This window comes from Nonomuraea sp. NPDC003709, from assembly GCF_040610775.1.
Classification (GTDB): Bacteria; Actinomycetota; Actinomycetes; order Streptosporangiales; family Streptosporangiaceae; genus Nonomuraea; species Nonomuraea angiospora_A.
The window spans coordinates 794,388-897,592 of sequence record NZ_JBEXMW010000002.1 but is presented as its reverse complement, the minus strand read 5'-3'; the positions used below and the strand labels follow the sequence as shown (position 1 = coordinate 897,592).

At 69.6% G+C, this 103,205-nt stretch carries 92 protein-coding genes and 1 pseudogene (1 of these 93 only partly in view); 51 read left to right on the top strand and 42 right to left on the bottom strand.

The annotated features are described in order from the left end of the window. Positions 1-148: helix-turn-helix domain-containing protein (locus tag ABZX61_RS08570; protein WP_355192723.1), on the bottom strand; the 148-nt coding region annotated here is incomplete at its 3' end. 23 nt (positions 149-171) lie between these two features. Between ABZX61_RS08570 and tnpA the strand changes: the two genes are divergently transcribed. Then, on the top strand, positions 172-588 hold the full coding sequence (gene tnpA / locus ABZX61_RS08565; protein ID WP_355192683.1) for an IS200/IS605 family transposase: 417 nt from the start codon (positions 172-174) through the stop codon (positions 586-588). A gap of 18 nt (positions 589-606) precedes the next feature. Here tnpA and ABZX61_RS08560 read toward each other — a convergent pair whose 3' ends face one another. From ABZX61_RS08560 to ABZX61_RS08550, 3 genes are all read right to left on the bottom strand, one after another. After that, on the bottom strand, positions 607-1,194 hold the full coding sequence (locus tag ABZX61_RS08560; RefSeq protein ID WP_355192681.1) for a hypothetical protein: 588 nt from the start codon (positions 1,192-1,194) through the stop codon (positions 607-609). Between the two features lie 52 nt (positions 1,195-1,246). Further along, complete coding sequence (locus tag ABZX61_RS08555; protein ID WP_355192679.1) at positions 1,247-2,689, bottom strand: hypothetical protein; 1,443 nt, start codon at positions 2,687-2,689, stop codon at positions 1,247-1,249. Positions 2,690-2,799: 110 nt separating this feature from the next. Next, positions 2,800-3,258, bottom strand: coding sequence for a MarR family transcriptional regulator (locus ABZX61_RS08550; RefSeq protein ID WP_355192677.1), 459 nt, complete (start codon positions 3,256-3,258; stop codon positions 2,800-2,802). Between the two features lie 242 nt (positions 3,259-3,500). Here ABZX61_RS08550 and ABZX61_RS08545 point away from each other — a divergent pair, with 242 nt between their 5' ends. The 9 genes from ABZX61_RS08545 to ABZX61_RS08505 all read left to right on the top strand — a co-directional run bounded on the left by ABZX61_RS08545 (position 3,501) and on the right by ABZX61_RS08505 (position 10,080). Beyond that, positions 3,501-3,770, top strand: coding sequence for a hypothetical protein (locus ABZX61_RS08545; RefSeq protein WP_355192675.1), 270 nt, complete (start codon positions 3,501-3,503; stop codon positions 3,768-3,770). Next, the gene (locus tag ABZX61_RS08540) at positions 3,767-4,156 is read left to right on the top strand and encodes a hypothetical protein (protein ID WP_355192673.1); all 390 of its coding nucleotides are present in this window, start codon (positions 3,767-3,769) and stop codon (positions 4,154-4,156) included. Before ABZX61_RS08545 ends, ABZX61_RS08540 begins: the two co-directional genes overlap by 4 nt. A gap of 12 nt (positions 4,157-4,168) precedes the next feature. After that, positions 4,169-5,080, top strand: coding sequence for an SDR family NAD(P)-dependent oxidoreductase (locus ABZX61_RS08535; RefSeq protein WP_355192671.1), 912 nt, complete (start codon positions 4,169-4,171; stop codon positions 5,078-5,080). Next, positions 5,077-5,949 carry an amidohydrolase family protein gene (locus ABZX61_RS08530; protein WP_355192669.1) on the top strand — a complete coding sequence of 291 codons (873 nt, stop codon included), beginning with the start codon at positions 5,077-5,079 and terminating at the stop codon, positions 5,947-5,949. The genes ABZX61_RS08535 and ABZX61_RS08530 overlap by 4 nt, the downstream gene beginning before the upstream one ends. Beyond that, entirely contained in the window at positions 5,946-6,401 is a 456-nt protein-coding gene (locus tag ABZX61_RS08525) for a MaoC family dehydratase (protein ID WP_350735003.1), read from the top strand. Before ABZX61_RS08530 ends, ABZX61_RS08525 begins: the two co-directional genes overlap by 4 nt. 14 nt (positions 6,402-6,415) lie before the next feature. Continuing rightward, on the top strand, positions 6,416-7,912 hold the full coding sequence (locus tag ABZX61_RS08520) for a long-chain fatty acid--CoA ligase (RefSeq protein ID WP_355192667.1): 1,497 nt from the start codon (positions 6,416-6,418) through the stop codon (positions 7,910-7,912). Positions 7,913-7,958: 46 nt separating this feature from the next. Then, positions 7,959-8,480, top strand: a complete 522-nt coding sequence (locus tag ABZX61_RS08515; protein WP_355192665.1) for a histidine kinase — start codon at positions 7,959-7,961, stop codon at positions 8,478-8,480. A gap of 33 nt (positions 8,481-8,513) precedes the next feature. Continuing rightward, complete coding sequence (locus ABZX61_RS08510) at positions 8,514-9,413, top strand: DUF4097 family beta strand repeat-containing protein (protein ID WP_355192663.1); 900 nt, start codon at positions 8,514-8,516, stop codon at positions 9,411-9,413. 94 nt (positions 9,414-9,507) lie between these two features. Beyond that, positions 9,508-10,080: a cysteine hydrolase gene (locus ABZX61_RS08505; RefSeq protein WP_355192661.1), complete on the top strand. Its 573-nt coding sequence runs from the start codon at positions 9,508-9,510 to the stop codon at positions 10,078-10,080. Positions 10,081-10,260: 180 nt separating this feature from the next. Here the strand turns inward: ABZX61_RS08505 and ABZX61_RS08500 are convergent, their stop codons facing one another. The 6 genes from ABZX61_RS08500 to ABZX61_RS08475 form a co-directional block, all read right to left on the bottom strand. Next, complete coding sequence (locus tag ABZX61_RS08500; protein ID WP_350734994.1) at positions 10,261-10,851, bottom strand: TetR/AcrR family transcriptional regulator; 591 nt, start codon at positions 10,849-10,851, stop codon at positions 10,261-10,263. Further along, the gene (locus tag ABZX61_RS08495) at positions 10,848-13,163 is read right to left on the bottom strand and encodes a YhgE/Pip domain-containing protein (protein WP_355192658.1); all 2,316 of its coding nucleotides are present in this window, start codon (positions 13,161-13,163) and stop codon (positions 10,848-10,850) included. The genes ABZX61_RS08500 and ABZX61_RS08495 overlap by 4 nt, the downstream gene beginning before the upstream one ends. Beyond that, positions 13,160-13,720 carry an ATP-binding cassette domain-containing protein gene (locus tag ABZX61_RS08490; RefSeq protein ID WP_350734990.1) on the bottom strand — a complete coding sequence of 187 codons (561 nt, stop codon included), beginning with the start codon at positions 13,718-13,720 and terminating at the stop codon, positions 13,160-13,162. Before ABZX61_RS08490 ends, ABZX61_RS08495 begins: the two co-directional genes overlap by 4 nt. Before the next feature lie 168 nt (positions 13,721-13,888). Further along, positions 13,889-15,115 (bottom strand): alkaline phosphatase family protein, encoded by a 1,227-nt coding sequence (locus ABZX61_RS08485; RefSeq protein WP_355192656.1) that lies wholly within the window; start codon positions 15,113-15,115, stop codon positions 13,889-13,891. Continuing rightward, positions 15,112-16,011, bottom strand: coding sequence for a LysR family transcriptional regulator (locus tag ABZX61_RS08480; protein ID WP_355192654.1), 900 nt, complete (start codon positions 16,009-16,011; stop codon positions 15,112-15,114). The genes ABZX61_RS08485 and ABZX61_RS08480 overlap by 4 nt, the downstream gene beginning before the upstream one ends. Then, positions 16,008-17,348, bottom strand: coding sequence for a cation:dicarboxylase symporter family transporter (locus ABZX61_RS08475; RefSeq protein WP_355192652.1), 1,341 nt, complete (start codon positions 17,346-17,348; stop codon positions 16,008-16,010). Before ABZX61_RS08475 ends, ABZX61_RS08480 begins: the two co-directional genes overlap by 4 nt. A gap of 207 nt (positions 17,349-17,555) precedes the next feature. On the opposite strand from ABZX61_RS08475, the pseudogene ABZX61_RS08470 reads away from it, so the two are divergent. Beyond that, a pseudogene (locus tag ABZX61_RS08470) lies at positions 17,556-18,218 on the top strand (ADP-ribosylglycohydrolase family protein); the annotation flags it as partial. Positions 18,219-18,247: 29 nt separating this feature from the next. On the opposite strand, the gene ABZX61_RS08465 reads toward ABZX61_RS08470, so the two are convergent. From ABZX61_RS08465 to ABZX61_RS08455, 3 genes are all read right to left on the bottom strand, one after another. Next, on the bottom strand, positions 18,248-19,258 hold the full coding sequence (locus ABZX61_RS08465; RefSeq protein WP_355192650.1) for a leucine-rich repeat domain-containing protein: 1,011 nt from the start codon (positions 19,256-19,258) through the stop codon (positions 18,248-18,250). A 123-nt stretch (positions 19,259-19,381) separates the two neighbouring features. Further along, positions 19,382-20,482 (bottom strand): tetratricopeptide repeat protein, encoded by a 1,101-nt coding sequence (locus tag ABZX61_RS08460; RefSeq protein WP_355192648.1) that lies wholly within the window; start codon positions 20,480-20,482, stop codon positions 19,382-19,384. A 115-nt stretch (positions 20,483-20,597) separates the two neighbouring features. Next, on the bottom strand, positions 20,598-21,389 hold the full coding sequence (locus ABZX61_RS08455; protein WP_355192647.1) for a phytanoyl-CoA dioxygenase family protein: 792 nt from the start codon (positions 21,387-21,389) through the stop codon (positions 20,598-20,600). A gap of 102 nt (positions 21,390-21,491) precedes the next feature. Here ABZX61_RS08455 and ABZX61_RS08450 point away from each other — a divergent pair, with 102 nt between their 5' ends. Further along, on the top strand, positions 21,492-22,394 hold the full coding sequence (locus ABZX61_RS08450; RefSeq protein WP_355192645.1) for a helix-turn-helix domain-containing protein: 903 nt from the start codon (positions 21,492-21,494) through the stop codon (positions 22,392-22,394). 33 nt (positions 22,395-22,427) lie between these two features. Here the strand turns inward: ABZX61_RS08450 and ABZX61_RS08445 are convergent, their stop codons facing one another. The 5 genes from ABZX61_RS08445 to ABZX61_RS08425 all read right to left on the bottom strand — a co-directional run bounded on the left by ABZX61_RS08445 (position 22,428) and on the right by ABZX61_RS08425 (position 26,499). Then, complete coding sequence (locus ABZX61_RS08445; RefSeq protein WP_355192643.1) at positions 22,428-23,270, bottom strand: SDR family oxidoreductase; 843 nt, start codon at positions 23,268-23,270, stop codon at positions 22,428-22,430. After that, positions 23,267-23,467: a ferredoxin gene (locus ABZX61_RS08440; RefSeq protein ID WP_350735137.1), complete on the bottom strand. Its 201-nt coding sequence runs from the start codon at positions 23,465-23,467 to the stop codon at positions 23,267-23,269. Before ABZX61_RS08440 ends, ABZX61_RS08445 begins: the two co-directional genes overlap by 4 nt. A gap of 141 nt (positions 23,468-23,608) precedes the next feature. Then, entirely contained in the window at positions 23,609-24,340 is a 732-nt protein-coding gene (locus ABZX61_RS08435; RefSeq protein ID WP_355192641.1) for a sulfotransferase family protein, read from the bottom strand. Beyond that, positions 24,337-25,320, bottom strand: coding sequence for an aldo/keto reductase (locus tag ABZX61_RS08430; protein WP_355192639.1), 984 nt, complete (start codon positions 25,318-25,320; stop codon positions 24,337-24,339). The genes ABZX61_RS08435 and ABZX61_RS08430 overlap by 4 nt, the downstream gene beginning before the upstream one ends. Positions 25,321-25,353: 33 nt before the next feature. After that, positions 25,354-26,499 (bottom strand): argininosuccinate synthase domain-containing protein, encoded by a 1,146-nt coding sequence (locus ABZX61_RS08425; RefSeq protein ID WP_355192637.1) that lies wholly within the window; start codon positions 26,497-26,499, stop codon positions 25,354-25,356. 811 nt (positions 26,500-27,310) lie between these two features. On the opposite strand from ABZX61_RS08425, the gene ABZX61_RS08420 reads away from it, so the two are divergent. From ABZX61_RS08420 to ABZX61_RS08380, 9 genes are read left to right on the top strand one after another with little or no spacing between them, the layout of a single operon-like run. Continuing rightward, positions 27,311-30,394 (top strand): amino acid adenylation domain-containing protein, encoded by a 3,084-nt coding sequence (locus ABZX61_RS08420; RefSeq protein WP_355192635.1) that lies wholly within the window; start codon positions 27,311-27,313, stop codon positions 30,392-30,394. 4 nt (positions 30,395-30,398) lie between these two features. Beyond that, complete coding sequence (locus ABZX61_RS08415) at positions 30,399-30,575, top strand: MbtH family NRPS accessory protein (RefSeq protein ID WP_350734967.1); 177 nt, start codon at positions 30,399-30,401, stop codon at positions 30,573-30,575. A 17-nt stretch (positions 30,576-30,592) separates the two neighbouring features. Then, a complete protein-coding gene (locus ABZX61_RS08410; RefSeq protein ID WP_355192632.1) occupies positions 30,593-33,886 on the top strand; it encodes an amino acid adenylation domain-containing protein in 3,294 nt (1,097 codons plus the stop codon). After that, positions 33,886-34,683, top strand: a complete 798-nt coding sequence (locus tag ABZX61_RS08405; protein ID WP_355192630.1) for an alpha/beta fold hydrolase — start codon at positions 33,886-33,888, stop codon at positions 34,681-34,683. The genes ABZX61_RS08410 and ABZX61_RS08405 overlap by 1 nt, the downstream gene beginning before the upstream one ends. After that, positions 34,680-35,816: an acyl-CoA dehydrogenase family protein gene (locus tag ABZX61_RS08400; RefSeq protein ID WP_355192628.1), complete on the top strand. Its 1,137-nt coding sequence runs from the start codon at positions 34,680-34,682 to the stop codon at positions 35,814-35,816. The genes ABZX61_RS08405 and ABZX61_RS08400 overlap by 4 nt, the downstream gene beginning before the upstream one ends. Next, positions 35,813-36,763 carry an acyl-CoA dehydrogenase family protein gene (locus ABZX61_RS08395; protein ID WP_355192626.1) on the top strand — a complete coding sequence of 317 codons (951 nt, stop codon included), beginning with the start codon at positions 35,813-35,815 and terminating at the stop codon, positions 36,761-36,763. The genes ABZX61_RS08400 and ABZX61_RS08395 overlap by 4 nt, the downstream gene beginning before the upstream one ends. Positions 36,764-36,814: 51 nt before the next feature. Then, positions 36,815-38,029: an aspartate kinase gene (locus tag ABZX61_RS08390; protein WP_355192624.1), complete on the top strand. Its 1,215-nt coding sequence runs from the start codon at positions 36,815-36,817 to the stop codon at positions 38,027-38,029. Between the two features lies 1 nt (position 38,030). Then, the gene (locus ABZX61_RS08385) at positions 38,031-39,458 is read left to right on the top strand and encodes an MFS transporter (RefSeq protein WP_355192622.1); all 1,428 of its coding nucleotides are present in this window, start codon (positions 38,031-38,033) and stop codon (positions 39,456-39,458) included. Between the two features lie 55 nt (positions 39,459-39,513). After that, entirely contained in the window at positions 39,514-40,119 is a 606-nt protein-coding gene (locus ABZX61_RS08380; RefSeq protein ID WP_355192620.1) for a CGNR zinc finger domain-containing protein, read from the top strand. 12 nt (positions 40,120-40,131) lie between these two features. Here the strand turns inward: ABZX61_RS08380 and ABZX61_RS08375 are convergent, their stop codons facing one another. After that, positions 40,132-40,710 carry a GNAT family N-acetyltransferase gene (locus tag ABZX61_RS08375; RefSeq protein ID WP_355192618.1) on the bottom strand — a complete coding sequence of 193 codons (579 nt, stop codon included), beginning with the start codon at positions 40,708-40,710 and terminating at the stop codon, positions 40,132-40,134. A gap of 174 nt (positions 40,711-40,884) precedes the next feature. Between ABZX61_RS08375 and cysD the strand changes: the two genes are divergently transcribed. After that, entirely contained in the window at positions 40,885-41,775 is an 891-nt protein-coding gene (cysD, locus tag ABZX61_RS08370) for a sulfate adenylyltransferase subunit CysD (protein WP_350734951.1), read from the top strand. An 8-nt stretch (positions 41,776-41,783) separates the two neighbouring features. Further along, on the top strand, positions 41,784-43,619 hold the full coding sequence (gene cysC, locus ABZX61_RS08365) for an adenylyl-sulfate kinase (RefSeq protein ID WP_355192616.1): 1,836 nt from the start codon (positions 41,784-41,786) through the stop codon (positions 43,617-43,619). Here cysC and ABZX61_RS08360 read toward each other — a convergent pair. Together ABZX61_RS08360 and ABZX61_RS08355 are read right to left on the bottom strand one after the other, a co-directional pair. Further along, positions 43,526-44,491 carry an alpha/beta fold hydrolase gene (locus tag ABZX61_RS08360; RefSeq protein WP_355192614.1) on the bottom strand — a complete coding sequence of 322 codons (966 nt, stop codon included), beginning with the start codon at positions 44,489-44,491 and terminating at the stop codon, positions 43,526-43,528. The two genes, cysC and ABZX61_RS08360, sit on opposite strands and share 94 nt — an antisense overlap. Before the next feature lie 268 nt (positions 44,492-44,759). Continuing rightward, the gene (locus tag ABZX61_RS08355) at positions 44,760-46,889 is read right to left on the bottom strand and encodes an NACHT domain-containing protein (protein ID WP_355192612.1); all 2,130 of its coding nucleotides are present in this window, start codon (positions 46,887-46,889) and stop codon (positions 44,760-44,762) included. A 536-nt stretch (positions 46,890-47,425) separates the two neighbouring features. On the opposite strand from ABZX61_RS08355, the gene ABZX61_RS08350 reads away from it, so the two are divergent. Continuing rightward, complete coding sequence (locus ABZX61_RS08350; protein WP_355192610.1) at positions 47,426-48,964, top strand: pectate lyase; 1,539 nt, start codon at positions 47,426-47,428, stop codon at positions 48,962-48,964. 145 nt (positions 48,965-49,109) lie between these two features. Here the strand turns inward: ABZX61_RS08350 and ABZX61_RS08345 are convergent, their stop codons facing one another. Together ABZX61_RS08345 and ABZX61_RS08340 are read right to left on the bottom strand one after the other, a co-directional pair. After that, positions 49,110-49,496, bottom strand: coding sequence for a metalloregulator ArsR/SmtB family transcription factor (locus tag ABZX61_RS08345; RefSeq protein ID WP_350734943.1), 387 nt, complete (start codon positions 49,494-49,496; stop codon positions 49,110-49,112). 136 nt (positions 49,497-49,632) lie between these two features. After that, complete coding sequence (locus ABZX61_RS08340) at positions 49,633-50,730, bottom strand: cation diffusion facilitator family transporter (RefSeq protein WP_355192608.1); 1,098 nt, start codon at positions 50,728-50,730, stop codon at positions 49,633-49,635. Positions 50,731-51,413: 683 nt separating this feature from the next. Here ABZX61_RS08340 and ABZX61_RS08335 point away from each other — a divergent pair. The 3 genes from ABZX61_RS08335 to ABZX61_RS08325 all read left to right on the top strand — a co-directional run bounded on the left by ABZX61_RS08335 (position 51,414) and on the right by ABZX61_RS08325 (position 53,599). Continuing rightward, entirely contained in the window at positions 51,414-52,184 is a 771-nt protein-coding gene (locus ABZX61_RS08335; RefSeq protein ID WP_350734940.1) for a glycerophosphodiester phosphodiesterase, read from the top strand. A 129-nt stretch (positions 52,185-52,313) separates the two neighbouring features. Further along, positions 52,314-52,670: a BlaI/MecI/CopY family transcriptional regulator gene (locus tag ABZX61_RS08330; RefSeq protein ID WP_355192606.1), complete on the top strand. Its 357-nt coding sequence runs from the start codon at positions 52,314-52,316 to the stop codon at positions 52,668-52,670. Then, entirely contained in the window at positions 52,667-53,599 is a 933-nt protein-coding gene (locus ABZX61_RS08325) for a M56 family metallopeptidase (RefSeq protein WP_355192604.1), read from the top strand. The genes ABZX61_RS08330 and ABZX61_RS08325 overlap by 4 nt, the downstream gene beginning before the upstream one ends. Before the next feature lie 68 nt (positions 53,600-53,667). Here the strand turns inward: ABZX61_RS08325 and ABZX61_RS08320 are convergent, their stop codons facing one another. Continuing rightward, entirely contained in the window at positions 53,668-54,882 is a 1,215-nt protein-coding gene (locus tag ABZX61_RS08320) for a hypothetical protein (RefSeq protein ID WP_355192602.1), read from the bottom strand. 212 nt (positions 54,883-55,094) lie between these two features. Further along, positions 55,095-55,991 (bottom strand): FKBP-type peptidyl-prolyl cis-trans isomerase, encoded by an 897-nt coding sequence (locus tag ABZX61_RS08315; RefSeq protein ID WP_355192600.1) that lies wholly within the window; start codon positions 55,989-55,991, stop codon positions 55,095-55,097. Positions 55,992-56,239: 248 nt separating this feature from the next. On the opposite strand from ABZX61_RS08315, the gene ABZX61_RS08310 reads away from it, so the two are divergent. The 3 genes from ABZX61_RS08310 to ABZX61_RS08300 all read left to right on the top strand — a co-directional run bounded on the left by ABZX61_RS08310 (position 56,240) and on the right by ABZX61_RS08300 (position 59,678). Next, positions 56,240-57,208: a hypothetical protein gene (locus ABZX61_RS08310; RefSeq protein WP_355192599.1), complete on the top strand. Its 969-nt coding sequence runs from the start codon at positions 56,240-56,242 to the stop codon at positions 57,206-57,208. A 126-nt stretch (positions 57,209-57,334) separates the two neighbouring features. Continuing rightward, on the top strand, positions 57,335-59,305 hold the full coding sequence (locus ABZX61_RS08305; RefSeq protein WP_355192597.1) for a cytochrome c oxidase assembly protein: 1,971 nt from the start codon (positions 57,335-57,337) through the stop codon (positions 59,303-59,305). A gap of 199 nt (positions 59,306-59,504) precedes the next feature. Then, positions 59,505-59,678, top strand: coding sequence for a hypothetical protein (locus ABZX61_RS08300; protein ID WP_355192595.1), 174 nt, complete (start codon positions 59,505-59,507; stop codon positions 59,676-59,678). A gap of 284 nt (positions 59,679-59,962) precedes the next feature. On the opposite strand, the gene ABZX61_RS08295 is transcribed toward ABZX61_RS08300, so the two are convergent. Further along, a complete protein-coding gene (locus tag ABZX61_RS08295) occupies positions 59,963-60,490 on the bottom strand; it encodes a DinB family protein (RefSeq protein WP_355192593.1) in 528 nt (175 codons plus the stop codon). Between the two features lie 182 nt (positions 60,491-60,672). Next, positions 60,673-61,140 carry a cupin domain-containing protein gene (locus ABZX61_RS08290; protein WP_355192591.1) on the bottom strand — a complete coding sequence of 156 codons (468 nt, stop codon included), beginning with the start codon at positions 61,138-61,140 and terminating at the stop codon, positions 60,673-60,675. A gap of 153 nt (positions 61,141-61,293) precedes the next feature. Between ABZX61_RS08290 and ABZX61_RS08285 the strand changes: the two genes are divergently transcribed. Then, the gene (locus ABZX61_RS08285) at positions 61,294-61,932 is read left to right on the top strand and encodes a TetR family transcriptional regulator (protein ID WP_355192589.1); all 639 of its coding nucleotides are present in this window, start codon (positions 61,294-61,296) and stop codon (positions 61,930-61,932) included. Positions 61,933-62,030: 98 nt separating this feature from the next. Here ABZX61_RS08285 and ABZX61_RS08280 read toward each other — a convergent pair whose 3' ends face one another. Beyond that, positions 62,031-62,450 (bottom strand): hypothetical protein, encoded by a 420-nt coding sequence (locus ABZX61_RS08280; protein ID WP_355192587.1) that lies wholly within the window; start codon positions 62,448-62,450, stop codon positions 62,031-62,033. 305 nt (positions 62,451-62,755) lie between these two features. On the opposite strand from ABZX61_RS08280, the gene ABZX61_RS08275 reads away from it, so the two are divergent. After that, positions 62,756-64,087, top strand: a complete 1,332-nt coding sequence (locus ABZX61_RS08275; protein ID WP_355192585.1) for an ATP-binding protein — start codon at positions 62,756-62,758, stop codon at positions 64,085-64,087. Positions 64,088-64,093: 6 nt separating this feature from the next. Here ABZX61_RS08275 and ABZX61_RS08270 read toward each other — a convergent pair whose 3' ends face one another. The 5 genes from ABZX61_RS08270 to ABZX61_RS08250 all read right to left on the bottom strand — a co-directional run bounded on the left by ABZX61_RS08270 (position 64,094) and on the right by ABZX61_RS08250 (position 69,054). Further along, positions 64,094-64,942 carry a F510_1955 family glycosylhydrolase gene (locus ABZX61_RS08270; RefSeq protein ID WP_355192584.1) on the bottom strand — a complete coding sequence of 283 codons (849 nt, stop codon included), beginning with the start codon at positions 64,940-64,942 and terminating at the stop codon, positions 64,094-64,096. Positions 64,943-64,955: 13 nt separating this feature from the next. After that, the gene (locus ABZX61_RS08265; protein ID WP_355192582.1) at positions 64,956-66,488 is read right to left on the bottom strand and encodes a multicopper oxidase family protein; all 1,533 of its coding nucleotides are present in this window, start codon (positions 66,486-66,488) and stop codon (positions 64,956-64,958) included. A 66-nt stretch (positions 66,489-66,554) separates the two neighbouring features. Continuing rightward, positions 66,555-66,947, bottom strand: coding sequence for a hypothetical protein (locus tag ABZX61_RS08260; protein ID WP_350734913.1), 393 nt, complete (start codon positions 66,945-66,947; stop codon positions 66,555-66,557). Positions 66,948-67,171: 224 nt separating this feature from the next. After that, complete coding sequence (locus ABZX61_RS08255; protein ID WP_355192580.1) at positions 67,172-68,026, bottom strand: NAD(P)H-binding protein; 855 nt, start codon at positions 68,024-68,026, stop codon at positions 67,172-67,174. Further along, complete coding sequence (locus tag ABZX61_RS08250; RefSeq protein WP_355192578.1) at positions 68,023-69,054, bottom strand: NADP-dependent oxidoreductase; 1,032 nt, start codon at positions 69,052-69,054, stop codon at positions 68,023-68,025. The genes ABZX61_RS08255 and ABZX61_RS08250 overlap by 4 nt, the downstream gene beginning before the upstream one ends. 91 nt (positions 69,055-69,145) lie before the next feature. Between ABZX61_RS08250 and ABZX61_RS08245 the strand changes: the two genes are divergently transcribed. Next, a complete protein-coding gene (locus tag ABZX61_RS08245; RefSeq protein WP_355192577.1) occupies positions 69,146-69,583 on the top strand; it encodes a MarR family winged helix-turn-helix transcriptional regulator in 438 nt (145 codons plus the stop codon). Between the two features lie 249 nt (positions 69,584-69,832). Here the strand turns inward: ABZX61_RS08245 and ABZX61_RS08240 are convergent, their stop codons facing one another. From ABZX61_RS08240 to ABZX61_RS08230, 3 genes are read right to left on the bottom strand one after another with little or no spacing between them, the layout of a single operon-like run. Beyond that, entirely contained in the window at positions 69,833-70,288 is a 456-nt protein-coding gene (locus ABZX61_RS08240; protein WP_355192575.1) for a DUF6069 family protein, read from the bottom strand. 12 nt (positions 70,289-70,300) lie between these two features. Then, positions 70,301-70,558 (bottom strand): hypothetical protein, encoded by a 258-nt coding sequence (locus ABZX61_RS08235; protein ID WP_355192573.1) that lies wholly within the window; start codon positions 70,556-70,558, stop codon positions 70,301-70,303. Positions 70,559-70,563: 5 nt separating this feature from the next. Beyond that, the gene (locus tag ABZX61_RS08230; RefSeq protein WP_355192571.1) at positions 70,564-71,577 is read right to left on the bottom strand and encodes an RNA polymerase subunit sigma-70; all 1,014 of its coding nucleotides are present in this window, start codon (positions 71,575-71,577) and stop codon (positions 70,564-70,566) included. Between the two features lie 504 nt (positions 71,578-72,081). On the opposite strand from ABZX61_RS08230, the gene ABZX61_RS08225 reads away from it, so the two are divergent. The 7 genes from ABZX61_RS08225 (at position 72,082) to ABZX61_RS08195 (ending at position 81,378) form a co-directional block, all read left to right on the top strand. Further along, complete coding sequence (locus tag ABZX61_RS08225) at positions 72,082-72,360, top strand: hypothetical protein (RefSeq protein ID WP_350734907.1); 279 nt, start codon at positions 72,082-72,084, stop codon at positions 72,358-72,360. A gap of 4 nt (positions 72,361-72,364) precedes the next feature. After that, positions 72,365-73,525 carry a hypothetical protein gene (locus tag ABZX61_RS08220; protein ID WP_355192569.1) on the top strand — a complete coding sequence of 387 codons (1,161 nt, stop codon included), beginning with the start codon at positions 72,365-72,367 and terminating at the stop codon, positions 73,523-73,525. Positions 73,526-73,543: 18 nt separating this feature from the next. Then, positions 73,544-73,699, top strand: a complete 156-nt coding sequence (locus ABZX61_RS08215) for a hypothetical protein (RefSeq protein ID WP_355192567.1) — start codon at positions 73,544-73,546, stop codon at positions 73,697-73,699. Between the two features lie 64 nt (positions 73,700-73,763). Beyond that, on the top strand, positions 73,764-75,251 hold the full coding sequence (locus ABZX61_RS08210; protein ID WP_355192565.1) for a hypothetical protein: 1,488 nt from the start codon (positions 73,764-73,766) through the stop codon (positions 75,249-75,251). Further along, positions 75,248-76,891, top strand: a complete 1,644-nt coding sequence (locus ABZX61_RS08205; protein ID WP_355192563.1) for an ABC transporter ATP-binding protein — start codon at positions 75,248-75,250, stop codon at positions 76,889-76,891. The genes ABZX61_RS08210 and ABZX61_RS08205 overlap by 4 nt, the downstream gene beginning before the upstream one ends. After that, positions 76,884-78,653, top strand: a complete 1,770-nt coding sequence (locus ABZX61_RS08200; protein WP_355192561.1) for an ABC transporter ATP-binding protein — start codon at positions 76,884-76,886, stop codon at positions 78,651-78,653. Before ABZX61_RS08205 ends, ABZX61_RS08200 begins: the two co-directional genes overlap by 8 nt. Further along, a complete protein-coding gene (locus ABZX61_RS08195) occupies positions 78,646-81,378 on the top strand; it encodes a thiopeptide-type bacteriocin biosynthesis protein (protein ID WP_355192559.1) in 2,733 nt (910 codons plus the stop codon). The genes ABZX61_RS08200 and ABZX61_RS08195 overlap by 8 nt, the downstream gene beginning before the upstream one ends. 160 nt (positions 81,379-81,538) lie before the next feature. Here the strand turns inward: ABZX61_RS08195 and ABZX61_RS08190 are convergent, their stop codons facing one another. The 3 genes from ABZX61_RS08190 to ABZX61_RS08180 form a co-directional block, all read right to left on the bottom strand. Beyond that, positions 81,539-81,703, bottom strand: a complete 165-nt coding sequence (locus ABZX61_RS08190) for a hypothetical protein (protein WP_355192557.1) — start codon at positions 81,701-81,703, stop codon at positions 81,539-81,541. Positions 81,704-81,931: 228 nt separating this feature from the next. Beyond that, on the bottom strand, positions 81,932-82,924 hold the full coding sequence (locus ABZX61_RS08185; protein WP_355192555.1) for an AraC family transcriptional regulator: 993 nt from the start codon (positions 82,922-82,924) through the stop codon (positions 81,932-81,934). Positions 82,925-83,313: 389 nt separating this feature from the next. Then, the gene (locus tag ABZX61_RS08180; RefSeq protein WP_355192553.1) at positions 83,314-85,602 is read right to left on the bottom strand and encodes a hypothetical protein; all 2,289 of its coding nucleotides are present in this window, start codon (positions 85,600-85,602) and stop codon (positions 83,314-83,316) included. A gap of 172 nt (positions 85,603-85,774) precedes the next feature. Here ABZX61_RS08180 and ABZX61_RS08175 point away from each other — a divergent pair, with 172 nt between their 5' ends. The 8 genes from ABZX61_RS08175 (at position 85,775) to ABZX61_RS08140 (ending at position 96,483) form a co-directional block, all read left to right on the top strand. After that, positions 85,775-87,139, top strand: coding sequence for an extracellular solute-binding protein (locus tag ABZX61_RS08175; protein ID WP_355192551.1), 1,365 nt, complete (start codon positions 85,775-85,777; stop codon positions 87,137-87,139). Beyond that, positions 87,136-88,002: a sugar ABC transporter permease gene (locus ABZX61_RS08170; RefSeq protein WP_350734888.1), complete on the top strand. Its 867-nt coding sequence runs from the start codon at positions 87,136-87,138 to the stop codon at positions 88,000-88,002. The genes ABZX61_RS08175 and ABZX61_RS08170 overlap by 4 nt, the downstream gene beginning before the upstream one ends. Positions 88,003-88,007: 5 nt before the next feature. After that, on the top strand, positions 88,008-88,853 hold the full coding sequence (locus tag ABZX61_RS08165) for a carbohydrate ABC transporter permease (protein WP_350734886.1): 846 nt from the start codon (positions 88,008-88,010) through the stop codon (positions 88,851-88,853). Further along, a complete protein-coding gene (locus ABZX61_RS08160) occupies positions 88,850-89,698 on the top strand; it encodes an NAD(P)-dependent oxidoreductase (protein ID WP_355192549.1) in 849 nt (282 codons plus the stop codon). The genes ABZX61_RS08165 and ABZX61_RS08160 overlap by 4 nt, the downstream gene beginning before the upstream one ends. Positions 89,699-89,700: 2 nt before the next feature. After that, positions 89,701-90,951, top strand: a complete 1,251-nt coding sequence (locus tag ABZX61_RS08155) for an enolase C-terminal domain-like protein (protein ID WP_355192547.1) — start codon at positions 89,701-89,703, stop codon at positions 90,949-90,951. Between the two features lie 25 nt (positions 90,952-90,976). Next, positions 90,977-92,002, top strand: coding sequence for a LacI family DNA-binding transcriptional regulator (locus ABZX61_RS08150; RefSeq protein ID WP_350734880.1), 1,026 nt, complete (start codon positions 90,977-90,979; stop codon positions 92,000-92,002). Between the two features lie 21 nt (positions 92,003-92,023). Beyond that, entirely contained in the window at positions 92,024-93,625 is a 1,602-nt protein-coding gene (locus ABZX61_RS08145; protein ID WP_355192545.1) for an FAD-dependent oxidoreductase, read from the top strand. Between the two features lie 596 nt (positions 93,626-94,221). Continuing rightward, positions 94,222-96,483 carry a CHAP domain-containing protein gene (locus ABZX61_RS08140; RefSeq protein WP_355192543.1) on the top strand — a complete coding sequence of 754 codons (2,262 nt, stop codon included), beginning with the start codon at positions 94,222-94,224 and terminating at the stop codon, positions 96,481-96,483. Between the two features lie 169 nt (positions 96,484-96,652). Here ABZX61_RS08140 and ABZX61_RS08135 read toward each other — a convergent pair whose 3' ends face one another. The 3 genes from ABZX61_RS08135 to ABZX61_RS08125 form a co-directional block, all read right to left on the bottom strand. Further along, positions 96,653-97,420 carry a phytanoyl-CoA dioxygenase family protein gene (locus tag ABZX61_RS08135; protein ID WP_355192541.1) on the bottom strand — a complete coding sequence of 256 codons (768 nt, stop codon included), beginning with the start codon at positions 97,418-97,420 and terminating at the stop codon, positions 96,653-96,655. A 76-nt stretch (positions 97,421-97,496) separates the two neighbouring features. Continuing rightward, the gene (locus ABZX61_RS08130) at positions 97,497-98,486 is read right to left on the bottom strand and encodes a Gfo/Idh/MocA family oxidoreductase (RefSeq protein WP_355192539.1); all 990 of its coding nucleotides are present in this window, start codon (positions 98,484-98,486) and stop codon (positions 97,497-97,499) included. Further along, positions 98,483-99,454 (bottom strand): Gfo/Idh/MocA family oxidoreductase, encoded by a 972-nt coding sequence (locus ABZX61_RS08125; protein ID WP_355192537.1) that lies wholly within the window; start codon positions 99,452-99,454, stop codon positions 98,483-98,485. The genes ABZX61_RS08130 and ABZX61_RS08125 overlap by 4 nt, the downstream gene beginning before the upstream one ends. Before the next feature lie 254 nt (positions 99,455-99,708). Between ABZX61_RS08125 and ABZX61_RS08120 the strand changes: the two genes are divergently transcribed. From ABZX61_RS08120 to ABZX61_RS08110, 3 genes are all read left to right on the top strand, one after another. Further along, the gene (locus ABZX61_RS08120; protein WP_355192535.1) at positions 99,709-101,691 is read left to right on the top strand and encodes a hypothetical protein; all 1,983 of its coding nucleotides are present in this window, start codon (positions 99,709-99,711) and stop codon (positions 101,689-101,691) included. Between the two features lie 226 nt (positions 101,692-101,917). After that, a complete protein-coding gene (locus tag ABZX61_RS08115; protein WP_355192533.1) occupies positions 101,918-103,012 on the top strand; it encodes a LacI family DNA-binding transcriptional regulator in 1,095 nt (364 codons plus the stop codon). A 98-nt stretch (positions 103,013-103,110) separates the two neighbouring features. Then, a protein-coding gene (locus ABZX61_RS08110; protein WP_355192531.1) for an endo-1,4-beta-xylanase crosses the window boundary here: on the top strand, positions 103,111-103,205 show its 5' end (the start). It continues 1,717 nt past the right edge of the window; 95 of the gene's 1,812 nt are visible here — the first part of the coding sequence; it begins with the start codon at positions 103,111-103,113; its stop codon lies off the right edge, out of view.

Below are 103,205 nucleotides of genomic sequence, written 5' to 3'. Positions count from 1 at the left end.
CCGGGGGGTATGGCAGCCCCGCCGCACGGGCGTCGGTCCGCAGGCGCAGTGCGTCGTTGAACACCACGCGGGCGCACCCGAACGCCCGCGCCAGCATGGCACGCTGGTCGGCGTCGGGATACAGCCGGTAGTTGCAACGAAGCTGCACCCACTGATCATACTCTTTGGTTTGTGGCCGAACATGAAGACATCAGAACTGGCAGACACTGTGTTTTCGCGCTCCACGCGCATTTGGTCTTCATGACCAAGTTCCGGCACAAGGTGTTCACCGACACCCACCTGAACCGGATGGAGGAGATCATGCGGGACGTGTGCGCCGACTTCGAGACCGAGCTGCGCGAGTTCAACGGCGAGAACAATCACGTCCACCTGCTGGTGAACTTCCCACCCAAGATCGCCCTGTCCAGACTCGTCAACTCGTTGAAGGGCGTTTCCTCACGCAGGATGCGCCAGGAGTTTCCCGAGCTGGCCCGTCACTATTACCGGGCGAACAAGCTGTGGTCGGGCTCGTACTTCGCCGGGTCGGTGGGCGGCGCACCGATCAGCGTCCTGCGCCAGTACATCGAGCAGCAAAACCGTCCCGGCTAGCGGGCACACGTCCAGGCCTCAGAGGGCCTTCCCGCGCGGGCCTTCACCTCCGGCCTGAAGGCCGGAGCACTGACCCGCATTCCGGTAGCTGGGGCATACGCAGTTCCTGTCGTCCTGTGGCGGGTCCACGACCTGGTTCGCGATCGGAGCCAGCAGCGTCTCGATCGCCTTGGCCGAAGCGACCGCAGCCTCGGTGACGCTGTAGGGATCGGCGGTGTCGGCCACGCTGACGTCCAGCCGATCCCCGTGCGACCAGACGTGGGCGCGTTGTCCGGCGATCTCCACGTGCCCCGGCTGCCCGATCCCGGGAAAGAGCGGCATGGCGACCGGGAAGCGGGCGAACTCGGCCGCGGTGTAGGCGACGCCGGGGACCGGCCGCGGGTCGCCGGGGCCGAGCCACGTCACGGGCACGCCGAGCGCGGACAGCGTCCGCACGAGGTCGTCCTGCGTCTCGATGCGCAGCCCGGCCAGCAGCTGGTCGCCGTCGTTGGCGTGCCCGCCGTACGCGCGGCAGAAGCGGAAGTAGGCGAGCTCGCGTGCCCACGCGTGCAGCTGGATCGGCGGGTGCCGCTCGTAGAGGTAGTCGGTCCAGCGCTGCCCATTCATCCGCCGGATCGTACCTCGCTGCCCACGTGGAGCTCGGTCCAGTGTTGCCCGTTCACTCGCCGGATCGTACCTCGCTGTCCGCGTGGTGGACGGTGAGGTCGCCGTACGGTGACAGCTGCGCGGTGAGATCGCCCGGTTTGCCGCGTAAGGTCGCGTCGAGGAATGCGGCGCTGGTGGCGGTTGTGAGGCGCAGCCCGGCTGTGCGGCCCAGCGACCCTGCCAGTGCGGGCACGGGCGGAAGGTAGAGCGGCGCGTCTGTGAAAGTCAGGTGCGCCGTCCCCGGGACGGTGAGCCGGTAGCTCGTGGCGGTGCTGAGGTCGAGCACCTGCGTGAGGCGGGGAATGTAGGTCGGGTTGTCCGCCGGGTCCACCGGGTGGGTGAGCGCGAGCACCGGTTGGCGGAAGGGCCGCGGCTCGGGGTCGTGGGCAGCGCCGTCCAGGTCGATGACCGCCGCGAACCGGGGATCCTGACGGGCCGCCAGCAACGCGGCGGCTCCGCCGATCGAGTGGCCGGTCACCGCGGCCCGAGCGGTGTCGAGGCGACCGGTCAACGGGCCTGCGACCCCACCGCGGTCGAGGCGGCCCAGCTGGGTCAGGACGAAGCTGAGGTCGGCGGCGCGCACCGCCGTCCAGCCAGCGGCCCGCCGCTCGTCCTCGCGCTCGTCGCCGGTCGCGGCGACCCGGGTGCGGATCGTCCGGCCGTCGGCGAGGACGACGGCGGCGGAGTCGTACGGGTGGTCGAGGGCCACCACGACGTAGCCGAGACTGGCCAGCTCCTCCGCCCACGCGGTGTTCTGGGTGCGCACTCCCCCGAGCCCCGGCGAGAACAGCACCACGGGGAACCGTCCTCCCGCCCCGGCCACGGCGGCACCCGGCACCGAGCGGGTGCGGGCGGTCGAGGCGCCGTCGAGCAGGAAGCCGGGCACCCCGAGGTAGTCCGCCGCGGCGCCGGAGACGACGCGCGCCTCCCGCTCCGTACGGCCGAGATACACAGACCGCGCGGTGCCCGTGGCGCTCCCCTGCGCCGGGTACCAGAACTGGACGACCACCGTGCGCCGGTCATCCGGGTCGGGGGTCGCGGGCTCCGGACGCGCCGGATCGGTCCACTCCAGCACGAGGGTGCCGACTGGAAACCGGCCCGACGGCTCGGGGAAATCGGGCACCGGAAACGCCCACGCCGCCACCGGCCCCGCGGCGAGGAGGCCGGCGCACGCCGCCCAGCCCGGCAACGCCAGCCACCACGGAGCCCGCCACGCGGCTCGGCCCAGCAGCACGGGAAGACTGAACGACAGCAGGATGGCCGCTCCCGCGAGAACCGGCACGAACTGCCAGCGCACCCCGGCCAGGAGCAGCGCCGCCGCTGAAAGCAGCACAACCGCCGACGCGCCCATCGTGACCGGCCGGCGAGCACGGGACGACGGGAGCCGGCGAGCGAGCACCAGCAGCGCGGCGGCCAGCACCACGACGATCTCCGGGAAGGACATGCTCAACGTCACCCGGCCATTGTTGAGGAGGGACGCGTCCCACCGCGTCCACCTGAGGTCTGGGTTTCAGGTCAGACCTACGGTTGACGCCATCGCCGTCGGGTGACCGTCGTCGAAGAGCTTCACAAAAGGGCCCGCCACGCCTTGGAGAGGGCGTGGCGGAGCTGGCCGACCTGGCGCGCGGACAGCTCGGCGATCATGAGCTCCTCGAGCTCGCGTACGGGCTCGGCGAGGCGGGCCAGGAGTTCGCGCCCCGCGTCGGTGAGGAGGATGTGCAGCTCGCGGCGGTTGGCCGGGTTGCGCTCGCGCCGGATGAGCCCGCGTTCCTCCAGGGCGCGCACCAGGTCGGCCACGGACTGGGCGGTGACGAACGAGTCGCGGGCCAGCTGCGCGGCCGACAGCCCGTCGTGCCGCTCCAGCACGGTGAGCGCGGTGTACTGCGTCACCGTGATGCCGGCCGGCCGCACCAGGTCGTCGAGGCGTGCGCGGACGACGAGCTCCACCTGTTTGACCATGTAGAGCAGCGACGGCGGTGCCTTGTCCGCGGCCGTTCCCGCCTGCTGTTCCGCCGTTGCGGCCATCACCTGCTCCTGAGTCGTCGTCGGGGAGATCCAGGCTAGGCCATTGACAGGAAACCTGTTGGCAACAAGACTGCCCATCGACAGGTTTCCTGTCAATTGAAGGCGGCTTGTCCGCGGCGTACCCGGCCTTTTCGTCGTGTGGCCGGGGCCACTCCGCGGCCCTGCCACGGGCGGTATCCGTGAGGGAGAAGCGCGACCATGAGCGAACCCGAGCCCGAGCCCGAGGAAGGCCAGGGGCGGCCGTGGCCGTGGCGGATATGACCGGCGTCGACGCGGCCAAGAGCGGCCGGGCCACCGTGATGGACCCGTCCACCGGTCAGGTGGCCGCCGCCGTACCCGCGGCGGACGAGACCGTGACGGCCGCCCGGGGCACGTTCGTCCTGGTCGGCGCACCGTCGTCGGCACCGGGCCGGTCCTCGACCTCGACGCCACGCCGCCGAGGCAGGCGCGTGAGGTCCGGCACCGAGCCGGCCCTCGACGTGGACGCCATGCTGCCGGGAGCGGGCGCGTGACCGGCCTGACCCTCGACGCCGGCCGGCTCCCCCAAGTCTTGGGCGCCGGCCGGCTCTCCCGAATCCTCGGCGCGGGCCGGCTTTCCCCGACGCCCGGTGCGGCTGAGACGCGGGCCGCGATTCCCGCCCTGGTCCCGCTCGTCCGTGCCGGCCGGCTGCCGGTACGGACGCCAGTCAGCCACCGGTGCAGAAGCCGACCGACCGCCAGTGCAGAAGCCGGCCGGTTTCCGGTGTGGAAGCCGGTCGGTCGCCGGTGCAGAAGCCGGCCAGCCGCCAGTGCGGAAGTCGACGGGCCGCCGGTGCGGAAGCCGGTCTGCCGCTACCCGTTCGACGACATCGATCGCGCCGCGCAGGGCAAGGCGATCGACCCCGTGATCACGTTCTGAGAGGTGTCCCACATGGATCTGACCGGCAAAGTGGCGATCGTCACCGGCAGCGGGCGTGGCCTCGGCCTGGCCTATGCCGAGGCCCTGGCCGCGGCGGGCGCCGCGGTGGTGGTGAACGACGTCGATCAGGAGACGGTGGACGCCGCGGTGGCGAAGATCACCGCGGCGGGCGGGCGGGCCGTCGGCGTGGCCGCCGCAGTCGGCGGTACAGCGGCGGCCGACCACCTGATCGGGGCGAGCGTACGGGAGCTCGGCCGCCTCGACGTGCTGATCACGAACGCGGGCATCCTGCGCGACCGGGTGCTGTGGAAGATGTCCGACGAGGACTTCGACGACGTCGTGAACGTGCACCTGCGGGGCACGTTCACGTGCGCCCGCGCGGCGGCGGTGCGGATGCGCGAGCAGGGCACGGGCGGGCGGCTGATCCTCGTCGGCTCGCCGGCCGGCCAGCGCGGCAACTTCGGCCAGACCAACTACGCCGCGGCCAAGGCCGGCATCGTCGCGATGGCCCGGACCTGGGCGATGGAGCTGGCCAAGGCCGACATCACGGTCAACGCGGTGATCCCGGTCGCGGCCACCGAGATGACCAAGACCATCCCGGCGTTCGCACCGGTCATCGAGGAGTCCGAGCGCACCGGGGAGCCGCTGCCCGGCTGGCTGCGCAGGGACGAGGGGCTGGGCACGGTGGAGGACGTGACCGGGCTGATCACGTACCTGGCCTCGGACGACTCCAAGGGCGTCACCGGACAGGCGATCGGCGTCGGCGGGGACCGGCTGGCCCTGTGGGCGCACCCGAAGGAGAAGGCGGTGGCGTACGCCGACGGCGGCTGGAGCGCCGAGGCGATCGCCGGGCAGTGGCACACGGGCGTCGGCGCCGAACCCGAGACCTACGGCATCCCCGCCCCCAAGGGAGCCGGACGGTGAACCTCGACAAGCTGGTCGCGATCGACGTCCACACCCATGCCGAGATCTCCAAGGACGGCCACGCCTCGCTGAGCCCGGTGCTGTTCGGCGCGTCCGAGCAGTACTTCGGCTCGCACGAGCGCCCTGCCATCCCCCAGATGGCGGCCTACTACCGGGAACGGAAGATGGCCGCGGTGGTGTTCACCGTGGACGCCGAGCACGCCACCGGCCACCCGCGCATCGCCAACGAGGAGATCGCCGAGAGCTGCGCCGAACACGCCGACGTGCTGATCCCCTTCGCCAGCATCGACCCGCACAAGGGCAGGGCCGGGGCGCGGGAGGTCCGCCGCCTGGTGGAGGGGCACGGGGTGCGCGGCTTCAAGTTCCACCCCAGCATCCAGGGGTTCGCCCCGAACGACCCGATGGCCTACCCCCTGTACGAGGTCATCGAGGAGCTGGGCGTGCCCGCCCTCTTCCACACCGGGCAGACCGGCATCGGCGCGGGAGTGCCCGGCGGGGGCGGCATCCGGCTCAAGTACTCCAATCCGATGCTGGTCGACGACGTGGCCGTGGACTTCCCCGAGCTGCGCGTCATCCTGGCGCACCCGTCGTTCCCCTGGCAGGACGAGGCGCTCGCCGTCGCCACGCACAAGCCGTACGTCCACATCGACCTGTCCGGATGGTCGCCGAAGTACTTCCCGCCCCAGCTCGTCCGGTACGCCAACAGCCTGCTCAAGGACAAGGTGCTCTTCGGCTCCGACTACCCCGTCATCACCCCGGACCGCTGGCTGGCCGACTTCGCCAAGCTCGACATCAAGCCCGAGGTCCGCCCCAAGATCCTCAAGGACAACGCCGCCCGCCTGCTCGGCCTCGACAAGGAGACCTCATGATCACGGTTGACGGACTCGCGGAGATCAAGGCCCTGGCCGGCCGCGACCTGGGCCACAGCTCCTGGCTGGAGATCACCCAGGAGCGGGTCAACACCTTCGCGGACGCCACGAACGACCACCAATGGATCCACGTGGACACCCGGCGGGCCGCGGACGGCCCCTTCGGCGGCACCATCGCCCACGGCTATCTCACCCTGGCCCTGGTCATCCCGCTGTTCAACGAGGTGCTCGGCATCCAGGGCGTGAAGATGAGCATCAACTACGGGCTGGAGAAGGTCCGCTTCCCCGCCCCGGTGCGCGTGGGCGCCAAGGTCCGCCTGGCCGCGAAGGTCGCCGAAGTCGAGGACGTACCCGGCGACGGCGTGCAGATGCTCTGCGACTTCGCGGTCGAGATCGACGGCGTCGGCAAGCCCGCCTGCGTCGCCCGTGCCGTCTACCGCCACTACGCCTGAGAGGTGACGGGACGGTGTTGAACGCAGGGCTCGGCGGGTGGCCGGCCAGGCGGGCCGCGATGTCGCCGGACCGCACCGCCTTCGTCTTCCGCGACCGCGCGACCACGTACGCGGAGGTGTTCGACCGCACCACCCGACTGGCCGGGCAGTTGCGCGCGGCCGGGGTGCGCAAAGGGGACCGGGTGGCCTACCTGGGGCAGAACCACCCGGCGTTCGTGGAGACGATGTTCGCCACGCACATGCTCGGCGGCATCTTCGTGCCGCTGAACTTCCGGCTCGCCGCGCCGGAGATCGACCACCTGCTGGCCCACAGCGGGGCGACCGTGCTCGTCCACGCCCCCGAGCACGCCTTCGGGCAGGCCGTACGCACGGTGGTGGCGCTGGGCGCGGACTACGAGGAGTGGCTCGCCGCCGGCGACCCCGCGCCCATCGACGTACCGGTCGGCCTCGACGACGCGGCCTGCGTCCTGTACACCTCCGGCACCACGGGCCGCCCCAAGGGCGCCACGCTGACCCACGGCAACCTGATCTGGAACTGCTACAACCTCCTGGTCGGGGTGGACGTCGCCGCCGACGAGGTGACGCTGGTCAGCGCGCCGCTGTTCCACGTGGCGGCGCTCAACCAGTGCCTGCTGCCCACGTTCCTCAAGGGCGGATGTTCGGTCATCATGCCGTCCTGGAGCGTGGACGCCTGCTTCGACCTCATCGCCGGGCATCGCGTCACCTGGATGTTCGGCGTGACCACGATGTTCGCCGCGCTCGCGCGGTCGCCCCGCTGGGCGGACGCCGACCTGTCGTCCGTACGCTGCCTGATGGCGGGCGGCGCGGCGGTCCCGCCCGCGCTGATCCACACCTATCAGGAACGCGGCCTGACCTTCTGCCAAGGTTACGGCCTCACCGAGACGGCGCCGGGCGCCACGTTCCTGGAGGCGGGCGAGAGCGAACGCAAGGCCGGATCCGCCGGGGTCCCGGTCTTCTTCACCAATGTCCGCTGCGTCCGCCCCGACCTGACCGACACCGCCCCCGGCGAACCCGGCGAAGTGATCATCCAGGGCCCGAACGTGACCCCCGGCTACTGGGACGACCCCGCCGCCACCGCGCGGGCCTTCTCCGAGGGCCGGTGGTTCCACTCCGGCGACATCGCGTACGTGGACCCCGACGGGCACTTCCACATCGTCGACCGGGTCAAGGACATGTACATCTCCGGCGGCGAGAACGTCTACCCGGCCGAGGTCGAGGCGGCCGCCTACGAGCACCCCGCGGTCGCCGAGGTCGCGGTGATCGGCGTGCCGGACGCCACGTGGGGAGAGGTCGGCCGGGCATTCGTGATCACCGCCCCCGGCCGCGGTCTGACCATCGGCGAACTGCGGGCGTTCCTGGCCGAGCGGCTGGCCAGGTACAAGCTCCCCGTGTACCTCGACCTCGTGGACGACCTGCCTCGCACCGGCTCGAACAAGATCCAGAAGAGCCGGCTGCGCGACACCCTCGGGAGCGCTCCCGGCCGGACGTGACGCGGCGACGCTGGCGTTGGCGTCACTTTGGCGCCATAATGGCGCCATGGATCTCAAGCCGTACGTCGACAGGCTACACAGGGACCTCGCGATCGCCGCGGAAGCAGGCGGCGAGGACGCGCGCGCCCTCGCCGAGCGACTTGTCTCACCTCTCGAGTCATCCGTCCGGCTGATCCTGCTGGAGGTCCTGTCGGCGGCCGCCGACGAGATCACCCGCGAGCTGGCGCCGGGTTCGGTGGAGGTCCGCCTGCGCCGCGGCGATCCCGACTTCGTCCTGACCCGATCCCCGGCGCAGCACCCGTCCGCGCCGGATGCCCCCGATGACGACGGCGGGCCGTCCGGCGCGGGCGTCCAGCCCGTGGAGATCCAGGAAGGCGGCACGGCCCGCTTCAGCCTTCGGCTCCCTGAGCACCTGAAGGTGCAGGTCGAGGAGGCCGCCCGCCGGGAAGGCCTGTCGGTCAACACCTGGCTGGTGCGTGCCGTCGCGGCCACGTTGGAGCCCGGCGGCCGCCGGGCGGCGGGGCGCGGCTCGGCGAGCGGGCGCAGCTACACCGGCTGGGTCGGCTGAGGCCCGGACGTACGCAACCACGAGGAGGGTTTCATGCCGACATTCGACACACCCGAGCCGATCTCGGTCAGCATCGACCTGCCCGGCGCAGAGGTCAGGATCATCGCGAGCGACCGCGCCACCACGGTGGTCGACGCCCGGCCTGACGACGGCGAGGGAGGGGCGGCCGCGGTCCAGATCGGCTACGCGGCCGGCAAGCTGGTCGTCAAAAGCGCCCAGCAGGAGTCCGCCCAGTCCCGGTATGCGGGCGCCGGAGCAGGCCCGCGGCGCCAGGGGTGGGGCCTGTCAGCCCTGGCCGGCCTGTTCGGCGACTGGGGGGAGTCGGTCCGCGTGACGATCGAGCTGCCGTCGGGCTCGCACGTACAGGGCTCGACGACGTCGGGCGAGTTCCACTGCACGGGCCGGTTGGGAGACTGCCGGCTGCAGACGGACCACGGCGACATCCGGCTCGACGAGGCCGGCGCGATCCAGCTGACCAGCGACAGCGGCGAGATCGGCGTCGAGCGCGCCACCGGCCGGGCCGAGGTCTCCAGCGCCTCCGGCGAGATCAGGATCCAGGAGGTGGACGGCCCCGCGTCGATCAGGAACGACGACGGGGAGTGCTACATCGGCGAGGTGACGGGCGACCTGCGGTTGATCGGCACCAGCGGCGACATGCAGGTCGAGCGCGCTCACGGCGGCGTCGAGGCGAAGAACGTGCACGGCAGCGTGCGGATCGGCGAGGTCGCGCGCGGCTCGGTCGTCCTGACAAGCACGACCGGCGACCTCGAGGTCGGCATCCGGCAGGGCACGGCGGCGTTCCTCGACGTGAGCACGGCCAACGGCAGGCTGCTCAACTCCCTCGACGCCCGCGAGAGCCCGGACGGGTTCGACGAGACGGTCGAGATCCGCGCCCGCAGCCACGACGGCGACATCACGATCCGCCGCGCCTGACGGGCCGCCCCCGATGAAGGGCGGCGGGTACGACACTGCCGTCGAGCCGCGCGGGTGATGGCGCGTCCGGGGCATCACGTCCGAACCTAGTAGCGTGACGGTACGTTCCGGCGAGTCCGTGCTCGTGGTCATCGACATGCAGAACTACTTCGTTCGCGATGTTTCTGCCCATATCGTCCCCGTCATCGCGGACCTTGTCGCCCGGTGGCGGTCGGCGGGGAACGACGTGGTGTTCACCCGCTACGTCAACCATCCGGGCTCGCCGTACGAGCGGCTGCTCGGCTGGACAGAATGCATGGAGCCGCCGCAGATCGAGATCGTCGACGAGCTGCGGGCGCACGCGCGGCAGGCGACGGCCGTCATCGACAAGAAGGGGTACAACCTGTTCGCCGACGCCGGCGGAGCGGCGCTGATCGCCGGACGCGGGTGGCGGGACATCTACCTGTGCGGGATCGCCACGGAAAACTGCGTGCTGGCGACCGCGCTCGGGGCGTTCGAGCTCGACCTGACGCCGTGGCTGATCGAGGACGCCTCCGCCAGCCACCGCGGGCGTCACGCCCACGACGCGGGAGTGTTCGTCGCGGGGAGCTTCATCGGCGGAAGACAGATCATCTCGGTAGCGGATATCCCGGCCTTGCCGACAGTCCCCGAGGACCGGAATCTCTGAGCGGCCAGCCCCGCGCCGGAGGGCCGAATCCCTGAGCGGCCAACCCCGCGCCGGTGGCCCGAATCCCTGAGCGACCGGACCACGCTGGAAGCCCGAATCCCTGAGCGACCGGTCCCCGCCTCGGGGCGCTCGCGAGGCCGGGGCCGCGAACTCGGCGCAGGTGTATTCGCCAGGTAGGGACTACTTGACGCGGCCGTGCAGGAGCTCGACCAGGGTCGCGTGAGTGCGCTCCAGCGGCCGGTCCGGATACAGGGCGCGGCGCTCGATGGCGACCGTCAGCACCATGCCGAACACGGCCGTCGCCGCCGTCTCCACGTCCAGGTCGGCTCGGACCTCGCCGTTCGCGGCGGCCCTGCGCAGCACGTCCGCGTACACTCCGAGCGCGCTCCGGCGCAGCCGCCCCACCGTCTCCTGCCACGCCGTCCGCCACATCTCGGCCAGCAGCACCCGGGCGAAGGCCCCGTGCTCCTCGAAGAACCTGAGCTGGCCGAGCACCACCGAGTCGAGCGCGTCCAGCGCGCTCTCCCCGGTGTCGGAACCGGCCAGCGCCTCGGCGAGCATGTCGATCGAGTGCTCCAGCAGCGCCTCGAACAGTCCCTCCTTGCTGCCGAAGTTGTAGAACACGGTGCCCTTGGCCACCCCGGCCCGCTCGGCGATGGCGTCGACCGTGGTGGCCGCGTACCCGTGCTCGGCGATCAGCTCCACAGCCGCCCTGAACACCTTCTGCCGGGTGTCCTGCCTGCTCCCGCGCCTGGCGCTCCGCTCATTCACAGCGCCAGCTCCGGGTGCAGGCGCTTGACGGACCAGATGCGGCCGCGCTCCACGGCGAGCGTGGTGAGCGCGAGCCCGAGTACGAGGAAGGCCGACAGCACTCCGCAAGCCTGCCACACCACGGTGAGATCGCCACCGCTGATCAGCCTGCGCAGCGCCGACACCACCCAGCTCATCGGCAGCCACGGCGAGATCGTCTGGAAGAACCCGGGCGACGTCTCGATGGGATACGTACCGGCCGCCGAGGTGAGCTGCAGCATCAGCAGCGCCAGCGCGACCACCCGTCCGGGCGGGCCGAGCAGCGCGTTCACCGCCTGCACGACCGCCATGAACGCGGCGGTCGCGAGCAGCAGCAGTCCGGCGAGCCCGGCCCAGCTCGCGGCCTCCAGCCCGAGCCCGAGCCGCAGAACCGCCACCAGCACGCCCACCTGCGCCGCCCCGAGCACCACCGCCGGCAGCCAGCCCGCCAGCGCGATCCGCACCGCGCCCGTCGTGCCCGCCAGCCGCCGCTGGTTCAGCGGCTTCAGCACCATGTACGCGATCATCGCACCGACCCAGAGCGCCAGCGGCAGGAAGAACGGCGCGAAACCGGTGCCGTAGTTGGGCACCTCGTTGTCGACGGTCTTGGCCAGCCGGACCGGATCGCTCATCACGTCCGCACGGTCGTCGCGCTGCTTGCCGTCGTAGTCGGGGATCCGGGCGGCGCCGTCGCCGAGCCCGCCTGCCAGCTCCTTCGATCCTGCGGCGAGCTTGGCCGCGCCCTTGTCCGCCTGGCCCGCGCCGTCGTGGAGCCGGTCCACGCCGGTGCTCAGTTCGCTCGCGCCGTCGCCCAGCCTGACCAGCCCGCCGCCCAGGCGTCCGATGCCGTTCGTGACCTGGCGCGAACCGTCGGTCAGCTTGGTCGCACCCTGGTAGAGCCGGTTCGCGCCGGTCGCGGCCGTGCCCAGGCCGGAGTTCACCTTCGCGGCGCCATCGGCCAGCTTGCCCAGGCCCGTGTCCAGGGCATTGAGCCGGTTTCTGGCCTGGTCCAGCTTGGACCCGAGCTGAGGTGCCACAGCCGCGATCTTGCGAGCCTGCGCGGCCAGCTCCCGCGCCTGGTTCCTCAGGTCCGCGACGCCGTCGATCCGGGTTCCCGCGCCGCTGCCGGCGCTCGTCCGGGCGGCGTCCTGGGCCTGGTCCGCCTGAGTGGCGGCCCGGCGCGCGGCGGCTGCCGCGTTCTTCAGCAGGCCGCGTACCTCGGGGTCGGCGTCCGCGCCGAGGCGGTCGAGCGCGGCCTGCGCCTGCGAGCTCGCCTCCCTGGCGCTGTCGGCCGCGCTTCCCGCGTGGGTGTTCGCCGCGCTCGACTGTGCCACGCCCGTTGACGACCCGTCGTCGGCGACCTTGTCGGCGGCGTCGGCGACCGCCTCGGCGGTCCGGGAGATCTTGGGACCCCATTCGTCCAGCACGGGGACGTACGTGTCGGCGAGCTGGTTGACCGTGCGGGTCTGAGCGTGAACCTGCTGGTATGCCTCCTTCGCTCCGGAACTGAGCGGAGCGGTTCCTTTCTCGTGGAGCTGGTTCAGGCCGTCGCGCAGTTGCCCGATGGCCTGCTGCGCCTGCGTGAGGCCCTGCGTGACCTGGGCCGAGCCGTCACGCAGCCTGCCCGTGGCGGTGTTGGCGGTGCTCAGGCCGGCGGAGAGCTGCCGGGCGCCGTTCTCGGCCGTGCCCAGGCCGTCGCTGAGCCGGGAGACGCCGTCACCGAGCCGCACGACGCCGTCGTGCAGCTTGTCCGCGCCCTCGGCGGCCTCCGCCGTCTTGTCGTGGATGTCGCCGATCGAGACGAAGACGTTGTCGAAGTAGTCGTGGATCGCCGTGCGCTCGGCCGCCGCCCGTACCTCGTTGAACACCGCGTCCGAGATGCTGCCCATGATGTAGCTGCGGCCCGTGTCCACGCGCAGCCCGAGCCGCGCCGGGCTCGGTGCGGCGGCGTCGTCGGCGGGTGAGGCCAGCTTGGCGCTGAAGTCGGCGGGCACGGTCAGCGACAGGTAGAACGTGCCGTCCGCGACCCCGTCGGCCGCCTGCCTCGCGGTGGTCTCGTGCCAGCCGAAGACGTCGCGCTTCCGCAGCTCGCCGGCCAGGTCGCGGCCCGCGTGCAGGGTCTTGCCCGCGGCTTGGGCAGGCCGGTCCTCGACGACCAACGCGACCGGCACGCGGTCCAGATTGCCCTGCGGGTCCCAGAACGACCACAGATACAAGCCCGCGTACAGGAGTGGCAGCACCACCACCGCCGCCAGCGCCGCTCTCGTCAGCCGCGACCGCAACATGCCCTTCATGACAGCTCCACCAGCTGGTCGAAGCGGGCGGGCGGCGTCACGCACGAGGCCACCACCGTGCGGTCGAGGCTCCGCAGCAGGTTCCACAGCGCCTGCTGCCGGTCGGCCGGCAGGCCCGCGTCCACGTTGTCAGCGACGATCACCTCGGGCTCGTCCAGCAGCGCCAGCGCGAGGCCCAGCCGCACGCGTTGCTCGCGATCCAGCTCCCGCACCAGCGTTCGCTCCTGGCCCGCCAGCCCGACCCGCTCAAGAATCTCCTGGTACGGCCGGCGCCGCCGCTCCCGCAGGTGCTCCCCGACCGTCAGCGACCGGTCCAGATCCGTCACCCCGTCGATCAGCGCCAACGCCACGGCTTTGCGGATGGCGCGGCGCCCGGCGTGCCCGGCGACGTTCAGTGCGCCTTTGGTGGGCTTCATCCGCCCGGCCAGCGTCAGCAGGAGGCTCGTCCGCCCGCTCCCCGCCGAACCCGCGACCACCGTGAGCGTGCCGGCCCCGGCCTTCAACGAGACCTCCGGGTACACCTCCTCGATCGCCAACCCTTCCGCAACGATCATCATGACTCCATTCTTTATACTGACCAGTCAGTACAAAGATAGAGCCGGTTCGCGCGGCCGCACCTATGGAGGCGCGGTGGCATTCGTCACCTTTCGGCATGCTTGCCGGCCTGCCGTGGCCACGTGGCCGGCCGGCGTCGCCCCACCCCGGCTTCAGACGGACCGTGCCGTCTACACGGTGTTGTTGAGCGTCAGATCGTGGATGTCCCGATTCCTCAGCACACCGGCGTACAGCCGCTTCGCCAGCGGCCCCCTGACGGGGCGGCTGAGGATCAGCGGAACGAGCTGCTCGTGCCTGCTGCCGTGGGATCGGAGACCTCCATGGAGCTGGGAGAGATCGTGATCGACCGCATGGCGGCCGAGCGCGGTGTCGGCCGCGGCCGCGAGACCGAGGTCGCCGATGCGGTCCACCGGAAGCTCGTAGATCGTCGCCGCGTCCTCACGTTCCCAGACCTCTTCGATACCGGGCAGTGCCGCGAGGGCACGCACGGCGGCCTCGCGATGCTCGGGAGCCAGATGCAGCCAGGCGAAGCCCCCGAGCGCCCCGTGATGCTTGGGGTAGGGGTCGGTGATGGGCAGCACGATCTCCTCGAACGGGACGCCCGCTTCGGTGAGGAGGTCGCCGAGATAGTGCACCCGAGCGGTGCCGGCGTCGTGGTGCTTGGCGTTCATTCCATGATCGGCGGTGATCCCCACGGTGCACCCGGCGTCCAGGTACGCGCCGAGCAAGGCGTCGAACTCGACGAAGAACCGGTCGGCGAGTTCGTCCCCGGGTGCTGCGGCATGCTGGACCCGGTCCGTGAGGGAGACGTAGATGAGGCGCAGCCCGGGAACCCGCTGAAGCACGGCGAGGCCGATGCGCATCGCGTAGTGGCTGGCGGAGGGGTCGTAGACGTCGGGAGCAGGTGTTCCGACGAGCTCCTCGATGTCGTCGATCCCGTACTCGGGCAGTGCGGCACCTGTTGCGCGTTCGACGCTGACGCTCGGCACGCCGCCGTTTCCGAGCAGGCGCCGGAGCTTGTCCTTGGTCGTGACGGCCAGGGTCGGGATCCCGCGGGCGGCGAACTCGGCGTGGATGCTCGGCGCGCGAAGAAATCGAGGATCATTGAGCAGCTCCAGTGAGCCGTCGGGCAGCCGGCAGTAGTTCCCGGGGATGCCGTGGATGGCAGGCGGAACGCCGGTGACGATGGAGATGTTGTTCGGGTTGGTCAAGCTCGGCATCTCTGACGCTCCGACGGAGAAGACGCCGCCGTCGTCGAGCATCCGCTGGAGACGGGGCATGATGCCGCGGCTCAGCCCGTCCCGGAAGTATCGTGGGTCACCGCCGTCGACGGTGATGACGACGACGGGGTGATCCGGGACGGTGTACGGGCGATCGTTCACGGTGATGGTGGTCATGGTGTCCTTTCTTCACGGACGCTTTCGATGAAGAGCTCTTCGACCAGCGTCGGCGGTCGTGCCGCCAGCCTGATCAGCTGGATCGGGCGTTCGGGAGGCGCCGGGTCGAGATGGACCTCGGCGACCCGGCCGAGCAGCAGGGCCTCCTCGGCGACGGCCCTGGGCAGGCAGGCCAGGCCGAGACCCTGGGCCACCGCGGCGACGATCGCGCTCGTGCCGGCGATCGTGCCGGCATGGGTGCGTGGGATTCCCCACCTCTGCGCCATGTCAACCTGGTACTGGCGCGTGGTGGACCCCTCCTCTCGAAGCAGGATGCGGGTGCCGCGCAACAGGCGAGGCTCCACCCGCTGCCCGGCGAGCGGGTGATCGCCGGCCACGATGACCACCTGCTCCTCGCTTCCCGCTGCCGTCGCGCTGAGAGAGGGCTGCTCGCTCTGAGCGGCGACGAGCGCGAGAGGCAGCTCGCCGGAGAGCACCTTCTGGGTGATGAGCGAGGAGTTCGCAACGTGGAGTTCCAGCTCGACGTCCGGGTAGCGGTCCAGAAAGGAACGCAGGAGCCGTGGAAGCAGGCGCTCCGTCGCAGTGGTCGTGCCTCCGATGGCCAGGACACCGGCCACCGGCGCCCGTCGTACACGCGTGATCTGATCCAGCGCCTCGTCCGCGAGGGCGAGCAGACCACGGCCGTACTCAAGGAGCTTCTCACCGGCCTCGGTGAGCCTGAGCGACGGCGCGGAACGGTCGACCAGCACCGCACCGACCTCGCCTTCGAGCTGCTGAAGGTGAGACGAGACGGTCGACTGCGCGACGCCGAGCGCTCTCGCGGCCGCCGAGATACCGCGGTGATCGGCGATCGCCACGAATACCTGAACCCGTTGGAGGCTGAGTTTGCCGGTCATCGGCCGCTGACCTTCTCCGGCTCGGATGTCAGCGGGACGGGAGGCGCGGACTTCCCGGACATGACGGCGTTGGCGGCTGACGACGAGATCTCGCCTTGCCAGCGCGCGATCACCAGACCTGCCACCGCGTTGCCGAGCGAGTTCACGACGGCGCGGCACTCGGACATGAATCGGTCGATCCCGAAGACGAGCATGACACCCGAGACCGGGATGACGGACGTCGCCGACACCGTCGTGGACAGCATCACGAAGCCGCCTCCGGTCACACCCGCGGTTCCCTTCGACGACAACAACATCACCGCGAGGAGCAGCAGCTGCTGGCCGAGATCGAGGTCAATCCCCAGTGCCTGTGCGATGAACATGCTGGTCAGCGTGAGATAGATGCATGTGCCGTCGAGGTTGAACGAATAGCCCGCGCTGACGGTGATGCCCGCCGTCCCCTTGTCGACGCCGAGGCGGGTGAGTTTGGCGACGATACCGGGGATCGCGGCTTCCGAGGAGGACGCGCCCAGCGCCAGCAGGATCTCGTCCTTGAAGTACCGGAAAGTGTGCAGCGGGTTCAGCCGTACCAGCAGCAGGATGCCGCCGAGGACGACGACCACGAACGCGATCGATGTGCCGTAGAAGGTGCCGATCAGCTTCAGCAGCGCGCCGATGGTCGCCACCCCGAAGTGGCCCACGGTGTACGCCATCGCGCCGAACACGCCGACGGGGGCGGCATACGTAACGAGTCGCACGATCGTGAACAGGACCTCGCCGATCCGGTCGACCGCCCGGGCCACGGGCCGAGCTCTATCGCCGAGGACGGCCAGGGCGACGCCGAACAGAACGGCGAAGAACAGAATCTGAAGAATCGCGCCTTCGGCGAAGCTCGCCACGATGTTCTTCGGGAAGATCTGCAGCACGTAGTCGGTCCACGACATCTCTGACGCCGCGTCAACCCGCGCGCTCACCTCGTCGGTGAGCTGAAGCTGGGCGGGGTCCACCGCCAGGCCGTCACCCGGGCGCACCAGGTTCACGGCGAGGAGCCCGAGCAGCAGCGCCAGCGTGGTCACGATCTCGAAGTACGCGATCGAACGCAACGCGATCGCGCCGACGTGCCGGAGCCGGTTCACGGCTGCGATGCCGCTGACGACCATGCAGAAGACGATCGGTCCCAGCAGCATCGTCAACAGCCCGACGAACGTGTCCCCCAGAACCTCCAACGACGTCGCGAAGCCAGGTGCCACCAGGCCGACGATCACGCCTGCGGCCATTCCGGCGAGCACCCACGTGTACAGCTGCCGGTACCAGGGCCTGCGCACGCGCTGAGCACTCTCGACAACGGCTGAAGCCATGATTTTCCACCTCCACCTGATGAGGCGAGCGCATGCCTCGCTCCGCCCACCCGGACATCGTGGGCGGCGACACGTAGAGGAAGGTGAACGACGGCCACCCGGCCAGGCGAATGTGCGACGACAGGCCGGCCACCGTCCGATGGCCCCCATCGGGTATGCCGATCAGCAGGTACGCCACCGGGGAAGCCCCGTCATGACTTCGACCGCGGATACGGCCCGGCGACGAACCGGATGCTTCGGCTGGTCCGCGAAGGAGGCGACTGGCGGACGCTTTCCGCGGAGGTCTTCGACGGCAAGGGCTCGTGGGGCAACGGTGCCGCGATGCGCGTGGCGCCGCTCGGCGCCTGGTTCGCCGACGACCTGCCACAGGTGGTCCGACAGGCCGCCCTGTCGGCACAGATCACCCACACTCATCCGGAAGCGGTGGCCGGCACCATCGCCGTTGCCGTGGCCACGACCGTGACCGTCAACGAACCCGGCCTCCCCGCCGGTCGTTTCCTCGATCGGGTCAGAGAGCACGTGCCCGCGAGCATGGTCCACGACGGTATCGCCGAGGCGCGGCAACTCCTCACCATCAGCGACCCCGTACTCGCCGCCCGGATGCTCGGGAACGGGCGACAGGTCAGCGCTCACGACACGGTCCCGTTCACCCTCTGGGTGGCGGCTCGCGAACGCCATGACTTCGAAGCGGCCATGTGGACCACCGCGGCGGCCGGCGGGGACGTCGACACCACCTGCGCGATCGTCGGCGGCATCGTCGCGGTTGCCGAGAACGCTCATCTGCCGCAGGAGTGGAGAAGACGATGTGAACCGCTCCCGGACTGGGCAGGCGACCCCAGCCCGTCTCCACGTGAGGCGCACGGCCGATGATCAGCTGCTGTATCTCGGCCAGGTCCATCTCATAGGCGGTTGCCCGCTGTGTACCGGTGCGGTGCGTCGCCGCCCTGCCCGTCGGAGACGTCGACGATGCCGGGCAGTTCACTGATCAGGCGGGCCTGCGCCGTCGGGGAGAGGAAATGATGGTGCAGGTCGAGTCCGTGCAGGTGTGTCAGCGGCTGACCGGTCAGTAGCGCCTCCGCGCCGGTGTCGCTGAGCGTGCCCAGCGACAGGTCCAGCACCTCCAACCTGGCCACCACCGGCGCCGTCGCCACCGCCGCGGCTATCTCATCTGCGAGTTCGGCGTTGCGCAGGCACAGACACCGCAGCCGCGGCCACCGCGCGCCCGAGAGGATCGGCGCGAGATCGGCGATCGTCGGCCCGTCGTGGAGCTCGTCGCCCAGCCACAGCTCGAGGTGCTCCAGAGCCGGAAGGTCCGACTCCGCGATCGCGACCACCGTTTCGCGGGACAGGGCGCCGGACTCGATCGCCAGATGTCGCAGTGACGCATGCGTGAGCGGACGGCGAAGGCCGGTGCTGTCGCCCATGCCGCCGCGCACCCGTAGCGTCTCAAGCCGCGGATATGCGGCGAGCAGCTCCTCCACGTGGGCGTCGTACCACTGGTCGAGGCCGGCTTGCTCGCCGACGAACATCGCCTTCAGCCCGGTCAACCGTTCGGCCGCCTCACCCAGGATCTGGATCGGCGCCTCGTCCTCCTCCAGCTCAGGCCCCCAGCGCCCGACCACCAGCGCCTCGACGGAGGCGGGCGGCACCGTGTCGAGGAAACCCTCGAAAACCGCCCGGAAGATCGGATGGGTGCGATCACCCTCGAACTCGGCCGGCACTTCCCACTCTTCGCCTGAATCGTCATCCGCCTGGGGGCCGATGCTGATCCTCCAGGCCACGGTTTCATCGGACTGCCGGCCGTCCGGTTCGTCGCCCCCGAAATCGACGACGGCGCGACCGGCGAAGGCGCTGGGAGACTCGGCGCCGTCCGGATGATTCCGGTAGTGCCCCGCGTAGGTCCAGCTCATTGGCGCTCCTGTCCCAGGACTGTCGGGCCGCCGCTCCGCCGGCGGCCGGCCGGGGCGACCCTATCGATCGCCCTTGCCGCCTGACTCGACGTTGATCGTCCTGTTGTCTCGCCGGGCGCCGTGTCAAGGAATGACTGGACCAGGGCCGGCCAGCTGCTGGCGTGTCTGAACGAGCAGCTCTGGTACCGCGCGGCGGGACAGGGCAAGCGCCTTGCGCGCGATGCGGCGGCCGTCGCGCGTCCGGCCGGCGGCGCTCAGCACGAGCGCGTGTGCTGTGAGCGCCGAGAGCAGCGCCGGGGTGTAGGCCAGGGCGTCCTGCCTGGCCGCTGACTGCGTCACCTGGACCATCCGCCCACTGCTGGAGATCGCTTCGTCAGGATCCGTCCGGCAAAGGATCTTGGCGTGGGTGCCGCTGACGCGTGCCAGGAGGTGGAGATACTCACCGCGGTACAGGTTGATCAGTCGCTCGCAGCATTCGACCGCCTCCTCCGCGTCCGTGAGTGCGTCCTGCTCTCGACCGGCGGCAAGCTCGCAGGTGGCGCGGATGTCCAGGACGCCGGCCAGGGCGGGCAGGTAGCGGTGGTCGTCGCGCGCGCTGATCGTACGTAACGCCGTCAGGGCCTCCTGGCTCGCCGCCAGGGCCTCGTCGTGCCGCGCAGCGAGGCTGAGCAGGCTTGCGCGGGTGGCGAGGGTCATGGCCACGTCACGCTCGTGGTCGGGGCCGCCGCGCCACTGGCCGAGGCCCTCCCTGCGGACCCGCAGGGCCTCGGCGTTCACCTCAAGGGCCTCCTGGGGCCGTCCGGCCAGCTGGAGCATGCCCCGGTGCGCGTCAAGTGCCTCGGCGAAGCCGTCGAGATGCTCGCGGCGGCGGTCGGGGGCGCTGTCCAGCAGGCTGCGATGATGCCCGATCCGTTCGGCGCTCGCCTTCAGTGCCTGTTCGACCCGGCCCGCGCCCAGCAGGGCCCTGGCATGCTGGTCCAGGGCGGTGGCCAGCTGAGGCAGGTAGCGCTCGGGGGCGGCCTGGGACGGGGCGCGCAGGGAGTCGGCCGTGGCGGCGAGCTTGCGTATCCGCCACCACTTCCAGATCGGCGGCAGGAGCCAGCCGAGACCGATGATCACGGCGAACGGCAGCACCGTCGCCCAGCCCGGCCACACGATGAAGGAGATCAGTGCGGTACCGGCCACCAGTCCCAGGAGGGCCATGACCGCGCAAGATCGCATCATGACGACCAGTGTGACGCCCGGTGACCAAAGCGCAATCCCGGGCTCAGGCTCAGCGGCCCTCCCGATTGTCGCGGAGGGCCGCTGCCTCTCCTAGCGGCCCAAAGGGACCGGTCGGCTAAGCCCAGGGGCGGGGGAAGGCGTCGCCGTCCAGCCGCTCGCCTGCGGCGAGTCCGAGAGGATCGGTCACGACGTGCCCGGCCCCGCTGTAGCGGGTCGCCTCGTCCATGTAGATGGTGACGTGCGCGAGCCGGGCCTGGTCGGTACGGTTGGGCAGCGCCATGTGGCCGGTGTAGCCGCTGTGGAAGGTGCAGTCGCCCGCGCGGAGCGGCACGGTGACGCGGGGGATCCAGCGCAGGGACGGGTCCGCCTCGAACAGGTCCTCCTCTTCGTGGAGGTCCTGCGGACGCAGGCCGTCGCGATCCTGGGTGCCGGGCAGGAAGGTCATGCAGCCCCGCTCCGGAGGAACGTCCACCAGCGCTATCCACGCCGACAGCGGGAGCCGGTCCCCCGTGTGCGGCCAGTACGGACGATCCTGGTGGAACTCCGTGGCGGCGTTGTTGTGCGGCTCCTTGACCAGCATCTGGTCGTGCCAGAGCCGCAGCGAGAACCCGGCGAGCTGCTCGGCGATCCGGCCGATCAGCGGGTCGAACGTGAGCTCCCGCAGCGTCTGGTCGCGTTGCCAGACGTTGACCAGCTGGCTGAAGGTGCCCTGCTTCTCCAGGCTCTCCGCGCGGTGCGCCTCCAGGAACGCCTCGGCGCCGGCCCGGAAGCGCTCGACCTGGCCGGGCTCGAGCACGCCCCTTACTCGGACGAAACCGTTTTCGCGGTAGGCCGCCACCAGCTCGTCCGGCACCCGGCCATCGGCGCCGACATCGCTGACGAACTGCTCGGTCGTGGTCGTTGCCATCGCTGACCTCCAGGGTTTCTTGCTGTTGGGATACCGCAAGCCTCGTCGAGACGTGCCGCCACGGGCTAGGCCGATCCCGGCGATTAGTCGTACGATCCCGACATGCCTGCCATGCTGCACGAGCACGCGCTGTTCGCCGGAGGCCCGGTCCTGGCAGGTGTCCACCACCTGAACCCCGACATCGAGCCGCACGCGCACGACTTCCTCGAGATCGCCGTGATCGGAACCGGTCACGGCCGGCACATGACCAGCCGGGGCGAGCACCCGCTGCGGCGCGGGCAGGTCGTCGTGCTCCGCCCCGGCGCGTGGCACGGGTTCCGCGACTGCACCGACCTGACCGTCGCGAACTGCTGCCTGTCCGCCCAGGCGCTACGGGGCGAACTGGCGGCGCTGTACGACATCCCGATGCTGCGCCGGATGATGTGGACCGACCCGGTGGCCTCCGGCACGCACGGCGTGGCGGTCACGACCGTCGATCCGGCCGCCGCCGAAGAGGCCATCGCGGAGATCGGCCTGCTCGAACGGGACCTCGCCGCCGAGCGGCGCCGGCCGGGCCGCGTGCTGGGCCGGCTGGTCACCGTGCTCGGCGTCCTGGCCGACGGCCGCGACCCCGAGTGGCAGCCGCTCGAGTCCACCGTCCACCCCGCCGTCGCCGCCGTCATCGCCCGGCTCGAGGCAGCGCCCGCCGATCCGTGGCGGCTGGACGAGCTCGCCCGGTCGGTCAACCTGGATCCCGCGTATCTCGGACGGCTGTTCAGGCAGTACGTCGGGCTGACGCCGCTCGGCTTCCTGGCCCGGCTGCGGGCCGAGCGCGCCGCCACCTTGCTGGCGCACTCGACCCTGCCGACCGCCCGGGTCGGCGCCGCCGTCGGCTGGGACGACCCGACGTACTTCGCCCGCCGCTTCCGGGCGCTGGTCGGGCTGACACCCACCGAGTACCGGCGACGTAGCCGATCAGCCGCCCATGCTCAGCTCGGCGGCCCGGCCGAGCGGACGAGTTCCTGACCCCCAAGGAGGCCCGCCACCTGGACCGTAGCGTCACCCCGTCGGCGAGAGCGGGCCCGGGCGCCGGTGCCAGCGCAGCCAGGCGGCCTGGCCGCCGTCGATGAGGATGTCGGTGCCGGTGATGTAGAGCGATCCCGGCCCGGTCAGGAACGCCACCACTTCGGCGATCTCGGCGGGCGTACCGGTCCGGTCGGCGCCGCAGGCGTCCAGCATCGCCATCATGTGGTGGCCGGCGGAGGACTCCGCTTCGGACCTGGCCATCGCGGTGGAGATCACCCCGGGGCTGACCGTGTTGACGCGGGCGCCGCGCCGGTTCCACGCCAGGGCCGCGGCCTGGGCGCGGACCTGGTTGCCGCGTTTGGCGAGGATGTACGCGGCCGTCGCGTCCTCCCCCACCGTGGCGATCACGTCGAGGGAGAGCAGGTCGCCGGTGGGCGCGGTGGCGAGGGCCCGCTCGTCCTCGTGGCTCAGGCTCGCGTAGTGGCCCGCCATGCTGGCCACGCAGACCAGCGAGGTCCCCCTCGTGGCCACCGTCTCGAACGCGTCGATGACGTGCGCGGTGCCGGCCAGGTCGACCTGCATGATCTTCTGTACCGTCGAGGTGGCCGCGGAGACGCCGGCGGTGTGGACGACCGCGGCGACGCGTCCCTCGGCGGCCGCCGCGGCGGCGAGCTCGGTCACCGATCGGGCGTCGGAGACGTCGGTGAGGTGCCCCTTGGCGTCGTACCCTTCGGCGCGCAGGGCGGCGACGGCCCGGTCCAGGGCGTCGGGGAAGGCGTCGGCCAGGATCAGCGTGCGGCCGCTGCCGATGCGACGGGTGACGGCCGTGCCCATGCCGCCGGCGCCGGTGACGACCACGACGTCGGGTTCGGTCATTGCTGCTCCACCAGGCGGATGGCGGCGGCCGGGCAGACGGCGGCCGCCTCGCGTACCTCGTCGTGATGCTCCGGTCCGGGCTCGGCGTCGAGGAGGACGGCGACGCCGTCGTCGTCGCGCTGGTCGAAGACGTCGGGGGCGACCATCGCGCACTGCCCGGCGGCCACGCACTTGGGCTCGTCGAACTCCACTCGCATGCTCATCCCCTCACCACGTCACCGGCAGCGACTTGAGACCGTACGCGACGCCTTCCATCGCGAACTCGACCTGCTCGAACGGCACCGCCAGCGCGAGGCTCGGCACGCGCCAAACGGATCACCGGCACGTGCCGGACGACGCTATCGGCGGGGACAGAGGCGGTGGCGGGCGAGCGCGTCGTAGAACGGTTGGTGGTGCTCGGCGATGCGGCGCAGGTGCTCGTTGGTGTCGGGCGTCTCGCGCCGCTCGGGCGCCTTGGCCACCAGCCCGCTGCTCTCGGCCACCTCGGCGTGCCACCGGTCCGTACGCTGCCAGTTCGCCTGTCGACCGGGATCCCAGCGCATCGCCTCGGGCATGAACTCGAGCCCGACCCGCTCGCAGTATGCCCGGACCGTCGCCTCCGGATCGGCCACGAGATCGTCGCCGTCGATCACCAGGGGGACCTCGCCGGTGGCCGACCGCACGGCGTCGAAGATGGCGTGCAGGTATTCGAACCCGTACTCGTCCTGGGTGGCCTCGGGGTTGATGGCGTAGTGCGAGGCTATCGCGCTCCGCGGCTCCCGGATCATGAACGTGTTGATGACCTCGCTGAACAGGCGCCCGTCTTCGAGCAGCGGCGCGTACGTGTAGTCGGAGGTGTCCTTGGCGAACACCCGGCGCCCGCCGGCGTTGACCTCGAGCATCGCGTCGAGCAGCTCGACCGCCGACGTGACGCGCCGGCCCGTGAGCTCGAAGTGGCCGTCCACCTGCAGGTACGAGAACGGCTCGTGGACCACCTCGAGATCGCCGCGCTCGAGCATGATGCGCAGGAACGCGGTGGAGCGCGATCGGGGCACGGCCCACAGCAGGATGGGCTTCGGCGCGGCGCTCATTGCGACCACGCCGTGGGGCGGCGGTCCCAGCGGTGTTCGCGCAACTGCGCCATCAGCTCTTCGCTCAGTGGTTCGGCGTCGCTGGTGGCGATGTTGGTCCGTACGTGCTTGAGGTTGCGCATGCCGGGGATCACGGTGGCGACGTCGGGGTTCTGGAGGATGAAGCGCAGGGCGAGTTCGGGCATGGTCATGCCCTCGGGCACGATCCGCGCCAGCCGCTCGGCGCGCTCCACGCTCGCGACGAGGTTCTCGGGTACGAAGTAGGTGTTGCGCCAGTCGCCTTCGGGCCAGCGGGACTGGCGGGTGAGGGTGCCGGTGAGGGTGCCTTCGTCGAAGGGCACCCGTGCGATCACCGCGACGTCCAGCTCGCGGCATGCCGGGAACAGTTCGTCCTCGGGGGCCTGGTCGAAGATGTTGTAGATGACCTGCACCGCGTCGATCAGCCCGGTGTTCAGGGTCCGCAGGACGTTCCAGGGTTCCCATCGGTTGACGCTGATGCCGACGCCTTTGATCAGCCCGCGTTCCTTCATCTGGATGACGGCGTCCTGCCAGGCCGCGTCGTGCGCCCAGTCGTCCTCCCAGACATGGAACTGGAACAGGTCGACGGACGGCGTGCCCAGCGCTTCGAGGCTGCGGTGCAGGTATTCCCAAAGATGGTCCGGCGGGTACACCTCGGACAGTTTGGAGTCGCGGGTGGACGGCCAGGCGCGATCCTTCGGCGGGGGCTTGGTCGCGATGCGGAGGCGGCGGTCCGGGTGCCGCTTGACCAGCTGCCCGAGCATCCTTTCGCTGTGTCCGCGGCCGTAGATCCAGGCGGTGTCGAAGTAGTCGCACCCGAGCCGCACGGCTTCGTCCAGCGCGGTGTCGCCGGTCCCGTCGCCGGCGCCGGTCCATCCGCCCTCGCCACCGGCTATGCCCCACATCCCGTAACCCACGTCGCCGACCATCCAGCCCAACCGGCCGAATCGACGCTCACGCATCACTTCCTCCTTTCGCGCCTGAACGGCGACTTCCTAGCTCCAGCGGTTGCCGCCCGAGCCGAACCGCGTCTGCTGCACCACAGGGCCGGCGGCCTTCATCCGCTCGACCTGGACGAGGCCCCGGTGGACGGACAGGGTCACGCTGCCGCCGATCTCGCCGACGAGCCGGTCGATCCCTTCTCGCGCGGCATGCGCGGCGGGCTCGAGCCAGCGCGCCTCATACATGGCGGCGCCCAGAACGGCGGCCAGCCGATCGTAGAGTTCGCGGCCCGCCGCATCGAGGCTGGCCTGCAGGATGCGGGTCCACGCGCGTTCGAGCAGTTCCAGGCCGGGCGCCTCGTAGATGCCCCGGCAGACCGTGCCGATGATGCGCCGCTCGACCACGTCGCGGAGCCAGATACCGTGCCGCGCGCCGATCTCGTTGGCCAGCGTCATCCACTCGACCGGGTCGGGGCCGCTGCCGTTGACGTCGGCGACCCGTCCGTCGAGGAAGGTGACCGTGACGGTCTCGGGCTCGGCCGGGCTCTGCCCGGGCCAGTTGCTCCACCTCGGCTGGAGCCGGGTGACCGGCGTCTCGAGGTCTTCCAGCTCGGCCGACTCGTGCGAGATGCCGGCGAGGTTGGCATCGGTGGACCGCTCGGCGCCGCTGCCCGGGTCGAGATGCAGCCCGTGCTCGGCGACGGCCGCGAGCATGACCTCGCGATCGGGGAACCGTTCGAGCGCCTGCGGATCCGTCCACGGCTCGATGAGGGACAGCTCCGGTGCGACCTGGGCGCCGTAGCGCGCGAAGCGGCGCTGGTCGTTGCCCCCGCCGACGCAGCCGTGCGTGAACGTCCGGCATCCGTCGGCCCGCATCCGCGGCGTGAGCTCGCTGACGAGCACGAAGCGCGCCGCACCGGTCGTGTTCCAGTAGCCGCCGTCGTGGCGGGCCCGATACCGCAGCAGATCCGACGCCACGGCGGCGATCGATGATCGTAGATCCAGGACGACTACATCGTCCCCGGATCTTCGCAGCGAAGAGGCCAGCGCGTCCATCTCCGCGCGCTCCGATTGACCAATGTCGGCGATATAGTGCCTCGTCGGAGTGGACCGTTCGTGAAGCCAGACTCCGACGGCGAGGGCGGAAAGTCCGCCCGATTGGAATAATCCGACGCGGGCGTTGCCATTGGCCTGCCGCACAGCCTTCCCCTTACGGTGGTGGACGGGGGCGATGTCAGCACTCTATACGCCGACCGCCACCGACCCTACCCACGGACCGCGCGCATTCACACCCGGCACGCCAATGATCTAGAAATTGACCTGTCATACCGATGCGGCCAGCGGATATGTCCTCGAAGAATGTCCTTCGAGTTGACCAGCCCGTCGCGGAGAACGCTTCCGTGGATTGGCGGGCGCCGGCCCGGGTAAGGCCGGGTATGCCTCTCGGGCAATCTCTCATTTGCGCAGGCCATAACACCCTGCGCGGCGGGTTGCGCCGGCCGTGGCGGTGCCCGGGGTTGCGAATCCTCGCCACGTGTTCCAGTATGAGCAGTAACCCATTAGCTGCCAAATACCGGTTACCCACGTCCGGTGGAGGGAGGAACGCGTGTTCACTCAGCTTCACGATTCTCCAGCTCATCCCCCATGTTTCGGCACGTTGTCGCGCTGATCGCGGAGGAGCCGCCGCTTTTCCGGAGCCATCACCGGAAGGCGTGACGGCGCCGGTGCAGTACGGGCCGCGGACCGCCGCGCGCGTCGCCACGGCCGAGCCGGCCGGTTCCGACGCCCGATCAGCCGGCCGATGCCGGCGAAGCCGCTGACGCGGTAATGCGCCGACATATCAGCGCGCATTCGCCGGGGTCTGGCAATTCGCGTGATACGTAGCCACCTATTAACGGCCGCCGAAAAGACCTCCGAGGGCCGGCCCTGGCTACCTGAAACTCACAGACCTGAATAGTGACCGATCTGCCTGACCCGAGGATCTGTTGCCGGTCGCGACTATGGGAGCACGATGCCACGCCATCAGCAGACGCACCTGAGCGAACAAGCCCTGACCGCCATTCACTTATCCCTGGGACCGCGGAATGCGTTCCCCCGGCAAAGCACGGTCCTAGACCTGTTCCGCGTACAAAAAGAGAACGCGCCGGACCGTCCCGCCGTCCGCTACCGGGACACCACGATGAGCTATGCCGATCTCGATGCCGCGGCCGACGTCACGGCCAATCGACTGATCCGCAACGGCGTTCCGGCCCGGCAATTGATACCCGTGCTGGCCGCGGACGGGCCCGAATTCCCGATCTCGCTCTTCGGGGTGCTGAAAACAGGCTCGGCCTTCGTGCCGCTGGATCCGGCCTGGCCGATCGACCGGCTCAACGCGATCATGGCCGAGCTGTCGCCGCCCGCCGTCGTGGCGTCGCCGGCGACTGTCGAGACCGTCGCCGAACTGAACTCGTCCCTCCCGACGGTGATCGTCGACTGCGCGGAGCGGCCGTACGATCCGGCTGACCGCACACCCCCGCCGGCCGGCCGTGAACCTCGACCCGAAGACCTGATTTACGGGTTCTACACCTCCGGCTCCACCGGCACGCCCAAATGCGCGCTCAACCACCACCGCGGCCTGGTCAACAGGTTGACCACGATGTCGCGCCGGTTCGGTGACGGGGCCGATCACGTGACGCTGCAGAACAGCCGGTCCACGTTCGACTCCTCGATGTGGCAGGTGTTGTGGCCGCTGGTGTCCGGTGGGCAGGTCGTGCTGCCGCACCGTGACGGGATCCTCGACCTTGAGGAGACCGCGATGACCATCGGCCGCCACGGCGTCACGATGACCGACTTCGTGCCGTCCGTGCTCGCGGCGTTCGTGTCGCTGCTGGAGGCGCGCGAGGACCTGCGGGAGGCGACGTCGAGCCTGCGGCGCATGCTGATCGGCGGGGAGGCGGCCGGCCCCGGCGTGGTGCACCGGCTGCGCGCGCTGCTGCCCGAGCTCAAGGTCACCAACACGTTCGGGCCGACGGAGTGTTCGATCGGGTCGGTGTTCCACGAGGTCACGGACGCCGACGTGGACCGGATCCCCCTCGGTCGCGCCATCGACAACACCGCCGCGATCGTGCTCGACGACGACCTCAGGCCCGTCCCCGTGAACACGCCCGGCGAGCTGTACCTCGGCGGTGAGTGCATCGGCGCGGGCTACCTCGACGATCCAGAGCGCACCGCGCGGGTGTTCGTGGCCAACCCGTTCCCCCAGATCCCGGGCGAGAAGCTCTACCGGACAGGTGACCTGGCCCGGGTCGGCGAGGACGGGCTGCTGTACTTCATCGGCCGGCTCGACGAGCAGGTCAAGCTCGGCGGGGTGCGGGTGGAGCTCGGCGACGTCGCATCGGCCCTGGCCGAGCATCCGCTCGTGGGCAGCGCGGTCGCGGTCGTGCTCGGGGAAGCGCCCCGATCCACTCTGGTCTGCTGCGTCACGCCGCGCTCGCCGGACGACTCGCCGTCCGCGGAGGAGCTTCGCGGGTACGCGGCGGAGAAGCTGCCAGCCGAGCAGGTCCCTCATAAAGTCGTGGTGCTGGAAGCGCTTCCACTCAACCGCAACGGCAAAGCGGACCGCAAGGCACTGGCCGCGCTCATCGTGGCCGAGTCCGCGTGGCAGGCGGACCCGGAAGAGCACGTCGAGCCGCCGGCCAACCCGATGGAGGAGCTGGTCTGCTCGGCGTGGCGCGAAGTCCTCGAGCAAGAACAGGTCTCGGTGGCCGTCCCGTTCTCCGACTACGGGGGCACCTCGCTGATCGCCTACCGGCTCACCGCCGCGGTCAGCCGGCGGCTGGGCAGGCCGGTGCGTCCCAGGGATCTGCTCGTCGCCTCGACCGTGCGCGCGCAGGCGGCGCGGCTGACCAAGGGCATCGACGACGACAGCGCCGAACTGGCCTACATCAAGCACGACCTGGCGTGGCGCCCGCCGCAGACGCTGCTGCTCACCGGCGCGACCGGGTTCGTCGGGGCGCACATCTTCGCCGAGTTGCTGATGCACTCCAATGCCGAGCTGATCTGCCTGCTGCGGTGCTCCGACCCCCCTGACGGCGCCCGGCGGCTGACCGAGGTCCTCGATCAGTACGGGCTGACCTCCGCCTGGCAGCTGCTCCCCATGGCGCTCAAGACCGGACGCGTCGAGGTCGTCCCCGGCGACCTGGGCAGCGAGCTGCTCGGCCTGCCGCAGCGGCGATTCGACGCGATCGCGTCGGCCGTGTCCGGTGTCGTCAACGCCGCGGGCGCGGTGAACTTCCTGTCCGGCTATCTGGACCACCGCCCGGCCAACGTGCTCGGCGTGCAGGAGCTCATCAAACTCGCCTCAGGCGGCGCCCGCGTGCACGCCCTGTCCACCCTGAGCATCTTCCCGCCCGCCGGGAGGGCCGCCCCGCGCATCACCGAGGACCAGATCCCGGAGACGGACCAGGTCGCCGCGGACGGCTACAACAGATCGAAGTACGTCGCGGAGAGCCTGCTCGCCGACGCGCACCGGCAGGGCGTCAGCTCGGTGGTGTACCGCCTCGGCGAGATCTGGCCGCACCAGGCGATAGGCGTGGCCAACCCGGATTCGCTGGCACACAACCTGTTGTACGCGTGCGCGCGCACCGGATGCGTGTTCCCGACCGAAGCAGAGACCGACGTGACGCCGGTGGACGTCGTCGGCCAGTTCGTGGCACGCGCCGCGACCGGCGACATCAAGGTGCCCGACGGCGCGATGCACGTGCTGTGGCCGGCGAGGCTGCGCTTCGCCGAGGCGTTCGGCGCGCTCGCCGACCGGTGCGGGCTCGACCGGGTCGGCTACGCGCAGTTTCACGATCGCCTGGAGGCCGTCGCCGAGCCCGACGAGAGGCTCGCCGGGCTGCGCCTGCTGCTGCCGCCCCCGGCCGGCGACTGTGACGCGGCGCCGGTCGAGTTCGACCAGCTGTTCACCGACAGCTCCCGGCACTTCGACGCCCGGCGGTTCAGCCGGCACGCGGTCTCGCTGGCGCGGCCGACGGCGGACGGGCTCAGGACGCTCGATCGCTACCTCAGCGAGCTGACCGACATTCCCGCCTTCGTACCTCAAGAAAGGTAAGCGAATGGAAGAGAAATTCGTCGTGGTGATCAACCACGAGGACCAGTACTCGATCTGGCCCGCCGGCCGGGAGATTCCGACCGGCTGGCGCGAGGCCGGAGCCGAGGGCGGCAAGAGCGATTGCCTGGCCCACATCGCGCAGGTGTGGACCGATCTGCGCCCGCTGAGCGTGCGACGGTGAAGGAGGAACCCGAGATCATGTCTGCCCCGAAGGAACGCAACGTCGCCGACATCAGGCGCGCGTTGCTGGAGATGAAGGTCCGCCAGCGCGTGGCGGAGAAGGCCGAGCGGGAGCGGATCGTCGCCGTCCCGCGTACGGGCAAGATGGCCATCGCCGAGCAGCAGCGGTTCCTGTGGTTCCTGCACCAGATGGTCGCGGGCGCGCCGGTCTACAACGTGCCGTTCGCGATGCGCGTGCGCGGGCCGCTCGACGTGGCCGCCCTCTCCGAGGCGCTGCGCGGGATAGTCGCGCGGCACGAGAGCCTGCGCACCCGGTTCGGCGACGAGCACGGCGTGCCCTTCCAGACCGTCGATCCGCCGCCCGAGACGTGGGACCTGCCGGTGACCGACGGGACCGAGGAGTCCGTCCAGGACTGGATCGACGGGCAGGTGCGCGAGGAGTTCGACCTGCGCAACAGCCCGCCGTACCGGTTCGCCCTGCTGCGCCTGGGCCCTGAGGACCACGTGCTGTCCATCGTCTGGCATCACATCGTCATCGACGGATGGTCCTCGCGCCAGTTCGCCGAGGAGCTGACGGCCCGCTACGCGGATCCGCAGGGCGCGGAGTTCCCCGAGCTGACCCTTCAGCCCGCCGACTTCGCGGCGTGGCAGCGGCTCTGGCTGCTCAGCGAGGAGCCGGCCAAGCAGGTCGAGTACTGGCACTCCGCAGTGGACGGGATGGAACCGCTGGAGTGGCGTACCGACCGGCAGCGCCCGTCGGCACCCACCGGCGCCGGCCGTATCTACGAGACCCGCCTGCCCGACGACCTCGCACGCGGGATCCGCAATCTGGCCAAGGCCGAGGGCGTCTCCCTGCTCGCCCTGACGATGGCCGGATACCAGGTCCTGGTGAACCGCTACACCGGCCAGCAGGACATCGCGCTCGGCTCGGTCCTTTCCGGGCGGACGCGCTCGGAGATCGAACCCATGATGGGGTTCTTCGCCAACACGGTGGTGGTCCGCGGCGATCTCGAGGGCAACCCCGTGTTCCGCGACCTGGTGCACGCCGCCAACGACAACATCCTCGAGGCGATGGCCCACCAGGACGTGCCGTTCGGCCGCCTGGTGGAGGAGCTCAAACCGGAGCGGCTGCCGGGGCGGAATCCGCTGGTCGCGCACCTGTTCACGCTGCTGCCCGAGCCGATGATCGCGCGCTGGCGCCTGCCCGGCGTAGAGGTCGAGATGCTGACCCCGCAGCCGGAGACGACCCGGTTCGACATCACGTTCCAGATCAACGACCTGCCGGACGGCGGCTTGGGCGTGTGGATCGAGTACTCCTCCGAGCTGTTCGACCACGAGCGCATCGAGCGGCTGGTGGAACACTTCGCCACGGTCATGTCCGACGCTCTGTCCAGGCCGGACGCCCGGGTGGACGCGCTGGACATCATGCCCAGCAGCGAATATCTGCGCGTACTCACCGAATGGAATCCCCCGCCCGGCGAGCACGACGAGCGCCTGCTTCATGAGCTGTTCGCGGCGCGTGTGACCGAGACGCCCGACGCGGTCGCGATGCGTTTCGGGGACGAGGACCTGACCTACGCGCAGCTGGACGAGCGGTCCAGCCGGCTGGCGCACGCGCTCGTCGAGGAGTTCAAGGTGACGCCCGGGCGCGTGGTCGGGGTACTGCTCGATCGCGGCTTCGATCTGCCGGCCGCCGAACTCGGCGTGCTCAAGGCGGGCGGGGCGTGGCTGCCGCTCGACCCGCAGTATCCGCCGGAGCGGCTGGCCTACCAGCTCGGCGACGCCGACGTGGCGGCGGTGGTGACGACGTCGGATCTCGCCGACCGGGTGCCCGCGGACGTGGGGCGGATCCTGCTGGACACGGACGCGCTCGACGGGCGGCCGGCATCGCCGCCTTCGGTGCACGTGGCGCGGGAGGACACGGCGTACGTCATCTACACCTCGGGCTCGACCGGCACCCCCAAGGGGGTCATGGTCCCCCACCGGGCGGTGGTGAACTTCTGCACCACCTTCCGGCGGATGTTCTCGGTGACGCCGGACGACCGGATCCTGCAGTTCTCCAACCCCGCCTTCGACGTGAGCGTGTCGGACGTGTTCTCGACGCTGACCGCCGGCGGGACCATCGTCGGCGCGCCGCGCTCCGAACTGCTCGACCCCGAAGCGTTGCAGGGGCTGCTGGCCCGCGAGCGGGTGACGATGGTGGACATCCCGCCCGCCGTGCTGGGGCTGCTCGATCCGTCCGCTCTGGACGATCTCCGGGTGTGCTTCATCGGCATGGAGCCGTTCGGCCCCGATCTGGTCAATCGGTGGCGCAAGCCGGGGCGCGAGTTCCACAACGGATACGGGCCGACGGAGGTCACGGTCACGTGCGTGGACTACCTGTGCCCGCCGGAGCCGCTGGACGGGCCGCCGCCGATCGGCCGGGCGATGGCCAATCAGCGGGCCTACGTCCTGGACAAGGGGTTGCGGCCCGTGCCGGTCGGTGTTCCCGGGGAGCTGTTCATGGCGGGCGCCGGTCTGGCCATCGGCTATCTCGGCCGGCCCGACCAGACCGCCGAGAAGTTCCTGCCCGACCCGTTCGCCGTCACCCCGGGCGAGCGCATGTACGCCACCGGCGACCTGGTGCGCTGGAACGCCGACGGCGATCTGGAGTTCCTGGGCCGGGTCGACCGCCAGGTGAAGCTGCGCGGGCTGCGCGTGGAGCTCGGCGAGATCGAGCACGCCATCGAGAGCTTCGACGGCGTGCAGCAGTGCGTCGTGACGGTGCGCGACCCGGGCACGACGTCGGCCTGGCTGGCCGCGTACGTGGTCGGCGGGTTCGAGCCGGACGCGCTGCGCGAACACCTGGCCGGGCGGCTGCCCCTGCACATGGTGCCCACCGACTACGTACAGCTGGAGCAGCTCCCGCTGACCTCGACCGGAAAGGTGGACCACGCGCGGTTGCCCGATCCTCGCCCCGACGGCGAGGCGGGACAGGTCGAGCTGACCACCGAGACGCAGCGCCGGCTGGCCGAGATCTGGCAGGGCCTGCTGAGCCTCGACGCCGGCCGCATCGGAGCGCAGGACAACTTCTTCGTCCTCGGCGGCAACTCCCTGCAGGTGACGCAGATGATCTCGCGGGTGCGCGACACCTTCCAGGTGACGCTCGACCCGCGGCGGCTGTTCAGCTATCCACTGCTCAGCCAGTTCGCCACCCAGATCGACGATGCGCAGCGCGCGCTGCTGGGCGAGGACGAGGTGGCGCAGTTGGAGGCCCAGGTCGCCGACCTGCCCGAGGACGAGCTCGATCGGCTGCTGAAGGAGTCGGGCTGATGGCCGGTCCGCCTCCCTCCACGGTGGAGGAGAAACGGCACGCGCTGCTGCAACGGCGGTTACGGCACAAACGGGAGGAAGCCCTCGCTTCCGCCCCGCAGGAGGGGCGGACGATGTCCCCGCTGGTGCCGCTCAGCCCCGCGGGCGCGAAGCCACCGCTGTTCCTCGTGCACGCGGCGGGCGGATCGGTGGCGCCCTACGCCGCGCTGGCCGCGCTCCTGGGCGACGACCGGCCCATCTACGCGCTGGAGGATCCGGGGCTGCACGGCGGCACGATCGCGGAACGGCGGCTGCCCGGCCTCGCGGCCACCTATCTGGCCGCGGTCCGCGAGGTCCAGCCCGACGGGCCGCTGCACGTGGGCGGCTGGTCGGTCGGCGGGGCGGTGGCGCTCGAAATGGCGCGCCAGGACGGCGACGTCGCGCTGACGTTCGTGCTCGACACCGCCATCCCGGACGACGCGCCATCCCGTCCCGGCGACGACGAGCTGAGCGCGTGGTTCGCCGCCGACGTCGCGGCGATGGGCGCCGAGCCGGGCGAGGCCGAGCTGGCCGAGCGGTTCCCGGTGTTCGCCGCGAACGTGCGCGCGCTCCTGGCCTTCCGTCCGTCGCGGGTGGACAGCCGGGTGGTGCTGCTGTCCGCCGCGGACTCGGAGCCAGGACGGCTCGACCGATGGCGGGCCTACGCCGATGAGATCCAGGTGGTGCGGGGCGACCACTACACCATGCTGCAACCCCCACACATCGAAGCGCTGGCGGAAGCCATGCGCGACAGACTGAGCGAGGTGAGTGTCCGATGATGCCGGCCTTCACGCCGGAGCAGGACGGCTTCCGGGAAGAGGTCTGCAGGCTGCTGTGCGAGGACGCGGTACGCGCCGAGATCGCACAGTCCCGGCGGATGCCGTACGGACAGGAGAGCGGACTGCTCGACGTGCACCAGCGGCTGGGCAAGCTCGGCTGGCTCGCGGTCAACTGGCCCGAGCGTTACGGCGGAGCGGACGCCACGATCGTCGAGAAGGCGATCCTCACCGAGGAGATGATCCGCCACGGCGTGCCCGACAACGTGCACTCCCTGGGCATCGACATCGTCGGGATGGCCATCCACCTGTTCGGCACGCAGGAGCAGAAGGAACGGCTCCTGCCGGGCCTCGCGCGCGGCGAGATCACGGCCAACGTGCTGTTCAGCGAGCCGGAGGTCGGATCCGACCTGGCGTCGCTGGCCACGCGCGCCGAGCCGGACGGCGACGGCTGGCGCCTGTACGGCCGGAAGATCTACAACATGAAGGCGCAGCACAGTGATTTCGCGCTGTGCGCGGCCCGCACGTCGACCGGCCCGGTGAACTTCTTCGGGATCACGCTGTTCCTGGTCCCGCTGCAGAGCATGGGCGTGGTCATCGAGCCGGTGTGGAACCTGTCCGAGGAGCGGTTCGACCTGGTCACTCTCGACGGGATCCGGGTCAGGCGCGAGGACGTGCTCGGCGAGGTCGACGACGGGTGGCAGGTGCTCGGCAAGGTGCTTCCGCTGGAGCGCACCGGGCTGGACCACTCCGCCAAGGCGGAGCGCACGCTGGCCGCGCTGCGCGAGCACGCGCCGCCCGGGTGCGAGCAGCGGCTGGTGCAGTTGGAGACGCGGGTACGCGCGGCGCGGCTGCTGGCCTGGCGGTGCGTGGCCAACCTGCACGACGGGCGGCCCGACGAGGTGCACTCGGCGACCGCCAAGTGGTACACGTCGGAGACGGCCAAGGAAGTGTCGGTGGCGGCGGTCGAGCTGCTCGGGCCGCGGGCGCTGCTGGACGCACGCGATCCCGACGCGATCGCCGAGGGCGTCTTCGACGCCGCGCTCCGGGAGGCTCCGGGGCTCACGCTCGCCCAGGGTTCTTCGGAGATCATGCTGTTCTTTGTCGCCACATCGAAATTGGGGTTGCCGTCATGACCGCAGTGGAGACCACGGCGATCGCCGACTTCTTCGACGAGGATCTGGCGCCGCTGGTGCGGCGGATGGCCGATCGGCCGCGCGCCGAGGGCGGAGGCGACGACAGTCGCGAGATCCGCGCGATGGTGTGGGAGGGGCTGGTCGGGCTCGGCGCGCTCCGCGCCTCCGACACCGTACGGCTGGCCGAACTGCTCGGCTCGGTGCTGTATCAGGGGCCGCTGCTCGACACCCTCACCGCTCGGGAGCTGCTGCGGGACGACGACCTCGGCCAGGCGCCGGTGGCGCTGGCGGTCGCGGCCGAGCCGTGGTCCGATCAGGACGGGGCGATCTCCGCGCGGCGGGCCTTCGTCGGGTTCGCGGCGGAAGTGGACCACTTCGTCGTGGGCGGCGTCGACGACGTCGCCGGACTGCGCCTGGCGCTCGTACGGGCGGGCCATCCGTCCATCACGATGCGGCGGTACGAGGAGACGAGCCGCGGCGAGGCGTACGAGGTCGAGTTCGCGGGCACGCCCGTGGCCGCGCGGGCCGGCTCCGCCGCCGAGTGGGAGGCGGCGCTGGCCGGCGCGCGGGTGCGCCAGGCGGCGTACCTGGTGGGCCTTGCCCAGGCGGCGCTCGATCACGCCGTCGACCACGCCAAGACGCGCCGCCAGTTCGGCCAGCCCATCGGCAAGTTCCAGGGGCTGGCGTTCCGGCTCAGCGAGCTGTCGATGCACATCGACGCGACGCGCCTGCTGGTGCACGACCGCGACGCGGCCGCGCACGCGGCGGCCAACCTCGCGGCGGCCTCGGATCTGGCCCGCACCGTCACGACGCGGACCATGCAGATCCACGGTGCCGCCGGCATGCGGTCCGACAACGACGCGCAGTTGTACTACAGGCGGGCGGCGGCCGAATCGGTGCGGCTCGGCACGCCGTCCCAGCTGCGCCGCGAAAGCCGGAGGACGTGATGGCGGCGGCCGGGAGGCCTGCGGAAGACGACGTGGCGCAGGAGTAGACCGATGGACCTGGTGATACAGAAGTACGGCGGAACATCACTGGGTGACGTGAGCAAGATCAGTCACGCGGCGAAGCGCATAGCCGCCGCGGACGGGTCCGTGGTCGCCGTGGTCTCCGCGATGGGCAGCGCCACCGACACCATGCTCAACCTGGCGCGTAACCTCACGGCCACGCCACACGCCCGGGAGCTGGACCTCCTGCTCAGCACCGGTGAGCAGGCCTCCGCGGCCGCGCTCGCCCTGGCGCTGCACGAACTGGGCGTGCCTGCCCGGTCGTTCAGCGCGCGTGACGGCGGCATCATCACCGACGGAGTGCACGGCTGCGCACGCATCGTCAGCGTCGACCCGGTGCGGATCCGCGAATGCGTCGCGACCGGCCATGTCCCTGTGGTGACCGGTTTCCAGGGCATCGCCGCGGACAGCGGCGAGCTCACCACGCTGAGCCGAGGCGGCTCCGACACCACCGCCGTGGCCCTGGCCGCGGCGCTGCGGGCCGAGGCGTGCGAGATATTCACCGACGTCGAGGGCGTGTTCACCGCCGATCCGCGACTCATCGCCGACGCCCGCAAACTGGACCATCTCTCCTACGAGGACATGGCCGAGCTGGCCGCCGGCGGCGCCACGGTGCTGGCGCATTCCAGCGTGCAGTACGCCAGCACCCATCGCGTCCCCGTTCACGTCCGATCCAGCACGACCGAGACGGCCGGCACCTGGGTGACCGGCCTGCGCTCGGCCGCGCCGCTCGACGGCGAGCGGTTCACCGCCGTCGGCGTCGCCCACCGCACCGGTCAGCTCCGCTGCCGGCTCGACGGAGTCGACCCCATCGCCCTGACCGCGATCGCCGCCGCGCTGGCCGATCCGCTGCTGCACGTGGACCTGCTCGGCTTCGCCGACACCCCGTGTTCGCTGCGGTTCGTCGTGAACGCCGCCGACCGGGACCAGGTCGACGGGGTGCTCGCCGACCTGCGTGACGCCTTCACCGGGTGCCGCTGGTCCGGGCCTGTGGGGAAGGTGTCGTTGGTGGGCCGCGGGTTCCGTACCCGCCATCCCCAGGTGGGGCTCCTTCTCGACACGCTCAAGGCCCATGGCGTCGCGGTGCGGGACATGACCGTCCATGCCCGGCGGATCTCCATCACCTGCGCCGAGCACGACGTACTCGACGCGGTGACGCACCTTCACCGGATGTTCCTCGACCCGACTCCCGCGAAAGGGATGTGAAATGAGCGAAGCATCGTCGCACGCGACTGGAAGGGTGGAGAGCAGATTCCAGTCCCGGCAGTTCTGGCAGCTCACCGTCATCTGCGGCACCCAGTTCCTGGTCGCCCTTGACTATTCGATCATCAACGTCGCCGCCCCGAGCATTCGCGAGGGCATGGAATTCACCGGAGGCGGCCTCGCCTGGGTTCTTTCCGCCTATCCCCTCGCTTTCTGCGGCTTCCTCCTCCTCGGGGGGAGGATCGCCGATCTGTTCGGGAGAAAGCGGGTGTTCATCTGGAGCATGGCCGGCTTCGTTCTCGCTTCGCTCCTTGCGGGCCTCGCCTGGTCGCCGGCGGCTCTCATCGCGGGCCGCGCCTTGCAGGGGGTCGCCGCCGCGTTCATCGCTCCGGCGGGTCTGGGGCTGCTCCAGGCGGCCGTCCCGGAAGGAGCGCAACGCGAACGCGCTCTCGGCATCTACGGGTCGGCGCTGTCGGCGGGGTTCGTCTCCGGCATGGTGCTCGGGGGCGTTCTCACCGAGTACGCCGGTTGGCGGTCCGTCTTCCTGATCAACGTGCCCATCGTCCTGGTCGCCGGTCTGCTCGCGAGGGCCTATCTCGATGAGAGCCGGGATACGCACGCATCCCGCCATCTCGATCTCATCGGGGTCGCCTTGGCGACCACGGGCATGGTCGCGCTGGTGTTCGCCCTCACCGACGGGGAGAAGTACGGCTGGCTGTCGGCTCCGATCCTGCTCTCCGCCGGGATCGCGGTGCCTGCCGTGGCCCTGTTCGTCTGGGTGGAGTCGCGGAAGGACAGCGCCCTCGTGCCGATCTCCATCTTCCGCACCTCCGCCATCGGCGCGGCCAACCTGGTCAACGTCCTGCTGATCTGCTCCTACGGCGGAATGCTGTTCATTCTCACCCTCTACCTTCAGACGCATCTCGGCCTGGGCGCGCTCACGACCGGATTGACGTTCGCGGTCTCAGGCGCGATCGCGATCGTCACCGGAATCTACGCGGGCAAACTGGTCGAGCGCTTCGGGCTTTACCGCGTTCTCCTTTCCGGAATCGTCATCGAGACGTTCGGCATCCTGATCATGGTGGGCCTGCCGGAAGGTTACGGACTCGCTCTCGTCCTGATCGGCACCTCGGTGAACGCCTTCGGCCACATCCTCGCGCTGATCACGACCAGCATCGCCGGAACGAACGGCGCCGACGAGGGGCGGCGGGCCACGGCCGGCGCTCTGATCAACGTCTCCCAGCAGCTGGGGCTGGCCGTGGGCGTCGGAGTCGTGACATCGGTGGCGGCCCACTTCGCCAGGATCGCCGGTGGGACCGATGCCGTCCTCGCGGGCTGGCGCTGGTCTCTCTGGTGCTCGGTCGGGTTCGCGGTCGCGGCGGTCATCACGACCGTCCTTCTCCGGAGACGCTTCAAGGGAGAGGTCACGTAGATCGGGCTTCCGGTGCGCCCTGGCCTGCGAGCAAGAACCATATATACTCCTTATAATGGTTACTTTTGCTTCCAAGGCCCGGTCACCCTGGCAGGACGCCCACTTCATCGGCGGCCACCCGGTCCTGGACCTCACGAACACCGTCTTCGATCGCACACACCCGGCCGAGGACGGCGAGCTGCTGAAAGCACCCTCGGACGTCTTGACGTGGTGCGCGTCCGCGGGGCTGTTCGAGGAGGTGCCGTCCTTGACGGAGGCGTCCGCGAGCGGCCTCGTGCCGGAGGTTCAGACCGTTCGCGAACAGGCGTGGGCCGTGTTCAGCGCGGTCGCGCACGGCGAGGCGGTGCCGGCCGAACCTTTCGGCGCGCTTCTCGAACGGGCCGGTACGGGCGTGCGGGCCGAGCAGGTCCAGCAGATCGATGCCGCGCTCGACCGCTTCACCGTGGACTGGACGGCGTCGGGAGCGATCCCCGCGGCCTTGTCCTTGCTGGTGGTCCAGGCACTGTTCACCCTTCCGCGCGACCGGATCAGGGCCTGCGGGAGATGCGGTTGGCTGTTCCTGGATTCCTCGCGGGGTGGACGCCGCCGCTGGTGCAGCATGAACATCTGCGGCAATCGCGAGAAGGCGCGCCGCCACCGTCAGGGCCGAACGCACCACTGATCGCTTCTCGCCTCATCCGGCGGCGCGGAGCTTGCGCCGCATGATCGGCCGATCGCCACGCGGCCGGGCCACCTCGGAGAATCCGGCGCCGAGGAAGGCGCTGGCTATCCCGGTCATCGCCGTGTCCGCGCCCGCGCGTTTGCCGTCGCGAGGTTCGATCGGATAGCCCTCGGCGGTCGGGTAACCCGCGGAGGCCGCGTACTCGCAGACGGCTTCGAGAATGTTCGGCAGCAGCCCGGAGCCGCGATGCTTTCTCTGCACGAAGATGCACGTGATCGCGCAGACCGGCTCGTCGTCGATGCTCGCGAGCAGCGGCGAACGCTCAAGTCTCGGGAACGACGAACGCGGTCCGAGCGAGCACCATGCCACCGGCATGTCGTTCTCGTAGACGACGACGCCGGGCACCGGCTCGCGCTGGGCGAGACGCCTCATGGCCCGCTTGTTTCCCTCGCCCTTTCCTTCCGTCCACTCCGCGATGGACAGCCGCCAGTGCATGCACCAGCACCCGCGGGCACCTCCGTTCGTCCCGAGAACCGCCTCGAAGTCGTCCCAGGTCTTCTCGGACAGCTCTTTGACCGTCAGGGCATTCATCGCCGCACCGCCGATCTGGCTCGAATAACCGATATAGCGCTTTTATAGGTTACTATAGAAGAGCATGGCCGCGGGGATCAGGAGACCGATCCGCGGCCGCCCTTGAGGTCGCTCGACACCGCGACCGGCGGCCGGACCACCGAAGAACGGTTAGCGACGACGGAGGGCCGATACGTGGCCGAAGAAGACGTCCTGGACATGCTCGAAGCCGAGGCGATCCACGTGCTGCGCGAGGTCGCCGGGGCCTTTCGCCGGCCCGTGTTGCTGTATTCGATCGGCAAGGACTCCTCGGTGCTGCTGCACCTGGCGACCAAGGCGTTCGCGCCCGGCCGGATGCCGTTTCCCGTGCTGCACATCGACACCCGCTGGAAGTTCCGCGAGATGATCGCCTTCCGGGATGACACGGCCAGGCGGCTGGAGCTCGACCTGCGGGTGCACACCAACCCGGAGCGGGTCACGCCGTTCACCCACGGCGCGCACGAGTACACGCGGATCATGAAGACCGTCGCGCTGCGCCAGGCGCTCGACGACAGCGGGTTCGACGCGGCGATCGGCGGCGCGCGGCGCGACGAGGAGCGGTCGCGGGCGAAGGAAAGGATCTTCTCGCTGCGCGAGCCCGGCCACCGCTGGGAGCCGCGCTCGCAGCGTCCGGAGTTCTGGTGGTGGGCGAACACCGAGCTGGCCGACGGCCAGTCGATGCGGGTGTTCCCGCTGTCGAACTGGACGGAGCTGGACGTCTGGCGCTACATCAGGCGGGAGGGCATCCCCGTGGTGCCGCTGTACTTCAGCGCACCACGCCCGGTCGTCGAGCGGAACGGCTCGCTGATCATGGTGGACGACGAGCGCTTCCCGCTGTCGCCCGGCGAACGTCCGCTGCTGCGCCAGGTACGCTTCCGCACCCTCGGCTGCTACCCGCTGACCGCGGCCGTCGAGTCGAAGGCCGAGAACCTCGACGAGGTCATCGACGAGATGCGGCTCGACCGGAGGTCCGAACGCGCCGGCCGGCTCATCGACGGCGAGGGCGGCACATCCATAGAGAGCAAGAAGTCGGAGGGGTACTTCTGATGATTTCGGTGCTTCGAGTGGTCGCCTGTGGCTCGGTCGACGACGGCAAGTCCACCCTCATCGGTCGGCTGCTCGCCAACACCGGCAGCGCCACCGAGGACCGGCTCGACTACGCGCGGCGGACCAGGCGCGGCGGTTCCACGATTCCGGCCGGAGCGGTCGACTATTCGCTGCTGACCGACGGGTTGGAGGCGGAGCACGAGCAGGGCATCACCATCGACGTCGCCCACCTCTTCCTGGACCTGCCGTCCGGGCGCCGGGTGATCATCGCCGACGCGCCGGGACACGAGCAGTACACCCGCAACATGGCGGTCGCGGCCTCCACCGCGGACGTCGCCGTGTTACTCGTCGACGCCACCAAAGGGGTCCGCGAGCAGACCCATCGGCACCTGGCGATCTGCGCGCTGATGGGCGTGCGGGCCGTCATCGCGGTGGTCAACAAGCTCGACGCGGTGGGCTACGACCGGGCGGTGTTCGACCAGCTCGCGAGCGAGGTGCTGTCGGCGGCGAACGGCCTCGACATGGCGGCCAGCGTGATCCCGGCCAGCGCACTCGATGGGGACAACGTCGTCGACCCGTCGCCGAACCTCCCCTGGTACGACGGGCCGACGCTGCTCGGCGCGCTGTCCGCCTGGGAGCCGCCCGGCCCGCCGCGACCGGACGGCGCCGACGGCTACCGGCTGCCCGTCCAGTACGTGATCCGGGCGGACGACTTCCGCGGTTTCGCGGGCACGGTGGTCGGCGGCCCGGTCCGACCGGGCGACACCGTCGCGGTCGCCGGCAACGGCATGGAGTCGAGGATCGACCGGGTGCTCGGCCCCGGCGGCGGCGACCTCGACCGGGCCTCCCCCGGCACCCCGGTGACGGTGACGCTGGCCGGCGACGTCGACGTCCGTCGCGGTGACCTGCTGACCACGCCGGCCGCCCTCGGCGACGGGCTCTCCCCGGCCTCGGCGTACTCCGCCACGCTGGTCTGGACCGCCGAGGAGCCGGTGCGGCACGGCCGCTCCTACCTGCTGCTGGCCGGGTCGCGAACCGTGCCCGCCGTGGTCACGACCGTGCGCGGCCGGATGGACGTGGTGTCCGGCAAGCAGTTCGCCGCGCGTACGCTCGGCCTCAACGACATCGGCACCGTCGAACTGACGACCGACACCCCGATCTGCCTGGACGGCTACCGGACGTGCCGGGACACGGGCAGCTTCCTGCTCGTGGACCGGGTCAGCAAGGAGACCGTGGCGGCCGGCATGGTCCGGCACGCGCTGCGGCGCGGCCGCAACGTCGTTCCACACGCCTACACCGTCGACCGCGACGCCAGGCAGCGGCTGAAGGGGCAGCGAGCCAAGGTGCTGTGGCTGACCGGCCTGCCGGGCGCCGGCAAGTCGACGATCGCCAACGCGCTGGAGCGGCGGCTCCACGCCATGGGACTGCACACCTACGTGCTCGACGGCGACAACGTCCGAAGCGGGCTGAACAAGGACCTCGGGTTCACCCCGGAGGATCGCGCGGAGAACGTGCGCCGGGTCGCCGAGCTGGCCCGCATCCTGCTGGACGCCGGGCTGATCGTGATCGTCGCGCTGGTCTCACCGTTCCGGACGGACCGGGCGGTGGCCAAGAGCCTGTTCCAGCCGAGCGACTTCGCCGAGGTCTGGGTGGACACCCCGGCCGAGGTGTGCGCGCGCCGGGACCCGAAGGGCCTGTACGCCCAGGCGAAGGCCGGCACGCTGCCGAACCTGACCGGCCTCGGCCAGGCCTACGAGCCGCCGGAGCACGCCGACCTGGTGGTCGACGGCGCCGGTTCGCTCGATGACGCGACAGACGAGCTGTGCGCCCTGCTGCGTGATTGAGCCCGCTCGGCCTTGTCCAGAATGGCGGCCACCTCATCGGCCCTGAACAGGAATCCCACGTGTGACGTGTCCAGCGTGTGCACCTCGTACGGGTTGCCGGGCGTCAGGGCGTCCGCTTCGGCGATCAACCGGTCCTGCATGGCGATCGGGAGGGATCGGTCGTCGGTGAGGCGGATGTAGGTGCGGGCGATCGTGCCCCAGGTGCCGGCCTGGACGCGGGCGTCGGCCGTCATCACCGCGATCGATTCGTCCGGCTGCAGGATGTTGAGGAAGGCACGGAACCGCTCGTCGCTGACGTCCGCCATGGTCGCGGCCTTGAGCGCGTCGAGCAGCTCCACGTCCGCGGTGCGGTAATTGGCCCGGCCGACACCGAGCTGAGCGGGGTCGCCGACGTTGAACGCGGCCAGCGGGCCCATCAGGTTGTCGGCGAACTCGGGCTCCTGCATGTACTCAATGGGGTTGGAGCGCTGCACGCACGACCAGGCGGAGATGTAGACGAGCCGGTTCACCAGCTCGGGGATCGCGTTGCCCACGCCGGTGATGGTCACGCCGCCGAGGCTGGCCGCCACCAGCACCACGGGCCCGTGCTCCGCCACGCGTCGGACCACGTCGACGACCGTGTCGACGTTGTGCTGCAGGGTGACCCCGGCCAGCGTGGACGGTTCGGCCGCCCACGTGTCGAGGTCCTGGGGGGCCTGGTAGGCGAGCGGGTACTGCGCGTCGAGACCATGTCCCGGCAGATCGACGGCGAAGCTGCGGTGACCGAGCAACGCCAGCTCGCGCTGGACGGGAGCCCACATGAAAGAACTGGCGCCGGAGCCGTGGACCAGCACGAACGTAGGCGACGACGAGCGGTTGGAGTTTGATCTCATGAAGAACAGTCCGTTTCGATGGAAGGCACGGCGAACATGCCTGCGTTGCCGAAGCCGGCGTGCGGCTGCCGGGCGAGAACACGGCAGGACAAGCCCTGAAATGAAGCCGGCGGTCGGCTGCGGGCGAAAACCGTGTGGTGCGCCGCTTGTGCCACGGCACCTGTCTGCGGGATCGCCTCAACTGGCGCCGGCCGCTGAACGACCGGCGGGCCGACCGCTTCAGCTGTTACGAAGCCGGATGAACTTCTGGATCATGCCTGACAGCGTATCAGGGGGCGACGCCGCGTCTCGGCGTGCAGCTGGAGGCAGCTAGATGATCTTGCAGTTCGGCGTGGCGGAACTGGTAGAAGGGTCCCACGGTCCGCAGGACGCCCAGGTGGTGCAGATCGTGCAGGAAGCGCATCAAGCGGAACGGCAGCCGGCCCGATGGCCCAAGGTGTACCAGGGCGATGGTGGACATCAGCCACAGGTGCTGGCGTTTGGTCACCAGACCGAATGCTATGCCGCAGATGATGCCCATCCCCATGTCCACGGCCGCGGACGGGTGAGGCGGCACGATGGACGCCTCGTTCATGAAATCGACTGCGAAGCCGACGATCGCCCCCAGGAGAAGTGCGTTCATCAATTGCAGACCCACGAGGTTTCGGTTGACCCGCCAGGTGGATTGCGGGGTGACGGCGGCGGTGAACGGCGGGAGTCGATTCTCGTCTGGCTGGGCGGGCTTCTTGTCCTGCTGCCGCGACACCCGCACCGTCACCCAGCCGATGCCAAGCGCTGAGAACAGGGTGGCCAGGCCCATCTTCCAGCCGTGCGCCCACGCGTTGTAGCCCACCGCCGGCAGGCCGAGGCCGACCGGCATGATGAGGAAGATCATTCGCACGTCGGACAACAGGCCGCGGGTGAAGTCCTGCAGCCGTTGCCGTACGCGCAGCGGAGCGAAGTCGGGGGTGCGGGCGGCCTGCACCGCGGACAGGCCGAAGAAGATGCCGAAGGCCGAGCCGAAGACCGGCCCATAGGTCAGCATGGCGGTCAACGCGGCCGGGAGTGCGAACACCAGACCGCTCAACCCGCCGATCCAGGCACGGGCGAGTGCGCGCCGCGTTCGTGCGGCGGGCAGTGCCTGGTCGGTCAGCCGCCACCAGGCCAGGTCATGACCGCCGGCTTCGGCCTGCAGGCGTGCCAGCCGCTTTGTCCATTCGGTGATGCCGGCCGGATCCCATGTCGTAGGCCGGATCGTGGTGCGTGCGTTCAGCAGCGCACCAAGGACATTGTCGAGCAGGTGAGCGCGCAGGGCCCGCGTGTCGTCGGCGTACTCGGTCGCCAACGGAGCCGGATCGGCGTCCGGCTGGTCGATGTAGACGGCCCGGACCAGCCATAGGCCCAAGGCGGTGGAGGTGACGTCGGCCAGAGCCGGCGCGGCGCCCTCCCTGAGGGCGCGTAAGACTTTGGTCCACGCCGAGGACGAGGAAAGCGCGGGCAACGCGGCGCTCAGGTAGTTCGCCACGATGTCGGGGGGCAGCGCCTTGGGCGCGATGACGGCGGCGGCCTTGAGCGGGCGCCGTGCGGCGGTGACCGCGTTGCCGTACTCGGTGGTACGCGACGTGATGATCACCTGATCGCGTTCCATGAGCGTGTCGGACAATTTCTCGATCACCTTGGCGCGGGCGGGCTCGGGCAGTTCGTCGAGGCCGTCGAGAATGGCCAGAATTGAGCCACGGGCCGCCAGAATGTCGGCGCCGTCCTGCTGGTTACCCGGCGTGCGCAAGGCGGCGTAGTCGGTGCGCACGCGCTCGGCCACCCAGTCCTGAAACCGAGGGTGGGCCTCGATGTCCCAGTCGGCGACGGGCAGGAGCACCGGGACCGGGTCGTTGTCAGCACGCGTGCGGATCAGTTCCAGCATCAATTGGATGGCCAGGGTGGTCTTGCCCGTGCCCCGGCCTCCGGTGATGACCAGGCGGCGACGGCGCAACGCGCGGAAGGCGACGGCGAGCGCGGCGATGTCGTCCGATCGGCCCGACAGCGCCGGCTCACGGTCGGCGATCAGCTGCGGGTGGTCCATGAGCTTGGTTCGGCGGGTCATGTGCCAGGAGACCGGGATCGGCGGATCGCCGAGGGAACGCGTCACCACCTCGTCGCTCCACCGCTCGTGGACCAGTTGGGCGAGCTCCCGCATGGTCTCGGTGACGGTCCCGGAGGCGGGGGCGAGCACGCGCCCGGCCCGTTCGACGATCAGCCCGGCCGCGACCGCCGCCACGATGGTGCCGGCGAGCCAGGAGCCGCTCCACACGCCGTCGTTGAGCACTTGGTTGGCGGCCACCGACACCACGACCGGCGCGAGCACCATGGACAGCCACAACAGCCGGGCTCGCCACCGCCGCTCGCCCACCACGGCGGCCATCGTAGTGATCGTGACCTGCGGCCGGCGACCTTCCATCGCGTAACACCTTCCGCTGCGTAAAAGAGGGACGAGGGACCGCCTGGAACTCTCGGCCTGCCGGCGCGGGACCGCTCCTGATCTTGTTCGGTCCGCTGCGTATGCGGAGGTCCGGGCACCAATATGGGGATCAAGCGCCCGTGATGCCGATGGAGGCGATGAGCCTTCTGGTGGCCGAAGCCATGACGCTGCTCCTTTCCGCTGTCGATCGGGCCTTGCGCTGATGAAGGTAGGCCGCGACTGGTTGAGGATCCGTTGAGGATCTGTAAGGCGGAGCGTGGCCTGCCCCCACCGCTCCTGGGCCAGACGCAGCCGGCCGAGAGCTTCGTGAGGCGCCACCGGGTGGCGACTTGAAAGTTTCACGCCGCATTGACACCCGGAAAGCGCTTTCCTACGGTGTGGGTCATCCCCAACGCGGAGGTGTTCGTTCATGTGAGCGGCCGCCGGCGACCGCGCCGAGAAGATCGCACCCGTTGTTCGAAGGAGAAGGTGAACCGAGGATGAGACGAGCAGTCGCGTTGCGACTCCAGGTGGTGCTGGCCGCGGTGGCCATCGCGGCCGCGGCCGGTGTGGCCTTGCCAATGCTGCAGGCATCAGCGGCGGCCGGCGGCGCCAGCGGCTACGCGAGCGTCAACGGCGGAACCACCGGTGGCGCGGGCGGGCAGACGGTGAGGGCCACCACGGGGACCGCGATTCACGCGGCCCTGTGCAACCGGGCCAGCAGCAGCACCCCGATCATCATCGAGGTCTCAGGGACCATCAACCACGGCAACACCACCAAGGTCTCGGGCGGAAGCTGCAACACCGCCGCCGACGTGATCGAACTCAAGCAGATCAGCAACGTCACGATCATCGGGGTCGGCAGCGGGGCCGTCTTCGACCAGCTGGGCATCCACATCCGCGAAGCCCGCAACATCATCATCCGCAACGTGACCGTCCGCAACGTCAAGAAGTCGGGCTCACCCACGTCCAACGGCGGTGACGCCATCGGCATGGAGAGCAGCGTCCGCAACGTCTGGGTCGATCACGTCACCCTGGAGGCCTCGGGCGGGGAGGCAGAGGGCTTCGACGGCCTCTTCGACATGAAGGACGACACCCAGTACGTGACCCTGTCCTACAGCATCCTGCGCAACTCCGGCCGCGGCGGGCTCATCGGATCCAGCGAGAGCGACCGCTCGAACGGCTACATCACCTTCCACCACAACCTGTACGAGAACATCGACTCCCGCACACCCCTGCTGCGTGGCGGCATCGCCCACATCTACAACAACTCCTACGTGAGCCTTCACGAGTCGGGTATCAACTCCCGGGCCGGAGCCCGCGCCAAAGTGGAGAACAACTACTTCAAGAACTCCAAGGACGTCCTGGGCACCTTCTACACCAGCGAGGCCGGCTACTGGCAGGTCGGCGGCAACATCTTCGACAACGTGACCTGGTCCGCCCCGGGTAGCGAGAACAACCCCGCCGGACCCAACCCGCAATCCAACACCACCGTCAGCATCCCCTACTCCTACAGCCTCGACGGGGCGAGTTGCGTGCCGGGCCTCGTCCTCCAGATGGCCGGCGCCAACAAGGGTCTGCAGGAGTCGAACGGCAGCTGCACGCCGCAGACACCGACGGCCACACCGACGCCGACCGTCAGTCCCACGCCGTCACCCACCCCTTCGCCCGGCGGGCCCAACCTCAGCCTCGGAGCCGGCTCCGACGGCTCCAGCAAGGCCGACGGGACCAGCTACGGCAACGTGCGGGACGGCAACATGAGCACCTTCTGGTCGCCGGCCGGCTCGACCGGTGACATCTCGATCAAGTGGGGCTCCGCCACCACGGTCTCCAGGGTCGCCATCCGTGAGGCGTCAGGCTCCGAGGGCGGCATCGGAGCCTGGCAGCTCATCAACGCCGGCACCGGAGCGGTCCTGAAGTCCGGCAGCGGCGCGGGCGCCATCACCTTTACGCCGACCTCACTGAGCAAGATCACCTTCAGGATCACCAGCTCGGCGGGCACGCCGAAGGTCGCCGAGTTCGAGACCTACGCGGGGTAGCGGCCGCTTCCGCCGCCCGCTCCGTCCGCCCAGGGACGAAGGCGGGGCCGTCAGCCGGACGGCCCCGCTCCGTCTCCTTGGGAAGGTGCCGGCTGGTGCGGCAGGTCGCGGGTTCGATCCGGAGCGGTTGTCCCTCCGGTGCCGATCACGCGTTCCCGTCGCGTTCGGGGTGGATGGCGTCGGTGTGCTCGGTGTGGGCGAGAGCCAGGTCGAGCAGCATCCGTACGTGCGGGTCTTCCAGTCGGTAGTAGGCCATCCGGCCGGAACGGCGGGCGGCGACGATGCGGTGCGCGCGCAGCAATCGCAGCGCGTGGGACACCGCGGACTCGCTCTGGCCGGTCACCGCGGCCAGGTCGCACACGCACAACTCGCCGTCCAGCAGGGCCACCAGCAGCCTCAACCGGTTCGGATCCGACAGCAGCCCGAAGATGTCCGCGGTGTCAGTGAGGTCCTCGGCGGCCGGCATCCGCTCGTACACGGCGGCCACCCGTTCACCGTCGACCACCTTGACCGTGCAACCGTCTATTGCCAACACACCATCATCTGAAGAACCGTTCACATGAATAGTTTGTCGGCATTGCGGCAAATGTCAATGACGTCATGTTCGAGCAGGTGACACTGCGCGGGGCGGTCGTGGGACGCGGTGGCGTGTCCCCCGAGTGCGGAGTTCATGTCCGAACGTTCGGGTCATGGCAGGTGGAAGCCGGCGCCGCAGGCTCGGCCGCGCCATCGTCACCACCGGCCGTCTCGTCAGGTCGGCGGGCGTGATGGGTGGGGCCGTGCGGATCGGCGCAGTGCTGTACGAGCCGACGTAGGGCGCCGTCGTCGTCGAAGGCGTGGCTGTCGGGCGAGGCGTGGTCGACCTGCAAGGTGGTGTGCTCGATGCCGTGCCGGTCCTGCAGCAGGCTCTCGACCGCGAGGCGCGTGGCGTGGCAGTCGGCCCCCGGGGTGACCAGCACGTGGGCCGACAGGGCGGCATATCCGGATGTCACCTCCCAGATGTGGAGGTCGTGCACCTCGACCACGGTGTCGAGGGCGGCGATCTGGCGGCCGACCTCGGTGGGGTTCACTCCGGCCGGAGCGGCTTCCATGAACACCCGTCCGGCGTCGCGGACCAGGCCCCATCCTGCCTTGAGCATCAGGGCGGCGACGATCAGGGCGGCTATGGCGTCGGCGCGGGTCCAGTCGGTGAGCCAGACGACCAGGCCGGCCAGGGTGGTGGCGATGAAGGCGTACAGGTCGTTGAGGATGTGCTGGAAGGCGCCTTCGACGTTCAAGCTGGAGCGGTTGGCCTTGGACAGCAGCCAGGTGGCGGCCACGTTGACGACGATGCCGGCCAATCCGGTGAACACCACGAACAAGCCCTCGACCTGGGGCGGCTCGATCAGACGGCGGATGCCCTCGAAGCTGAAGTAGGCCGCGAGCAGCAGCAGGGTGATGCCGTTGACCTGAGCGGAGATGATCTCGGCGCGCTTCAACCCGTAGGTGAAGCCGCCGCGCGGCGGTCGGGCCGCGATGCGCATCGCGATCAGGGCCAGCACGATCGCCATCGCGTCGGTGAGCATGTGACCGGCATCGGAGATCAGCGCCAGTGACTGGGCGATCACGCCGATCACGACCTCGACGGCCATGAAGCCGACGATCAGAGCGAGCGCGCCGCTCAGATAGCGCCGGTCGGCCTGCGCATCGACAGCATGTCCGTGCCCATGCCCGTGGCCGTGGTTCCGTCCGGCCCCTTGGTCCTGGTGCCTGTGTTGATCAGACATGCGCTGAGCTCCTTGGACGACGGTGAATGACGTGTGATGGCCAGGCCATGCGGGTCGAGCAGCCGACAGACCGGCTCTGCGGATGCATGGCAGGCATCCTGCGCAGTTGCCGACGAGAAAGACCTCCGCCATCTACGACATCTGCTCAAGTGTTCATGTATGAACATGATTTCGACCGAGGCGCTCCTCGTCAACACTTCCCGCACGCCTTTCCTTCTACATATGAACATTCAGTCAGATGTTTAAACTCAACGTAATGAGTCAACTACTCTGCGTAGAAGCGCATGGGAAGGGCAGCGCATGAGAACCGTCCGCAACTCCGCACTGGCGATGGCCGCGACGACCGGATGGCCGGCACTTTCGAGCCTGCCGGCCGACGCCACCCCCGTACCCACCCTCCAGCCTCGCTCGCAAAACCCGTGGTCTGCAGCCTCCGGAACGGCGCCGGTGATCGCGCGATCGTCGGCGGCCGGGTGCACCTCACCACGACCTCCGGAGCGCACGGCTGGACCTGGAACGGTTACCCGCGCCGGAGCGCCGCCGCTGGCGCGACCACGACCAGGTGACGACGCCGGATGAGCCTCTCACCCCGCCCCCGGCGGCGTCCGCCGACCGGGGACGGCACCCTCGAGGCACCGCTTCCACGGCACCCGCCCCTGGCACACGGGCGGTGCCGTGCCCTCGTGGCCACGTTCACCGCGGTCATACAGATCGTCACTACGGCGGTCCCGGCTGACGCCGCCCGGGCGGCGGGGCAGTGCCGTGCACCCGGCGTGATCGCCCACCGCGGCTATCCGCCCTCCGGGTCGGAGAACACCCTCACGTCGCTACGGCAGGCGCTGGCGGCCCATGCCCGGCAGGTGGAGATAGACATACGCTTCACCAGGGATCACCAACCCGTCCTCATGCACGACGCCACGCTGGATCGCACCACGAACGGCAGCGGTCTGGTGGCCACCTCGTCCATGGCGCGGCTGCGCACGTTGCGCGGTGGCGACGGCCTCGCGCCACCTGCCTTGGCGCAAGTGCTGGACGCGCTGCGCGGCCGCGTCGACCTGGTGCTGATCGAGCTGAAGAGCGTCCCGGACGACGCCGACGCTCGCACTCTCACCGCCGTCTATCACCGCTATCGCGCCTACGACTGGACCGCGCTGACCTCGTTCCTGCCCACCGCGCTGAGCCGCGTCTCCTTCCTGCCAGTCGCCCAGGGGCTGCTGGCCAGCACGACGCCGCCCCCTGCCCAGGCCGAGCACTACGACTTCGTCTCCGTCCGATACGACCAGCTGTCTCGCTCGTGGGTGGACAGCTACCACGCCGCCGGGGTGCACGTTTACGCCTGGACTCCCAACACCCCCACCGCCTGGCGGCGCCTGGCCGGCTATGGCGTCGACCGCATCATCACCGACCGCAGTCTCAGCTATTCGAGCTGGGCGGTCACCCTGTGCAGCCGCTGATACATCGCATCAGCCCTCGTCCGCACGCCTGACTGCCGGCGCGACGCGGCACTTGTTCGATTGCCCGTCGACGGACGGCATGGGGACGGTAGCCTTCTACCTGGAGTAGAACACGGCAGGAGGGCCACGGTGCAGCTGGGCAACCTGGAGCGATCGGTCATGGAAGCTCTGTGGGAGCATCCGGACGGCATGTTCGCCCACGTCCTCGCAGCCGGCCTTCCGTCCCAGCCCGCCACCACGACGGTGCTGACCGTCCTGATGCGGCTCTCGAACAAGGGCATGGTCTCCCGCGAACGCATCGGGCGAGCACACCTCTACAAGGCCACCGCGGACAAGGACGCCTTCGTCGCCGAGGCCATGCGCGCCGCCCTGGACGAGGCCGGTGACGTCGCGGCGGCCGTGCAGCGCTTCGTCGGCACGGTGACGCCGGAGGTGGCCGGCGCCTTGCGGGAGGCGCTGGGCGAGCGGGACGTATCCGCGCCGTGATCGCCTGGCTGATCGCGGCCGGAATCGCCCTGCTGCCGCTGGCGCTGGGCGACCGGGCCGCGCGCAGGCTGGCCGGGGCGGCGTGGACGCACCGCAGTCCGCACGCGGCGCTCGCGCTGTGGCAGGCGATCGGAGTCGCCGCCGGCCTGGGCGCGGTCGGTCTCGGGCTGGTGGCCGCCGTCGCGCCGCTGGCCGCGGTCTTCCCGCACGGGGCGCACACGCTGGCGCGCCAGATCGTCAGCGGCCACGGCCTCGACGGGCTCGGGCCGATGCACCTGCTGGCCCTGACCTGGTCGGCGGGCCTGATGAGCTGGCTGCTCATCCACACCGTACGCACCACCACCAAGACGATCCGCGAACGCCGCCGCCAGCGCCTGCTGGTCGACGTGGTGGCCGACCATTCCCCGGCCCACGACGTCTACGTGCTGCCGGTGGCCGAACACGTCGCCTACTGCGTGCCCGGCAGGCATCGGCGCATCGTGCTCAGCCAGGGCACCCTGGACTCGCTGACCGGCCAGGAACTCCAGACGGTTCTCGAGCACGAGCGCGCACACGCCCGAGGCCACCACGACCTGGCGCTGCTCCCCTTTGTCGCGCTGGAGCACGCGTTCCCGTGGCTGGCCTGCGCCCGGACCGCACGGCAGACGGTGGCCGTACTGCTGGAGATGATCGCCGACGATCACGCCAGCCGGGCGCACGGCGAGTTGCCGCTGGCCCGCGCGCTCGTCCGCATGGCGACCTGCGGGCCCGGCCCTGGCCTGGCCTCGTTCGGCCTGGCGGACGCGGGCGTCGTCGAACGGCTGCAGCGGCTGCTCAGCAAGCGCCGTCAGTCTCATTGGGTGCCTGCGGCGGCTTACTCGGCAGCCGGTCTGCTGCTCAGCGGGCCGGTGGCCGTGCTGATCGCTCCCGTGGTGTGCATCACCGTGTAGGTCGTCCTGACTCGCGCGCATGAGCCTGATCCGGTCGATGCGCGGCGCGAGGCGGACTCCTCGGTGGTTCAGTCGCCGTGCAGGCCGTCCGGGTCGCAGTAGTCGATCCGGTTGGTCGGCCTGAAGGAGGAGACGATGATCTCGCGCTTGAACGGGCCGCCCTTCGGCACGTCCTCGGCCGACACCTCCAGCGTGAACTGCTGCATCGCACGCAGTGCGCGGCCGCCGACGACGACCGGACGGCGCACCAGATAGATCGCGGACCAAGGGCAGCAGTAGTAGCTGCCGAACGGTTTCCCCTGGGCGTCGGTGGCGAAGGTGATTGCGCCGCTCTGCCGGGCGGCGTCGATCTCGGCCTGGATGCGCAGGGTGAGGGCGGGGGCTGGGTCGTACTCCCACATCTCCTTGATCGCCTGGCGTGCCCGCGGATCGGCCTGCCAGAAGCTCCGCTTCTGCGGGTCGGTCAGGCACCAGGGGTCGAAGTCGCGGACGTCGGCGACTTTCAGGTTGGCGGGCGGGACGGCCTGCCGTCCGCCGGGGCCCCTGTAGCCGCCGATCAGTCCGGGCATCGCGATGAGCTGGCCGAGGTGGTAGTAGATCTCCAGAGCGCGCTGCAGGCGCTGCTCGATGGCCTCGTGCATGCGCGGCGCCGGGTCGGCGTCCAGCAGCCCTTCGGCGTAGTCGGCGGCCGTCGCCGCCTCGGCGGCCAGCTGGCGCAGCCGTTCCAGTGCGTAGCGGTGCCTGTCGGCGTCGGCCACGGTCTGCTCGAAGACGCCGAGCGCGACCTCGGCGTGGCGGCGGATGGCGCGCGAGGCGGCGAGCATGCCGTGCAGGTGCGGCAGCGGACACGGGCTGGCCTCGGCCCATTCGGGCAGGTCGGCGGGGAGCAGCACCTCCTTCTCCACGAGGTAGCGGGAGTTGCCCGCGGCCTGGCGCGCCCGTGACACCCAGCCCTCCACCTGGGCGAAGCAGGCGTCGACCTGCAGAGCGGTGACCTGCGGCACGTAGCCGACGGTGCTCGGGTCGGCGGCGTAGTCCGCGTCGAGCAGGTGCTCGCCGATGGCCTGCAGGACGAACGCGTTCCAGGTGCACAGCAGCTGCCCGGCGGCGGCCTGCGGGCCGTGCCACAGGTTCACTCCTTCGACGGCCAACCGGGCGCGCAGCGCCTCGGCCCGCTCGAGTTCGGTGTAGACGAGCCCGCCCGCCCGGCGATAGGCCTCGAGCTCGTCTGCCCTGACCTCCCCTTGAACGCCGCCGCCATCCGCGTCATGAACGACATGCATGCCTCCCCGTTGTTCCCCGTCCGTCGAAGCGTAGGGGCGGACATGATCCCCCAACCGGTACATTTCGATCACGACTTGCGAACATCACGCCGAACGTCAATGACCTCAATAGCCGAGGAGAATGGCGAGCCGCCGGCCCTTGGATCTCCTGGCCGGACATCGGCCGAGTCCAGTTCGGCTGGGCAGCGCTGCAGGGTGCCTGCCGAGGGTTGTCAGTACGCGCCCAGGATGTCGATGACGAAGACCAGAGTGTCGTCGTCCTTGATCCCCGCCGCCTCCGGGCCCTTCTTGCCGTACCCGTCCTTGGGTGGGATGACCAGCAGCACCCGGCTGCCGACCTTCTTGCCGGTCAGCCCTTCGAGGATGCCGGGAATCGTGCCGGTCAGTGATGACAGCGGCGCCACCTCTCCTCTGTTCCAGGAGGAGTCGAAGACCTTGCCGTTGCGCCAGATCTGCCCCTGATAGTGGGTGACCAGCATCTGATCGGCGCGGATGGCCGGGCCGTCTCCCTCGATCAAGGCCTCCGCCCGCAGTTCGGCAGGCGGATCCGTCGCCGGGATCGCCACCGCCGGAGCCCCGCCTGCCGGCCCTGCCGTCACCTGAGGAAGAGCCGGGCCGGCCGGACGCGCGCGACCACGCGCGGAGGCGGTCTTCGGATACGTGGCGAGCAGGTCGACAACGTAGATGAGCGTGTCCGTGCCGGTCACCCCGGTCTCCGCGTTGCCGCCGGCGCCGTAGCCGTCCTTGGGGGGAATCGACATCACCACCCGGCTGCCGACCGTCCTGCCGAGAAGGCTCTTGTTCAGGCCGGGGATGAGCTCTCCGATCCGCATCACCGCCGGTTTGCCGCGGTCATGGCTGTTGTCGAGCTCCCGGTGAGAGGTACCGGTCCAGGCGTAACCGGCGAACTGGACGACGGCCAGGTCTCCCTGGGCCACGGCCACGCCTCTGCCCGCGATCACGGTCTCGGCCTTGAGGTCCTCGCCCGGCCGCCCTCCCTCGGCGAAGGTCACCTGCGGCTGCTCGCCGAAAGCCCCGGTGACCGTCAAAGGGTCCTTTCCGGGCAGCAGGTAGAGCGTGATCCCTGCGGCGATCGCCAGAAGGACCACCCCGCACACCAGGACGATCAGGCGTGTCGAGCGCCTGCCCTCCGTGCGGCCGGAGACCCTCCTGGATGTGACTTGAGCGAGCTGCCCCATCAGGCCTGGTCCCCCCTGCGGTTCGCCGATCATCAAGAGCTACGCGTCTTCGCCGCCGGTGGTTCAAGTACGAAGGAATCGTCCCCTGAGTACCGGTTCGCCCCATAGACTCCCCCATACTTCTACGGAGCATAGAAGAAGCTGGAGAGGGAGCAGGCGTGACGGCTGGATGGCTGAGGGTCGCATATAGCACGGTCACCTCGTTCCTCGCTGTCGCCACGCTCGCCATGCTCCCGGCGCACGCGGAGCCCAAGCCCACCGCCGAGCAACTGCGCAAGCAGCTGAGCCGGCTCCAGAAGGACTTCGATCGCGCCGCCGCCGGCTACAACGCCAACCTGGCCGCCCTGGCCACCGCCCGGCGCGCAGAAAAGGATGCCGCCACCCGGCTGAAGGCCGCGCAGGGCGACTATGACGCCACCCGCGAGCAGCTGGCCGAACTGGTGGCGCTCGCCTACCAGAGTCCGCAGGTGAGCCAGAGCGTCCCGATGGGCGCCCAGGAACCGCACGCCGCCCTCCATGCGGCCGCGGTCCTGCAGGTGCAGGTGCAGAACCAGCAGGCGATCATCAGCCGGTACGCCACCGCCCGCGACGCTCGCCGACGCGCCGAGGAGGCCGCCACCGCGAGAACGCGTGAGCTGCGCGATCGTGGAACCCGGCTGCGCGCGGAACGACAGAAGGCCGACAAGCTCATCGCCCAGATCACCGACCGGATCGACCGCCTCATGGTCGCGCCGGGAGTGCGCAGGTCCGACGGCAGCTGGGTGCCGGAGCTGCCGTCGGGCGCCGACAACATCACCCCTCGCACCCGGATGGTGCGAGATCAGGTGAAACGCCGGTTCACGTTGCCCAGCGTCGGGTGCTTCCGCTCGCTTCAGGACGGTGGCGAGCATCCGCAGGGACGCGCCTGCGACTTCATGATCACGCGAGGCGGCACGTGGCCCTCCCCCGCCCAGTCGGCCCAGGGCGATGCCCTGGCGGCATGGGCGATCAGGAACGCCTCCCGCCTGGGCATCAAGTACGTGATCTACAAGCAGCGCATCTGGCAGGGCTCCAGCTGGAGAAGCATGTCCGACCGCGGCGGCATCACCGCCAACCACCAGGACCACGTGCACATCTCGATGCGATAGCGAACTCTTACAGCCTCTGTATTCGACATGCGATAGAAGTTCTACTTGATGTAGAAGTTTGCAGGTGCGGCGCGGAGTCGCGCCCTCGGCCTCCGGCTGAACAGCCCTGCCTCAAGGAGTACTCGTTTGACCGCGCGCATCTCCCGGCTGCTCCTCGCCGCGACGGCCATCGCCGGGGCCGCCCTGGCCGTCGGCCTGGTGGTGGGCGGCGCCGCCACCACTGTCGAGATCGCCGGACTCCCCGACGCCGGAACCGTCACGCGCTGGGGACTGCCGGTCGCCAGGCTCGGCGCCGACCTGTCCGCCGTGACGACGGTGGGCCTGCTCCTCATGGCGACCGTCCTGCTCCCCTCCACCAAGGGACTGCTGTCCCCCGAGGCGCGGGGATACGCGCGCATGGCGTCGTGGGCCGCCCTGTCCTGGGCCGGGATGACCGCGCTGACCATGCTGTTCACGCTGTCGGATCTCCTGGCGGTGCCCGCCACGGGGCTGACCGGCACAGTGATCGTCAGCTTCGTCACCACCATCCCGCAGGGCACCATGCTGCTGCTGGTGCTGATCCTGTCGGGCTGCGTCGCGGGATACGCCAGAGGGGTGGGGAGCGCGCATGGCGCCGCCGGACTGCTCGCCGTCGCGCTGCTGACGCTGCTTCCGCCCGTACTGACCGGCCACTCGGCCAGCTCCCCCAACCACTCGATGGCGATCACCGGGCTGGGGCTGCACCTGGTGGCTCTGGCGTTGTGGGTCGGCGGCCTGGCCGCGGTCACCGTGCACGCCCTGCGCGGCGGGGCAGATCTGGCGCTCGCCGCGGGACGATTCTCCCGCCTGGCGCTGTGGTGCCTGGCAGGGGTGGCGGTCAGCGGCGTGGCCGGCTCCGCGGCCCGCCTCACCGAGATCGGGCAGCTGTTCTCCTCCTCGTACGGGCTGCTCATCCTCGCCAAGGCGGCCATCCTGGTCATCCTCGCAGCGTTCGGCCGGCTGCACCGCCGCCACACACTGGCAGCCCTGAGCGCCGGCCGGCCACGGGCCTTCATCCGCCTCGCGGCCGGCGAGGTCGTGGTCATGGCCGCCGCCGTCGGGCTGGCGGTGGCCCTGTCGCGGACCTCGCCGCCGCCCACCGTGCTGCCCGTCGACCTGGTTCGCGACCTGCTGGGATACGCGATGCCGCCCGAGCTCACCACGGTCCGCCTGGCCTCGCTGTGGCGCCTGGACCTCTTCTTCGCCCTGCTGACCCTCGCCGGCGCCGCCGGATACGCCGCGGGGGTCGTCCGGCTGCGCCGCCGAGGTGACTCCTGGCCCCTGGGGCGCTCGATCGCCTGGGCGGTCGGGCTCGTTCTCATCGTCGTTCTCACGCAGAGCGGGATCGCCACGTACGCGCCCGTGCTCTTCAGCATGCACATGATCCAGCACATGGGCCTGGCCATGCTGGCGCCGATCTTCCTGGTCCTGGGCGCCCCGGCGACGCTGGCCCTCAGAGCGCTGAGACCGGCCGCCCGGCGCGGCGACCGCGGCCCACGCGAGTGGATCGTCTCGGCACTGCACAGCCGCGTCGCCGAGATCGTCTCGCACCCGGCATTCGCGTTGGTCGTCTTCGTCAGTGGCTCGTACGCGCTGTACTACACCTCGCTGTTCGAGACCGCCATGCGCCAGCCGGTCGGCCACATCCTCATGAACACGCACTTCCTGCTGTCCGGCACGCTGTTCTTCTGGGTGGTCATCGGCGTGGACCCGGCGCCGCGCCGCCTGCCGTACATCGCCAAGCTCGGCACGCTCATGATGACCATGCCCATCCACGCGTTCTTCGGCATCTCGATGATGATGATGGGCAAGTCGATCGCCTCATCCTGGTACGACCAGCTGACCCGCCCCTGGGGAGCGAGTGTGCTGCAGGACCAGAGCGTCGCCGGGGGCATGGCATGGGCGTTCGGCGAGATCCCCACCATGATCGTGGTCATCACCATCGCCGCCCAGTGGGCGCTCAGCGACCACCGCCGATCCAGACGGCTGGACCGCCATGCCGACCGCCGCGGGGAGGCGGAGCTGGCCGCCTACAACGACTACCTGGCCGGGCTGAACAGGCGTTCCCAGGAACGGTGAGCCGAAGATGACGACCAACGTGAAGATCGCCCTCGCCATCGGCGCCGTCGTGACCCTGATCGTGATCATGGTGGCAACCGTGATCGCGATGTTCGGCTGAGCCGCAACCGGAAATCGCCCTGCTGTTCAACCTGGTCGGCGTCAACATGGCGTCGCGGGCCCCGCCGCCGCATCCGAGCGCCTGAAAGTGAGAAATCCCTTGTTCGAGATCGTGTCCGCCCTCACGCCTCCCCTCGTGGTCGGCGGAGCATTCATCGCCGGCGTCGTCTCCCTGGTGCGCTCCGAAAGCCGCGCCAGGTCCGCCGAAGGCCGCCAGGACGCGCCTCCCGTCGAGGCCGGAAAGGACGACGGACCGGCGCGTCCGGCTTCATGACCTCGAACGAGACGGCGTCCGGCAGGCCCGCGCTCCCGTGGCCGTCGGATCGCCTGGCGGTGCTGTCGCTCGTCCCAGGCGCGAGACCTGGTTCACCGAGCTGGGCACCCGCACGCCGTACTGCCGCCTGCTGCACGGCGTCGCTCCATCAACAAGATCGGGCCAGCCCTCTACGGTCCCATGCCTACGAGCACTTAAGCCTTCGTCACCCGGCTCGGAGTCCCGGAGCTACGGCTAACCACCGCTCAGCCAGGACCTTGATACGGGTGATGCCGGGAGAGCCGCTACGCTCCCGTGGCCCCATCGATGCGCTCCCGGATCAGGTCGGCGTGCCCGGCATGCTGCGCGTACTCCTCCAGGAGGTGAATGTAGATCCAGCGGAGGCTGACCTTGCCGGTCGGCGCCCGGGGGTCGTCGGCCAGCTCCTCAAGGTCGATGTCCGCAACCGCGGCGTCGCAGGCAGCCGTCTCCGCGAGGAAGGCGGCGTAGTCCGCCTCGGCGTCGGCGTCGGCCACCAGGTCGAAGTCGCCGTCTTCGAACTCCTCCGTGATGTGCAGCTCGGGCAAGTTTTCGTGCAGGAACTTCTCCCGGAACCACCAGCGCTCGACTTCCGTCATGTGTCGCAGGAGGCCGAGCAACGTCAGGTTGGACGGCTCCACGGAGGCGGTCTTCAGTTGCTCGGAGGTGAGGCCGGCGCATTTGCGCAGCAGGAACACCCGGCGGAGCTTCAACCAGTTATCCAGCATCTCGCGTTCGCCACAGGCCATGTCCGTCCGAGGTCCCCGCTCTACGTCGGGTGCTGTCCAGGTCATGTCACCATCATGACGACCTGCGCAACCGATTTTGCGGGGTACGCGTGTATCTTGCCCGCCGGGCGTATCGCTCGAAGATGGGGCTCGACCAGGGCTGCCATGACTGCTGGGCGAAGAGCGCGCCGGCCGCACTTCCGCCCCAAGCCGCTCCCATCGATCGCCTTCCGAAGAACGGCCTACCGCTAGGGGGCCGACCGCCAGTCGGGGAGGTCCTCGAAGTGCACGTCGTAGCGGTGCTGCTCGGGGAGAAGTGAGGCGAATTCCGCCTCGCCACGGCTGATGGCGGCCAGCTGCTCGAAGTAGCCGAACCGTTCGATACCAGGGCTGAGCACGACGACCACGTCGGCCACCTCACCCTCTGCCGCCCCAAAGACGTGCGGCAGGCCGGGCGGTACGACGACAAGCCCACCCTTTCCCACCGTGGTCAGAGTGTCGCCGAGACGGAACAACATCGTCCCGTCCAGCACATAGAAAAGCTCGTGGGAGAGCTTGTGGTGGTGCGGGGGTGCCCCGTCGGCGCCGGTTGCGAGAGTGAGCCTGCTGGCGCTGACCGCACCCCCGTCGGCGAGCAGCTCGAACGCGCCGTCCGTGAGCGGTGCCCCGGCCGCCTCACCGGGTTGCACCACCAGCGCAGTTTGCATGGCCTCCATAGTGACTCCTTCGATCGGACGTGCCGCCCGGTGATCAGTCTGGCGCGCCAGTCACCTCGCGAAGGACGTCACCGGGACCGCACCTGCTGTACATGTACAGTTGTAGCCCACGGCAACTGTACATGTCCAGTCGGGAAGTGCCAGACTGCCGGTATGGCAGCGACGAAGACCCCACCCCTCGACACCGACGCCCCCGGAGCACCGTCGCCCGATGCGACGCGTTCGCGGGACGGCGAGGCGTCACGCGCCGCGATCCTGATGGCCGCCCGTGCGGCCTTCGACCGCAAGGGCTACGCGCAGACGTCGCTACGCGAGATCGCTAGAAACGCAGGGGTCAGGCCCTCACTGGTCGTGCACTTCTACGGCTCGAAGGCGGGCCTGCTGGCCGCCACCGTCGAATGGCCCTTCGATCCCGACACGGTTGTCCGTCAGGTCCTCGCGATGGGCCCCGACCACATCGGCGAGCGTCTCGCCGACGTGTTCCTGGAGACCTGGGAGCAGGACGGTCGGCCCAACACGGCTCTCACCCTGCTGCACGCGGCCTGCGAGCGTCCGGAGGCGGCCACGCTCATGCGGGAGCTGTTCACCACGTGCGTGGTGGATCCGATCGTCACGGCCATCGCCCCCGAACGGGCCGAGCTCCGGGCCTCTCTGGTGGCCAGTCACCTGCTGGGCCTGCACGTGGGGCGCTACCTGCTGGAGTTCCACGCGATCGCCGGGGCGGATGCCGACGTACTCAAGCAGGCGCTGGCGTCCACCATCCAGCACATGTGCACCGGACCGCTCTGGTAGGCGCCCCCGAGCCCGGGCAATCGCAATCTGCAGGCGCGTTGAGACGACACCCCTGCGATGCGGGCCGTGCTGCGGGGCGGCTCTGAGCGCGGCCGATCTCAGGCACCGGACGGAGCGGCGCTGCGGCCTGTCTGCAGCTCGCCACCCAAGGTCTTGCGCAACGTCTCCAGAACGGCCGGGGCGGCCGAGACGACCCAGCGGCGTCCGACGAGGTGGGAGCCGCCGTACATCTGCGCGTAGTCCAGCCAGTCCCGCCTGCCCTGCTCCGTGGTGAAGCTGGTGACCACGTAGTTGCCATCAGCCGTCCTGCACACGCCCTCGCGCAACTCGGCCGCCTTGGTCCGCATGGCGGGCTCACACCCGACCTTCGCGGCAAGTTCCTCGGCACTCAGGGCCGCCTCCTGATAGAGGCCGGGCGTCGGGCTCGCCGCAGCCTCGGGCCGGGCCGCCGAACCGCACCCGGCGACCAGAACGAGCGCGGCCAGAGCGCCGATGACACCTCGCGATGGACCTGACATGCCGAACCCTCCCACAAGCGATCGATGGGAGGTACGCCCGGCACCATGCCCGCAGTTCAGTCAGGAACAAGGATTATCTACACAACATAGAAGGTCCTTTGGGCGTCAGCACCATCTCGATCCCGGGACGACCAAATGCACGAATAGCCCTTTTCCTGGAGCCTTCCCCACCAAACGGTCATCCGGCATATGCAAAGATTAATGGTCATTATTGTTGCGAATCCCCTCTCCGGGTACGTGTCACAGATAGTGACACGGGGGATCGGATGGCGGCACGACTGTTTCCGCGCTCGATCCGAGCGCGCGTGACCACGCTCGCGATCTTGATAGCAGCGCTGGTCTGCACCGTCACGTCCACCATCACCCTCGCCACCGTGCCGCCCTACCTGCGCGAACTCGTGCATACCAGGGTGGAACTGGCCGTACACAAAGTCGCCGACCAAACCCAAGCCAGCCGCCTTCCGGCGAAGCTGGAAACGCCGTCGCACGTGCATCTCCTGCAGGTCGTCTCCGAGGACGGCAAGGTGCTTGCCGCCTCCCCCGATCCGCACGCGGCCTCGCCCGTGATGACCCTCCAGGCGGACAAGCGCGAGAGGATCCACATCACCGAACGTCGGCTGCCGCCCGTCCAGGGAGAGGACGGGGGTGAGTACCTCGTGATAGCCAGGCCTGTGCACATGCCGCAGGGTCGTGCCACGGTGTGCGGTGCGGCCTCGCTCGCCGAGGTCAACCGGGCACTGGCGTGGCTTCACGCGCTGGTGTTCCTGGGCACGCCGCTGGCGCTGGTGATCGTCGGCGCGACGACGCGGGCGGTGGTCGGGCTCGCCCTGCGCCCGGTCGAGCGCATCCGCGCGGAGCTGACCGAGATCACCGGCCAGGACCTCAGCAGGCGCGTACCCGTACCCGACACCAGCGACGAGATCGCCGACCTGGCTGCCGCCACGAACCATACGCTCGACCGCCTCGAACGCTCCGCCGAGTCCCAGCGCCGCTTCGTGGCCGATGCCTCTCACGAGCTGCGCAGCCCCCTCTCATCCCTGCACACCCAACTGGAGGTCGCCAGCGCCTACCCGGACGAAACAGACTGGCGGGCCACGGGCACGCAGGCCCTGGCCGCCGCCGACCGCCTCACCGGCATCATCGACGAGCTCATGATGCTGGCCCGCCTGGACGCCCACGCGGTCGTGCAGCGCCGCGTGGTGGACATGTGCCGGGTGGCCCAAGAGCAGGTGCGTCGCCGAGAAGGCTCCAGAGCCCCCATCGTCATCACCCCATGCAGGCCTGCCCCGGTGTACGGCTCGCCGATCCAGCTCGACCGCATGCTGACGAACCTCCTGGACAACGCCACCCGGCACGCCGCCACCAGGATCGACCTCTCGGTCAAGGTGGCGGACGGCAAGGTGATCGTCACCGTGGCGGACGACGGCGACGGCATCCCACCGCAGGACAGAGAGCGGATCTTCGAACGCTTCACCCGCCTGGACGACGCACGGGCCAAGGACAAGGAGGGCAGCGGCCTCGGCCTTTCCCTGTCCCGCGAGATCGCCATAGCTCACCGTGGCACCCTGGCCGTCGCCGACCACTGGCCCGGCGCCCAGTTCGTAGCCGTCCTGCCGCTGTACGAAGGAGAGCGGTAGCCTCCCTCAGGGCTGGTGGACGGTCGTGAAGTCCTTGCCGCCGTTCATCGACTCGTAGACCGTGCCGTCCATGGCGGCGGCCAGGAGACGCTCGGCGGATACGGCGGTGAAGGCGACGGCCTGCATGGGCAGGCGCCCGGCCGGCTGCCAGGTCGCTCCTCGGTCGGCGCTGACCTGCACCTGGCCGCTCGGATCAACGCCGACCAGCCGATCCTTGCCGACCACGTCCAGGAACGACAGCAGCGGGGCTCCCTTCAGCGCTTCGAAGGACCTGCCGGAGTCGCCGCTGACCTGCACGCCATCGGGCGTCGTGGCGTACAGGCGATCGGGCGCGTCGCCTCCGGCGGCGAGGTCGAGCAGGTCAAGCCGGGCGGCCGGCTTGAGGTCGGCCCCCTGCCCGCGCCAGATCTGGCCGGTCTGGCTGTCGTACCCGTAGGCCGTCTTCCCCGCGACCTGCAGGGCGTGGAAGTCGGCCTTGCCCGCCAGCGCCACCTGCTCCCAGGTGAGACCGGAGTCGGTGGAGCGGATCAGCCCGAGGTGCGGCGGCTCGCCGGCGGTGACGTCATCCGCGGCGGGGTGCCCGCTGGCGTAGAAGGTCTTCGGGCCGGCGACCGTGAAACCCATGTGGTCGGCGTCCCGGTCCCCCACCCTGACCAGCTTCCCGTTCTCCAGGGTGAACAGGCCGAAGTGGCCCGCGACGTAGGTCTTGCCGGTCGCGGGGTCCACCCCCAGGCCGTGAACGTGCCCGACCCCCACGTCGGAGGGCTTGGCGGAAGGGGTGGCGGCCGGTTCGCCGGCACCGCACGCCGTCAGACCGATGGCCAGGGCAAGCGCCGGCCCCAGTTTCTTGATCATCGCGCGTGTCCTTTCAGGCCTGGTAGCCGAGCAGGCTCATCATCCCGGCCTCGGCGTGGTAAACGTTGTGGCAGTGGATCATCCACAGGCCGGGGTTGTCGGCGTCGAAGTCGACGTCGAGGGTCGCGCCCGGGAGCACGATCGCGGTGTCCTTCCTGAGGCCGGTCCGCGCCAGGGCGAAGGTGTGGCCGTGCAGGTGCATGGGGTGCCACATCAGGCTCTGGTTGACGAACGACAGCCTGACCCGCTCCCCGGACCTGATCGGCTCGATGACCTTCGGGTCGTATTTCCTGCCGTTGATGGCCCAGTCGTACGTGGCCATGCTTCCGGTGAGGTTCAGGGTGATCGTCCGGTCTGCGGCCCGCTGCGGCAGCCGTACGTCCTGCGCGGGTTTCAGCTGGTCATAGCCGACGATGCGGCTGTTCAGCTCGTCAGGCCGGGCATCGGCCTGCGGGGTTCTGGCACTCTTCGCGGTGCGGACCAGGGCACGGGCCAGGCCCCGCTTGCCTTCCGCCAGCGCGACCAGGGGAAAGGCGCCGTCCTTGAGGGTGACCAGCACGTCGTAGCGTTCGCCCATGCCGAGCAGCAGCGCGTCGGTCTCCACCGGCTCCACCGGGAAGCCGTCGGCGTGGGTGACGGTCAGCCGGTGGCCGCCCAGCGCCACCCGGAACGCGGTGTCGCCACCCGCGTTGATCAACCTGATGCGCACCCGGACACCCGGCTTGGCGGTGAACGTCTCCGGAGCAGCGGCCACCCGCCCGTTGACCAGGAAATGCGGGTAGTAGACGTCGCCGGCGTCTCCGCCGAGCAGGTCGCTCTCGGCGTTCATCATCATGTGCGGCCACTTCGCCGACGTGGTCGGCGTGGGCGTGGGCATGGCCATGCCGCCGTGGCCGTCGTGCCCGCCGCCACCGGTCGTCATGCCCGCCATCGCGGTCAGCTCCGCCAGCACGTCGTCAGGGGTGCCGGTCACGCCGTCCATCCAGTCATCCAGGACGACGACCCATTCCTCGTCGTAGCCGAGCGGCTCGGCCGGGTCCTCGACGATCAGCGGCGCGTAAAGGCCGCGGTCGAGCTGCGTGCCATGGTGCGGATGGAACCAGTAGGTCCCCGGATGGGCGGCGGTGAACTCGTAGAGGTGCTCGCCGCCGGACGGAACGGGCTGTTGGGTCACGCCCGGCACGCCGTCGGCGTCGTTGCGCAACGCCAGGCCGTGCCAGTGCACGGTCGTCTCCTTCGGCAGCCGGTTGACGAGCCTGGCCCGGACCACCTCCCCCTTGGCGACGCGGATCGCCTGGCCGGGCAGGCGATCGCCGTACAGCCAGGTCCGCACGGTCGGCCCGCCGAGGTCGGCTCGCCCCTCATGGGCGAGGAGCCGAAACTCCCGTACGGAGCCAGGGCGCCGGGCGGCTTCGGCGGCCCGCACCTGCACCCCACCAGGTTGGACAAAAGCGGTGCTCTCGCTCGACGAGCACGCTGACAACACGGCTCCTCCCACGGCGGCCACGCCGGCACGCAGGAAGAACCGTCGATCGATGGATGTCATGAATCGCTCACGGTTCGAAACGGACGGGAATCCTTGACGCCGGGCTCAGCCCGGCCCAGAGGACTCCTATGTCCGCAGAACCGCTACGCGTCGGAGGGAGAGCGCGTACGGCAGCGGCGACCCGCGCACCGCGGGCAGTTCCCTCGGACGATGCGTGCCCGAGCCGCCGATGGCATTCGGCCGGCCGAGGCCGAACAGGGCCAGCACGAACACGACGACCACCGCGGCCAGCGCAACCAGGCACAACACAACAGGACCGTGATCGGCGCCGAAGGACGACGCGTGGCCGGCGCTCATGCCAGGATGATCGTCACCCGGCGCGGCGGCGCAGGCGCCGACCGCGGTATGGGAGGCCGCGCAGAAGTGCCCGGTGGCGTAACTGAGCCCGACGCCCAGCAGCACGGCGGCCACGAGCACAAGTTTCGGCAGCACCGCGGCGAACGCGTTTCTCCCGCTCATGACGCATCCCACCGGACAGGCACGACCCCACCTTACCGGCGCAGGGCATCGCCCCATTTCTGGCCTCCGGAGGAAGACGCCGGCGGCGCTGCGCGTGATGCGGCATCTCCCGCACAAGCCGGGCAACCGCCGTCGCGCGGCCATGGAAAGACCCGGACGGACTGCCGGCCGTGGTGGCGTTGGGAACGGGACCGGCGGTGACACCAGCCCCGGCCGGCGCGCGGCTATGGGGCCGACATCGGGCTTGTCCTCCATTGGTCGAGATGGGCGTCGATGAACTCGCGTATCGACGTGGGCTCGCGTCCAGTGATCCGCTTCACGGCCCCCGAGACCTCGCCGAAGCCGCCGTGTCGGACACGACGGTAGAGGTCGTCGAGAATGTCGGCTGTCCACGGGTCGAGGCCGAGGAGGGTCTCCTCCGGGGCGGGGTCCTCGGCGCGGATCTGGTGGCCGAGGCGCGCGGAGAGCTCCTGCGCGACGGACGCGACCGGCACCGGCTCCGGACCGGTGATCGTGTACGCCTGGTCGTGGTGCTCCTCCGGCGCGCTGAGGACGGCCACGGCGACGTCCGCGATGTCGCGTGCGTCCACCCACGCGATCGGGGCACCCCCCGAGGGCAGGCTCAGGACGTGGTCGTCCCGTATGGCGTCGCGGTAGAACCGAGGGTCGGTCAGGACCTGGTGGAACCAGGACGGACGGAGCAGTGTCCAGGAAGCGGCCCGGGTGACGACCGCGTCCTCGACCCGGCGCGCCCAGTGGTCCGGCGAGAGGGTTTCGGCTCCCTGCTCGGACAGGAGGACGACGTGCGCGTCCGGGTTCACCTCGATCAGGCCGGCGACGAGTTCGGGGGCGGCGGGAAGGTCGGGGCGCATCAGGTAGATCGCGTCCACGGCTGTGGCCGCCTCGCGCCAGGTCTCCTGGTCGTGCCAGTCGAACCGGACCGGATCGGTCCCGGTGGCTGGTGTCCTGGCGGGCTGCGACGACCCGGCGCGGACGAGGATCCCGGAGCGGCGTAGCCGGGCGGTCACCTCGCGTCCTGTCTTGCCTCGGGCTCCGGTCACCAGCACTGCACGGGTCATGCCTGCTCCTTGAGCCGGACGACGGCCTTGCCGATCGTGGGTGCTCCGCCGTGCAGCAGGCCCAGCAGGGCTTCGGGCACCCGCTCGATGCCGTCCAGCACCGTCTGCCGGTGGACGATCTCACCCGAGCGCACCCAGGAACCCATCTCGGCGCGGAAGGCGGGCATCTGGTCCTGGTGGTCGGTGACCAGGAAGCCGCGCGCGGTCGCCCGTTTGGTGACCAGCTGGTACAGGTTCCGCAGGCCGTGCGGCTCCCGGCCGTCGTACTGGCTGGCCATCCCGCACAGGGCCAGCCGGGCGCCGACCCGCAGTTGGTCGATCGCGGCCTCCAGCTGAGCACCGCCGACGTTGTCGAAGACCACGTCGATGCCGTCCGGCGCGGCCTGTGCAAGGTGCTCACCGGCCGCACCGTCGTGATAGTCGAAGGCGGTGTCGAAACCGAGGTCGTCCACCAGATGGCGTACCTTGGCGGACGATCCCGCGCTGCCGATCACCCGCTTGGCTCCCCGCAGCCTGGCGATCTGACCGGCGATGCTCCCGACCGCCCCGGCCGCTCCCGTGACGAACACCGTGTCGCCGGATCGCACCGACGCCACCTGGGTGATGCCCAGCCATGCGGTCAGGCCGGTCACACCGAGCACACCAAGATAGGTTTCGGCGGGCAGATCGCCGGTGTCGATCGGGACGACCCCGGCCGCCTCGATCACGGTGGCCTCGCGCAGCCCCAGGAAGTGCTCGACCACCTGGCCCGGCTTGACGCCGTCCGCGCGGGACTCGACGACCACGCCGACCGCTCCCCCCTCCAGCGGCGCGTTCAGCGGGAACGGAGGGATGTAGGACGGGCGGTCGTCCATCCGGCCACGCATGTACGGGTCCACCGACAGGTGTGTGTTGCGTACCAGGACCTGGTCGGGCCCCAATTCGGGAATCTGGGCTTCGACCAGCGCGAAGTCGTCTGCTGACGCCTGCGCTTGCGGCCGTCGTGTCAGGTGCCACGCCCGGGCCCGTCCCCTGCTGGTGACCGTCATCGGAATGCCCTTCCGGTAGATACTTGATTCACTCAAGCATCTACCCTGACATACATACTTGATTGCATCAAGTTCTTGGTAGAGTGGCCCTATGGCCGTACCCACGGGGCCCGTCACCGCCTCGACCGATGCCGAACGGGCGATGTTCGACTTCGTCGATGCCTACGACCGCGCCTACGAAACCGCCGCCCTGGAGCACGGGCTGAGCGTGGCGCAGGCCTGTGTGCTCGGGCGGCTCACCCGGCAGATCGGGATGCGGGAGCTGGCCGACGAACTCGGCTGCGACGCATCCAACATCACCCAGATCATCAGCAGGCTGGAGGCGCGCGATCTCGTCCGCCGGCACCCCCACCCCGACGACCGCCGCTCCCGGCAGATCGTCCGAACCCCCGACGGCACCGCCCTCTACGCCGCCTTCGAGGCGTCCTTCGAGTTCGCCCGGTCCGCCACCGCCAATCTGAGCTCCCGCGAACAGGACCAACTGGCCACCCTGCTCCGCAAGGCCCTCAACGGAACGGCTAAACCGTGAGTGGCGCCGCCGAAACCGGCACATCGGCAAGGGACTGAAGATCCCGTCCCGGGAGAAGCCGACCGTTGAGGGTCCGCGCCGAGCCGCCCGGCCTCAGCGCTGACACGTGGCGGAGACGATGATGATCGTATGTCCGTAGACCTTTCGCCATAGCTCCTGCGCACCGGTGCGCGTCGTGTCAACCCCCGCGTGATGTCTTTCCACGTCCGCCAAGGCGCTCGCGCCGTGCGTTGTCCCGTTGCGGGATCGTCAATCGGTCCGGGTGCGGAGGCTGCGCGCCAGGATGGGGATCATCACCGTCGCAGGGACGAGGTGTAGCCCGAGGAGGGCGGTGATGGTGACGGTGTTCGCCCCGGAGAGGAAGGGCGGGATCAACGAGATCGCGGTCAGCGACACTGCCGTCCACACGAACCGCTCGGCGGGACGAGCGCTCCAACGAAGCAGAGCGACGGCAATGACGATGCCACCGACCGAGAAGAAGCCGGTCACCACGGCGAACCCGGCCAACGGGATCGTCTCGCCACCATCGGGGATCTCGAAATCGACGCCAACGGCCTGGGCAAGCGCAGCGGCGAGGGTGGTGGCCACCATCGCCGCGAGCGTGGCAACGAAGCCGGTGCCGGCGAGCCCGCGGAGTCGGTGGGTGTGGCTGGTCTGGCCCGATGCCGGGCCTGCGACGTCCCCGGTGTCATTCATGCTGTTCATGTCGTTCCTCCATCATTCGGTAACTGGCGTGACGGTCCTGGCCCTGGGGATGACGATGCGCACCCTCGCCGTGCGACGGCCGGGGTTTCGCAGGGCGCGGACGCCGGTGCCGCGGAGCCAGAACCCGGCGCCGCGTCCGAGGACCGGCCCGGGCTCGCCGTCGCGCAGCTCCAGCTGCACCCGCCCGCGGGTGACGACGCCGAACGCGTCGTACCACTCCTCCGCGACCACCGCGACACGCGCGCCACCGCGCAGCGCGAGCGTCCACACCGGGACTACTCCGTGCCGTCCGCCGGCAGGCGCTCCGGCAGCCCGAGCCGCGGGAACCGGTCGTCGTGGAACGTGACGATCTCGGTGATCGCCCCGCCGGTGACGCGCAGGACGTCGATCGTCAGCGGCAGGTACGCGTCCTCCCGCTTCCGCCAGAGGTAGAAGGCGACGGCGGGCTGCCGGTTCACGGAGGTGAGGACGGCGCGCAGGTGCTTCATCTCCTCGAAGCCGCTCTCGACCCAGTCGTTCACCACCGCGTCGCGGCCGACGTACAGGCCCGGCGTGGGCGGCATCGAGCAGCGGACGTCGTCCCGCAGCAGTGCGGCGAGCCCGTCGATGTCCGTGGCCACGCTGGCGTCGGTATAGCGGCGCACCAGCTCGCGCGTCCCGGCGTCCTCCGCGCCGCCGGTCCAGTCCTGCCGCTCGGCGGGCAGGTGCTCCCGCATGCCGGCGCGGGCCCGCTGAAGCGCGCTGTTCACGGAGTTGACGGAGCCCCCGAGGAGCTCCGCGACGTCCTTCGCCGGCCAGCCGAGCACGTCCCGCAGGATCAGCACGGCCCGCGGGCGCGGCGCGAGGTGCTGGACTGCGACCAGGTACGCCAGCTCGATCGTCTCCCGCGCGACGGCGACGGTCTCCGGCTCGTCCGCGTCGCCCGCGGGCAGCTCGTCGAGCAGCCGGTCCGGGTAGGGCTGCAGCCACGGCACCTCGCCGCCGGTCGCAGGCTCCGGGCGGCACTTGGCGAGCAGGTCCAGGCAGGCGTTGGTGGCGATCCGGTACAGCCAGGCCCGGAACGTCGACCGCCCCTCGAAGGTCTCCCGCCGCCGCCAGGCACGGAGGAACGTCTCCTGCACGGTGTCCTCGGCGTCCTCGAACGACCCGAGCATCCGATAGCAGTGCACGTGCAGCTCCCGCCGGTGCCGCTCCGCCAGCCCCGAGAACGCCGGCTCGTCGACCTCGCCCAGCCCGCTCACACCCAGACCGCTCACGCCCAGCTCCTCCAGCCGCGTGTCCGCACTCATCACGTCATCCTTCCGCCTCGTCGTGTCCCGTCGTAGGTGTGACGGGTACGGGCGCGACAACTCATCACTTGGGTCGGTCGGCATCGCTGATCCGGTGGCGGAGCACGACGCGCGGTAGGGCGAGGAGGGCGCGGGTGCGCGGCCGCCTGGCGCGTGACGGGGTCGCCTGGCCCACGACGACGCGGCGGGCCCGGGGTGTCATAGCGCTCGTATGCCTGCAGAACTCGGCGAAGCCGGCTTGCACGGTGAATCCCGCACGCCCGGACAGCGAGCCCCCACCGCACATCAAGACCGATTCAGGCCTGCCAGATCACAAAAGATCCGGGTCAAACCATAAACAATATCGCACAATATTTACGATCCCATGAAAATAGGAGCGTCCAATCCAAACCCGGCATGGACCACTCACCAGCCTGAGTGGATAACAGAAAATCCTCTTGTCAGCCAATCGACGACATTGCTATGGTCAGTAGTCGGAGACGAACCGCGACCTTCGGGAATCACATGGCCGATTCCGTTATTCGCCGGACCATGGGCTGGGAGTTGGAACGCTTCGCCGATCTGACGGGCGCCTTCATATTCGTTCGCAAACCCGTCGCGACATTGATCGTCGACAGATTCAAGCTCTATTTGCTGGAGATCTGCGACGGCCAGACCGTGGCGGCGACAGCGCAGCGCGTTTCTCACATCATGCCCGCAGTAAACATCGATCAGTGCATTGCTCTGGTGAACGAGCAACTACGCCAACTCGCGGCCCACGATCTGATTTCCCTGGAAGGGTAATACCGTGTCGTCGACCCCAGTGCATCAATCGGCCGTTGCGGCGAAGACAACGGTTTCGGAGGTGGAGAGCCACCTGGGCACAGGAATGTTCGGCGATGGCGACAACGCCGACCAGACGGCCGACGTTTATTACCGAGGGCTTGGCAGACTGTGCGCCGATGCGATGCAGATCGATCGGGAGGCGCTCAACGCCTGTGCGGCCCCTCAGCTTGAGGCCCTGCGCCGGGGTGCTCTGGATCTCGCGCTCCGCGAATTCCAAGCCGGGCGGAAGGAAGCCGCTCATGCGGCCATCAACGATTTCCTGATCATCGCAAGCGGCAGCGACGGGCAGCTCACCGTCGACGAGTCGAGGTCCAGGCATTTCCGTCCTCGCGTATGCCGCGCCATGCGGGGCACGTGCGCCGGCGAGGAGGTCCTGTCCCGCTGGAACGCGCAAACCGTCGCGGACGGCGAAAACCTTCTGGTGGAAGCCGTTGAGGTCGGAGACGACCTGGAGCGGGCCGCTGACCACGCGATGGACCTGCTCGCCGAAGCCCTGCCCGTGGTCGCTCCCGACGTCCTGCGGTGCGCCTACGGTCTCGTGCCGCTCACCGGAGCGATCATCAGCGGGCACTTCGCCCAGACGCCCAAGCTGATTTTCGTCAATGTGTCCGCGCTGCGGAATGTCTACGATGCCGCCGAGTCGATCTTGCATGAATCGCTTCACCAGAAGCTCTTCGACATCGGGCTTGCCCGCACGATCTTCCGGCCAGGCTACGTGGACGCGGAGAGTCACACCATTCCCATCCCCTGGAGCGGGGACGAACTGAGAGTCCGCCAGTTCAGCGCCGATCGCGCCATCAGCGCCTACCACGTGTACGTGCACCAAACTCTGCTCTACCTGGCGTTGCTGACCCGCCGTCGCTCTTATGCCGAACCGGACCCGGAGATTCTGCACAGAACCGCGGTCGCATGGGCACGGGCGCGTGAGTTCAGGCGAGGCTTGCACGGCGATGGCGCCCGGACCGAACTCGGCGAGGACGGGCTGGCCTTCCTCCACTGGCTGGACAGGGCGCACGACGCTCTCGGAGCTGTCGTTCTGCCCGACGGCTCCGCGCTTGCCGGCCATGAAGGGAGTTACGCCTCGTCCGCTTACAGACGACCCGCGGCGTCCGCCACGGGTTAGCCAAGAAAGGGGAGCCAAATGAATGCGATTGAGCTGCTCGAACGGGATCTGGCCGACTTGTTCGCCGATGTGGAATCGCTCGACATCCGGGAGACCCCCGTGGTCGGCACCGAGATCCGCGAGATCCGCGACGACCTCACGATCCTGGCGATGAACAAGCCGAAGACCAACTGACTCCTTCCGGCGTGCCCTGCCGCCACGGCGGCAGGGCACGCCTCTTTATCATCAAGCAGGATTGATGGATGATTTCTTGGTGGTTGAGCAGAACCTGCTCGCCGAGCTTGTCCGGGAGATAATGGAGCTGCCTTACGAGGACCTGCCGGACTGGCGGTTGCTTCACCACCGGCTCGCGGGCGTCGACGTCACTCGGGGCCTCTTGGCCGAACACGAGCTCGACCGAGCCGCGGAGACACTCAGGTCGCTATTGCTGAGACGCGCTCACGCGATGAGCGAACAGAGATTCCGCTCGCCCGACACGATGCTCCGGACGGTACTGCCCAGCGGGTGCGAGCTCGACCACAGCTATGAACGGAACATGACGGCTTCTCACCTGGAGGCACGGCTGGCTGCTGCCGTGGCGGAGCATGTTCCCACCGGATGGGCGCTGGAGAGCGTGGCTTTCTCCAGCGGAATGGCCGCACTCACCCATGTGCTGCAATCGCTCATTCATATGATGCATCCGACCGAGGCACACCCGTTGAAAATCGCATACTGGGGTGACTACTTCGAAACCGATCTCCTCCTGGAGTACCTTGCGTCTTCCGCCGTCTCTCACGAGAAGATCCCGCCGTCGGCGTTGACGGACCCGGCATCGTTTTCCGGCGCCGACGTCCTCCTTGTCGAGCCGGTTCGTTACAGCCGCACTCTGGATGTTCTGCCGCTGCGGCGGTGGCTGCGTGCCTGGGCGGAAGATCCGGCTCGCCCCCGGGTGGTGATCGCGGATACCACGCTGATCTCCCCGGCCTGGCCGATGCGGCAGGTGTTGGAAGCGATGGCGGGTCGTGACGCTGTCACGTTCATCGAGGTGCGCTCGGCGCTCAAACTCGACCAGCAGGGGCTGGAACTGGCCAATCTCGGCGTCGCCAATGTCCTCCATCACCAAGGGATGGTCGGTGGGGTGCCGCAGGCGGGCGAACTGGCGAAGGTGCTGCGGCTGGTGCGTGGGGTGACCGGCGCCGGGCCGAGCGCCGCCGATATCGCGGCGCTGGACGCTCCCTTCCTGTTCCGCCCGGCCTGGCATCGACGGCACGCGGGCCAGGTGTACGCCAACAATCGGTATGTGGCCGAGAGGCTGGCGACGGTCAGCGGCGTGTTCAGCTCAGTAATTCACCCCTCGCTCGCCTCGGAGAACGACATCATCCGCGACGCCCCGTTCGTCATCATCGAATTGGCCGAGGACAGCGCCGAGGACAGCGTCGCCAATCATGGGTTCGTCCTGGGTGTGCTGCGCCACGCGGCCGCCATCCGAGGAATCCGCCTCGTCCACGGCGCGAGCTTCGGTTTCCGATCGCACCGGTTCGACGCGGTCATCCCGCGTGTCAGCCAACCGCGCGGTCTGCTCAAATTCGCCGCGGGATCACGAAGGGGACCATTCCTCGACGCCGCAGCCGACATCCTCGCCGAGATCGGCCGCGTCGCTGGAATGGATGCCCTGCGAGCGCTTTATCCGGACGTGAAGGAGATCCCCCTCCTACCCCCTGAGGCGGATGCCGAGGAGCAGTCGTGAACCACCTTGCGCTGTCGGACCCCATTCGGGAGAACAAGAGGACGGTCGGCCTTCTCGTCGGGCTGGCCATGGTGCAGTGGGGCGCGGAAGCATTGATCCCGTGGTCGCTGGGCAGAATTCTCGCGATTCTGATCGACGCGACCTCCGGCGTTGTGAGCTCGATTGCGCTCCTGGCAATGCTGGCGGCGGTCACCATCGCGGCATCGATCACCCGTTATGTCGTGGCGGCCAAGTTGAAGATCCGGGTGTCATTCGACTTGAAGGCCCGTCTGGGCGATCGGGTCACCAGAGGCGTGCAGGGCTCCACGGGCGAGCTGGGCACCTCGGTCAACTCCGACACCGACGCGATCGGAGGGTTCCCGAATGCCATCGCACGGTTGCTCGGTTCGATCGCCGCGATGGCGGTGATCGCCACGTACCTGCTCGCGGAGTCCCTGGCGCTCGGCGGGGCCGTCCTGCTTGGCGTCGTGCTCGTCTCCCTCCTCACCACAAGGATCGCGGTGCCGCTGGAGGGCCGGCAGCGGGCCCACAGGAAACTCCTCGGCACGCTGAATGAGCTGGGGGTCGACCTCGCGGGAGGGCTGCGGGTGCTCCGTGGTCTCGGGGCGCAGGCCACCTTCGAGGAGCACTACCGAGTCGTGTCGAAGCAGACACTCCGAGCGGGCGTCGCGGTGGGAGGCACCCAAGCGCTGTTGTCGGCCTCCGCTGTCTTCCTGCCGAACCTGCTGCTCATTCTGGTCACCTGGGCCGGCGGACGACTGGCGCTGAGCGGCGAGATCGAACCAGGCGCACTGGTTGCGTTCTGTGCCGCGGCGGTGTTCCTGGTCGAGCCCGTTGGATCGGTCGCAGACTTCGTGAGGACCCGGGCCGGGGCATTGGTCGCGACAGAGAATTACAACGCCTGCTTGGGAGACCCCGACCGGGAGCAGCCTCCCGTAGACGAACAGGGCGTGCTCACGGGTGAACTGACCACACCTCGCACGGGAATCGTGGTCCGACCGGGAGAGCTGGTCGTCGTCGTTCCCGAATCGCCGGCCGACGAGACGCGGATCGCGGAACACCTGGCGGGGCTACGAGCCGATGATCCCGCCTGGCGAGCCTCGATCGGCGGCACCGCACTGGCCGAAGCCCCTCGCTCCGACGTACGCAAGACGGTGCTCTATCACGGCGCGCAGCCGTTCCTCTTCTCCGGAACCATCCGTGAGGCCGTTGACTCGGCCGGTGGCCTCAGTGATGACGAAGTACTGGAGGCCCTGCGCACAGCCGTCTGCGACGACCTGCTGACCATGAGCTCCGAAGGCCTGGACCTGACGGTGGGGCCGCGTGCACGCAATCTGTCGGGCGGCCAGCGCCAACGGCTGGCCCTCGCCTCCGCTCTCGCACGTCAGAGCCCCTATCTGGTCATGGTACGGCCGACAGAGGCGCTGGACAGCGCCACCGAGCAGGAGGTCGCGTCGCGCCTGCGTTCCTTCCGGCAGAAATCGGGCACCGTGGTGCTGACCCGGAGCCCGGCGTTCCTGGAGCTCGCCGATCGGGTGCTCTACCTGGAACGCGACCTCGTCAGCGGAACCCACCGTCAGCTACTGACGACCTGCAAGACCTACCGAGCCGTAGTCGCACGGGAGATCCAGGATGTCTGACGCCACCCTGCCGACAGCCGACAACGCGAGGATCCGCACCGAAGTCCTGCGGCTGCTGAGGTCCAACCGCGGCACACTGGGCGCCGTCGTCTGCCTCTACCTTGTGGCGGTAGCGGTCGGGCTGGTACCGCCGATGCTCCTTGGCGATGTCGTCGGCAGCATCGCGCACAGGTCGCCAGGATTTCCCCTAGACCTCGCCGTCGTGGGAATCGCGGCGTGTGTCCTGCTCCAGGGCGTCCTGGTGTTCTTCGCCAGGAAGTCGGCCTTCAGGCTGGGCGAGAGAGTGTTCGCCGATCTGCGCGAGACGTTCGTCAGCCGCGTACTGCGGATGCCGTTGCAGCGGGTCGAGAGCGTGGGAACGGGTGAGATCCTCTCCCGGTCCACCAACGACATGGAGGTCATCCATGAGGTCGTGAGATCCGGGTTGCCGGAGACGGTGGCCGCGCTGCTCACGCTGGTGCTCACGGTCACTGCTTCCTTCGTGGCCAACCCTCTGCTGGGCTGGACGGTGCTGGTCGGTGTTCCGATCATCGTGGTGGCGACGCGCAGGTACGCCAAGCGGCTCCGGAAGGCCTACCAGGACGAACTCGCCGCCCAGTCACGGCTGTCGACCCTGGTGCTGGAGACCGCGCAGGGCGCACAGGTGGTAGAGGCGTTCGACCTTGGCGGCCGGCGTGGTCGACTGATCGCTTCCGGGGTGGCCGAGGCCAGGGATGCTTCTGTCACCCCTGTTGATCTGTCGGCCCGGTGGTTTCCCCTCGTACAGATCGGCTATTTCCTGCCCCTGGTCGTCACCGCCGGCGTCGGGGCGTGGATGGTCGGCATCGGGCTGGCGGACGTCGGTGAGGTGACAACCGTCGTCCTCTACACGCAAGCCCTGATCGGGCCGCTCGACGACCTCGCCGACTGGTTCGACGAGTTTCAGAGCGGCTCAGCCGGGCTGGCCAGAATCGTCGGAGTGCCCGAGACGCCGTGGGAGATCGAGAAGTCCGGCCCCGAACCGGTCGACCGATCGGTAGTGGTGGAAGGCGTGACCTTCGCGTACAAGCCGGGCCGTCCCGTGGTCGAAGACGCCCACCTGCGCATCGAGCGCGGCACAAGAACGGCCATCGTGGGCCCGTCGGGGGCAGGCAAAACCACCCTGGCTCTGCTCATGGCCGGAGTCCAGCCCGCGTCACAGGGACGCATACTTGTCGGCGGCACCGACATCGCCAGTTTTCCGCCAAGCGTTCTGCGCCGTCACATCGCGCTGGTCACTCAGGAGGACCACGTCTTCAAACGGAGCGCCGCGGCCAACCTACGCCTGTTCATGCCTGCAGCCACCGACGAGCAGGTGACCGCCGCTTTGGAGGCCACCGGCGCGATGTCCTGGATCTCGCAGTTGGACGGAGGCATCGACGCCGAGTTGGGAGAAGAGGCGTATGTCCCGACTCCAGCGGAGTCGCAGCAACTCGCCTTGGCTCGAATCCTGCTGAATCCCCCGGCGATCCTCATTCTCGACGAGGCCACCTCCGCGCTCCCCAGAACGACGCAGCGGCGGCTGGACGACGTGCTCCGCCGCTCACTTCATGGCCACACGGTCATCCAGATCGCTCACAAGCTGGACACGGCCGCCCAGGCGGACCAGATCATCGCCATGTCGGGCGGCCGTATCGCTGAAGTGGGCTCCCATGACGAGCTGCTCCGGCGCGACGACATTTACGCAAGGCTGTGGCGGGTCTGGGACACCGGCAGCAGCCTGGAGCACACGCCGAATGCCTGAGCAGGAAGCGTGGTCGGCGCTGCCGCTCGTGATGGTCCGCATGCCCGTCCTGCCGTGCGACATGCCGGACCACAGTCACGAGGGGGATCCCATCATCCGGCTGTGGTCGAACGCCGTCCTGGCCGAGGCTGTCTGGGTGGCCAACCCGCGCTTCGCGAGCCGCCTGGATCTCTATGCGTCGGGAGCCTGGCAGCCTGATCCCGAGGCCCGGCAGCGCATGCAGTGGACCTTCCTCAAGTACGTCAACCGTATGAGCCATCGTCCCACGCCCTTCGGTCTGTTCGCCGCCACGGGCTTCACCACCTGGGGCGCGGACCAGGGCGAAATCCGCCCCCGCGCCTTCACCAAGAGGGTCAGGTTGGACGCCACCGTGGCGTGCCGTCTCGCTGACAGCACCGCTGCCACGGTCGAGGTGAACCCGAGCCGGCGGGTGACCGCTCGGCGGATCCTGTTCGCACCTCCCGGTAACAACGTGACCATGCGTTCGGTACGACGGCTGCCCGTCGTCGACACGATCTGCGACTACTGCACCGAACCACGTGACATCGACTCTGTTGCCGAACTGGTTCACATCACGGACCCGGGGATCCTCGATCCTCGCGCCTTCGTCAGCCGGCTGCGGGAGGCCGGGCTGCTGGTGAGCTCTGCACGTCGACCTGCGCCACATGAGTTGGGCTATCGGGTTCCCCTGCTGCGTCAGCTCGAGCAATGCCCTCTCGGGGAGGGGATCGATGCGGTCAAGAAGGCGACTGAGGTCTTTGACTGGCGGGATGCCCGCGCGTGCCTGGCCATGGATCTGGCCATGTCCGTGGACGGCCGAGCGCCGAACGCCCTGAAGCACGCCCTGCTTGCGGCCATGCCGATCCTCCTGCGATTGGCCATGGCGCAAGAGCCGGACCGGTGGATCGCCGACTTCGCAGAGAGGTTCGAACGACGTTCCGGGCATGAGGAGGTCCCCCTTGAGCGGGTGCTGGACGAGGAACGGCCACCGGCACCAGGCGTGGCCGATTCCCCGCGACTGGCAGCGCTCCGGGCTGCCCTCATCCGGCGTGCGGCAGCGAACAGGGTCTCGATCGTTCCGGAGGACGTCGCCACCCTGCCTGTGCTGAGCCGGGCTGCCGTGTCGTACGACGTCTTCGTCCAACGAACCAAGACGGGCGATCCACGGGACCCGGGCTGGGTGCTGGGGCCACGAGGATTGGCCGGCCCCGGCGGCCGGGCCTTTTCACGCTTCGCCGGACTGGACCCGCGTGTTGAGGAACATGTCGCGGCGGCGGTGTGTCGTGAGGGCTCAGAGGCGCTTTTCCTGGCGATCGACTATTGGCAGGACGCTTTGCGCAACCTCGCCACCGGCTGTTCTCCCTACGAAGGGCTGCTCGCCTGGTCGTCGGCTCCCTCTACCGCGGAACGGCCCGTGACACGCCCCGCCGACCTGATGGTCGGTGTCTCGGATGGCGTGCCGTACCTGCGGTCGCGGACTGACGGGCGCAAGGTCGTCGCACGTACCCACCACCTGGTCAATACCGGTGATGCGCCCCCGCTACTGGATTTCGCCCATCGGGTGTCCGCCTTCGGCACTGCCGTACCCGGCTGGGACTGGGGAGCACTGCCCGCGACGAACAGTGCGCTGCCGCGGGTGGAGATCGGCGATCTGATCATCTCCCCGGCCAGGTGGCGGATCGACGCAGCGCTCGGCGGTCCGGCGATGCCCAGGTACGTGCACGTCGGGGAGGGCGATACCCGGCTTCTGCTCGACCTTGAAAACCCCCTGCACCGGGACCTCCTCGCGGACGAAAAGCGCCGTGGACGCGAATGGGTCGAGGAGTCCTTTGTCAGCGGGCTGGCTGACCGCCCCGTCGAATTCGTCGCCACCATGGTCAACACGGAACACCCCCGCATACCGGCGGACGTCTCTCAGGTGACCGAGCCGGTCGTGCACCTTCCTGGCGACCGGTGGTGGGCCTTCCACATCCTCGCGGATCCCGATGACGAGGACGAGGTGATCCGTGTCCTCGGTAACCATCTTGAGCGCCGGAAGGCGCAGTGGTTCTTCGTCCGGTACGACGATCCCGTCCGGCATCTCCGAATCAGGATCCGAAGCGAAGACACGAATGTCATCGAAATGAGTCAGGTGCTTCGGGTACTGGCCGGAAAGGACCTCGTGTCCACCTTCTCCATTGAGCCCTACCGCCCGGAGACCCGCCGATATGGGGGTGCTGAAGGCCTGGCAGCCTGCGAACGCTCCTTCTGCGAAGACAGCAGATCCGCACTCGCCTGCCTCAGGCCGCTCCGGCAGTCACAACAGGACAGGGCCTTGCTGGCGGCCGCCTTGACCCATCTCTATCTCGGCTCTTTGCGCGCTCCTGCTGATGTCGTCACTGAGGTGCTGACCCGTATGAGCGCGGGGCTGCCGGCTCGGAAGGTGTCACGACGACGTGCGCATGAGGCCCGCAAGGAGCTCATGAACGTGCTGACGGAGGAGCAAGCGCCCTGGCTCACGCACATTCGAGGGTTGTACGAAACCCGCACGGCGGACAGCCTCTCAGATTTGGCCGACAATATCGGCGTAGTCCGCAGCCTGACCCATATGCATCTGAACAGACGCGGCATAATGCCGGCCGATGAGCAAATGGGAGCGCTGTGGCTACTGGAGACCCGGCGACGGCTTTCGGGCCGCCATCACTCCAGTAGGGCAGACAGGCGATCTCAGCGAAACTTCCGGTAGCCGGTCTCACGCCGCGACCCGGGCGGCTGAGGTTTCGCAGGTCACCTGGTACCGCAAGAGTGCGGTGTGCAGGAAACTGCACACCTCATCCGCCACATCGGATCTGCTCAGTCGCCGGCCGTCATCCCCGGTCGGCGACCGGAGCTTCGCTGTTGCCTATTCAGAAATCGCGGTTCCCGACCGAGAAATCGCGGTTCCCGGCTGAGAAGTCGCGGTTGCCGACTGAGAAGTCGCGGTTCTCGGCGCTCGCCGGAGCGGCGGCGAACGCGAGTCCAGCCCCGGTGAACGCTAAAGTCGCGGCCAGGGCAAGAACGCTCTTGCGCACTTTTCCTCCTGATGCTCGTGTCTCTCGGTCTCCTGCAGTGGATCGTACGGAGAGGTGGAATGCCGGACTATCCGGTAAGCGAGCGGCCTGCGGCGCGATCCGGATACCGGACGATCGTCATCGCGCGGAGCCCGCGCGAACAGTGGCGAGCACCAGGACCTCATGGCGGACGATGCCCTCACCCTTCAACCGGTCGGACGCGTCTCGCATCCTTAACCATCGCCTTCGCTATCGTCCTCGACGTGTGACGGAGGGCGCGTGACCGTAGGTCTGGCGGTAGAGGGAGGCGAACCGGCTCAGATGCACGAAACCCCAGCGGAGCGCCACCTCTGTAACAGTAGTCTGGCTGCCTGTCGCCGCGATGTGGACAAGATCGGCGTGAGCCCGGGCCAGCCGTACGTTGCGCAGATAGGCCATGGGCGTTGTCTGCAGGTGTTCGCGGAAGCCCGCCTGAAGGGTACGGACGCTCACCCTGGCCGCAGTGGCGATGTCTCTTGGGGTGATCGGCTCAGCGGCGTGTTCTTCGCAGAAGTGGCGCGCGCGTCGAAGCGCTGCGGAGATCGATAGGGCACTGGGCTCGTCGAGGTCGGCAGAGTAGGTATGGGGCTGTGAGCCGAGCATGGTGTGCAGTAAGAACTGCTCGAAATGGTGTTCGGCGAGAGATGAGGCGGCAAAGGGGAACGGTGTTCCTGCCGTAGCGGGGAGGGAAAGTGCGGTGAGTGCTCGACCCAGCGGGCTCTCATCGATGACTTGTGGCTCGAAGTGCATATCTTTTTTCGGGGCGTCACCGAGCCGATCCTCAAGGAGGCGATCGACAAGCACCTCAGGAATCTGGATGATCATGATATCGTGATCGACGCTCCAGTTCATGTTGATGCGCTGCCGAGGGCCGATGATGGTAAGTGGTGCGGCAACGTCCTGGCGCCCGACCGTCAATCTTCCACCACCGGTCAACGGCACGTGAATGTTGTAGAAGTCGGGCAGCGCTGGTACTTCGACACGGATTTCGGCCCCGTACGCCAGTGTGTGCAAGACGATGTTCCCGCGGTGCAGAAGCCTGTACCGGCCACCGTTCGAATGGCTTTTGATGACCTTGAGGCCGTGCGGCGAGAAGTTCTGCGAGACCTGCGCTCGCATTTCCTCTACGTCGCCTTTGAATATCAGGGCCGGTGCGGATGGACTCGGGAGGTTTCCCAAGCTCTGTGATCTCAATTCATTCATGGTCTTGATCCCCCAGCTCCCGTGGCTGGACCTACCCAATTGGCCGGACAGAGGTGTGTCAAGCGATCTCGCCGGCAGGAGAGGAGCGACCCGGTCTCAGAGGAACCGCCCGTGTCGCCTCGCTCGGAAGGGCGGGTCCGCCGCGCGGTGGAGACAGCGTGTCCGGCCCTGATCGCGGACGTCGTGCACATCCTGCGTCGATTTCCGCCTCACGGTATGAGGCGCGGATGAGCCTAGCGACGCACAGCGGCAGGCAATATCCACGTTACGACTGATCCACTGCGCGTTCGGGATAGATTCCGTCCAGTCGGTGGCGCGGGAGTTCGGGATCAACGGTACAGGCGGATGGCCGGCGCTCTCTGCACCCCAGGGCAGGGGAGAGTTCGGCCTCAGGGCAGTTGGTCAGGGGTCGCCGTCAGACCGAAGTAGATACGCGGGGCGCCGTCCAGCCGGACCTTGACCTTGCCTTCGCGGGCGGTGAGCCGTCGTTCCCTGCCGATGCAGTCGAGCTCCCTCACCGAGCTCCCGGCGGCGGCCACCTTCAGGTCCGTCTTGGTCGGCCAGCCGTCCACCCACGGTTCCGGTGCGGCGAACCAGGTGGAGCCCGGCGCATGGTCGGTGTTGAGCAGGTATCCGTCCTTCCTGCTCCACAGGATCGAGACGGGTCCTTCCGGCGTGCTGAACAGCAGTCCCTTCAGGTCGGGGTCGGCCGGCTTCAACCAGCGTACGAACGTCGCCCTGTCCAGCACCTGCGCGGCCGTGGCGTAGGCGAGCATGGACGGCTTGGCGCTGGTGTCGCGGTTCATGAGCCCGTAGTGGTACTCGGGGTTGGCCGGGTCGGCCATCTGCGGCTTGCCGAGGACGCTGTCGTGCAGCTGGTACCAGTTCACGCAGCGCACCCCCTCGGCCTTGGCCAGCGCCAGGGTGAGCAGGACGTTCTCCGCGGCCTGCCGGTAGGTGTCGTGCCACCAGCTGTTCGGCTTCGTGCAGGCGTAGGCCTCGGTCAGCCACAACTCCTTGTGCCCGTACTCCGCGATCATCTCGCGGGCCTTGCGCAGGCCGCCGAGGAAGTTCCAGTAGGAGCCGTTGCTGCCCTGCGTCCATTCCTCAGGAGGCGGCGCGTAGTCCGGCGTGAAGTTGCCCCTGCCCGGGTGGAAGGCGAACCCGTCGATGAGGTCCCAGCCGCCGGCGTCGTGGAAGTTCTTGGTCCAGACGTGATCCATGCCGGCCAGGCCGGCGTTGAGCACCTTGGTGGGCGCTCCCGCTGCGGTCAGCCGGTCGCGTACCGGGCGTAGTCCGTCCCGCACGTAGGCGGCGGCGGTCTCGCCGCTCATCCATGGCTTGTTCACCTCGTTGGCGACCTCGAAGTAGCCGGCACCCGACCCGATCGCCTTCTGCGTGTTCGTGTCGGCCCAGGCGGCGACCTCGGCGGCCGTTCCGCCCAGGGGGATCCCGGCGAGCTCGATGTTGTGACCGATCCCCGCCGCGTCGAGGGTGGCGGGCGGGAGACCAGGCCCGCCGTCGTAGGAGATGCGGACACGCTGGATGCCCAGGCGTTTCATCAGTCCCACGACGGCGGCGGTGTCGGGCTTGAGCAGCCAGGGGTAGTTGGCGATGCCGAACATGCTGTCGGCGCCCGCCTGGTAGGTGTGCGGCGGCAGGACGGCGAGGTTGGTGCGGGCGAACGCGCTGTCGGTGCCCGCGGTGGCGCTCACCTCGGTGAACACGATCCCGCGGGGTGGCGAGGTGACGGTGAAGGTCTGTTTCCACGCGGCTCCCGCCGCGACCGTGCCGGTCACGCTGCCGCCGGCCAGCGTCTTGCCGTCGAAGTCGCGCGCCCACCACGACAGCTTGACGTTGCGGGCGGTCTTCCCTCCGTTGGCGACCTCCGCGTGCAGGGCCATGGGCCGGCCGCCGGCCTCCCAGAGGGAGAAGGGCTGGTCGGTCCAGACCTCTACGCCGAGTGGAAGGCCTGCGCCCATGGTGCCGCCCGCCGCGGGCCGCATCGAGCCGAGCACCAGGTCGGCCTCCGTCACGGCCGCGCTCGCGGTCCCGGTGCCCGGCGCGTGGATCCAGGTGGCGTTGGTCCAGGCAGGTGTGGTGGTGGCCAGCCGGAAGTAGGCGCGGGTGTCGGCCCAGGTCTCCTGGTAGACGACCCCGGCATTGCTTTCGTACGGCACTCCTCCCCCGGCGTCGCGGTTCCACGTCGTCAGCGCGGCGAAGGACTCGGGCGCCGAGGGAGAGACGACGGTGCGGCCGAGCATGAACCCGGCCGGGATCAGCGTGGTCGAGCCGCCGACCTCCCAGCGGAGCTTCGCGCGGTGCGGCGCGACGCTGAAGACGCCGCGGACGGTGATTCCGGCGGCCGTGCCGGGGAGCGTGTAGTCGACCTGGATGGCCTGCGTGCCGTCCTGGAGCGTGATGAGCGACGGCGTTCCGCCGGTGGTGCGCTGGATGCCGGTGACGGAGTCCTTGGCCATGAACCCGGTGAGCCTGACCCGCTCGACGCCACCGCCGTCGCGGACGGTGATGCCGCCGTCGGTGGCCGCGGTCAGCGTGATGCCGTCGGCGGAGATCGAAGGGGTGTCGGCCTGGGCTTGTGCCGCGGGAACCAGCGCCCCTGCGAGTCCGGCCGCTACGGCTCCGCCGAGGAAACGGCGTCGGGGGATGTCGGACATGAAGATCTCTTCCCTGTCGACCTAATGCGGATTAGGAAGAGGTGTACTCCGGCCGGAACGAGAGTGTCAAGGGTGATTTGTGTGCATCACGTAATCTGCCGGTAACGCCTTGACACGCCCTCCTAATGCGGATTAGATGCCACCTAATCCGCATTAACCCAGAGGAGTAGCCATGGATGTGCCAGCCCCCAGAAGGTGGATGGCGGGGGCGCTCGTGCTCGCCGCCGCGACGGCGGGCTGCTCGTCCGGCTCGTCGGGTGAGGACCCGGGCAAGACCACGATCACCGTGGCGGGCATGCCTCCCACGACCGCCGCGAAGACCCGCACGCAGTTCCTCGACGCGGTCGCCGCGTTCGAGAAGGCCAACCCCACCATCAAGATCAAGCCGACCGACACGCAGTGGGACGCCAGGACGTTCGCGACCAGGCTGGCCGGCGGAAACGCGGAGACGGTGCTGACCGTGCCGCTCACCGAGCCGCCGGGGCTCATCGCCCGGCGCCAGGTCGCCGACCTCAGCGCCGAGATCAAGAGCCTGCCGCACGCGGGAGACTTCGACCCCCGCGCGCTGGCTCCCGCGACCGGCGCGGACGGCAAGGTCTACGGCCTGCCCGTCACCGAGTACGCGCTGGGCCTGGTCTACAACCGCGCCCTGTTCACGAAGGCGGGGCTCGACCCGGACCGGCCCCCCGCCACGTGGGACGAGGTCAGGGCGGCGGCCAAGAAGATCGCCGGGACGGGAGCCGCGGGGTACACGCAGATGACGGTCAAGAACACCGGCGGCTGGATCCTGACCGCGATGACCTACTCCTTCGGCGGGCGGATGGAGAAGCAGGAGGGCGACAGGTACGTGCCCTCGCTCCTGGACGGCCCGGCGGAGCAGGCGCTCCGGCACCTGTCCACGATGCGGTGGCAGGACGACTCCATGGGCGCCAACCAACTGCGCACCCAGCAGGACGCGGAGCGCGACTTCGCCGCCGGCAAGATCGGCATGATGATCGGCACCGTCAACAGCTACAGCCGCTACACCACCCTCTACTCCGGCAAGCCGGACGACTTCGGCATCGCGGCGCTGCCGCAGCAGGGCGGCGGCAAGGCGACACTGCTGGGCGGGCTGGTCGCGGCCGTCAACGCCAAAGCCACGGCCGCGCAGCGAGCCGCCGCGGTGAAGTGGATCGACTTCTACTACCTCAAACCCAACTACGACCCGGCGGCCGCCGAGCAGCTCGCCGTGGCCAACGCCGCCGACAAGCTGGCCGTCGGCCTGCCCACGCTCCCGTTCTACGGCACGTCGGTGTCAGGCCCCGTGAACGCCGCGATCGCCAAGCACGGCAACATCCCGGTGTCGAACTTCGCGCCCTACGTGAAGGACACCGACAAGCTGGAGTACGTCGTCGAACCCCCCGTCGCCGCCCAGGACCTGTACGGCGCACTCGACACCGCCGTGCAGGCCGTCCTGACCCGCAAGGACGCCGACCCGCGCGACGAGCTGACCAAGGCGGCGGCACGGGTCGCGCCGCTGCTCGAGAAAGCCCAGTGACCCGGGGCAAAGGCGTCGCGGCCGCGCTGTTCCTCATCCCGACGGTGCTGGTCTTCGGCCTGTTCTCGTGGTGGCCGATCATCCGCAGCGTGGTGCTCGGATTCCAGCAGACCAACCTGGTCGAGGCGGCGACCTTCGCGGGCCTGGACAACTTCCGCACCCTGCTCGCCGACCCCCTGCTGGGCACGGCGGTGCGCAACACCCTGCTGTTCACCGGCCTGGCCCTGCTGATCGGCTTTCCGCTGCCGATCTTCCTGGCGGTGCTGATGTCGGAGCTGCGGCGCGGCTCCGGGCTGATGCGGGTGCTGGTCTACCTGCCGGTGGTGGTGCCGCCGGTGGTGGCCGTGCTGATGTGGAAGTGGTTCTACGACCCGGACTCCGGCCTGTTCAACCAGTTGCTCGGGCTGGTCGGACTGGGACCGTACCCCTGGTTGCAGTCCACGGGCATGGCGATGCCGAGCCTGATCCTGGAGGCGACCTGGGCGGGCGCCGGCGGCGTCGTGCTCATCTACCTGGCCGCGCTGGCCAGCGTGCCGACCGAGCTGTACGAGGCGGCCGAGCTGGACGGGGCGTCGGTGTGGCGCAGGTTGTGGCATGTGACGCTGCCGCAACTCCGGCCCATCCTGCTGATCATGCTCCTGCTCCAGGTGATCAACACCTTCCAGGTGTTCACCGAGCCGTTCGTGCTGACCGACGGCGGGCCGGAGGACTCGACGGTCACGGTGCTGCTACTGATCTACAGGTACGCGTTCGTCAACGGCGACTACGGCACGGCGGCGGCGTTGAGCGTGAGCCTGGCCGTGGTGCTGGCGGTGCTGTCCGCCGTGTACCTGCGGCTCACCAGAGCTTGGGGGACGAAGTGAGGGGAGTGATCTCCGACACCGAACGGCGTGGGCGCGGGATGCGCCTCGGACTGGGCACCACCCAGGTGCTGCTCATCGTGGCCCTGCTCCTGGAGGGCGCCGGACCGATCTACTGGATCTTCAAGGGCGCGATCTCCTCCACCCAGGAGTCGCTACGCCGTCCGCTGGCCCTGTGGCCGGCGGACGTGCGATGGTCGAACCTGGCGGAGGCGTGGACGACCCTGGAGGTCGGCCACTACCTGACGAACACCGTCGTGCTCGTCGGCGGCTCCTGGTTCACGCAGCTGTTCGTCGCGACGACAGGCGCCTACGCGCTGTCGGTCCTGCGACCCTCCTACGGCAGGTACGTCTACGGCGCGGTCCTGGCGACGCTGTTCCTGCCCGGCACCGTCTCGATGGTCTCGCTGTACCTGACCGTCCTGGACCTGTCCATCGCCAACACCCCGCTGTCGGTGTGGTTGCCCGCCGGGGCGCACGCCTTCAACGTCCTGCTGGTCAAGCAGTTCTTCGACGGCATACCCAAGGAGTTGTTCGAGGCGGCGCGCCTCGACGGCGCGGGACCATGGCGGATCTTCACCCGGGTGGTGCTGCCGATGTCACGTCCGATCCTGGCCGTGGTATCACTGCTGGCTGTCATGAACGCGTGGAAGGACTTCCTCTGGCCCATGATCGCCATCACCGACACCGAGAGCCAGCCGCTGGCGGTGGCCCTGCCCCGGCTGGCGGACACCTCGGACCAGGCCCTGCTCATCGCCGGGATGCTGATCGCGATCATCCCGCCTGTCCTGGTATTCCTGCTGTTCCAGCGGCAGATCATCCGGGGCATCGCCTTCACGGGGCTGAAGGGATGAGGGTCCTGGTCACCGGTGCGGCCGGCCGCCTCGGCTCCGCCGTACTGGCAGAGCTCGCGTCGCGGGACATCGCCGTGACCGCGCTCGTCGCGCAGGATCCCGGCCCGCTGGCGGCGGAGCGGGTCGTCGTGGGCGACGCCCGCGACCCGGCCGCCGTCCGCGCGGCCCTCGAAGGGGCCGACGCCGTCGTGCACACGGCGGCCCTGGCCTCGCCCGAGGTGGCGGCGCCCGAGGTGGTGTTCTCGGCCAACACGCAGGCGACGTTCGTGGTGCTGAACGAGGCGGGAGAGCAGGGGGTACGGCGGGCCGTGATCGCCGGCAGCCTGTCGGTCACCGGCCTGCCGTTCGCCAGGTCGCGCCCGAGCCCGCCGTACCTGCCGCTGGACGAGCGGGTGCCGTTGCAGATCGAGGACCCGTACGCGCTGTCCAAGCAGGTGGACGAGGCGACGGCGGCGATGATGCACCGGCGGCACGGCATGACCGTGGCCGCGCTGCGCTTCCCCTTCCTCGGTGACCAGGCCAGGCTCGCCGCGCGCGCGGAGCGGCTGGCCGGGGATCCCGCGGCCGGGGCCGCGGAGGTATGGAGCTACCTCGACCTGCGCGACGCCGCGCGTGCCTGCCTGCTCGGGCTGACGGCCCCGCTGCACGGCGCGCCGGTCATCTTCGTCGCCGCGGACGAGACGCTCGTGGCGACCCCCACCGAGGAGTTGCTCGCGGCGCACCACCCCGGCGTGCCGCGCCGTACGGCATTGCCCGGCAGGACCGTGGCCATCGATCTCGAGCCGGCCAGGCGACTGCTCGGATTCACTGCTCGGCATCCGTTCCCAGAGGAGCGACAATCATGATCATGTCGGAGACGCAGGCGCCGTGGCAGGCCAGGGACGGGCTGCGCATCACCGGTGTGCGCACGATCGTCACCGCTCCAGGCGGGGTTCCGCTCGTGGTCGTGCGCATCGACACCTCCGAACCCGGGTTGTACGGCCTGGGCTGCGCCACCTTCACCCAGCGCTTCCACGCCGTGGTCGCCGCGATCGAGCGGCACCTCGCTCCCATGGTCATCGGCCGGCACCCGGCCGACATCGAGGACATCGGCCGGATGCTGCACTACTCCTCGTACTGGCGGGGCGGGCCTGTGCACAACAACGCGCTGTCCGGCATCGACCAGGCGTTGTGGGACATCGCGGGCAAACGCTTCGGCGTGCCGGTGTACGAGCTGCTGGGCGGGCGGGTCAGGGCGGCCGCCGCCGTCTACACCGGGGCTCGCGGTGGCGAGGTCGAGGAGTCGATCGAGCGGGCCGCCGCGCTCGCCGAGCAGGGCTACCGCTACGTGCGGCTGCAGGCGGGCGGGCCGGGGCTCGGCACGTACGGCGGCGTCGGCACGCCCGGCGGGTATCCGGGCAGCCCCCATCCCGACGGCTGGGACGTCGGCCACTACCTGCGGAGCACGCCGAAGTTGTTCGAGCGTGCCCGCGAGGTCCTCGGCGAGGAGCTCGGCCTGCTGCACGACGCGCACAACCGGCTCACGCCGAAGGAGGCCGTGGCGCTCGCGCGGTCGCTGGAGCCGTACCGGCTGTTCTTCCTGGAGGACCCGCTCGCACCCGAGCACTTCGACCGGCTGCCCGAGGTGCGGGCGGCCGCGCCGATGCCGATCGCCTCCGGCGAGCTGGTCTCCTCGGTGACCGACGCGGCGCGCCTCATCACCTCCGGCGGCGTCGACTACCTGCGCCTGCACGTCTCGGCCGTCGGCGGGCTGACGCCCGTGCGCAAGCTCGCCGCGCTGTGCGAGCTGACCGGGGTGCGGACGGCCTGGCACGGGCCGCCCGACGTGTCACCGGTGGGCGCGGCGGCCAACGTCACGCTCGACGTCACCAGCCCCGCGTTCGGGATCCAGGAGGCGCATGTCTACCCGGAGACCGTGCACGAGGTGTTCCCGGGAACATTGAGGACGGTGAACGGCTACATCGCCCCCTCTGATCGACCCGGCTGGGGCGTCGACCTCGACGAGAACGCCGCCAAGCGATACCCACCGGAAACGCACCTGCACGAGCGGTGGGCCGCGCGGGTGCGCAGGCCCGACGGCGGGATCGAGGCTCCGTGATCTACTACTTCTTGGGGGATATGCCATGAGACCCAGCGGTCGCCCTCGTCAGGCGGACATCGCTCGACTGGCCGGCGTCTCACAGCCGACCGTGTCCCTGATCCTCGGCGGCGGCGCCGCTGCCATGGGCATCGCCCAGGAGACCCAGCGCAAGGTCATGGAGGCCGCCGAGCAACTCGGGTACGTGCCCGACCCGATCGCCACCCGCCTGGCGGCCGGGCAGAACAACCTGCTCGGCCTCTACACCTTCACCTCGACCTTCCCCAATGAGATATCCCACGCCTACTACCCGTTCCTGGTGGGTATCGAGGAGGAGTCGGCGGCGCAGGGCTACGACCTGCTGATGTTCATCGCCTCCAGCACCACGGGCGAGCGCCCGCACGCCCAGGTGCTCAACCGGGTACGACTGGCCGACGGCTGCCTGTTCCTGGGCAGGCACCTGCCCGTGCGGGAGATGGACCGCCTGCTGGCCACCGATCTGCCTGTCGTCTACATAGGGCGGCACGACGAATTCGGCGACCGCCTGGCCTACATCGGCGCCGACTACGTGTCCGCCGGCGCCGCCGTGGTGCGGCATCTGGCGGGGCTGGGCCACGAGCGCATCCTGTACGTGCGCGAAGCCGACGAGGCGATCACCTCCGTCGACAGGGAGGCGGGCTTCCGGAGCGGCATGGAAGAGTGCGGGCTGGCAGCCGAGGTAGTGCGCACCGACGGCGCCGACCTGACCCCCGACCGCCTGCGCGCCTGGCGCGACCAGGGCATCACCGCGGTGGTCACCGAGGCCACCGACACCGACGCCGCCCACCGCGCCCTCCTGGCGGCCGCCGAGCGCGCGGGGCTCCGCTTCCCGGACGACCTCTCCCTGGCCACGTTCGGCGACCCCCGCGACCGCGCGGCAGGGCTCACCGGCTTCGCCGTACCCCGTCGTGAGATGGGGGCCGCGGCCGTCCGGCTGCTCACGAAACTCATCGCGGGAGACCGTACGGTCCCCAGGCACCAGCTCCTGACCTGCGAGCTTGAGCCAGGCGAGACCGCGGCGCCTCCCCGCTAGCCCTCTCGAAAGGCATCATCCATGACCGACATCCTCATCGTCGGCGGTGGGCTGGGCGGCGTCGCCGCAGCCCTGGCCGCCTGCCGTGCGGGCCACGACGTCGTCCTCACCGAGGAGACGGACTGGATCGGCGGCCAGCTCACCGCGCAGGCCGTTCCCCCCGACGAGCACCCGTGGATCGAGAGCTACGGCTCCACCGCTACCTATCGTGACGTGCGCGGCTCCATCCGCGACTACTACCGGCGCTGGTACCCCATGACCGGCGGCGCGCAGCGCTGGCGCGAGCTGAACCCCGGCGCCGGATATGTCAGCAAGTTGTGCCACGAACCACGCGTCTCCCTGGCGATCCTGCAGGCCATGCTGGCTCCCCACGTGGCCGCCGGGCGCCTGCGCGTCCTCCTTGAACACCGCCCCGTCGATGTCGAGGTGGACCGTGACCGCGTCAGGGCCGTCACGCTGCTGGACCTCCGCTCCGGCGACTCACACACCATCGCCGCCGCCTATGTCCTCGACGCGACGGAGACCGGCGATCTGCTGCCGCTGGCGAAGGCGGAGTACGTCACGGGCGCGGAGGCCCGCGGCGAGCACGACGAGCCGCACGCGCCGGACGAGTACCAGCCGCTGAACATGCAGGGCATCACCTACTGCTTCGCCGTCTCCCACCACGACGGTGAGAACCACGTCATCGACCGGCCTTCGGACTACGGATTCTGGCGCGATTACCGGCCCGGCTTCTGGCCCGGGCCGCTGCTCGGCTTCAGCGCGCCGGACCCACGCACCCTGGAGCCCGAAGCCCGCTGGTTCGACCCCAACCCGCCCGGCGATCCCCGCGGGGTGCTGGCCGACCAGAGCGCCCAATCGGGGGACAAGGACCTGTGGATGTTCCGCAGGATCCTCGCCCGCGACCTGTTCGAGCCCGGCTTCGCCGCTTCGGACATCACTCTGGTCAACTGGCCGCTGAACGACTACTGGCTGCGCCCGATCATCGAGGTGGATGCCGACACGGCGGCGCTGGCGCACAGGGAGGCCAGGCAACTGTCGCTGTCGCTGCTGTACTGGCTCCAGACCGAAGCGCCCCGACCTGACGGCGGCACCGGCTTTCCCGGGCTCCGGCTCCGCCACGACGTGGTCGGCACCGCGGACGGATTGGCGAAGTCCGCCTACGTCAGGGAGTCGAGGCGCATCCGCGCGGTCACCACCGTCACCGAGCACCATGTCTCCAGGGCCGTCCGCGGCGACCGCGGCACGCTGCGGCACCATGACTCCGTCGGAGTCGGCGCGTACCGCATCGACCTGCACCCGTCGACCGGTGGGGACAACTACATCGACATCGCCAGCGTGCCCTTCGAGATCCCGCTCGGCGCGTTGCTGCCCGTCAGGATGCGCAACCTGCTGCCCGCGGGGAAGAACATCGGCAGCACGCACATCTCGAACGGGTGTTTTCGCCTGCATCCTGTGGAATGGAATGTGGGTGAGGTCGCGGGCCATCTGGCCTCGTACTGCCTGCGCCGGGAGGTGGAACCGCAGGAGGTCAGGGAGAAGGAGACCTTGCTGGAGGAGTTCACCGGGGAACTGGACACGATCGGGATCGAACGCCACTGGCCGGCACCGGCGGGCTACTGATCCTCGGCCCGCGGTGTCGAAGCGCCACTGTTGACCCGAGACGACGCCGAGTTCATGACCAGCCCCCGCCTGGCCGCCATCGCCGAGATCGGCTGATCACCCGCCTCGACCTTGGTGGCCAGGAGGCCCGCTGGGACATCTGACACTCGTGAGCGCCAAGCCCTCGGGAGGCGGCGTCGCAGCGCTCATCGACGACGGCGCCGCCCGCCCCAGGCGGGGCCTGTGCCGCCGGAGCCGCGAAAGGCCCATTCACGACCGGTACGGGCCTGGCGCCTCGCGCCTGACGCGAAGCCACTCGACACACGTGAGTCCGACACCACGAGTGGGACCCGCTGACGGGCGATTGTTAGCGAATTTAGGTAGATCTTTCCGTATATCTCCCATCAGGCGACACATCGGACACCGCCTTCTACCTGGGACTTTACCTTCGCCGGAAGCGTTGAACCCTCCTTGGGGCGCACTTGACCTGCGGAAACATCAGGCTACCCTCGCCCTATCGCAGACTTCCGGTTTATTCACATTGGTCACAGGATTACCAATTTTGTCAGGATCAATGTGCATATATCCGGTCTTGTTCAGGAGGTTCCCTCACTTCCATGACGCCAGAGACGCAGAGGTTCATCGAACTGCTCCAGCGCCAGCTCGGGTATGCCGACAAGGGCTCGAGCACCAAGTTCGGCGAATGGTACGGCAGCAACGTCGAGTTCGACGCCGACTACAGCTCGGCCCCGTGGTGCGACATGTACATCTCGTGGGCGGCGCACAAGCTCGGCTACCAGGCATGGGTCGGCCAGTTCGCGTGGACGGTGGCACACGCGAAGTGGTTCAAGGAACAGCACGCGTGGGGGAAGGTTCCGACGCCCGGCGCGTTGGTCTTCTTCGACTGGAGCGGCTCCGGCAAGATCGACGACATCGACCACGTCGGCGTCGTGACGAAGGTGCGAGGCGACACGATCTTCACGATCGAGGGCAACACCGACGGCGGCGTCGTGGAGAGCAAAGAGCGCAGCACGAGCAGTGTCGTCGGGTACGGCTATCCGGAACGGGTCAAGGCCGACCTGGACGCGACCAAGTCCGTACTCCAGCTGGTTCAGGCGCGGCCCGGACCCGAGGCGCCGCAGCAGGCGGCCGGCGACTGGTCCGCCGAAGCACGACCCGGGTCCCAGACCCGGCAAGATCAATACGCCGACCAGACGTCTGAGGCATCACGCGACATCCACGAGAACCAGGAACAACCCGGTCACCGGCCCACTGGCTCGCGGCCCGACGCGGACACGACCACCAACAAACCCTCCGACCGGGTACCCCGCCAGCCCTCCGGCGATCACACAGGACAAGCGCAGCCGTCCAGTGGTCACACGGGGCAAGAGCAGCCGTCCGGCGACAAGACAGTCCAGAGCCCCCACGACCAGAACCCTCAGGCCACCGACGACCACGCGGCTCCGTCAGGCGCCCGGCCCGGGGCTGACGACCCGGGCCGGAACACCGCCGACGGACCGGGCACCCACGCCACGGACGAGCCGGGCCCGGCCACCGCGGACGGACCGGGCACGGGTGCTGCGGACGGCTCTCACTCTCAGGGGCAGTCGGCTGACCCTGTGAGCCCAGGTGACACCCAGGACGACCCTCACTCCGCCACCGCACCCGAACACACTCAGGCCTCGGACTCACCGCCGAACGCGACAACCCCAACCCGGGATCCCGCCGACATTCCGCCCGCCACGGTTGCCCCGGCACCGAGTTCCTCCGACAACCCGAGTGCCAGTCCGACATCGGACACACCGTCCACCACCCCGACCTCCGACACCCCGGCCAGCACCCCGACCTCCGACACCCCGACCGCCACGGTCACCCCGACTTCCGACACGCCCTCGGCCACGGCCACGGCCATCCCAACGCCAACCGCCTCCGAGACACCCCCCACAGCCAGCGCGACCCCGACCGCCGACGCGCCCTCTGCCACACCGTCGACCACGCCCTCGACGACGGCCACGGCCACGGCCAGCGCATCGGTGCCGCAGACGGCTTCGGAGACCACTCCTTCGCCGACCGCCACCACCGCCGCCGCCGAGCCGACCGCTTCTCCCGAACCCGAGCCGACCGCTTCCCCGACGGAGTCGGCGGCCACGTCCCAGTCCGAGCCGACTGCCACCCCCACGCCGGCCACCGCCCCCTTCTCCGCCGAGCCGGTCCCCGAGGAGAGCACCCCTGCCGCGCCGAAAGCGGCTGACACCCCGGTCGCGACGGCGTTCCCCACGCACCTCCAGGCCTCGGTCAGCGGCCCGCTGCCCAGCCTGTCCACTCCGGCGTTGGTCACCTCGGCCGTGGTCACCGTCGTGGTTCTGTTCGCGGTGTTCGTGGTGCTCAAGACGCGCGCCGGCGCCCGCTCGGCCGCCACCGCCGCCGCCGGGTACGCTCCCCCGAGCCCGCCCGTGCCGGTCGGCCCGCGACACGGCGTCGCCGAGCCGGACGAGGGCACGGTGTGGAGATGGGAGCTCCTGGAAGCCATCGAGGCTGCCGTAGCCCTCGACACCACCCCACCCGGCGAGCAGGACAGCACCCCCTCCCAGCAGGAGAACCGGCGGCCCGACCCCGCTCTCGGCCCTCAGGAGGATGACGCCTTGACCGAGCCGCTGGAGTCGATCGTCAACCCTGGGCCATTGGAGTCGACCGTCGACACCGGGCCCATCGAGCACATCGTCATCCCCGCGGCGACGAGCCCGTTCAACGCCTTCACCCCGGCCGAGTCCACGGACGAGAACGTCCCCGACCCCGCCCGCAACGGGCGCAGCGACCAGCACGCCGGCGATGAGGATGTCACCGGCGGGAAGACACCCCCGGCCTCCGACGCGCTCTAGCTTGAGCGCCCGCTCCTGACCGTAGGCACGCTGACGCCCGCCGTGCGGGAGATCGTCCGTGCCGCCGACGCCGGGTCGGACAGCGCATCCCGGTCTCGGGCCGTACGGCGGGACCTACGTACCGGCCTGCGGCCGTCGTCGCCGCACGCCGGTACGGTCCCGTCTGCTTCTACCGCCGCGTGACCTCCGCCCCCGCGAAACGGTAGTGCCGTGCCGGGTCGAAGTCGGGCCATGGCTGATAGGCGTTCACGCCGGGTTCGCCGCGCAGGTGGAACGCGCTCGGGTAAGGCTGCTCGTCCGCCGTGATGCGGGTCGAGGTCGGGATGTAGCGGATGGTCAGCCCACATCGCCGCTCTGGCGAGGTGTTCGCGTTGCTGCCGTGCACGATGTTCGGGTGGTGCACCTCGACGTCGCCCGGCGCCAGCACCATGTCCACGGCCGCCGACTCCTCCACCTCGGCCGCGATCTCTTCACCGAGCACATTGTCCACCGTCGTGTTGGGGCGCATCGCCTGGATGTCACCGCGGTGGCTGCCGGGGATCAGCCGTACGCAGCCGTTCCCCGGCGTCGAGTGGTCGATGGCCAGCCAGAGCGTGACCACCCGCATCGGCTCCAGCGGCCAGAACGCCGCGTCCTGGTGCCAGAGCACCGGCTGCCCGGAGTACGGCGGCTTGCTGATGTAGTGCGAGGCGAACAGCGCGATGTCCGGGCCGATGAAGGTCTGCGCGATGTCCAGCAGCCGGTCGTCCGAGATCAACCGCAGCCAGAACGGGTCGTCGCGCAGCAGCGTGTGGCCCAGATGTTCGGGCCGCAGGTCCGGGTGGCGGCGCTGCAGCCAGTCGACGTGGCCGGCCGCCTCCCGCACCAGCTCCCGGTCGATGACATCGCGGAAGACGGCGTAGCCGTCGCGGTCGAATCGCTCGAGGACGTCACTCACAAGGCTCCCCCATACGCGCGCCGGGATGGATGACGCGGTTCGCAGATCGAAGTCGAGTCGCCGGTCTCGCGCCCCGTCACAGGGTGATCTCTCGTTTCTCCTGCGCTGACCGGTAGGCCGCGAGAATGACCTTGAGCACGTCCGTGCCCTCTTCGTGGGTGTGCACCGGCCGCGATCCGGCACGTATCCGGCGGACGAAGTCGGCGCAGACGGCCGGAATGGAGTCGACGGCCGGAAATTCGAGTGTGGTGGCGGCCCCGCCGCGTGGCTTGTGGCACAGCGTCGTGCCGTCGCTCCACAGGCTGCCGAGCTCGCCGACCGCCGAGAACTTCTCGGTGAACGGCGCCGCCTCGTACGCCCAGCTGGTCACCACCTCCCCCACCGCGCCGTCGGCGAAGCGCACCAGCACCCGGGCGGAATCCTCGCCTTCCATGAACGCCAGCCGGTGGGTGCTGAGCATCGCCGTCACCGCGACCGGGCGGGCGGACGCCAGGTACAGCAGCAGGTAGGTGGGGTGGTAGCCGGTGTCGATGAGCTCGCCGCCGCCGCTGGTGGCCGCATGGGCGCGCCAGCCCATCGTCGACGGGTCGAAGTCGTTGAAGAAGCTGTCGGTGGTGCGCAGTTCGTACACCCGGCCCAGCGCGCCGGAGTCGATGAGCTCGCGGGCGTGGGCGACCGCGGGCAAGGTGAGCTGGTTGTGCGCGCACATCAGGGTGACCCCGGCTGTGCCCACCGCGTCGGCGATCCGCTCGGCCTCGGCGATCGTCAGGCACAGCGGCTTCTCGCACAGGATGTGCTTGCCGGCCTTGGCGGCGGCGATGACGGCGTCGGCATGCAGATGGTGGGGCAGACAGATGTCCACGGCGTCAACGGGGGCCTCCTCCAGCATGCGCTCATAGGAGCGGTACGCCTGGGCGCCACCCGCCTGCTGGGCGCGCTCGGTGGCGGTGTCGAGGTCCACGTCGGCGACGGCGGTGACGGCCGCCTCGTCCGGGACGGCGAGATAGCCGCGCAGATGGGAGCGGGAGATGTTCCCGCAGCCGATAAGGCCGATGGAGAGGGTCATATGCGGCTTCCTTCCTCGCGGCTGTCGCGGGTGGCGGCGACCATCAAGCGGGTCAGGTCGAGGCCGAGGGCGAGGTTCTCCTCGTCACGGGTGCCGTCGGCGACATGGCGTACGAACAGCTCGAACGGCGTGCCGGTACGCGGCGGCACGGGCAGTTCGCGCCAGGCGCCGCCACTGCTGAGCAGCATCCGCGGCTCGGGCGTCCCGTACACCAGGGAGCCTTCGGTGCCGTGCAGCTCGATGGTGAACGGGGAGGCCGGTGCGACGAAGGACGCCTCCACCACGCCAAGCGTGCCGTCCGCGCAGCGCAGCACCGCGACGGCGTTGTCCTCGACGGCGCGGTTGGTCACATGGCCGAAGGACCCGGTCACAGACTCGGGCATGCGGCCGAGGAACAGCCGGGCCAGGTACATGGGGTGGCAGCCGAGGTCGATGAGGGCACCGCCCGCGGTGGCGGCCGGGTCGTAGAAGTGCTCGGGGAGCCAGCCCTCGCCGACCGAGCCGCCGTGAGCCAGGCGGATCCGGACAAGGGTGAGGCGGCCGAGTTCGCCGTCGGCCAGCACCTTGCGGATGGCCGTCGTGTAGCCGTCGTACAGCCTGGGGAGCGCGAGCATCAGCGCGACGCCGGACTTCTCCGCGGCGGCGGTGATCTCCGCGCACTCGGCCGTGGTCGGGGCGAGGACCTTCTCGGTGAAGATGTGCTTGCCGGCCGCCGCGGCGGCCGTGATGACCTCGCGGTGCGCGGTGGTCGGGCAGGTGACGATAACGGCGTCGACGTCACCGCGCGCGAGTAGTCCGCCGAGGTCGGGATGGAAGTCGGCGCCGAGGTCGTCGGCCCAGGCCCGCCCGCGGGCGGGGTCCTCGTCCCAGACGGCGGTGATCTCGGTGCCGGGGTGCTCGGATGCCTGGCGAGCGTAGTCGGGAGCGTGCACGTGCCAGAAGCTGAGGATGGCGAGGCGCAGGGGCACGAATGATCCTTGCGTTATGGGCGGATTCAGCCTTCGGAGATGGCCATACCTTTGTCGAACCGGTCCAAAACCCTACCCGGGACGGTAGTCCTGGACCGGTTCGATGGCAATACTTGAACGAAAAACTGCGGTAATACTGCGGCAACTCTTGCGATGAATACGGGCCGATGTCAGCATCGGTCACGAGCGCCGGTCGTCCGCGCCCTTCGGAGAGATCTCCCCGCCCAGCCACCCGTCAGGCAAGGGATTGACGCATGCCTTACGCAGTTGACGAGTTCGCCTTCGACCTGCGCCAGAGCGTGGCGCCCGGCCACACCTGGGTCACCAGCGGCTGGACCACCGTCCACGCACCACCGGGCTCGGTGTGCGGGGTCGGCGGGTGGTTCGCGCCACCGTACGCGGTCCCCGACGCCGCGCTGGCCGTCGAACTGGACGTGGACGGGCACCGGATCGCCGACGGTGCGGCGCCCGGCGTGGCCGGAGTGGGCCTGCTCCACGCGGGCGGCACCTGGTGGCCCGGCCGGATCGAGAGGCAGGGCACATACCACCGCCGCCACCACGGCGAACTCGTGTCGGTCGGGGTGCGGAGCACCCTCACCCCGCTGTACGGCCAGGCCGGGTTCGTCCTGGAGGTGGAGATCACCAACCGGTCCGGGCGCGACGTCGCCGTGACCCTGCACCCGCGCGCCGATCCCGGCGGCCCCCGCCGTGTCTCGCTCGGCGAATGGGGCTGGGTCCCGCCCGAACCCGGTCCGGCGGCCACGCGCACGGGACCGTGGACCTGGCAGGCCGGGGACGTCACCGTCGAGCTCTCCCACGAGGGACTCCAGCAGGACGTCCCGGCGGGCGGGAGTGCGGTGTTCGCGCTGGCCGTTCGCGCCGGCGCGGGGACGCCGCCCGGGCGGCTGCGGGAGCTGGCCGCCGAATCCCGCCGCCAGTCGGAGCGCCGGCTGGCCGCGGCGCTGGCGCGGGTGCCGCGGCTGTCCAGCGACATCCCGGGGCTGGAGGCGTACTGGCGCGGCTCTCTGTCCAGCGGGCTGGCCTGTCTCTGGGCCAACCCCGGCTTCATCACCTCGCCCTTCGTGGCCACCTCCGGGCTGGACGGCGGGGCGCTGTGCTCCTACGCGTGGGACACCGGCGGGTACGCCCCCCACCTGCTCTCCCTCATGCTCGGCGACGCCACCACCACTGTTCTGGAATCCCTCATGAAGGTGGACCTCACCAGCCACTACGCGATCGCTCCCGACGGCACGGGCCAGGGCGTCCCGTACGCCTACAGCGGCTGGTCCCTGGTCACCCTCGCCACCGCCGTCGCCGCCCACCAGGGCATCTCCCCCGCCCTGGTCACCCAGCTCCACGAGCTGGTCGAAGGGCTGGACGCCCGCTTCACCCCGGCCGGGGCGCTACGCGACTACGGCACCCAGCACAACCTGCTGGAGATGCGCGGCACCGGCTGGGAGCACGTGGTCGCCAGCCCCAACGCCGAACGCGCCTGGTGTCTCGACCGGCTCGCCGAGCTGGCCGAGGTGTCCGGCGCGCGGCTGCCCGTCGATGAGTTGCGCTCCCGCGCCCATGACATCAGGCACGCGATCGCCCGCGAGCTGTGGGACGAGCGCGAGGGCTGGTTCCGCTGCCGTTACCCCGACGGGCACACCGAGCTCGTCCAGCACGTCCAGGCGTTCGACGCGATGCGGAACGGCGCCTGCACGCCGGAGATGGCCTCGGCCATGCTGAGGCGGCTGCGTGACGGCTCGTTCCTCGCACCGTACGGCGTCAGCGCCGTGGCCGCGGACGACCGGCTGCACTACGAGCTCGGCGACACCGACTGGTCGGGCGGCGGAGCGTACACCGGGGAGGGCCCGCAGCTCGCCCTGACGCTCTGGGAGCACGGCGAGCCGTCCCTCGCCTGGAGTGTCATGCGACGGCTGCTCTGGATGGGGCAGCACTTCCCGTACTACCCCCAGGAGCACTACTGCGACCGCCCGGCGGCACCGCCCGCGGGCCGCCGGGTCAACATCGTCGCCGGGCTGGCCGGCGCGGAGGCGATCCTGACCGGCGCGGCGGGCGTGCGCTTCCGGCTCGACGGCAGCCTGGTCGTCATCCCGGCGGCGCTCCCCGACGGGGACGTGGAGCTGACCGGGCTGGTCCACCGGGGGCGCATGATCGACGTCTCGACCGCCTCAGGCGTCGTCACCGTCGACGGCCGTCCGCGCAAGGCCGGCGCGGTGATCGAGTAACGGCAACGCCGGGCTACGGGGCAGCGCCCAGGTGGTCGGGCTGCTCACGCCGGGCGGCAGGACCGCCGAGCCGGCACGCCATCGGCCCGTATTCGTCGCAAGAGTTACGGGCGAGTTACTCCTGTTTTTCGTCGAAGTATTGCCATCGAACCGGTCCAGCGCTACCGTCCCAGGAAATGGTGTTGGACCGGTTTGACAAAAGGCCGGACGCAGTTGGGGAACGGGCATGGAGAAAATCACGATCCGCGATATAGCACGGCTGGCCGGCGTATCGAAATCCACGGTGTCGCTGGTGATCAACAACAGCCCGCGGGTCGACCCGGCCACCCGGCGGCGCGTGCTGGCGGTCATCACCCGCCACAACTACGTGCCCAGCGCCACCGCGAGCGCGCTGGCGAAGGGGCGGCCGCCGTTCATCGGCATGATCGTGCCCGGGCTGACGTGGCGGATGGTGGCCCCGCTGAACTTCGGGGTCGCCTCCGTCATCGAGCGCACGCCGTACGAGATCATCCTCTACACGAGCACCAACGACCGCGACTACGGGCCGGTCATCGACCGCATGCTCGCCTCGGGGTTGTCGGCCGGGGTCCTGGTGATCAACCAGGACCAGCCCATGAAGCCCCTGCTCGACCTGCACGGGCAGGGCGTGCCCGTGGTCCTCATCAACACCCTCGGCTCCCACTTCGACCTGCCGTCGGTCGAGGCCGACAACTACGAGGGCGCCCGCGGCGCGGTCCGCCACCTGCTGGACCTCGGTCACCGGCGGATCGCTTCGCTGGCCGGGCCGATGACGTACCCGTGCTGCCAGGACCGGCAGCGCGGCTACGAGGACGCGCTGACCGAGGCCGGAGTCCCGATCGACGCCTCGCTCACCGCGCAGAGCGCGTTCGAGCCGCCGCGGGCCCGCGAGCTGGTGCGCGAGCTGCTGGATCGCGCCGACCGGCCGACGGCGGTGTTCGCGCACAACGACGTCACCGCCTACGCCGCCATGGAGGCCGCCGCCGACCGTGGTCTGCGGGTGCCCGAGGACCTGTCAGTGGTCGGATTCGACGACATACCGTCGTCGGCGCACGTCAAGCCCGCCCTCACCACGGTCGGCCAGCCGTTCGAGGCGATGGGCCAGCAGGCGGCCCGGATGCTGCTCGCCATCGTCTCCCCCGAGTCCGGGTCCGGGTCCGGGTCCGGGTCCGGGTCCGGGTCCGGGTCCGGGTCCGGGTCCGGGTCCGGGCCCGGGTCCGGGGAAGACCCGCCACCGCCCACCCGCATCCAACTGCCGACCACTCTCGTCGTCCGGGACAGCACGGGCCCCGCTCCCGCCTGACACGCATCTCACCTCCACTTTCACATCGACGAAGCGAAGACCGGCGCCTGGCGGCACCGGTCATGATCCCCCCTGCCCGTCGAAAGAAAGGCCCCCTCATGGGTCGCTTCACCAAGGCGCTGGCGTACGTGATCCCCGGAGCGCTGCTCGCGGCGCTGATGGGACCGGCGGCGCCCGCGACCGCCGCCGCACC

Coding starts and splice junctions, on each gene's coding strand:
- ABZX61_RS08560 (WP_355192681.1), bottom strand. CDS start 1,194: ATGAATGGGCAGCGCTGGACCGACTACCTCTACGAGCGGCACCCGCCG.
- ABZX61_RS08550 (WP_355192677.1), bottom strand. CDS start 3,258: ATGGCCGCAACGGCGGAACAGCAGGCGGGAACGGCCGCGGACAAGGCA.
- ABZX61_RS08535 (WP_355192671.1), top strand. CDS start 4,169: ATGGATCTGACCGGCAAAGTGGCGATCGTCACCGGCAGCGGGCGTGGC.
- ABZX61_RS08525 (WP_350735003.1), top strand. CDS start 5,946: ATGATCACGGTTGACGGACTCGCGGAGATCAAGGCCCTGGCCGGCCGC.
- ABZX61_RS08515 (WP_355192665.1), top strand. CDS start 7,959: ATGGATCTCAAGCCGTACGTCGACAGGCTACACAGGGACCTCGCGATC.
- ABZX61_RS08510 (WP_355192663.1), top strand. CDS start 8,514: ATGCCGACATTCGACACACCCGAGCCGATCTCGGTCAGCATCGACCTG.
- ABZX61_RS08495 (WP_355192658.1), bottom strand. CDS start 13,163: ATGAAGGGCATGTTGCGGTCGCGGCTGACGAGAGCGGCGCTGGCGGCG.
- ABZX61_RS08490 (WP_350734990.1), bottom strand. CDS start 13,720: ATGATGATCGTTGCGGAAGGGTTGGCGATCGAGGAGGTGTACCCGGAG.
- ABZX61_RS08485 (WP_355192656.1), bottom strand. CDS start 15,115: ATGACCACCATCACCGTGAACGATCGCCCGTACACCGTCCCGGATCAC.
- ABZX61_RS08480 (WP_355192654.1), bottom strand. CDS start 16,011: ATGACCGGCAAACTCAGCCTCCAACGGGTTCAGGTATTCGTGGCGATC.
- ABZX61_RS08475 (WP_355192652.1), bottom strand. CDS start 17,348: ATGGCTTCAGCCGTTGTCGAGAGTGCTCAGCGCGTGCGCAGGCCCTGG.
- ABZX61_RS08465 (WP_355192650.1), bottom strand. CDS start 19,258: ATGAGCTGGACCTACGCGGGGCACTACCGGAATCATCCGGACGGCGCC.
- ABZX61_RS08460 (WP_355192648.1), bottom strand. CDS start 20,482: ATGATGCGATCTTGCGCGGTCATGGCCCTCCTGGGACTGGTGGCCGGT.
- ABZX61_RS08455 (WP_355192647.1), bottom strand. CDS start 21,389: ATGGCAACGACCACGACCGAGCAGTTCGTCAGCGATGTCGGCGCCGAT.
- ABZX61_RS08450 (WP_355192645.1), top strand. CDS start 21,492: ATGCCTGCCATGCTGCACGAGCACGCGCTGTTCGCCGGAGGCCCGGTC.
- ABZX61_RS08445 (WP_355192643.1), bottom strand. CDS start 23,270: ATGACCGAACCCGACGTCGTGGTCGTCACCGGCGCCGGCGGCATGGGC.
- ABZX61_RS08440 (WP_350735137.1), bottom strand. CDS start 23,467: ATGCGAGTGGAGTTCGACGAGCCCAAGTGCGTGGCCGCCGGGCAGTGC.
- ABZX61_RS08435 (WP_355192641.1), bottom strand. CDS start 24,340: ATGAGCGCCGCGCCGAAGCCCATCCTGCTGTGGGCCGTGCCCCGATCG.
- ABZX61_RS08430 (WP_355192639.1), bottom strand. CDS start 25,320: ATGCGTGAGCGTCGATTCGGCCGGTTGGGCTGGATGGTCGGCGACGTG.
- ABZX61_RS08420 (WP_355192635.1), top strand. CDS start 27,311: ATGCCACGCCATCAGCAGACGCACCTGAGCGAACAAGCCCTGACCGCC.
- ABZX61_RS08415 (WP_350734967.1), top strand. CDS start 30,399: ATGGAAGAGAAATTCGTCGTGGTGATCAACCACGAGGACCAGTACTCG.
- ABZX61_RS08410 (WP_355192632.1), top strand. CDS start 30,593: ATGTCTGCCCCGAAGGAACGCAACGTCGCCGACATCAGGCGCGCGTTG.
- ABZX61_RS08405 (WP_355192630.1), top strand. CDS start 33,886: ATGGCCGGTCCGCCTCCCTCCACGGTGGAGGAGAAACGGCACGCGCTG.
- ABZX61_RS08400 (WP_355192628.1), top strand. CDS start 34,680: ATGATGCCGGCCTTCACGCCGGAGCAGGACGGCTTCCGGGAAGAGGTC.
- ABZX61_RS08395 (WP_355192626.1), top strand. CDS start 35,813: ATGACCGCAGTGGAGACCACGGCGATCGCCGACTTCTTCGACGAGGAT.
- ABZX61_RS08390 (WP_355192624.1), top strand. CDS start 36,815: ATGGACCTGGTGATACAGAAGTACGGCGGAACATCACTGGGTGACGTG.
- ABZX61_RS08385 (WP_355192622.1), top strand. CDS start 38,031: ATGAGCGAAGCATCGTCGCACGCGACTGGAAGGGTGGAGAGCAGATTC.
- ABZX61_RS08380 (WP_355192620.1), top strand. CDS start 39,514: ATGGTTACTTTTGCTTCCAAGGCCCGGTCACCCTGGCAGGACGCCCAC.
- ABZX61_RS08375 (WP_355192618.1), bottom strand. CDS start 40,710: ATGAATGCCCTGACGGTCAAAGAGCTGTCCGAGAAGACCTGGGACGAC.
- ABZX61_RS08360 (WP_355192614.1), bottom strand. CDS start 44,491: ATGAGATCAAACTCCAACCGCTCGTCGTCGCCTACGTTCGTGCTGGTC.
- ABZX61_RS08355 (WP_355192612.1), bottom strand. CDS start 46,889: ATGGCCGCCGTGGTGGGCGAGCGGCGGTGGCGAGCCCGGCTGTTGTGG.
- ABZX61_RS08350 (WP_355192610.1), top strand. CDS start 47,426: ATGAGACGAGCAGTCGCGTTGCGACTCCAGGTGGTGCTGGCCGCGGTG.
- ABZX61_RS08340 (WP_355192608.1), bottom strand. CDS start 50,730: ATGTCTGATCAACACAGGCACCAGGACCAAGGGGCCGGACGGAACCAC.
- ABZX61_RS08320 (WP_355192602.1), bottom strand. CDS start 54,882: ATGCATGTCGTTCATGACGCGGATGGCGGCGGCGTTCAAGGGGAGGTC.
- ABZX61_RS08295 (WP_355192593.1), bottom strand. CDS start 60,490: ATGACCTGGACAGCACCCGACGTAGAGCGGGGACCTCGGACGGACATG.
- ABZX61_RS08290 (WP_355192591.1), bottom strand. CDS start 61,140: ATGGAGGCCATGCAAACTGCGCTGGTGGTGCAACCCGGTGAGGCGGCC.
- ABZX61_RS08285 (WP_355192589.1), top strand. CDS start 61,294: ATGGCAGCGACGAAGACCCCACCCCTCGACACCGACGCCCCCGGAGCA.
- ABZX61_RS08280 (WP_355192587.1), bottom strand. CDS start 62,450: ATGTCAGGTCCATCGCGAGGTGTCATCGGCGCTCTGGCCGCGCTCGTT.
- ABZX61_RS08270 (WP_355192584.1), bottom strand. CDS start 64,942: ATGATCAAGAAACTGGGGCCGGCGCTTGCCCTGGCCATCGGTCTGACG.
- ABZX61_RS08265 (WP_355192582.1), bottom strand. CDS start 66,488: ATGACATCCATCGATCGACGGTTCTTCCTGCGTGCCGGCGTGGCCGCC.
- ABZX61_RS08260 (WP_350734913.1), bottom strand. CDS start 66,947: ATGAGCGGGAGAAACGCGTTCGCCGCGGTGCTGCCGAAACTTGTGCTC.
- ABZX61_RS08255 (WP_355192580.1), bottom strand. CDS start 68,026: ATGACCCGTGCAGTGCTGGTGACCGGAGCCCGAGGCAAGACAGGACGC.
- ABZX61_RS08250 (WP_355192578.1), bottom strand. CDS start 69,054: ATGACGGTCACCAGCAGGGGACGGGCCCGGGCGTGGCACCTGACACGA.
- ABZX61_RS08245 (WP_355192577.1), top strand. CDS start 69,146: ATGGCCGTACCCACGGGGCCCGTCACCGCCTCGACCGATGCCGAACGG.
- ABZX61_RS08240 (WP_355192575.1), bottom strand. CDS start 70,288: ATGAACAGCATGAATGACACCGGGGACGTCGCAGGCCCGGCATCGGGC.
- ABZX61_RS08230 (WP_355192571.1), bottom strand. CDS start 71,577: ATGAGTGCGGACACGCGGCTGGAGGAGCTGGGCGTGAGCGGTCTGGGT.
- ABZX61_RS08225 (WP_350734907.1), top strand. CDS start 72,082: ATGGCCGATTCCGTTATTCGCCGGACCATGGGCTGGGAGTTGGAACGC.
- ABZX61_RS08215 (WP_355192567.1), top strand. CDS start 73,544: ATGAATGCGATTGAGCTGCTCGAACGGGATCTGGCCGACTTGTTCGCC.
- ABZX61_RS08210 (WP_355192565.1), top strand. CDS start 73,764: ATGGATGATTTCTTGGTGGTTGAGCAGAACCTGCTCGCCGAGCTTGTC.
- ABZX61_RS08200 (WP_355192561.1), top strand. CDS start 76,884: ATGTCTGACGCCACCCTGCCGACAGCCGACAACGCGAGGATCCGCACC.
- ABZX61_RS08195 (WP_355192559.1), top strand. CDS start 78,646: ATGCCTGAGCAGGAAGCGTGGTCGGCGCTGCCGCTCGTGATGGTCCGC.
- ABZX61_RS08185 (WP_355192555.1), bottom strand. CDS start 82,924: ATGAATGAATTGAGATCACAGAGCTTGGGAAACCTCCCGAGTCCATCC.
- ABZX61_RS08180 (WP_355192553.1), bottom strand. CDS start 85,602: ATGTCCGACATCCCCCGACGCCGTTTCCTCGGCGGAGCCGTAGCGGCC.
- ABZX61_RS08175 (WP_355192551.1), top strand. CDS start 85,775: ATGGATGTGCCAGCCCCCAGAAGGTGGATGGCGGGGGCGCTCGTGCTC.
- ABZX61_RS08160 (WP_355192549.1), top strand. CDS start 88,850: ATGAGGGTCCTGGTCACCGGTGCGGCCGGCCGCCTCGGCTCCGCCGTA.
- ABZX61_RS08155 (WP_355192547.1), top strand. CDS start 89,701: ATGTCGGAGACGCAGGCGCCGTGGCAGGCCAGGGACGGGCTGCGCATC.
- ABZX61_RS08150 (WP_350734880.1), top strand. CDS start 90,977: ATGAGACCCAGCGGTCGCCCTCGTCAGGCGGACATCGCTCGACTGGCC.
- ABZX61_RS08145 (WP_355192545.1), top strand. CDS start 92,024: ATGACCGACATCCTCATCGTCGGCGGTGGGCTGGGCGGCGTCGCCGCA.
- ABZX61_RS08140 (WP_355192543.1), top strand. CDS start 94,222: ATGACGCCAGAGACGCAGAGGTTCATCGAACTGCTCCAGCGCCAGCTC.
- ABZX61_RS08130 (WP_355192539.1), bottom strand. CDS start 98,486: ATGACCCTCTCCATCGGCCTTATCGGCTGCGGGAACATCTCCCGCTCC.
- ABZX61_RS08120 (WP_355192535.1), top strand. CDS start 99,709: ATGCCTTACGCAGTTGACGAGTTCGCCTTCGACCTGCGCCAGAGCGTG.
- ABZX61_RS08115 (WP_355192533.1), top strand. CDS start 101,918: ATGGAGAAAATCACGATCCGCGATATAGCACGGCTGGCCGGCGTATCG.